The 115,343-nt window shown below is 52.0% G+C and carries 106 protein-coding genes, 2 tRNA genes and 1 other RNA gene (2 of these 109 only partly in view); 45 read left to right on the top strand and 64 right to left on the bottom strand.

Annotated elements, in window-relative coordinates:
- Together KI228_RS02850 and argG are read right to left on the bottom strand one after the other, a co-directional pair.
- A protein-coding gene (locus KI228_RS02850; protein ID WP_061070625.1) for an autotransporter outer membrane beta-barrel domain-containing protein crosses the window boundary here: on the bottom strand, window positions 1–3,025 show its 5' portion. Its footprint begins 143 nt before the window's first position; only the first 3,025 of its 3,168 coding nucleotides appear in the window; the start codon lies at window positions 3,023–3,025; its stop codon lies off the left edge, out of view.
- A gap of 385 nt (window positions 3,026–3,410) precedes the next feature.
- On the bottom strand, window positions 3,411–4,754 hold the full coding sequence (argG, locus tag KI228_RS02855; RefSeq protein WP_042998285.1) for an argininosuccinate synthase: 1,344 nt from the start codon (window positions 4,752–4,754) through the stop codon (window positions 3,411–3,413).
- Window positions 4,755–5,052: 298 nt separating this feature from the next.
- On the opposite strand from argG, the gene KI228_RS02860 reads away from it, so the two are divergent.
- The 12 genes from KI228_RS02860 (at window position 5,053) to mtr (ending at window position 18,813) form a co-directional block, all read left to right on the top strand.
- Window positions 5,053–5,129, top strand: a tRNA-Met gene (locus KI228_RS02860).
- Between the two features lie 207 nt (window positions 5,130–5,336).
- Window positions 5,337–5,789 (top strand): ribosome maturation factor RimP, encoded by a 453-nt coding sequence (gene rimP, locus KI228_RS02865; protein ID WP_043001756.1) that lies wholly within the window; start codon window positions 5,337–5,339, stop codon window positions 5,787–5,789.
- 27 nt (window positions 5,790–5,816) lie between these two features.
- The gene (gene nusA / locus KI228_RS02870; RefSeq protein ID WP_042325113.1) at window positions 5,817–7,304 is read left to right on the top strand and encodes a transcription termination factor NusA; all 1,488 of its coding nucleotides are present in this window, start codon (window positions 5,817–5,819) and stop codon (window positions 7,302–7,304) included.
- A gap of 24 nt (window positions 7,305–7,328) precedes the next feature.
- A complete protein-coding gene (infB, locus tag KI228_RS02875) occupies window positions 7,329–10,019 on the top strand; it encodes a translation initiation factor IF-2 (RefSeq protein WP_042998284.1) in 2,691 nt (896 codons plus the stop codon).
- A 210-nt stretch (window positions 10,020–10,229) separates the two neighbouring features.
- Window positions 10,230–10,631: a 30S ribosome-binding factor RbfA gene (gene rbfA, locus KI228_RS02880; RefSeq protein WP_042998283.1), complete on the top strand. Its 402-nt coding sequence runs from the start codon at window positions 10,230–10,232 to the stop codon at window positions 10,629–10,631.
- Window positions 10,631–11,575, top strand: a complete 945-nt coding sequence (gene truB, locus KI228_RS02885; protein ID WP_061070624.1) for a tRNA pseudouridine(55) synthase TruB — start codon at window positions 10,631–10,633, stop codon at window positions 11,573–11,575. Before rbfA ends, truB begins: the two co-directional genes overlap by 1 nt.
- A 149-nt stretch (window positions 11,576–11,724) precedes the next feature.
- A complete protein-coding gene (gene rpsO, locus KI228_RS02890) occupies window positions 11,725–11,994 on the top strand; it encodes a 30S ribosomal protein S15 (protein ID WP_000059465.1) in 270 nt (89 codons plus the stop codon).
- A gap of 245 nt (window positions 11,995–12,239) precedes the next feature.
- The gene (pnp, locus tag KI228_RS02895) at window positions 12,240–14,375 is read left to right on the top strand and encodes a polyribonucleotide nucleotidyltransferase (RefSeq protein WP_042998281.1); all 2,136 of its coding nucleotides are present in this window, start codon (window positions 12,240–12,242) and stop codon (window positions 14,373–14,375) included.
- A 109-nt stretch (window positions 14,376–14,484) separates the two neighbouring features.
- Window positions 14,485–15,369 carry a lipoprotein NlpI gene (gene nlpI, locus KI228_RS02900; RefSeq protein WP_042998280.1) on the top strand — a complete coding sequence of 295 codons (885 nt, stop codon included), beginning with the start codon at window positions 14,485–14,487 and terminating at the stop codon, window positions 15,367–15,369.
- Between the two features lie 105 nt (window positions 15,370–15,474).
- On the top strand, window positions 15,475–15,555 hold the full coding sequence (yrbN, locus tag KI228_RS02905; protein WP_010723222.1) for a protein YrbN: 81 nt from the start codon (window positions 15,475–15,477) through the stop codon (window positions 15,553–15,555).
- Complete coding sequence (gene deaD, locus KI228_RS02910) at window positions 15,548–17,425, top strand: ATP-dependent RNA helicase DeaD (RefSeq protein WP_042998279.1); 1,878 nt, start codon at window positions 15,548–15,550, stop codon at window positions 17,423–17,425. Before yrbN ends, deaD begins: the two co-directional genes overlap by 8 nt.
- Window positions 17,426–17,568: 143 nt before the next feature.
- Entirely contained in the window at window positions 17,569–18,813 is a 1,245-nt protein-coding gene (gene mtr, locus KI228_RS02915; protein ID WP_042998278.1) for a tryptophan permease, read from the top strand.
- A gap of 86 nt (window positions 18,814–18,899) precedes the next feature.
- Here the strand turns inward: mtr and KI228_RS02920 are convergent, their stop codons facing one another.
- From KI228_RS02920 to ubiU, 3 genes are all read right to left on the bottom strand, one after another.
- Window positions 18,900–19,907 carry a luciferase-like monooxygenase gene (locus tag KI228_RS02920; protein WP_042998277.1) on the bottom strand — a complete coding sequence of 336 codons (1,008 nt, stop codon included), beginning with the start codon at window positions 19,905–19,907 and terminating at the stop codon, window positions 18,900–18,902.
- A gap of 80 nt (window positions 19,908–19,987) precedes the next feature.
- Entirely contained in the window at window positions 19,988–20,866 is an 879-nt protein-coding gene (locus KI228_RS02925) for a U32 family peptidase (protein WP_042998276.1), read from the bottom strand.
- An 8-nt stretch (window positions 20,867–20,874) separates the two neighbouring features.
- A complete protein-coding gene (gene ubiU, locus KI228_RS02930; RefSeq protein ID WP_042998275.1) occupies window positions 20,875–21,870 on the bottom strand; it encodes a ubiquinone anaerobic biosynthesis protein UbiU in 996 nt (331 codons plus the stop codon).
- A 220-nt stretch (window positions 21,871–22,090) separates the two neighbouring features.
- Here ubiU and ubiT point away from each other — a divergent pair, with 220 nt between their 5' ends.
- Together ubiT and KI228_RS02940 are read left to right on the top strand one after the other, a co-directional pair.
- Entirely contained in the window at window positions 22,091–22,615 is a 525-nt protein-coding gene (ubiT, locus tag KI228_RS02935) for a ubiquinone anaerobic biosynthesis accessory factor UbiT (RefSeq protein WP_042998274.1), read from the top strand.
- Window positions 22,609–23,112, top strand: coding sequence for a GNAT family N-acetyltransferase (locus KI228_RS02940; protein WP_042998273.1), 504 nt, complete (start codon window positions 22,609–22,611; stop codon window positions 23,110–23,112). The genes ubiT and KI228_RS02940 overlap by 7 nt, the downstream gene beginning before the upstream one ends.
- Here KI228_RS02940 and KI228_RS02945 read toward each other — a convergent pair.
- Window positions 23,099–23,401: a GIY-YIG nuclease family protein gene (locus KI228_RS02945; RefSeq protein WP_044263627.1), complete on the bottom strand. Its 303-nt coding sequence runs from the start codon at window positions 23,399–23,401 to the stop codon at window positions 23,099–23,101. The genes KI228_RS02940 and KI228_RS02945 overlap by 14 nt on opposite strands.
- A gap of 52 nt (window positions 23,402–23,453) precedes the next feature.
- Here KI228_RS02945 and KI228_RS02950 point away from each other — a divergent pair, with 52 nt between their 5' ends.
- Complete coding sequence (locus KI228_RS02950; RefSeq protein ID WP_061070623.1) at window positions 23,454–23,897, top strand: YhbP family protein; 444 nt, start codon at window positions 23,454–23,456, stop codon at window positions 23,895–23,897.
- On the opposite strand, the gene yhbO is transcribed toward KI228_RS02950, so the two are convergent.
- Window positions 23,877–24,395 (bottom strand): protein/nucleic acid deglycase, encoded by a 519-nt coding sequence (yhbO, locus tag KI228_RS02955; RefSeq protein ID WP_042325142.1) that lies wholly within the window; start codon window positions 24,393–24,395, stop codon window positions 23,877–23,879. The genes KI228_RS02950 and yhbO overlap by 21 nt on opposite strands.
- A 128-nt stretch (window positions 24,396–24,523) precedes the next feature.
- Between yhbO and KI228_RS02960 the strand changes: the two genes are divergently transcribed.
- Together KI228_RS02960 and KI228_RS02965 are read left to right on the top strand one after the other, a co-directional pair.
- Window positions 24,524–25,165, top strand: a complete 642-nt coding sequence (locus tag KI228_RS02960) for an NAD(P)H-binding protein (RefSeq protein ID WP_061070622.1) — start codon at window positions 24,524–24,526, stop codon at window positions 25,163–25,165.
- A gap of 69 nt (window positions 25,166–25,234) precedes the next feature.
- Window positions 25,235–26,272: a permease gene (locus KI228_RS02965; RefSeq protein WP_044328263.1), complete on the top strand. Its 1,038-nt coding sequence runs from the start codon at window positions 25,235–25,237 to the stop codon at window positions 26,270–26,272.
- A gap of 96 nt (window positions 26,273–26,368) precedes the next feature.
- Here KI228_RS02965 and dolP read toward each other — a convergent pair whose 3' ends face one another.
- The 4 genes from dolP to KI228_RS02985 all read right to left on the bottom strand — a co-directional run bounded on the left by dolP (window position 26,369) and on the right by KI228_RS02985 (window position 30,117).
- Window positions 26,369–26,944, bottom strand: a complete 576-nt coding sequence (gene dolP, locus KI228_RS02970) for a division/outer membrane stress-associated lipid-binding lipoprotein (protein ID WP_042998268.1) — start codon at window positions 26,942–26,944, stop codon at window positions 26,369–26,371.
- A gap of 9 nt (window positions 26,945–26,953) precedes the next feature.
- A complete protein-coding gene (gene diaA, locus KI228_RS02975) occupies window positions 26,954–27,544 on the bottom strand; it encodes a DnaA initiator-associating protein DiaA (protein ID WP_023246631.1) in 591 nt (196 codons plus the stop codon).
- A 165-nt stretch (window positions 27,545–27,709) separates the two neighbouring features.
- Window positions 27,710–28,105, bottom strand: coding sequence for a YraN family protein (locus tag KI228_RS02980; RefSeq protein ID WP_061070621.1), 396 nt, complete (start codon window positions 28,103–28,105; stop codon window positions 27,710–27,712).
- Complete coding sequence (locus KI228_RS02985; protein WP_044255894.1) at window positions 28,063–30,117, bottom strand: penicillin-binding protein activator; 2,055 nt, start codon at window positions 30,115–30,117, stop codon at window positions 28,063–28,065. Before KI228_RS02985 ends, KI228_RS02980 begins: the two co-directional genes overlap by 43 nt.
- Window positions 30,118–30,181: 64 nt before the next feature.
- On the opposite strand from KI228_RS02985, the gene rsmI reads away from it, so the two are divergent.
- The gene (gene rsmI / locus KI228_RS02990; protein WP_044263613.1) at window positions 30,182–31,045 is read left to right on the top strand and encodes a 16S rRNA (cytidine(1402)-2'-O)-methyltransferase; all 864 of its coding nucleotides are present in this window, start codon (window positions 30,182–30,184) and stop codon (window positions 31,043–31,045) included.
- A gap of 49 nt (window positions 31,046–31,094) precedes the next feature.
- Here rsmI and KI228_RS02995 read toward each other — a convergent pair whose 3' ends face one another.
- The 12 genes from KI228_RS02995 to kbaZ all read right to left on the bottom strand — a co-directional run bounded on the left by KI228_RS02995 (window position 31,095) and on the right by kbaZ (window position 41,570).
- Window positions 31,095–31,814 carry a galactosamine-6-phosphate isomerase gene (locus KI228_RS02995; RefSeq protein ID WP_054176903.1) on the bottom strand — a complete coding sequence of 240 codons (720 nt, stop codon included), beginning with the start codon at window positions 31,812–31,814 and terminating at the stop codon, window positions 31,095–31,097.
- A gap of 53 nt (window positions 31,815–31,867) precedes the next feature.
- On the bottom strand, window positions 31,868–32,659 hold the full coding sequence (gene agaD, locus KI228_RS03000; protein ID WP_042998263.1) for a PTS galactosamine transporter subunit IID: 792 nt from the start codon (window positions 32,657–32,659) through the stop codon (window positions 31,868–31,870).
- On the bottom strand, window positions 32,649–33,455 hold the full coding sequence (gene agaC, locus KI228_RS03005; RefSeq protein ID WP_042998262.1) for a PTS galactosamine transporter subunit IIC: 807 nt from the start codon (window positions 33,453–33,455) through the stop codon (window positions 32,649–32,651). Before agaC ends, agaD begins: the two co-directional genes overlap by 11 nt.
- 54 nt (window positions 33,456–33,509) lie before the next feature.
- On the bottom strand, window positions 33,510–33,986 hold the full coding sequence (gene agaB / locus KI228_RS03010) for a PTS galactosamine transporter subunit IIB (protein WP_042998261.1): 477 nt from the start codon (window positions 33,984–33,986) through the stop codon (window positions 33,510–33,512).
- A 188-nt stretch (window positions 33,987–34,174) separates the two neighbouring features.
- Window positions 34,175–35,050, bottom strand: a complete 876-nt coding sequence (gene kbaY, locus KI228_RS03015; RefSeq protein ID WP_061070619.1) for a tagatose-bisphosphate aldolase subunit KbaY — start codon at window positions 35,048–35,050, stop codon at window positions 34,175–34,177.
- 12 nt (window positions 35,051–35,062) lie between these two features.
- A complete protein-coding gene (locus tag KI228_RS03020) occupies window positions 35,063–36,217 on the bottom strand; it encodes an AgaS family sugar isomerase (RefSeq protein ID WP_061070618.1) in 1,155 nt (384 codons plus the stop codon).
- Between the two features lie 295 nt (window positions 36,218–36,512).
- Window positions 36,513–37,646, bottom strand: coding sequence for an N-acetylglucosamine-6-phosphate deacetylase (gene nagA / locus KI228_RS03025; RefSeq protein WP_141227379.1), 1,134 nt, complete (start codon window positions 37,644–37,646; stop codon window positions 36,513–36,515).
- Complete coding sequence (gene agaF, locus KI228_RS03030; RefSeq protein ID WP_042325173.1) at window positions 37,643–38,077, bottom strand: PTS galactosamine/N-acetylgalactosamine transporter subunit IIA; 435 nt, start codon at window positions 38,075–38,077, stop codon at window positions 37,643–37,645. The genes nagA and agaF overlap by 4 nt, the downstream gene beginning before the upstream one ends.
- Window positions 38,078–38,093: 16 nt before the next feature.
- Window positions 38,094–38,972, bottom strand: a complete 879-nt coding sequence (agaE, locus tag KI228_RS03035) for a PTS N-acetylgalactosamine transporter subunit IID (protein WP_044267503.1) — start codon at window positions 38,970–38,972, stop codon at window positions 38,094–38,096.
- Window positions 38,962–39,741 carry a PTS N-acetylgalactosamine transporter subunit IIC gene (gene agaW / locus KI228_RS03040; protein ID WP_042998256.1) on the bottom strand — a complete coding sequence of 260 codons (780 nt, stop codon included), beginning with the start codon at window positions 39,739–39,741 and terminating at the stop codon, window positions 38,962–38,964. Before agaW ends, agaE begins: the two co-directional genes overlap by 11 nt.
- A gap of 10 nt (window positions 39,742–39,751) precedes the next feature.
- Window positions 39,752–40,225 carry a PTS N-acetylgalactosamine transporter subunit IIB gene (agaV, locus tag KI228_RS03045; protein WP_042998255.1) on the bottom strand — a complete coding sequence of 158 codons (474 nt, stop codon included), beginning with the start codon at window positions 40,223–40,225 and terminating at the stop codon, window positions 39,752–39,754.
- A gap of 19 nt (window positions 40,226–40,244) precedes the next feature.
- Window positions 40,245–41,570, bottom strand: coding sequence for a tagatose-bisphosphate aldolase subunit KbaZ (gene kbaZ, locus KI228_RS03050; RefSeq protein WP_044255870.1), 1,326 nt, complete (start codon window positions 41,568–41,570; stop codon window positions 40,245–40,247).
- A 221-nt stretch (window positions 41,571–41,791) separates the two neighbouring features.
- On the opposite strand from kbaZ, the gene KI228_RS03055 reads away from it, so the two are divergent.
- Both KI228_RS03055 and agaR read left to right on the top strand, forming a co-directional pair.
- The gene (locus tag KI228_RS03055) at window positions 41,792–42,607 is read left to right on the top strand and encodes a DeoR family transcriptional regulator (protein WP_042998254.1); all 816 of its coding nucleotides are present in this window, start codon (window positions 41,792–41,794) and stop codon (window positions 42,605–42,607) included.
- A gap of 310 nt (window positions 42,608–42,917) precedes the next feature.
- Complete coding sequence (gene agaR / locus KI228_RS03060; protein WP_061070616.1) at window positions 42,918–43,688, top strand: transcriptional repressor AgaR; 771 nt, start codon at window positions 42,918–42,920, stop codon at window positions 43,686–43,688.
- Between the two features lie 39 nt (window positions 43,689–43,727).
- On the opposite strand, the gene KI228_RS03065 is transcribed toward agaR, so the two are convergent.
- From KI228_RS03065 to garD, 7 genes are all read right to left on the bottom strand, one after another.
- Window positions 43,728–44,648: an ROK family protein gene (locus tag KI228_RS03065; RefSeq protein ID WP_141227380.1), complete on the bottom strand. Its 921-nt coding sequence runs from the start codon at window positions 44,646–44,648 to the stop codon at window positions 43,728–43,730.
- Window positions 44,649–44,666: 18 nt separating this feature from the next.
- Complete coding sequence (locus KI228_RS03070) at window positions 44,667–45,923, bottom strand: Gfo/Idh/MocA family protein (protein WP_061070615.1); 1,257 nt, start codon at window positions 45,921–45,923, stop codon at window positions 44,667–44,669.
- Window positions 45,924–46,028: 105 nt separating this feature from the next.
- Complete coding sequence (locus KI228_RS03075; RefSeq protein ID WP_061070614.1) at window positions 46,029–47,141, bottom strand: ABC transporter ATP-binding protein; 1,113 nt, start codon at window positions 47,139–47,141, stop codon at window positions 46,029–46,031.
- Window positions 47,142–47,152: 11 nt separating this feature from the next.
- A complete protein-coding gene (locus tag KI228_RS03080) occupies window positions 47,153–47,977 on the bottom strand; it encodes a carbohydrate ABC transporter permease (RefSeq protein WP_080343276.1) in 825 nt (274 codons plus the stop codon).
- A gap of 10 nt (window positions 47,978–47,987) precedes the next feature.
- Window positions 47,988–48,932 (bottom strand): carbohydrate ABC transporter permease, encoded by a 945-nt coding sequence (locus KI228_RS03085; RefSeq protein ID WP_061070613.1) that lies wholly within the window; start codon window positions 48,930–48,932, stop codon window positions 47,988–47,990.
- 80 nt (window positions 48,933–49,012) lie between these two features.
- On the bottom strand, window positions 49,013–50,272 hold the full coding sequence (locus tag KI228_RS03090; RefSeq protein WP_061070612.1) for an ABC transporter substrate-binding protein: 1,260 nt from the start codon (window positions 50,270–50,272) through the stop codon (window positions 49,013–49,015).
- Window positions 50,273–50,629: 357 nt separating this feature from the next.
- Entirely contained in the window at window positions 50,630–52,201 is a 1,572-nt protein-coding gene (garD, locus tag KI228_RS03095) for a galactarate dehydratase (RefSeq protein ID WP_061070611.1), read from the bottom strand.
- A 382-nt stretch (window positions 52,202–52,583) separates the two neighbouring features.
- On the opposite strand from garD, the gene garP reads away from it, so the two are divergent.
- The 13 genes from garP to KI228_RS03160 all read left to right on the top strand — a co-directional run bounded on the left by garP (window position 52,584) and on the right by KI228_RS03160 (window position 69,715).
- Window positions 52,584–53,918: a galactarate/glucarate/glycerate transporter GarP gene (gene garP / locus KI228_RS03100; RefSeq protein ID WP_044255850.1), complete on the top strand. Its 1,335-nt coding sequence runs from the start codon at window positions 52,584–52,586 to the stop codon at window positions 53,916–53,918.
- A 28-nt stretch (window positions 53,919–53,946) separates the two neighbouring features.
- A complete protein-coding gene (garL, locus tag KI228_RS03105; protein WP_042998245.1) occupies window positions 53,947–54,717 on the top strand; it encodes a 2-dehydro-3-deoxyglucarate aldolase in 771 nt (256 codons plus the stop codon).
- A 29-nt stretch (window positions 54,718–54,746) separates the two neighbouring features.
- Complete coding sequence (gene garR / locus KI228_RS03110) at window positions 54,747–55,637, top strand: 2-hydroxy-3-oxopropionate reductase (protein ID WP_042325204.1); 891 nt, start codon at window positions 54,747–54,749, stop codon at window positions 55,635–55,637.
- Window positions 55,638–55,734: 97 nt separating this feature from the next.
- The gene (gene garK, locus KI228_RS03115) at window positions 55,735–56,880 is read left to right on the top strand and encodes a glycerate 2-kinase (RefSeq protein ID WP_042998244.1); all 1,146 of its coding nucleotides are present in this window, start codon (window positions 55,735–55,737) and stop codon (window positions 56,878–56,880) included.
- Window positions 56,881–56,912: 32 nt separating this feature from the next.
- An RNA gene (rnpB, locus tag KI228_RS03120) (RNase P RNA component class A) lies at window positions 56,913–57,289 on the top strand.
- A gap of 1,027 nt (window positions 57,290–58,316) precedes the next feature.
- Entirely contained in the window at window positions 58,317–59,255 is a 939-nt protein-coding gene (gene tdcA, locus KI228_RS03125) for a transcriptional regulator TdcA (RefSeq protein WP_044255844.1), read from the top strand.
- 99 nt (window positions 59,256–59,354) lie between these two features.
- Window positions 59,355–60,344, top strand: coding sequence for a bifunctional threonine ammonia-lyase/L-serine ammonia-lyase TdcB (gene tdcB, locus KI228_RS03130; RefSeq protein WP_141227381.1), 990 nt, complete (start codon window positions 59,355–59,357; stop codon window positions 60,342–60,344).
- A 34-nt stretch (window positions 60,345–60,378) separates the two neighbouring features.
- Window positions 60,379–61,710, top strand: coding sequence for a threonine/serine transporter TdcC (gene tdcC, locus KI228_RS03135; protein ID WP_042998241.1), 1,332 nt, complete (start codon window positions 60,379–60,381; stop codon window positions 61,708–61,710).
- Between the two features lie 31 nt (window positions 61,711–61,741).
- Window positions 61,742–62,950: a propionate kinase gene (tdcD, locus tag KI228_RS03140; protein WP_061070605.1), complete on the top strand. Its 1,209-nt coding sequence runs from the start codon at window positions 61,742–61,744 to the stop codon at window positions 62,948–62,950.
- Window positions 62,951–62,983: 33 nt separating this feature from the next.
- Window positions 62,984–65,278, top strand: coding sequence for a 2-ketobutyrate formate-lyase/pyruvate formate-lyase (tdcE, locus tag KI228_RS03145; RefSeq protein ID WP_042998239.1), 2,295 nt, complete (start codon window positions 62,984–62,986; stop codon window positions 65,276–65,278).
- Between the two features lie 85 nt (window positions 65,279–65,363).
- Complete coding sequence (gene tdcG, locus KI228_RS03150; protein ID WP_061070604.1) at window positions 65,364–66,728, top strand: L-serine ammonia-lyase; 1,365 nt, start codon at window positions 65,364–65,366, stop codon at window positions 66,726–66,728.
- A 320-nt stretch (window positions 66,729–67,048) separates the two neighbouring features.
- On the top strand, window positions 67,049–68,380 hold the full coding sequence (locus tag KI228_RS03155) for an SLC5/6 family protein (protein ID WP_042998237.1): 1,332 nt from the start codon (window positions 67,049–67,051) through the stop codon (window positions 68,378–68,380).
- Between the two features lie 21 nt (window positions 68,381–68,401).
- The gene (locus KI228_RS03160; RefSeq protein ID WP_042998236.1) at window positions 68,402–69,715 is read left to right on the top strand and encodes an L-cysteine desulfidase family protein; all 1,314 of its coding nucleotides are present in this window, start codon (window positions 68,402–68,404) and stop codon (window positions 69,713–69,715) included.
- Window positions 69,716–69,807: 92 nt separating this feature from the next.
- On the opposite strand, the gene KI228_RS03165 is transcribed toward KI228_RS03160, so the two are convergent.
- Both KI228_RS03165 and KI228_RS03170 read right to left on the bottom strand, forming a co-directional pair.
- Window positions 69,808–69,969, bottom strand: coding sequence for a hypothetical protein (locus KI228_RS03165; RefSeq protein ID WP_164566090.1), 162 nt, complete (start codon window positions 69,967–69,969; stop codon window positions 69,808–69,810).
- 19 nt (window positions 69,970–69,988) lie between these two features.
- Entirely contained in the window at window positions 69,989–70,690 is a 702-nt protein-coding gene (locus tag KI228_RS03170) for a pirin family protein (RefSeq protein ID WP_042998235.1), read from the bottom strand.
- A gap of 104 nt (window positions 70,691–70,794) precedes the next feature.
- On the opposite strand from KI228_RS03170, the gene yhaJ reads away from it, so the two are divergent.
- Window positions 70,795–71,691: a DNA-binding transcriptional regulator YhaJ gene (yhaJ, locus tag KI228_RS03175; protein WP_044255829.1), complete on the top strand. Its 897-nt coding sequence runs from the start codon at window positions 70,795–70,797 to the stop codon at window positions 71,689–71,691.
- Between the two features lie 50 nt (window positions 71,692–71,741).
- Here the strand turns inward: yhaJ and KI228_RS03180 are convergent, their stop codons facing one another.
- The 12 genes from KI228_RS03180 to exuT all read right to left on the bottom strand — a co-directional run bounded on the left by KI228_RS03180 (window position 71,742) and on the right by exuT (window position 79,688).
- Window positions 71,742–72,101 carry a DUF805 domain-containing protein gene (locus tag KI228_RS03180; RefSeq protein WP_044255826.1) on the bottom strand — a complete coding sequence of 120 codons (360 nt, stop codon included), beginning with the start codon at window positions 72,099–72,101 and terminating at the stop codon, window positions 71,742–71,744.
- Between the two features lie 223 nt (window positions 72,102–72,324).
- Entirely contained in the window at window positions 72,325–72,690 is a 366-nt protein-coding gene (locus KI228_RS03185) for a DUF805 domain-containing protein (RefSeq protein WP_044255823.1), read from the bottom strand.
- Between the two features lie 123 nt (window positions 72,691–72,813).
- The gene (locus KI228_RS03190) at window positions 72,814–73,803 is read right to left on the bottom strand and encodes a glutathione S-transferase family protein (protein WP_042998231.1); all 990 of its coding nucleotides are present in this window, start codon (window positions 73,801–73,803) and stop codon (window positions 72,814–72,816) included.
- 68 nt (window positions 73,804–73,871) lie between these two features.
- Complete coding sequence (locus tag KI228_RS03195) at window positions 73,872–74,264, bottom strand: DoxX family protein (protein ID WP_042998230.1); 393 nt, start codon at window positions 74,262–74,264, stop codon at window positions 73,872–73,874.
- Window positions 74,265–74,538: 274 nt separating this feature from the next.
- Window positions 74,539–74,832 (bottom strand): YqjK-like family protein, encoded by a 294-nt coding sequence (locus KI228_RS03200; protein WP_042998229.1) that lies wholly within the window; start codon window positions 74,830–74,832, stop codon window positions 74,539–74,541.
- Entirely contained in the window at window positions 74,822–75,226 is a 405-nt protein-coding gene (locus KI228_RS03205) for a phage holin family protein (protein ID WP_061070715.1), read from the bottom strand. The genes KI228_RS03200 and KI228_RS03205 overlap by 11 nt, the downstream gene beginning before the upstream one ends.
- A 2-nt stretch (window positions 75,227–75,228) precedes the next feature.
- Window positions 75,229–75,534 carry an ElaB/YgaM/YqjD family protein gene (locus KI228_RS03210; RefSeq protein WP_042998228.1) on the bottom strand — a complete coding sequence of 102 codons (306 nt, stop codon included), beginning with the start codon at window positions 75,532–75,534 and terminating at the stop codon, window positions 75,229–75,231.
- A 33-nt stretch (window positions 75,535–75,567) separates the two neighbouring features.
- On the bottom strand, window positions 75,568–75,936 hold the full coding sequence (locus KI228_RS03215) for a DUF1090 domain-containing protein (RefSeq protein ID WP_042998227.1): 369 nt from the start codon (window positions 75,934–75,936) through the stop codon (window positions 75,568–75,570).
- A gap of 148 nt (window positions 75,937–76,084) precedes the next feature.
- Window positions 76,085–76,468, bottom strand: a complete 384-nt coding sequence (gene mzrA / locus KI228_RS03220; RefSeq protein ID WP_042998226.1) for an EnvZ/OmpR regulon moderator MzrA — start codon at window positions 76,466–76,468, stop codon at window positions 76,085–76,087.
- A gap of 3 nt (window positions 76,469–76,471) precedes the next feature.
- Window positions 76,472–77,134, bottom strand: coding sequence for a DedA family general envelope maintenance protein YqjA (yqjA, locus tag KI228_RS03225; RefSeq protein WP_042998225.1), 663 nt, complete (start codon window positions 77,132–77,134; stop codon window positions 76,472–76,474).
- A 338-nt stretch (window positions 77,135–77,472) separates the two neighbouring features.
- Window positions 77,473–78,249 (bottom strand): transcriptional regulator ExuR, encoded by a 777-nt coding sequence (exuR, locus tag KI228_RS03230; protein ID WP_042998224.1) that lies wholly within the window; start codon window positions 78,247–78,249, stop codon window positions 77,473–77,475.
- 137 nt (window positions 78,250–78,386) lie between these two features.
- Window positions 78,387–79,688: a hexuronate transporter ExuT gene (gene exuT / locus KI228_RS03235; RefSeq protein WP_042998223.1), complete on the bottom strand. Its 1,302-nt coding sequence runs from the start codon at window positions 79,686–79,688 to the stop codon at window positions 78,387–78,389.
- Between the two features lie 470 nt (window positions 79,689–80,158).
- On the opposite strand from exuT, the gene uxaC reads away from it, so the two are divergent.
- The 3 genes from uxaC (at window position 80,159) to KI228_RS03250 (ending at window position 83,726) form a co-directional block, all read left to right on the top strand.
- Window positions 80,159–81,571: a glucuronate isomerase gene (gene uxaC, locus KI228_RS03240; RefSeq protein ID WP_044328005.1), complete on the top strand. Its 1,413-nt coding sequence runs from the start codon at window positions 80,159–80,161 to the stop codon at window positions 81,569–81,571.
- A 14-nt stretch (window positions 81,572–81,585) separates the two neighbouring features.
- Window positions 81,586–83,073 (top strand): UxaA family hydrolase, encoded by a 1,488-nt coding sequence (locus tag KI228_RS03245; protein WP_044265554.1) that lies wholly within the window; start codon window positions 81,586–81,588, stop codon window positions 83,071–83,073.
- A gap of 98 nt (window positions 83,074–83,171) precedes the next feature.
- A complete protein-coding gene (locus tag KI228_RS03250) occupies window positions 83,172–83,726 on the top strand; it encodes a YgjV family protein (RefSeq protein ID WP_046487516.1) in 555 nt (184 codons plus the stop codon).
- 16 nt (window positions 83,727–83,742) lie between these two features.
- On the opposite strand, the gene sstT is transcribed toward KI228_RS03250, so the two are convergent.
- The 4 genes from sstT to KI228_RS03270 form a co-directional block, all read right to left on the bottom strand.
- Entirely contained in the window at window positions 83,743–84,987 is a 1,245-nt protein-coding gene (gene sstT, locus KI228_RS03255) for a serine/threonine transporter SstT (RefSeq protein ID WP_042998220.1), read from the bottom strand.
- Between the two features lie 252 nt (window positions 84,988–85,239).
- Window positions 85,240–86,205 (bottom strand): TerC family protein, encoded by a 966-nt coding sequence (locus KI228_RS03260; RefSeq protein ID WP_042998219.1) that lies wholly within the window; start codon window positions 86,203–86,205, stop codon window positions 85,240–85,242.
- A 271-nt stretch (window positions 86,206–86,476) separates the two neighbouring features.
- Window positions 86,477–87,475, bottom strand: coding sequence for a Gfo/Idh/MocA family protein (locus KI228_RS03265; protein WP_061070603.1), 999 nt, complete (start codon window positions 87,473–87,475; stop codon window positions 86,477–86,479).
- Window positions 87,476–87,544: 69 nt separating this feature from the next.
- Complete coding sequence (locus KI228_RS03270) at window positions 87,545–88,048, bottom strand: M48 metallopeptidase family protein (RefSeq protein ID WP_044255814.1); 504 nt, start codon at window positions 88,046–88,048, stop codon at window positions 87,545–87,547.
- Between the two features lie 83 nt (window positions 88,049–88,131).
- On the opposite strand from KI228_RS03270, the gene rlmG reads away from it, so the two are divergent.
- Window positions 88,132–89,268 carry a 23S rRNA (guanine(1835)-N(2))-methyltransferase RlmG gene (gene rlmG / locus KI228_RS03275; RefSeq protein WP_044255811.1) on the top strand — a complete coding sequence of 379 codons (1,137 nt, stop codon included), beginning with the start codon at window positions 88,132–88,134 and terminating at the stop codon, window positions 89,266–89,268.
- A 45-nt stretch (window positions 89,269–89,313) separates the two neighbouring features.
- Here rlmG and KI228_RS03280 read toward each other — a convergent pair whose 3' ends face one another.
- Together KI228_RS03280 and ygjG are read right to left on the bottom strand one after the other, a co-directional pair.
- Window positions 89,314–91,332 carry an oxidoreductase gene (locus KI228_RS03280; RefSeq protein WP_061070602.1) on the bottom strand — a complete coding sequence of 673 codons (2,019 nt, stop codon included), beginning with the start codon at window positions 91,330–91,332 and terminating at the stop codon, window positions 89,314–89,316.
- A gap of 176 nt (window positions 91,333–91,508) precedes the next feature.
- Window positions 91,509–92,888, bottom strand: coding sequence for a putrescine aminotransferase (gene ygjG, locus KI228_RS03285; protein WP_172740562.1), 1,380 nt, complete (start codon window positions 92,886–92,888; stop codon window positions 91,509–91,511).
- Window positions 92,889–93,318: 430 nt separating this feature from the next.
- Between ygjG and KI228_RS03290 the strand changes: the two genes are divergently transcribed.
- Together KI228_RS03290 and KI228_RS03295 are read left to right on the top strand one after the other, a co-directional pair.
- Window positions 93,319–94,839 carry a methyl-accepting chemotaxis protein gene (locus KI228_RS03290; RefSeq protein WP_061070601.1) on the top strand — a complete coding sequence of 507 codons (1,521 nt, stop codon included), beginning with the start codon at window positions 93,319–93,321 and terminating at the stop codon, window positions 94,837–94,839.
- A 311-nt stretch (window positions 94,840–95,150) separates the two neighbouring features.
- Window positions 95,151–96,716, top strand: coding sequence for a methyl-accepting chemotaxis protein (locus KI228_RS03295; RefSeq protein ID WP_061070600.1), 1,566 nt, complete (start codon window positions 95,151–95,153; stop codon window positions 96,714–96,716).
- On the opposite strand, the gene KI228_RS03300 is transcribed toward KI228_RS03295, so the two are convergent.
- On the bottom strand, window positions 96,713–97,270 hold the full coding sequence (locus tag KI228_RS03300) for a PadR family transcriptional regulator (protein WP_071888443.1): 558 nt from the start codon (window positions 97,268–97,270) through the stop codon (window positions 96,713–96,715). The genes KI228_RS03295 and KI228_RS03300 overlap by 4 nt on opposite strands.
- A gap of 228 nt (window positions 97,271–97,498) precedes the next feature.
- Between KI228_RS03300 and KI228_RS03305 the strand changes: the two genes are divergently transcribed.
- Both KI228_RS03305 and KI228_RS03310 read left to right on the top strand, forming a co-directional pair.
- Complete coding sequence (locus KI228_RS03305) at window positions 97,499–98,263, top strand: siderophore-interacting protein (protein WP_141227684.1); 765 nt, start codon at window positions 97,499–97,501, stop codon at window positions 98,261–98,263.
- An 85-nt stretch (window positions 98,264–98,348) separates the two neighbouring features.
- A complete protein-coding gene (locus KI228_RS03310) occupies window positions 98,349–98,687 on the top strand; it encodes a DUF1889 family protein (protein WP_071888470.1) in 339 nt (112 codons plus the stop codon).
- A 211-nt stretch (window positions 98,688–98,898) separates the two neighbouring features.
- On the opposite strand, the gene KI228_RS03315 is transcribed toward KI228_RS03310, so the two are convergent.
- Both KI228_RS03315 and KI228_RS03320 read right to left on the bottom strand, forming a co-directional pair.
- Window positions 98,899–99,357 carry a hypothetical protein gene (locus KI228_RS03315; protein ID WP_044255796.1) on the bottom strand — a complete coding sequence of 153 codons (459 nt, stop codon included), beginning with the start codon at window positions 99,355–99,357 and terminating at the stop codon, window positions 98,899–98,901.
- Between the two features lies 1 nt (window position 99,358).
- Window positions 99,359–100,264 carry a winged helix-turn-helix domain-containing protein gene (locus tag KI228_RS03320; protein ID WP_061070597.1) on the bottom strand — a complete coding sequence of 302 codons (906 nt, stop codon included), beginning with the start codon at window positions 100,262–100,264 and terminating at the stop codon, window positions 99,359–99,361.
- 553 nt (window positions 100,265–100,817) lie between these two features.
- Here KI228_RS03320 and KI228_RS03325 point away from each other — a divergent pair.
- Complete coding sequence (locus tag KI228_RS03325; RefSeq protein ID WP_141227383.1) at window positions 100,818–101,330, top strand: helix-turn-helix transcriptional regulator; 513 nt, start codon at window positions 100,818–100,820, stop codon at window positions 101,328–101,330.
- A 119-nt stretch (window positions 101,331–101,449) separates the two neighbouring features.
- Here KI228_RS03325 and KI228_RS03330 read toward each other — a convergent pair whose 3' ends face one another.
- From KI228_RS03330 to KI228_RS03365, 8 genes are all read right to left on the bottom strand, one after another.
- Window positions 101,450–102,466 carry a fimbrial protein gene (locus KI228_RS03330; RefSeq protein ID WP_052443893.1) on the bottom strand — a complete coding sequence of 339 codons (1,017 nt, stop codon included), beginning with the start codon at window positions 102,464–102,466 and terminating at the stop codon, window positions 101,450–101,452.
- Window positions 102,467–102,551: 85 nt separating this feature from the next.
- Window positions 102,552–103,064 (bottom strand): fimbrial protein, encoded by a 513-nt coding sequence (locus tag KI228_RS03335; protein ID WP_052517388.1) that lies wholly within the window; start codon window positions 103,062–103,064, stop codon window positions 102,552–102,554.
- A complete protein-coding gene (locus KI228_RS03340) occupies window positions 103,064–105,622 on the bottom strand; it encodes a fimbria/pilus outer membrane usher protein (RefSeq protein ID WP_346730020.1) in 2,559 nt (852 codons plus the stop codon). The genes KI228_RS03335 and KI228_RS03340 overlap by 1 nt, the downstream gene beginning before the upstream one ends.
- Before the next feature lie 82 nt (window positions 105,623–105,704).
- On the bottom strand, window positions 105,705–106,388 hold the full coding sequence (locus KI228_RS03345) for a fimbria/pilus periplasmic chaperone (protein WP_044265572.1): 684 nt from the start codon (window positions 106,386–106,388) through the stop codon (window positions 105,705–105,707).
- A gap of 111 nt (window positions 106,389–106,499) precedes the next feature.
- Window positions 106,500–107,036 (bottom strand): fimbrial protein, encoded by a 537-nt coding sequence (locus KI228_RS03350; RefSeq protein WP_044255791.1) that lies wholly within the window; start codon window positions 107,034–107,036, stop codon window positions 106,500–106,502.
- 574 nt (window positions 107,037–107,610) lie between these two features.
- Window positions 107,611–108,009, bottom strand: coding sequence for a DUF1090 domain-containing protein (locus KI228_RS03355; protein WP_044265575.1), 399 nt, complete (start codon window positions 108,007–108,009; stop codon window positions 107,611–107,613).
- 419 nt (window positions 108,010–108,428) lie between these two features.
- The gene (locus tag KI228_RS03360; protein ID WP_061070595.1) at window positions 108,429–109,055 is read right to left on the bottom strand and encodes a serine O-acetyltransferase; all 627 of its coding nucleotides are present in this window, start codon (window positions 109,053–109,055) and stop codon (window positions 108,429–108,431) included.
- Between the two features lie 216 nt (window positions 109,056–109,271).
- Window positions 109,272–109,347: transfer RNA gene (locus KI228_RS03365), tRNA-Ile, on the bottom strand.
- A gap of 125 nt (window positions 109,348–109,472) precedes the next feature.
- Here KI228_RS03365 and mug point away from each other — a divergent pair.
- Window positions 109,473–109,979: a G/U mismatch-specific DNA glycosylase gene (mug, locus tag KI228_RS03370; RefSeq protein WP_044265577.1), complete on the top strand. Its 507-nt coding sequence runs from the start codon at window positions 109,473–109,475 to the stop codon at window positions 109,977–109,979.
- A gap of 46 nt (window positions 109,980–110,025) precedes the next feature.
- On the opposite strand, the gene rpoD is transcribed toward mug, so the two are convergent.
- The 3 genes from rpoD to rpsU form a co-directional block, all read right to left on the bottom strand.
- Window positions 110,026–111,870 carry an RNA polymerase sigma factor RpoD gene (gene rpoD, locus KI228_RS03375; protein ID WP_042998197.1) on the bottom strand — a complete coding sequence of 615 codons (1,845 nt, stop codon included), beginning with the start codon at window positions 111,868–111,870 and terminating at the stop codon, window positions 110,026–110,028.
- Window positions 111,871–112,103: 233 nt separating this feature from the next.
- Window positions 112,104–113,849 carry a DNA primase gene (gene dnaG, locus KI228_RS03380; protein WP_044265580.1) on the bottom strand — a complete coding sequence of 582 codons (1,746 nt, stop codon included), beginning with the start codon at window positions 113,847–113,849 and terminating at the stop codon, window positions 112,104–112,106.
- Between the two features lie 232 nt (window positions 113,850–114,081).
- Entirely contained in the window at window positions 114,082–114,297 is a 216-nt protein-coding gene (rpsU, locus tag KI228_RS03385) for a 30S ribosomal protein S21 (protein WP_001144069.1), read from the bottom strand.
- Between the two features lie 227 nt (window positions 114,298–114,524).
- Here rpsU and tsaD point away from each other — a divergent pair, with 227 nt between their 5' ends.
- Window positions 114,525–115,343 carry the 5' portion of a tRNA (adenosine(37)-N6)-threonylcarbamoyltransferase complex transferase subunit TsaD gene (gene tsaD / locus KI228_RS03390; protein WP_042998195.1) on the top strand. It continues 195 nt past the right edge of the window, so 819 of the gene's 1,014 nt are visible here — the first part of the coding sequence; it begins with the start codon at window positions 114,525–114,527; its stop codon lies beyond the right edge, outside the window.

Consider the following 115,343-nt stretch of genomic DNA (forward strand, 5'->3'; position numbering starts at 1 on the left):
TTCCAGCTTGTTCAACCCGGACGTTGTCCAGCGTGGCATTGACATTCCGGGTGTTGTGCAGCCAATTGACCTCACCGTAAACGGTAAACTGCTTACCCCTGGTTTGCGCATTCAGCGTGTCGTACGAAAGATTCAGACCAAGACGTGTTTGGGTGCCGGCGCTACCGTCAACTCGCGTACCGTTCACTTCCTGATGAGGATCGGCTTTAATGCCACTCCAGATGACCTGTGCCTGCGGGGTGATGAAAAGCGAGCCATTAGCGCTCTGGTGCAGCGGTTGACGATAGCCACTCTCCAGTGAACCGCTCAGACCACTGATGTTATAACTTTCGCTCGCCACTCTATCGCCATTCACCGATGCGCGAAACGCACTGTATTGCAACCAGCTGTCGAAATACAGGCCGTTGCGGGACTCTGAATTTTGATACCAGGTGGCGTAAGTGCCCACGCTGTAGCCATGGAGGCTATTTTTGGCGTCATAATGTGTTTTTGTGGATTGCGTATTCCCGCGGCTGTAGCCATAGCCCGCCATGATGCCTACACCGAGTCTATCCTGTTCGCTGAATTGACCACTCCACAGTTCACCGCCTCCCTGAATGACATAGCTGTTTCCGCGCATCTGCAACTGACCGCTGCCGTCTTGTGATTTACTACGGAACGCCTGTTGCCGTAACCATATGCTGGAATCTTGTGCCCGACCTTCACGATCTTTCAGGGTATGGCTGAAAAGACGATTTGCCGCTGCCATATTGGCGAGATAGGCCCCGGCTTCCGGGCGATAAATTTGCGGTTTCTGCTCGGTTTCCGCAGCGGGCGATGGAGGCGCAACTGGCGTGTCATTGCCCGGTATTTCTGGTGATTCTGGTTCTTCAGGATCGTTGACCGGTATTTCCGGTTCCACTGGGGCCTCTGGCTCTGGTTCTGGAGCCAGTGCAGAGCGCAAATACCAGTCACCCGCATCCTGATGCAGGAAATATTCGTATGCCCCGGCCAGAGCGCGATTTTCAAGCGTAAACAGGCCATCTGATTGCCCACCCACGCTTATCACTTCTATACCATTTACCGTTGTGGTGCCGGACCCATGGAAATTGTTTACATACAGTCTGGTGGTTCCGGCAGTATCACCTGTCACGACCAGTTTGTCGGTTGCTGAGCTATCATCGCCCAGCGCAGTATTCATGATTAACATACCGCCACCCAGATAATTTCCGACAGTAATGGTTTTGAAGACGCCGTTCTCCCCCGGTGGAGTAAATGCCACTGTGCCTGTATTCGTCAGGCTCGTAATGTCGGAATCCCCTGTCACATTCCAGCGGCTGGTCTCATCCAGCGCCATACTGTACCCGCGAACAATACGACCGGTCATTGTTGATGAACCATTCAGGGCGATATTCAGCGCCGTGGCATTAGCAGAACGCGAAACCGCATCACCAAAAATGTGCGAATTGTCGTTGGCAGCGACGTTCACCACACCGGACTGGTACGCGCCGTTGTCTTCGACACTGACCGCTGTACCTGCCTCTCCGCCGCTACGTCCCGTCAGCGTCGAGCGGGTTAAATCAAGATTAAGGTCGGTATTAATCGTTCGCACTGCGTAGCCATCCCGGGTTTCAATATGGCTTTCAACCATCGGTAACGCGCTGCTGGAGCTTATTGTCTGGTAGCCGACCAGCAAACCATGACTATTATTACCTGTCATGTTTATGCTGTTCTGATTGAATCTGATATCCGGGCTTCCGCCGAGAAACATCCCCGTCGAGTTATTGCCTGAAACTTGTGCTGTCAGGTTGTCAATATGGGCTGTGGCCTCATAAATATACGCACCAACACTGACGGCCGTAGAGTTATCACCTCTAAGCGTGAGTCGAATATCATTCAGGTAGGTTTTAGACCGGGTATTTTCCACACCGACACTGTCTTTACCATTCATGGTAATATCGATGTCTGTGGCGGTCAGGATTGTTGTCTGGGGTAAACCGCTCCCCCTCTGGGCAGCGATAATCCCGGTTGAGCGGTATCCGTGAGATGTGATATCGATGTTATCCAGTGTCAACTCTGTATTATCTATGACTTGCGCCCCTACGCCGGAGTAACCAAACGTCTCAATGGAAGAATTGGAGAGTGAAGAGGCAACATTTGCAGTTGCATCAATATAAAGTCCATGTGATCCCAGACCGCGTGTGACAATAGTGAGATTGTTCATCGCTGCGGAGACATTTCCGTGAGTGACAGTCACGGCATTTGACTGATAACCTCTTGTTTCAATCGAGAGGTTATTTAATGTGGCTCTGGTTGCAAGATCGCTCGGGGCCAGAGCATTCGAGACGGTAATGGCTGCCGGATTCGGCGGTAATGATGAGCTTGAATCATCCCCGTTATCCAGAACAGTAATCCGACTGTTCTCAATATTCAGCGTGGCGCCGCCGGTGACCTTAATTCCTGTATCATCTAAACCGTAGCTATCTCCACGAATGGTGATATCAGAATCATTGTTTATATCCAGGTGCGAGCCGGTGCCAGTAACCTTCACGCCTCGCCCAGTGGAGACTGTACTGTTGCTGATAACCGCAGATGCACCATTACTTACTTCGCCAAGATAGGCATAACTCCATAGTGATGTATTGGCAATATTTAATAGACTTCCAGCATCCTGAGCCAAAAAAAGCCGATCGTGATAAGAGCCTGACTGTGTGGTTGAAGTCAGACTGGCTGTCGAATTCGACAATCGAATTTCCCCACCTCCATATGCTCTCAAAAGCGTATATGTCGCACCATAAAGCGTACGGTCAGCATAAATCTCCACGTTGTTACCGCTGATGATACCTCCGGTGCGGTAAGCGTCCAGAACAACAGTGGAGGCGGTATTCGTATATTGTCCACCTGGCGTTAAGGTTATTGTCTGGTTCGCGCCAGCCATAACGGTACCATCGTTGACCGCGATAGCCTTCCACGGTGCTAACGCCATCATGATCGTTATAGTAAGCATTTTTATTTTCAGACAATTATTTTCATTATAACTATACATAAGCAACATCCTTTTGCTTCTTCATTAACAATTGATTCAGATAATTACCAAATTGGTTTAATCTTCATCGTTTATGAAAAGAATATCGAGGATGACTTTTTGAGTGCAAATATAAAAATCCGAAAATCAGCGTTGAAGAACAATTTTCATTAGTTACGAGGTGAATGAAATACAGGATAAATAAATAAAAATTCGCTCAATTGGGAATAGAATAATATTATTATCAATAATCCCAGGAGTGCTTTTTTGCTGTTACATTCTGATGTGTAGAAATCCTCTACTATATCCAGCAGATATCATTAATAAGTTATGCTCCATGGGATTGCACTTATCTGGCATAGATAAAAAAGGCCGCTTTCGCGGCCTTCATTTAATAATCAAATCGTTACTTCGCTTTGTTTTCCAGGTTTTCAACCTGGGGCAAACCAGTAGCCGAAGAGGCAGAAAGCAGCCCTGACTGTGCATAGCCGAACAGCTTCTCCCGGGTATCGGTGATGTCCAGGTTACGCATGGTCAACTGCCCAATACGATCGTCCGGTGAGAACACGGAGTCACCTTTCTCCATTGTCAGACGCTCTGGCTTGTAGGTCAGGTTGTCGGACACAGTATTGAGGATCGAATAGTCGTTTCCGCGACGCAGTTCCAGCGTCACTTCACCGGTAATCTGGCTGGCGACCCAACGCTGCAGACCATCACGCAACATCAGCGCCTGAGAGTCGAACCAACGGCCCTGATAGAGCAGGCGACCTAACTGACGGCCGTGGGCGTGGTACTGCTCAATGGTGTCTTCGTTGTGGATACCAGTCAGCAGACGCTCATAGGCGATATGCAGCAGCGCCATCCCAGGGGCTTCGTAAATACCACGGCTTTTGGCTTCAATAATACGGTTTTCAATCTGGTCACTCATTCCCAGTCCGTGACGCCCGCCGATGCGGTTCGCTTCCAGCATCATTTCCACATCGTCACTGAAGGTCTTACCATTCAGCGCGACCGGATGACCCTGTTCGAAGCGAATGGTGACTTCTTCCGCGGCGATCTTCACGTTCTCATCCCAGAACTTCACGCCCATGATTGGGTTGACGATCTTAACGCTTGAGTTCAGAAACTCGAGGTCTTTGGCTTCGTGCGTCGCGCCGAGCATGTTGGAGTCCGTGGAGTAGGCCTTTTCGACGGACATTTTGTAGTCGAAACCGCAGGCGATCATAAACTCAGACATCTCATGACGACCGCCCAGTTCATCGATAAAGTCCGTATCCAGCCACGGTTTGTAGATCTGTAGTTCAGCGTTGGTCAGCAGGCCATAGCGATAGAAACGCTCGATGTCGTTTCCTTTATAGGTACTGCCGTCGCCCCAGATATTGACGCCGTCTTCTTTCATCGCTGCAACCAGCATAGTGCCGGTGACAGCACGACCGAGCGGCGTAGTATTGAAATAGGTGAGCCCGCCAGTGGTGTTATGGAATGCCCCACACTGAATCGCGGCGATACCTTCAGCAACCAGTTGTTTACGGCAGTCGATCAGTCGAGCGTTCTCTGCACCGTATTCCATTGCACGACGAGGGATCTCATCATAGTCCTCCTCGTCTGGCTGACCCAGGTTCGCAGTATATGCATATGGGACAGCCCCTTTTTGTCGCATCCACAGTAGTGCCGCGCTGGTGTCCAGGCCGCCGGAAAAAGCGATACCAATACGTTGACCTACCGGAAGATGCTTGAGAATCGTCGTCATAAAATAAAACCCTGCTTGATAGACTGATGGTGAGATCGGCTTTCTGCTCTCAGTGCATGTTTATGCAAAATAAATGAGTTTTCATTTAATCATCTTTTTACGGAGACAGGAAGAGTTTCGTGTTTATTTCCGTAAATTACGCTGATGACGGCATGTCAGGTTATGTCGTTAACAAGGTTGACACAATGGGGGGGTAATCAATATAATACGCGCAGATTTTACGTCCCGTCCTCGGTACCAAATCCCAGCAGTATTTGCATCTTTTACCCAAAACGAGTAAAATTTGCCACGTTTCAGGCGCGGGGTGGAGCAGCCTGGTAGCTCGTCGGGCTCATAACCCGAAGGTCGTCGGTTCAAATCCGGCCCCCGCAACCACTTTCCCTTAGAGTTCTTTTTCAAATATACTGTGAAGACCATGGCCTTCGTAGCTGGATTTGAAAAAAATTCTTTCGGAAGGTTCTCCAGACCGCAGTTGCGGTTATAGGGTTCAGTTATCTAAAGCCCCGATTTATCGGGGTTTTTTGTTATCTGACTACAGAATAACTGGGCTTTAGGCCCTTTTTTTATGTCTTGGGGGTGGGCTTGTCCACATTAGAGCAAAAATTAACAGAGATGATTACAGCGCCAGTTGAGGCCTTAGGTTACGAACTGGTCGGCATCGAATTTATTCGCGGTCGCACATCCACACTGCGCATCTATATTGATAGTGAAGATGGCATCAATGTTGATGATTGTGCTGATGTGAGCCACCAGGTGAGCGCAGTTCTGGACGTTGAAGATCCTATTACTGTGGCTTACAACCTGGAAGTCTCCTCACCGGGTCTCGACCGCCCAATGTTCACTGCTGAACACTATGTGCGTTTCCTGGGTGAAGAAGTTTCGCTGGTACTCCGCATGGCGGTACAGAACCGCCGTAAATGGCAGGGCGTTATCAAAGCGGTAGATGGTGAAATGATCACCGTCACAGTCGAAGGAAAAGATGAAGTGTTCGCGCTGAGTAATATCCAGAAGGCGAACCTGGTTCCCCACTTTTAACAGTCTGGATGAGGTGAAAAGCCCGCGATGAACAAAGAAATTTTGGCTGTTGTTGAAGCCGTATCCAATGAAAAGGCGCTGCCACGCGAGAAAATTTTTGAAGCGTTGGAAAGTGCGCTGGCTACAGCGACAAAGAAAAAATATGAACAAGAGATTGATGTTCGCGTAGAAATCGATCGTAAAAGCGGTGATTTTGACACTTTCCGTCGTTGGGTGATTGTTGAAGAAGTGACCCAGCCGACGAAAGAAATCACGCTGGAAGCCGCACGTTTTGAAGACGAAAGCCTGAACCTGGGCGATTACGTTGAAGATCAGATTGAATCTGTGACCTTTGACCGTATCACTACCCAGACCGCAAAACAGGTTATCGTACAGAAGGTTCGTGAAGCTGAACGCGCGATGGTTGTTGATCAGTTCCGTGAACACGAAGGTGAAATCATCACCGGCGTGGTGAAGAAAGTGAACCGCGATAATATCTCTTTGGATCTGGGCAGCAATGCTGAAGCGGTGATCCTGCGCGAAGACATGCTGCCGCGTGAAAACTTCCGCCCTGGCGACCGTATTCGTGGCGTTCTTTACTCTGTTCGCCCGGAAGCACGCGGCGCGCAACTGTTCGTGACCCGTTCCAAGCCGGAAATGCTGATTGAACTGTTCCGCATTGAAGTGCCGGAAATTGGCGAAGAAGTGATTGAAATTAAGGCCGCAGCTCGCGATCCGGGTTCCCGTGCGAAAATCGCGGTGAAAACCAACGACAAGCGTATCGACCCGGTCGGCGCGTGTGTTGGTATGCGTGGCGCACGCGTACAGGCGGTTTCGACCGAGCTGGGCGGCGAGCGCATCGATATCGTCCTGTGGGATGATAACCCGGCGCAGTTCGTGATTAACGCTATGGCACCGGCTGACGTTGCGTCTATCGTGGTGGATGAAGATAAACACACCATGGATATCGCCGTTGAAGCCGGTAACCTGGCGCAAGCAATTGGACGTAATGGTCAGAACGTCCGCCTGGCTTCGCAATTAAGCGGTTGGGAACTCAACGTGATGACCGTTGATGACCTCCAGGCTAAACATCAGGCTGAAGCACATGCCGCGATCGATACCTTCACCAAATATCTCGATATTGATGAAGAGTTCGCCACTGTTCTGGTTGAAGAAGGGTTTGCCACTCTGGAAGAACTGGCCTACGTGCCAATGAAAGAACTGCTGGAAATCGATGGCCTTGATGAGCCGACCGTTGAAGCACTGCGCGAGCGTGCTAAAAACGCACTGACCACTCTGGCACTGGCCCAGGAAGAAAGCCTCGGTGATAACAAGCCGGCTGACGATCTGCTGAATCTGGAAGGATTAGATCGCGATATGGCCTTCAAACTGGCTGCCCGTGGTGTTTGTACGCTGGAAGATCTCGCCGAACAGGGCATTGATGATCTGGCTGATATCGAAGGGTTGACCGACGAAAAAGCCGGTGAGCTGATTATGGCTGCCCGTAATATTTGCTGGTTCGGCGACGAAGCGTAATAAACTGTAGCAGGAAGGAACAGCATGACAGATGTAACCGTAAAAACGCTGGCCGCAGAGATACAGACCTCCGTGGATCGCCTGGTACAGCAATTTGCTGATGCCGGTATCCCGAAGTCTGCTGATGACTCTGTGTCCGCACAAGAAAAACAGACTTTACTGGCGCACCTGAACCGTGAAAATGGTTCTGGCCCGGATAAGCTGACGCTGCAGCGTAAAACGCGTAGCACCCTGAACATTCCAGGTACCGGTGGAAAAAGCAAATCGGTACAAATCGAAGTCCGCAAGAAGCGCACCTTTGTGAAACGTGATCCGCAAGAGGCCGAACGCCTTGCCGCGGAAGAGCAAGCGCAGCGTGAAGCGGAAGAGCAGGCCCGTCGTGAGGCAGAAGAAATGGCCAAACGCGAGGCGCAACAAAAAGCTGACCGTGAGGCCGCAGAACAAGCTAAGCGTGACGCCGCTGATAAAGCGAAACGCGAAGCTGCGGAAAAAGACAAAGTGAGCAATCAACAGACTGACGATATGACCAAAACCGCCCAGGCCGAGAAAGCCCGCCGTGAGAATGAAGCTGCAGAGCTGAAGCGTAAAGCGGAAGAAGAAGCACGCCGCAAGCTTGAAGAAGAAGCGCGCCGCGTAGCGGAAGAAGCTCGCCGTATGGCGGAAGAGAATGCAGGCGTGTGGGCTGAGCAGGAAAAAGTGGAAGAAGATAAGAGCGATTATCATGTCACCACTTCTCAGCACGCTCGCCAGGCCGAAGACGAAAACGATCGTGAAGTGGAAGGCGGTCGTGGCCGTGGCCGCAACACGAAAGCGGCGCGTCCGGCGAAGAAAGGCAACAAACACGCTGAATCCAAAGCCGACCGTGAAGAAGCGCGTGCCGCGGTTCGCGGTGGTAAAGGCGGCAAACAGCGTAAAGGTTCCGCACTGCAGCAGGGCTTCCAGAAGCCAGCGCAGGCTGTTAACCGTGACGTTGTGATTGGCGAAACCATCACCGTTGGCGATCTGGCGAACAAGATGGCGGTTAAAGGCTCTCAGGTCATCAAAGCGATGATGAAGCTGGGTGCAATGGCGACCATCAACCAGGTGATCGACCAGGAAACCGCACAGCTGGTTGCCGAGGAAATGGGCCACAAAGTTATCCTGCGTCGTGAGAACGAGCTGGAAGAAGCCGTAATGAGCGACCGTGATACGGGTGCTGCGGCTGAACCGCGCGCACCGGTGGTGACCATCATGGGTCACGTTGACCATGGTAAAACGTCTCTGCTGGACTACATTCGTTCAACGAAAGTGGCCTCTGGCGAAGCGGGTGGTATTACCCAGCACATCGGTGCTTACCACGTTGAAACCGACAACGGTATGATCACCTTCCTGGACACCCCGGGCCACGCCGCGTTTACCTCCATGCGTGCTCGTGGTGCACAGGCAACGGATATCGTGGTTCTGGTTGTTGCAGCAGACGACGGCGTGATGCCGCAGACCATCGAAGCTATCCAGCACGCGAAAGCGGCGGGTGTGCCGGTTGTGGTTGCAGTAAACAAAATCGATAAGCCGGAAGCCGATCCGGATCGCGTTAAAAACGAACTGTCCCAGTATGGCATTCTGCCGGAAGAGTGGGGCGGTGAGAGCCAGTTCGTCCACGTTTCTGCAAAAGCAGGTACTGGTATCGACGAACTGCTGGATGCGATCCTGCTGCAGGCCGAAGTTCTCGAACTGAAAGCGGTCCGTAAAGGGATGGCGAGCGGTGCGGTTATCGAATCCTTCCTGGATAAAGGTCGTGGTCCGGTTGCTACCGTACTGGTGCGCGAAGGTACGCTGCATAAAGGCGATATCGTACTGTGCGGCTTCGAATACGGTCGCGTTCGTGCGATGCGTAACGAACTGGGTCAGGAAGTTCTGGAAGCAGGTCCGTCCATTCCGGTGGAAATCCTGGGTCTGTCCGGTGTTCCGGCAGCCGGTGACGAAGTGACCGTGGTACGTGACGAGAAGAAAGCACGTGAAGTTGCACTGTATCGTCAGGGCAAATTCCGTGAAGTGAAACTGGCACGTCAGCAGAAATCTAAACTCGAGAACATGTTCGCCAACATGACCGAAGGCGAAGTTCACGAAGTGAACATCGTGCTGAAGGCCGACGTTCAGGGTTCTGTGGAAGCGATCTCCGACTCCTTGCTGAAACTGTCTACCGACGAAGTGAAAGTGAAGATCATCGGTTCTGGTGTCGGTGGTATCACCGAAACCGACGCAACCCTGGCCGCAGCGTCCAACGCGATTCTGGTTGGCTTCAACGTTCGTGCGGATGCCTCTGCGCGTAAAGTGATTGAATCCGAAAGCCTGGATCTGCGCTACTACTCCGTCATCTATAACCTGATCGATGAAGTGAAAGCGGCGATGAGCGGTATGCTGTCTCCGGAACTGAAACAGCAGATCATCGGTCTGGCTGAAGTACGTGACGTGTTCAAATCACCGAAATTTGGTGCCATCGCGGGCTGTATGGTTACCGAAGGGACGATCAAACGTCACAACCCAATCCGCGTCCTGCGTGACAACGTGGTTATCTACGAAGGCGAGCTGGAATCCCTGCGCCGCTTCAAAGATGACGTTAACGAAGTCCGTAACGGTATGGAATGTGGTATCGGCGTGAAGAACTACAACGACGTTCGCGTTGGCGATATGATCGAAGTGTTCGAGATCATCGAGATTCAACGTACCATCGCATAATCTTCGTCGTCTTTTGGGCCGCCACTGCGTTGGCTACGAGCGTTCACCCCGGTCACATAGTTATATGCTCCGGGGATTCACGCCCTTGTTGCCTTGTTGCAACCCAAAATACTTAGAAGATGGTTTTGCGTAGGCCGGGGAAGCGAAGCGCCACCCGGCAATAATTTTTAAAAGGGGCTTAGGGCCCCTTTTTTGTCTGGAGAATTTATTATGGCGAAAGAATTTGGTCGCCCGCAGCGCGTGGGACAGGAGATGCAAAAAGAGATCGCAATCATCCTGCAGCGCGAAATTAAAGACCCGCGTCTGGGCATGATGACCACCGTTTCCGGTGTCGAAATGTCTCGCGATCTGGCGTATGCCAAAGTGTATGTCACCTTCCTGAATGACAAAGATGAAGACGCTATTAAGGCAGGCATCAAAGCGTTACAGGAAGCGTCCGGCTTCATCCGTAGCCTACTGGGTAAAGCGATGCGACTGCGTATCGTGCCGGAACTGACCTTCTTCTACGATAATTCGCTGGTGGAAGGGATGCGCATGTCCAACCTGGTGACCAACGTGGTTAAACATGACGAAGAACGTCGTGTAAACCCGGACGACAGCAAGGAGGACTAATGAGTCGTCCTCGTCGTCGTGGTCGCGACATTCACGGTGTCCTGCTGCTGGATAAGCCGCAGGGCATGTCCAGCAATGATGTACTGCAAAAAGTTAAACGCATTTATAACGCCAATCGCGCCGGGCATACCGGGGCGCTGGATCCGTTAGCGACCGGCATGCTGCCGATTTGCCTCGGGGAAGCGACCAAGTTTTCGCAGTATCTGCTGGATTCTGACAAGCGTTATCGGGTGATTGCCCGTCTGGGACAGCGTACAGACACGTCCGATGCCGATGGGCAAATCGTACAGGAGCGCCCGGTCGCCTTCACCCCCGAGCAACTGGCGGCCGCGCTGGACACGTTCCGCGGTGATATCGAGCAGGTGCCATCGATGTATTCGGCGCTGAAGTATCAGGGTAAAAAATTGTACGAATACGCGCGTCAGGGCATTGAAGTGCCGCGTGAAGCCCGACCGATTACCGTTTACGAGCTGTTGTTTATCCGTCATGAAGAGGATGAACTGGAGCTGGAAGTGCACTGTTCGAAAGGCACTTATATTCGTACTATTATTGACGATCTGGGTGAGAAGCTGGGATGTGGCGCGCATGTGATCTTCCTGCGTCGTCTGACGGTCAGCAAATATCCGGTGGATCGTATGGTCACGCTGGAGCGTCTGCGTGAAATGGTCGAACAGGCGGAGCAACAGGGGATCCCGGCAGCACAGTTGCTTGATCCGCTGTTGATGCCGATGGACAGTCCGGCATCGGACTACCCTGTCGTTAATTTGCCGCTAACCTCATCGGTTTACTTCAAAAACGGTAACCCGGTTCGCACGAACGGCGCCCCGCAGGAAGGGTTAGTCCGTGTCACGGAAGGTGATGACGGTAAATTTATCGGTATGGGCGAGATCGACGACGAAGGTCGCGTGGCGCCTCGCCGATTAGTGGTGGAGTATCCGGTGTAGCACGGGTTCGTCTTGCGATAAGAAGGCGCTACGAGTAGAATACTGCCGCTTAACGTCGCGTGAATTTTTTAACAGTTCACCTGGCGTACACTGGGAACGCTGAATTAGAGATCGGCGTCCTTTCATACTTAATACTTTGGAGTTTTAAAATGTCTCTAAGTACTGAAGCTACAGCTAAAATCGTTTCTGAGTTTGGTCGTGATGCAAACGACACCGGTTCTACCGATGTTCAGGTTGCACTGTTGACTGCACAGATTAACCACCTGCAGGGCCACTTTGCAGAGCACAAAAAAGATCACCACAGCCGTCGTGGTCTGCTGCGCATGGTTTCTCAGCGTCGTAAACTGCTCGACTACCTGAAACGTAAAGATGTTGCACGCTACACCGCGCTGATCGAGCGTCTGGGTCTGCGTCGCTAATTCTTGCGAGTTTCGTAAAAGGGGGCCTTCATGGCCCCTTTTTTCAAGCAGATGGCAGCAATTCACTGGAAACTATTGTATTGTTGCTATGAATGATCTTCCGTTGCAGAGGTTCGCGCGGCTAATGAGAGGCTTTACCCAATTTCGTATGGGTTAGGGTTGTCATTAGTCGCGAGGATGCGCAGAAGATCGGGTATTAACGGCGATTCAGTCTGTGTCGCCAAAAAATTGGAAAGGATATTATTTTGCTTAATCCGATCGTTCGTAAATTCCAGTACGGTCAGCATACCGTTACGCTGGAAACCGGCATGATGGCCCGTCAGGCCACTGCCGCTGTTATGGTTAGCATGGATGACACGGCGGTATTCGTGACCGTTGTCGGCCAGAAAAAAGCGAAGCCGGGCCAGGACTTCTTCCCGCTGACCGTTAACTATCAGGAGCGTACCTACGCTGCTGGCCGCATCCCAGGTAGCTTCTTCCGTCGTGAAGGCCGTCCAAGCGAAGGCGAAACCCTGATCGCGCGTCTGATTGACCGCCCGGTTCGTCCGCTGTTCCCGGAAGGTTTCGTGAACGAAGTTCAGGTTATCGCAACCGTCGTTTCCGTTAACCCGCAGGTTAACCCGGATATCGTCGCGATGATCGGTGCCTCTGCTGCACTGTCTCTGTCTGGTATTCCGTTCAACGGCCCAATCGGTGCGGCACGTGTGGGTTATATCAATGACCAGTACGTACTGAACCCGACTCAGGACGAGCTGAAAGAGAGCAAACTGGATCTGGTCGTTGCCGGTACGGAAGCCGCCGTACTGATGGTTGAATCCGAAGCAGAACTGCTGAGCGAAGACCAGATGCTGGGTGCTGTCGTGTTTGGTCACGAACAGCAGCAGGTGGTTATCAAAGAAATCAACGAACTGGTGAAAGAAGCCGGTAAACCACGTTGGGACTGGCAGCCGGAAGCGGTGAACGAAGCGCTGAACGCGCGCGTTGCAGCCCTGGCAGAATCTCGCCTGAGCGACGCTTACCGTATCACCGACAAACAAGAGCGTTATGCTCAGGTTGACGTGATCAAGTCTGAAACCATCGCAACGCTGGTTGCAGAAGATGAGTCCCTGGACGCTAACGAACTGGGTGAAATCCTGCACGCAATCGAGAAAAACGTGGTGCGTAGCCGTGTACTGGCCGGCGAACCGCGTATTGATGGCCGCGAAAAAGACATGATCCGTGGTCTGGACGTGCGTACTGGCGTACTGCCACGTACCCACGGTTCCGCACTGTTCACTCGTGGCGAAACTCAGGCGCTGGTTACCGCAACCCTGGGTACCACCCGTGATGCGCAGAGCCTCGACGAACTGATGGGCGAGCGTACTGACAACTTCCTGTTCCACTACAACTTCCCTCCGTACTGCGTCGGCGAAACCGGCATGGTCGGTTCTCCGAAGCGTCGTGAAATTGGTCACGGTCGTCTGGCGAAGCGCGGCGTGCTGGCAGTGATGCCGGATCTGGATAAATTCCCGTACACCGTGCGTGTGGTTTCTGAAATCACCGAATCCAACGGTTCTTCTTCCATGGCTTCCGTGTGTGGTGCCTCTCTGGCGCTGATGGACGCAGGCGTGCCGATCAAAGCGGCCGTTGCGGGTATCGCGATGGGTCTGGTGAAAGAAGGCGACAACTACGTTGTTCTGTCTGACATCCTGGGCGACGAAGATCACCTGGGCGATATGGACTTCAAAGTTGCGGGCTCCCGCGACGGTATCTCTGCGCTGCAGATGGATATCAAAATTGAAGGTATCACCAAAGAGATCATGCAGGTTGCTCTGAACCAGGCTAAAGGTGCGCGTCTGCATATCCTGGGCGTGATGGAACAGGCGATTAACGCGCCACGCGGCGACATTTCTCAGTTTGCACCGCGTATCCACACCATTAAGATCAGCCCGGACAAAATCAAAGATGTGATCGGTAAAGGCGGTTCTGTGATCCGTGCGCTGACCGAAGAGACTGGCACCACCATCGAAATCGAAGATGACGGTACCGTGAAAATCGCAGCAACCGACGGTGAAAAAGCGAAATACGCAATTCGCCGTATCGAAGAGATCACCGCAGAAATCGAAGTGGGCCGTATCTACAACGGTAAAGTGACCCGTATCGTCGACTTTGGTGCGTTCGTTGCCATCGGCGGCGGTAAAGAAGGTCTGGTACACATCTCGCAGATCGCAGATAAGCGCGTTGAGAAAGTGACCGATTACCTGCAGATGGGCCAGGAAGTACCGGTTAAAGTTCTGGAAGTTGACCGCCAGGGCCGTGTACGTCTGAGCATTAAAGAAGCAACTGAACAATCTCAGCCTGCCGCCGCACCGGAAGCTCCGGTAAGCGAACAGGGCGAGTAAGGTTGCCATTTGCCCTCCGCCGTTGCGGAGGGCTTTTAACCTGGCAGGACGCCTTGTTAGCAACCGGGGAACAGGACGTTCAATTAATCGTTGTCTTCGGGAGTGGGAAATGAAGCCTTTTTTGCGCTGGTGTTTCGTGGCAACAGCACTCACGCTGGCTGGATGCAGTAACTCCACCTGGCGTAAGAGTGAAGTCCTCGCAGTACCATTGCAACCGACTTTGCAGCAGGAAGTGATTCTGGCACGCATGGAACAAATTCTTGCCAGTCGGGCTTTAACCGATGACGAACGCGCACAGCTTTTATATGAGCGCGGAGTGTTGTATGATAGTCTCGGTCTGAGGGCATTGGCGCGAAATGATTTTTCACAAGCGCTGGCAATCCGACCTGATATGCCTGAAGTATTCAATTACTTAGGCATTTATTTAACGCAGGCAGGCAATTTTGATGCTGCCTATGAAGCGTTTGATTCTGTACTTGAGCTTGATCCAACTTACAACTACGCGCACTTAAATCGCGGTATCGCATTGTATTACGGCGGTCGCGATAAGTTAGCGCAAGATGATCTGCTGGCGTTTTATCAAGACGATCCCAATGATCCTTTCCGCAGCCTGTGGCTTTATCTCGCCGAGCAGAAGCTCGATGAGAAGCAGGCAAAAGTCGCGCTGAAACAGCGCTTCGAGAAATCGGATAAAGAACAATGGGGATGGAACATTGTCGAGTTCTACCTGGGCAACATTAGCGAAGCAACGCTGATGGATAGGCTCAAGGCGGACGCAACGGATAACACCTCGCTCGCTGAGCATCTCAGTGAAACCAACTTCTATTTAGGTAAGTACTACCTAAGTCTGGGGGATTTGGACAACGCTACGGCATTGTTCAAACTGGCGGTGGCTAACAACGTTCATAACTTTGTTGAGCACCGATATGCATTGTTGGAATTATCGCTCCTGGGCCAGGACCAAGATGACCTGGCAGAATCGGACCAGCAATAGCTGACGTACACATCAGCCCGTAATCTTTTTGATTGCCATCACCTTCGCGGGTGAGGGCGTTGTTGTTCGTTAATACACCTACTTTGAGCCGGTTCACACTTTTCAATGAAAATTGCAGATCAATTTCATGATGAGTTATGTAGACTGGCCGCCATTAATTTTGAGGCACACGTACTACATGGCTGAATTCGAAACCACTTTTGCAGATCTGGGCCTGAAGGCTCCTATCCTTGAAGCCCTTAACGATCTGGGTTACGAAAAACCATCTCCAATCCAGGCAGAGTGCATTCCGCATCTGCTGGGCGGTCGCGATGTTCTGGGTATGGCCCAGACCGGTAGCGGCAAAACGGCAGCGTTCTCTTTACCGCTGCTCAACAATCTTGATCCTGAGCTGAAGGCACCTCAGATTCTGGTGCTGGCCCCGACCCGCGAACTGGCGGTTCAGGTAGCCGAAGCGATGACGGATTTCTCTAAACACATGCGCGGCGTGAACGTGGTTGCCCTGTACGGCGGCCAGCGTTATGACGTGCAGTTACGCGCCCTGCGTCAAGGGCCGCAGATCGTCGTCGGTACGCCGGGTCGTCTGCTTGATCACTTAAAACGCGGTACCCTGGATCTGTCTCGTCTGAGCGGTCTGGTACTGGACGAAGCCGATGAAATGCTGCGTATGGGCTTCATCGAAGACGTTGAAACCATCATGGCGCAGATCCCGGAAGGTCATCAGACCGCTCTGTTCTCTGCCACCATGCCGGAAGCGATTCGTCGCATTACCCGCCGCTTCATGAAAGAGCCGCAGGAAGTGCGCATTCAGTCCAGCGTCACTACCCGTCCGGACATCAGCCAGAGTTACTGGACTGTCTGGGGCATGCGTAAAAACGAAGCGCTGGTGCGTTTCCTGGAAGCGGAAGATTTTGATGCGGCGATTATCTTCGTTCGTACCAAAAACGCGACTCTGGAAGTGGCTGAAGCGCTGGAGCGTAGCGGCTATAACAGCGCCGCGCTGAACGGCGACATGAACCAGGCGCTGCGTGAGCAGACCCTGGAACGTCTGAAAGACGGTCGTCTGGATATCCTGATTGCAACCGACGTTGCGGCCCGTGGCCTGGACGTTGAGCGTATCAGCCTGGTCGTAAACTACGATATCCCAATGGATTCCGAGTCTTACGTTCACCGTATCGGTCGTACCGGTCGTGCGGGTCGTGCAGGCCGTGCGCTGCTGTTCGTTGAGAACCGCGAGCGTCGTCTGCTGCGTAACATTGAACGCACGATGAAGCTGACCATTCCGGAAGTTGAACTGCCGAACGCTGAACTGTTGGGCAAACGTCGTCTGGAAAAATTTGCGGCTAAAGTACAGCAGCAGCTGGAAAGCAGCGATCTGGATCAGTACCGTGCGCTGTTGGCGAAACTGCAGCCGACGGCGGAAGACGAAGAGCTGGATATCGAAACTCTGGCTGCCGCTCTGCTTAAGATGGCGCAGGGCGAACGTCCGCTGATTCTGCCGCCAGATGCGCCGATGCGTCCGAAGCGTGAGTTCCGCGACCGTGACGATCGTGGTCCGCGTGACCGTAACGATCGTGGCCCGCGTGGCGACCGTGAAGACCGTCCGCGTCGTGAACGTCGTGACGTTGGCGATATGCAGCTGTACCGCATTGAAGTGGGCCGTGATGATGGCGTTGAAGTTCGTCATATCGTTGGCGCGATTGCAAACGAAGGCGACATCAGCAGCCGTTACATTGGTAACATCAAGCTGTTCGCTTCGCACTCCACCATCGAACTGCCGAAAGGTATGCCGGGTGAAGTCCTGCAGCACTTTACGCGCACTCGCATCCTGAACAAGCCGATGAACATGCAGCTGCTGGGCGATGCACAGCCGCACACTGAACGTCGTGGCGGTGGTCGTAGCTTTGGTGGCGAGCGTCGTGAAGGTGGTCGTGGCTTCGGCGGTGAGCGTCGTGAAGGTGGTCGTGGTGATGGGCGTCGTTTCAGCGGCGAACGTCGCGAAGGTAGCCGTGCACCACGTCGTGAAGAAGGCTCCAGCCGTCGTCGTGACGCGTAAACATCTTGCTTACTGACGTAAAGTAATAGATACAGCCCCGGTAAAACTATCGGGGCTTTTTTTATTTCATTTGTACTATTGTACTGGTACAGTGCGACACATTAAAATGCCGTCACAACATTATTCGCTGGAGAAATCGCTAAATGGCAACACTAACCACCACCCAGACATCACCTTCGCTGCTCGGCGGCGTGGTGATCATCGGCGGCACCATTATCGGCGCAGGGATGTTCTCTCTGCCGGTGGTCATGTCCGGGGCGTGGTTTTTCTGGTCAATGGCGGCGCTGGTCTTTACCTGGTTCTGCATGCTGCATTCCGGTTTGATGATCCTCGAAGCCAACCTCAACTATCGTATCGGTTCAAGCTTCGACACCATCACCAAAGATCTGCTGGGCAAAGGCTGGAACGTCGTCAACGGTATTTCTATTGCCTTCGTGCTCTATATCCTGACCTACGCCTATATTTCGGCGAGCGGTTCGATTTTGCACCATACCTTCAGCGAAATGTCGCTGAATGTGCCTGCGCGTGCGGCAGGGTTTGGTTTTGCCCTGTTGGTGGCGTTTGTGGTGTGGTTGAGCACCAAAGCGGTGAGTCGCATGACGGCGATCGTGCTGGGTGCGAAAGTCATTACTTTTTTCCTGACCTTCGGCAGTCTGCTCGGGCACGTCACGCCGACCACGCTGTTTAACGTCTCGGAAAGTCACGCCTCTTATACGCCGTACCTGTTGATGACGCTGCCATTCTGTCTGGCGTCCTTTGGTTACCACGGTAACGTCCCGAGCCTGATGAAATACTACGGCAAAGATCCGCGCACTATTGTGAAGTGCCTGGTCTACGGTACGCTGCTGGCGCTGGTGCTCTACTCCGTCTGGTTGCTGGGAACGATGGGAAACATTCCGCGTCCAGAGTTTATCGGTATCGCGCAGAAGGGCGGCAATATTGATGTGTTGGTTCAGGCGCTAAGCGGCGTGCTGAACAGTCGCAGTCTGGACCTGTTGCTGGTGGTGTTCTCCAACTTTGCGGTGGCGAGTTCATTCCTCGGCGTGACGCTGGGACTGTTTGACTATCTGGCGGATCTGTTTGGTTTCGATGATTCGGCGCTGGGGCGCTTCAAAACGGCGCTGCTTACCTTTGTGCCGCCAATCGCCGGTGGGTTGCTGTGGCCGAACGGTTTCCTGTATGCCATTGGTTATGCAGGACTGGCGGCGACCATCTGGGCCGCGATTGTACCGGCTCTGCTGGCACGTAAATCGCGTCAGCGCTTTGGTAGCCCGAAATTCCGTGTCTGGGGTGGTAAGCCGATGATTGTCCTGATTCTGGTTTTTGGTGTCGGTAACGCGCTGGTACATATCCTGTCGAGCTTTAATTTATTGCCTGTGTACCAGTAACCAAAATGCCCGGTAGCGCTACGCTTACCGGGTCGACAGGAATTGAATAGGCCGGATAAGGCGAAGCCGCTATCTGGCAAAAAAAACTACCCCACCAACTCTTCTTTCACATCCATCGCCAGATCAAACGAGTGCAGACGCGCCTGATGGTCAAAAATCTGCCCGTTAACCATGATCTCGTCCGCCTGGGTTTCACGCAGAATAGACTCCAGTCCGTGGCGTACTTTCGTTTTATCACCCACCAGCGACATGCTCAGCGCCTGTTGCACACCATACTGTTCTGACGGCGACCAGAACTGATCCATATTTTGAATCGGCGCCGGGAGTTGGCCCGTTTCGCCACGCCGCAACTTGACGAAAGCCTGCTGCATCGAGGTGAAAAGATACTCTGCATCACGGTTACTGTCGGCGGCAATGATGTTGATGCACACCATTGCATACGGTTTTTCCAGCCGCGCGGATGGCCGGAACTGCGTGCGGTACAGATGCAGCGCCTGGAACAGCATATCCGGTGCGAAGTGGGAGGCAAAAGCGAACGGCAGGCCAAGCTGTGCGGCTAACTGCGCGCTATAGAGGCTGGAACCTAACAGCCAGACCGGGATCTTCTCGCCGTAGCCAGGCACCGGGCGCACCTGCGGATTTGGATCGCGTGCGTCAAACCAGTCCACCAGCTCAGCGACGTCGCGAGGGAAGTTATCGATATCGCCGCCCATATGGCGACGCAGGGCTCGCATTGTCGGCTGGTCGCTGCCCGGCGCGCGGCCCAGGCCGAGATCAATGCGTCCCGGATAGAGCGTATTCAACGTACCGAACTGCTCGGCAATGACCAGCGGTGAGTGATTGGGAAGCATGACGCCGCCGGAACCGAGGTGCAAAGTCCGGGTGTTGGCGGCCAGATAGCCAATCAGTACCGACGTTGCTGCACTGGCGATACCGATCATGTTGTGGTGTTCCGCCAGCCAGTAGCGGTGGTAGCCTCGTTTTTCCGCGAGGCGGGCGAGATCCAGCGAGTGCGAGAACGCCTCTTTTGCTGAAGATCCGTCAGGAATCGGTGCCAGATCCAGCACCGAGAAAGGAATGGTTTTGTCAGTCATAACGGCTCACTTTGTTACCAGTTAATCTTTTCATACTGCATTAAAGATTAGTTAATGTTGTTAACAAAGTGAGCTATTTATCAGGGCTGCAGTTCGAGACCCGCCAGCCGTTTCCAGTAGCCATTGCAATCGCTGTGCGCGGTAAGCGGCAACGGCGCGTGCCCCGTTTCGTTGGCGCGGAAGGCGTCAAGCATCGCGAATGTCTCGGTTCCCAGCGGTGACAGACGCACAATATCCACCAGTCCCTGCATTGACGTCAATTCGTTCCCCAGATTGTAGATATAGCCGCTCATGGTCTGAATGCCATTGAGGACGAACACCTGTTGATTCTCCTGGGAGAGCACGTCGCGGCCATTCGGGTACTTGATGCAGCAGGTTTCGCATTCATCTTTCGGCCGGTCTTCCGAACGAGCGGTAAAACAGCGAGCGGAGTAAGCCAGCGGCAGATGCCCGTAGCTCAGGACTTCCACTTCAAACTGCTGGCGAATCCCCAGTTCATCACACTGATTGAGCAGGTTCACCAGCCAGTCGCGGGACAGTTCTACCGGCATGCACCAGCGCACCATTCCGTGTTTGAGCAGCAGGCGCAGCGTGACCGCGTTGTAGCAGTTCAGCGCGTGTCCGGCGACAAACGGGAGTTTGCGGTCGGCGCACATATTCACCACGCCAAGATCGCTGGCCTCCAGCAAAAAGTCGCCGTTTTCGACATAACGCTTCAGCTCATTCAGCTCAGAAGAGGCTTGTACCAGCGCCAGCGTTGAAAGTACCACCTGCTTACCGCTACCGGCGAGCGACTTCGCCATATCCAGCCAGTCGCCGACTTTCGTGGCGCGGCGTTTGCTGCACACCGCTTCACCGAGATAGATAACATCCGCGCTGCTGGCAGCGGCCTGCTGATAAAAGTCTTCCAGCGTCTCTTTCGGCCAGTAGTAAAGCACCGGCCCTAAGGAATATTTCATTGCTTTTCTCACTGCCATTTACGGTGATACGCGCCAAGCGTCGTCTGAGTGCCTTCGGACATCGCGCCGAGCGTCTCCATCCAGGCTGCTTGCGGCGTATAGTTTTGCGGGTCGGCCACACAGCGGTCGATCGCCTGACGCCACACTTTCGCGACCTGGCTGACATAGGCCGGGCTGCGCTGACGGCCTTCGATTTTCACCGAGGCAATATTCGCCGCCAGTAGTTCCGGCAGCAGTTCCAGCGTGTTCAGGCTGGTTGGTTCTTCCAGTGCGTGGTAACGCTCACCGTCAACCAGGTAACGCCCTTTACACAGCGTCGGATAACCGGCGTTTTCCCCATCCTGATAGCGGTCGATCAACACTTCATTCAGACGAGATTCCAGCCCCTGCGGTGTCTGCTGCCAGCGTACAAAGCGGGCAGGGGAACAGGCGCCTACCGTATTAGGAGATTCACCGGTTAACCAGGACGAGAGATAACAGCGACCTTCCGCCATAATGCATAGACTGCCGAAAGCAAAAACTTCCAGCGGCACCGGCGTCACGCGGGCAAGCTGTTTCACCTGATGAATCGAGAGCACGCGTGGCAGGACGACGCGGGCAACGTCAAAATTGCGATGATAAAAGTTGATCGCTTCTTCATTTGTTGCCGAAGCCTGAACAGAGACATGGCGCTCAATATGCGGATAACGAACTGCGGCATACTCAAGCATCGCGAGATCGGCAAGGATCAGCGCATCCGCACCCAGTTGCGCGGCCATATCCACCGCGCGCTGCCAGCGGGCATAACCATCTGGATGCGCAAAGGTGTTAATGGCGATGTGCAATTTACGGCGGTGTTGATGGACAAAACTCACCGCTTCCTGCAATTTCTTCTCGGTAAAGTTAAGGCCGGCGAAGTGGCGGGCGTTGGTATCATCTTTAAGCCCGATATAAACAGCATCAGCGCCGTTTTCGATGGCCGCCTTAAGCGCCGGGAGATTTCCGGCAGGGCAGAGCAGCTCCATAATTTATCCTGAAGATTGCGCCGCCTGGGACGCATAATTGTTAACGAACAAGGATTTTAGTTAACCTTGCTGCGACAATTTTTGATTTAAGGCAGTTAAAGTCGTATTGATATCAGTAATAAAGAGGTAGAGATTTCGTACGCAATTGTTGATTTACGCCGCTATGTCGTTTATCTGATATGGCAAAATAGCAGGATAATTGAAACAGGGAGTAAAGCTCGTGTTAGATAAGCTGCGTTCACGCTTAGTACATTTCGGTCCGTCTCTGATGAGTGTGCCAGTTAAACTGACGCCCTTTGCACTGCAACGCCAGGTTCTGCAACAGGTCCTGAGCTGGCAGTTTCGCCAGGCCCTGGCAGACGGTGAACTGGAATTCCTGGAAGGCCGTTGGTTAAGCATTACGGTTCGCGATATCGGTCTGAAGTGGTATACCTCGGTCGAGAATGACAAACTGATCGTCTGCGAGGATGCGCAAGCCGACGTGAGTTTTAGCGCTGATGCCAGCGATCTGTTGATGATCGCCGCACGTAAGCAGGATCCGGATACGCTCTTCTTCCAGCGCCGTCTGGTGATCGAAGGGGATACGGAGTTAGGGTTGTATGTGAAAAACCTGATGGATGCCATTGACCTGGAGCAGATGCCCAAAGCGTTGCGTGTTATGCTGCTGCAACTGGCGGATTTTGTTGAGGCGGGCATGAAATACTCGCCAGAAACCAAACAAACATCGGTAGGTGAACCATGCTGATTCGAGTAGAAATTCCCATTGACGCCCCCGGCATTGATGCCCTGCTGCGTCGTTCATTCGAAAGCGATGCGGAAGCGAAACTGGTTCACGACCTACGTGAAGATGGTTTTCTGACACTCGGTCTGGTCGCCACCGACGATGAAGGTCAGGTGGTGGGTTATGTGGCATTCAGCCCTGTCGACGTGCAGGGCGAAGATCTGCAGTGGGTTGGTATGGCACCGCTGGCGGTAGACGAAAACTATCGTGGACAAGGTCTGGCCCGCCAACTGGTTTATGAAGGACTGGATTCACTCAATGAATTTGGCTATGCCGCCGTGGTCACCCTGGGCGATCCGGCACTGTACAGCCGTTTTGGTTTCGAACTGGCGGCCCACCACGATCTGCATTGCCGCTGGCCAGGCACGGAAAGTGCGTTCCAGGTGCATCGCTTAGCGGATGATGCACTAAGCGGCGTCACGGGACTGGTCGAGTATCACGATCACTTTAATCGTTTTTAAGCGTCGGGGTTTGCAGGTCATTCAGTAATGCTGCAAACCCTTCGCCTTCTGCGACAAGTCGCTCTTTCTGCCGCTTGGTGAGGCGTTTGACCCGGTATTCTGCGCGTAGCGCCAGTGAACGGTCGCCAACCGGCGCGGAAAATGCCAGCGTCAGTTCCCCTTTCCCCCGTAGCGCTTTCGCGCCTTTACCACATTGATGCTGCTGGTAGCGGCGTGCCACGTCGGTCGTGATCCCGGTATACAGGGCATTGTCGGCGGTGCGGATCAGATAAAGATACCAGGGTGTCATCGTGGCCTTCGGCGTGTTACGTTTCTGTCATCCAGTATAAAAGAGAACCGAGATGGAAACACTCACTGCGATCAGTCGTTGGCTGGCGAAACAACACGTTGTGACCTGGTGCGTGCATCGCGAAGGTGAACTGTGGTGTGCAAATGCGTTTTACCTTTTCGACGCCAAAAAGGTCGCTTTTTATCTGCTGACGGAAGAGAAAACGCGTCATGCGCAGATGTCCGGACCGCGAGCGCCCGTTGCCGGAACGGTAAATGGTCAACCGAAAACGGTCGCATTGATTCGCGGCGTGCAGTTTAAAGGCGAGATTCGTCAACTGACCGGGGAAGAAAGCGACGCGGCACGACAGGCCTATCTTCGCCGCTTCCCGGTTGCCAGAATGCTGTCCGCGCCGGTATGGGAAATCCGCGTGGATGAACTCAAGTTCACCGACAACACCCTGGGTTTTGGCAAAAAATTAGTGTGGTTACGTCAGTCAGGCACCGAGGATGCGTAATGCTTCGCGATTGAACGCCGGCAGATCGTCAGGGGTACGACTGGTCACCAGTTGGTCTTTATCTACCACCACTTCCTGATCGTAAAATTCTGCACCGGCGTTTTTCACGTCGATAATGATCGGTTTAACGGCGGTCAGTTTACGCCCGCGAATCACATCGGCACTGATCAGCAACTGTGGTCCGTGGCAGATGGCGAAGACCGGTTTACCCGTGTTCACGAAATCGCGCGTAAAGGTGACGAAACGGTCATCGCCGCGAAGGTAATCCGGAGAATGGCCGCCAGGTAACAGCAACGCATCGAAATCGGCCGGACGCACTTCATCAATCGCTTTATCAATCGTGACGCTGGCTTCGCCTTTTTTCCCTTTTACGGTTTTACCTGCCTGTTTTTCAATCGTAATAACCTCATGCCCGGCCTGACGAAACTCTGCTGCGGGTGAGGTGAATTCTGAGTCCTCAAACTCGTCAGTGATTAAAACGGCAATCTTCTTACTCATGCTTCCTCCGCTGGATCTGCATTGGATAAGGCAATTTTTCCCTGATGATGGATAATTACCTTGTGAACTACTAAGCCTGGTCGATAGGGCTGAGGGTGCAAGGCGGACAATTCTGGAAAGGAGCGAGGATGAGTCAGGTACTGATTACCGGGGCGACCGGGTTGGTTGGCGGACATTTACTGCGGATGTTGCTTAATGAACCGAAGATCCATTCCATTGCCGCGCCAACGCGACGTCCGCTGGCGGATATGCCTGGCGTCTATAATCCCCACGATCCGCAACTGACCGATGCGCTGGCGCAGGTCACCGATCCTATCGATATTGTTTTTTGCTGCCTGGGCACGACCCGCCGTGAAGCGGGCAGTAAAGAGGCGTTTATCCATGCCGACTATACGCTGGTGGTCGACACCGCGTTGACCGGTCTCCGCCTGGGGGCGCAGCATATGCTGGTGGTGAGTTCGATGGGGGCCAATGCCCATTCGCCGTTTTTCTATAACCGCGTAAAAGGGGAAATGGAGGAGGCGCTGATTGCGCAAGATTGGCCAACGCTGACGATTGCGCGTCCGTCGATGCTGCTCGGCGATCGGTCAAAGCAGCGGATGAACGAAACCCTGTTTGCACCGTTGTTCCGGTTGCTGCCGGGCAACTGGAAATCGATTGAGGCGCGGGACGTGGCGCGCGCGATGCTGGCGGAAGCGCTTGCGCCTGAACATGACGGGGTAACAATCCTGACATCGTCTCAACTGCGGGAAAAGGCGGCGTCAATATAGCATTTCCAAACATTTCCCAAAGGCGTAGTATTCACCGGCAAAATTATCTAACACTCCCTGGGGAATGCTATGGCTGGTCAGTCTTCGTCTCAGGCGGCAACACCGTTTCAATGGTGGAAACCCGCTCTTTTCTTTCTCGTCGTCATTGTTGGTCTCTGGTATGTGAAATGGCAACCTTACTACGGTAAAGCCTTCACCGCCGCAGAAACACACAGTATCGGAAAATCTATTCTGGCGCAGGCCGATGCGAACCCCTGGCAGGCAGCCTGGGACTATGCGATGGTCTATTTCATTGCGGTCTGGAAGGCAGCGGTATTGGGGGTGATCCTCGGCTCGCTGATTCAGGTTCTGATCCCGCGTGACTGGCTGTTACGCACGCTTGGACAGGCACGTTTTCGCGGCACGCTGTTCGGTACGCTTTTCTCTCTGCCCGGCATGATGTGTACCTGTTGTGCTGCACCGGTGGCGGCGGGGATGCGTCGCCAGCAGGTTTCGATGGGCGGTGCGCTGGCATTCTGGATGGGGAATCCACTGTTAAACCCGGCGACGCTGGTGTTTATGGGCTTTGTCCTTGGCTGGCATTTCGCGGCGATCCGTCTGGTCGCTGGACTGGCGATGGTGCTGGTAGTGGCGACGCTGGTACAAAAATGGGTGAAAGAGCCTCCGCAGACTGAATTGCCGGTGGAAATCACGCAGCCGGACGAGCAGGGCGGGTTCTTTGTTCGCTGGGGTAAAGCGCTATGGATGCTGTTCTGGAGCACCATCCCGGTCTATATTCTGGCAGTGTTGGTACTGGGTGCGGCGCGCGTCTGGCTGTTCCCTCATGCCGATGGCGCTATTGATAACAGCCTGCTGTGGGTGATTGCGCTGGCGGTAGCCGGTTGTCTGTTTGTGATCCCAACTGCCGCAGAAATCCCGATTGTGCAGACCATGATGCTGGCAGGAATGGGAACTGCGCCTGCGCTGGCACTGCTGATGACATTACCCGCCGTCAGCCTGCCGTCGCTGATTATGCTACGTAAAGCGTTTCCGGCAAAAGCGCTGTGGCTGACCGGTGCGCTGGTGGCGATTTCGGGTGTGATGGTGGGAAGTATTGCGTTGATATAAAACAGCAATGCCGGGGGCGCTTCGCTTGCCCGGCCTACGGTCGTACATTCTGTAGGCCGGATAAGGCGCTTACGCCGTCATCCGGCACACAACGACTTACTTGATAAACGTAAACGCCGTGGTGACGCGCTTCACGCCGCTGACCCGGCTGGCGATATCCGCCGCGGCTTTGGCTTCACGTTCGGTCACCAGGCCTAACAGGAACACTTCACCGTTTTCGGTTGTCACCTTCACGTTGGAAGATTTAACCTGGTCGCTGGTCAATAACTGAGAGCGTACTTTGGTGGTGATCCAGGTGTCGTTTGAGGCGGTGCCCATACCAATCGGCTCACCCTGACGGATCTCGTTATAGACTTCGGTGGTACCATCGACGCCCATTGCAATCTGTTTGGCGCGTGAGGAGAGCTCGCTATTCGGCGACTGGCCGACCAGCAACACTTTACCTTGATAAGCCGTCACGTTAATTCGCGTTTCTTTCTTGATCTGTGCATCTTTCGACAGCGCACTGTTGACGCGCAGTTCCAGGGTTCCATCGTCCACCTGAGTGCCTACGCTACGTGGATCTGTTGCTGCTTTGGTACCAACGGCGGCGGTTCCGACAACAGCGGCGGCCACACAACCTTGCAACAGCAGAGCAGAAATAAGGACTGCGATTGGCGATAAAGCCTTCATGTGTACTCCTTAATCATCCTGGTGGGGGAAAAGCGTGTTATCGATCAGATCGCACAGGCAGTTTACCGTCAGCATATGCATTTCCTGAATGCGTGCGCTGTGATGCGAAGGGATGCGGATCTCAACATCCTGTGGCCCTAACAGTCCAGCCAGTTCACCTCCGTCATATCCGGTCAATGCCACAATCGTCATGTCTCGCGTGACCGCTGCTTCCACGGCCTTCACGATATCGCGGCTGTTACCGCGCGTCGAGATGGCCAGTAAGACATCACCCGCATGACCCAACGCCCGAACCTGTTTTGCATACACTTCGTCATGCAGGCGGTCGTTGGCAATCGCTGTTAAGACCACATTATCCGTATTTAGTGCAATCGCAGGTAAACTAGGACGTTCTGTTTCAAAACGGTTGATCATGCTGGCAGCAAAATGCTGTGCGTTGGCAGCGGATGTCCCATTACCACAACAGAGAATTTTGTTGCCATTGAGCAGTGAATGAACCAGCGTCATGGCGGCACGAGAGATAGCATCCGGGAGGGCTTCTGCCGCGGCAATTTGCGTTTGAATGCTTTCGGTAAAGCAGACTTTGATTCTGTCTAACACGCTAATCCTTAAGAGCTAATCCATCAGGCTATTTTATTTGCCATTTGGACCTGGGCGGTGCTCCCACTCTTCACGTACGACATGTACGCGCCGGTGGTTCCGCGCTGTCCGTGTCCAAACTGGCTGCAACAATATATGCCCAATGGGTCTGCTCTGAATCTTCAATTATGAGCAGTCGGTAAAGGCATTTCTCAACCACTCAACGTCATTTCCGGTGAAGGCTAACACATCGAACCGGCAATCCACAGTATCAAAACTCCCATTGTGGCACGCGAGCCACAAACGGGCGGCCTGTAATACTTTGCGTTGCTTGCTGTGCGTCACACTGGCAGCGGCGCCACCGAATGCCGCAGAGCGTCGGTAGCGGACCTCAATAAAGACGGTTGTCTTGCCATCACGCATAATCAGATCAATTTCGCCGCCGCGTTCACGCACGTTGGCGGCGATGAAATGCAGTCCCTTGCGCTCAAGCCAGCGACGCGCGGTGGTTTCCCACGCGTCACCAGTCTGCTTGCTCGTTAACTGGCGGGGACGATCTGCCCTTGCTGGTACTGGAGCCATGATAACTTCCTGTTAATCACACAGTCCTGACTGGCGGTCAGCGCGCCGGTATTCCCGTTAATTTCAAAGCCCTGCACCTGACGCATCTGGGAGAAATGGTTGGCCAGCGACCAGGCATCGACGCCCATTGCATACATGCGCGCCAGCGAATAGTCGTTATGCACGGCACCGAGTGCCTGCTGCATCAGCGACGGGTTCGCGCCTGCCAGCATTGGGATCTCGCTGTACTGCAGGCCATCCATTTCCAGACGGAAGTCTGGGCCGGCATTCCCTTGCGCGCTACGTGAGCTGGCGTACAGCGTTGCACCGCTCTGGCTACCGTTGCGCATGGCGATCATCGGCTTGATGAAGGCTATCTCATTCGGGGTTGCCAGAATATAGACGGCGTCCACGCGACCTCCGTTACCGCTGATTTGCGCATCCGTTGGTGGGGCCGGGATGGTTAAATTGCCAATAGTGACGCCAGGTTGAGACGGCGTGCTCGCGGCAACGGGGCTACCGGTTAAGGCAATGCCGGAACCGCCGTTAACGCCCATACGCAGCTCCGCCGTTGAGCCAAATTTCTGCTGCAATACCGTACCGCCTCCCAGATTTTGCCACTCCTGGGCAAAGGCGTTAGCAACACGATCGCCAAGCGCGCTACGCGGGATAAGTAGCAGCGGTGACTGTTTACCCTGTTCATGAATATGGCGCGCGGCATCACGCGCTTCATCTTCCGGTGAGAGAGCGAAGTAACAGATGTTTGCCCGACTCTGTACCGATTCCGGCTGGTTAAGCGCCAGTACGTTCAGCGGGGTGTTGCTTTTGACCAGTTCGTCGACATTGTTTTTCAGCAGCGGACCGACCACGATGCTCGCGCCATCCTGCTGAACCTGCGCCAGGATCTGATCGAGCGGTTGGGCGCTGGTATCATAAATTTTCAGTTCTGCGGAAGGATTTGCCGCCGCGCTTGCGGTGGCTGGCTGCGCTGGCGTAGCCTGCGGCGCGCTGACCGGAGCAGGCTGATCGGCCTGCTGTTCGTCGGTCAAATCACTCACTGACGCCTGAGAAGGGCTGGCGACGCCATCTGTCAGCTGCGGCTGCGGGTCTGCTGGCGTTGTGGCCGCAACCGGAGTCGGTTGCGCGGTGGGCTGCGTATCGACCGGTTGCGTACCGAGATTTTTGGCGGCTTCAAAGCCTTGTTGAATGGTGCGACCAAACACCGCAGCCTGACCATTTAGCGGCAGCAACAGGGCGATTTTGCTGGTGGACGCGGGCTTAAAGCTCTGTACGTTAACCAGTTGGGTTGGCAGCATTTTTGCGCCTGGATTCTGCGGATAGCGTTTTTGCCAGTCGGCAATACCTGCTTTCATCATGTCCGGATCGCTGCGGTTATCAAACCAGACGCGTTGCAGATCCAGCCAGCCCTGCAATACGTTTTCATCGGCATTGATCACCAGAGCCTGGGCCTGCTCCGGCGTCATTGACGACAGCGCCTGCCAGGTGGCGTCGATGTTTTTCTGCTTATCCTTCTCGCTAAGCAGCGGTTCCTGAGCAATCAGGGCGCGCAGCAGTGAGAGTGACGGACGGCCCTGGCTGGCGTCAATCTGCGCCTGCCAGTAACGAGCCTGTTGAGTTTGCTCAAAATCAGACGGGGTGAGCTTTTCCAGCAGCGACTGCGCGCCGGTAAAATCTTTCTGTGCCAGTTTGATTTCAACGGCTAACAGCGACTGTTCCCGGCGCTGGGAATCATTCAGATCCTGCGGCAACTGATTAAACAGTTCGATAGCCTGCTGGCTTTTGCCTTCTTTCAGCAGTGCACGAATGGCGAGTAATTGCCAGTTGGTCTTGCTATCATTTGCGCTTTGCTGCATCTGTTGCAGATAAAAGCCGGAATCAGCTTGCGCTGCGCCCTGCATATGGGCAGTGCTCTGATCGGGCGCCTGGGTGCCACAGCCGACGAAAATCAGGGCTGCCAGAACGATGGGCAGACAGCGCGCGGCTTTTAAACGAGAGAATGTTAAGGGTACCATACTGTATCCAGTGATATTTTTTATACGCAATGCTCAATATTAAATCGGCAATACGGACGACACAATGACACAACACGAATCGGCGGAGAATTCTCGCGGCCAACTCTTTATTGTACCTACTCCAATTGGGAATTTGTCTGATATTACCCAGCGTGCGCTCGAAGTGTTACAAGCCGTTGATTTAATTGCCGCGGAAGATACTCGTCATACCGGATTATTATTGCAGCATTTTGCGATTAATGCCCGACTGTTCGCCCTTCACGATCATAACGAACAGCAAAAAGCAGAAACGCTGGTAGCGAAGTTGAAAGAGGGGCAAAACATCGCGCTGGTTTCTGATGCCGGGACGCCGCTGATCAACGATCCGGGTTATCACCTGGTGCGTACCTGTCGTGAGCAAGGCATCCGTGTGGTGCCGTTGCCGGGTCCCTGTGCGGCGATTGCCGCGTTAAGCGCGGCGGGGTTGCCGTCCGACCGCTTCTGCTATGAAGGTTTTTTACCAGCGAAATCAAAGGGACGCCGTGACGCGCTGAAAGCTATTGAAACCGAACCGCGTACGCTGATTTTCTATGAATCCACCCATCGCCTGTTAGACAGTCTGGAAGATATGGTCGCAGTCTGGGGCGAATCCCGTTATGTGGTGCTGGCGCGCGAGCTGACCAAAACCTGGGAGACGATCCACGGCGCACCGGTAGGTGAACTGCTGGCGTGGGTGAAAGAAGATGAGAACCGGCGCAAAGGCGAGATGGTGCTGATTGTGGAGGGGCACAAGGCGCAGGAAGATGACCTGCCCGCCGATGCTTTGCGCACTCTCGCACTCTTACAGGCCGAGCTGCCACTAAAAAAAGCGGCAGCGCTGACGGCAGAAATCCACGGCGTGAAGAAGAACGCGCTGTATAAGTACGCGCTGGAGCAGCAGGGGGAGTAAATTCAGCAGACACGCTGCAAAGTTGTAGCGTGTCTGCTGAGATGAGTGGCTACCGATCAGAATAACGCGAGCCATCCAGTAAGCATGTCGTATTGTCATGCAGCCACAAAAACGAGGCCGGAACAGCCGTCGTCACGGTAGCGGTCAGGTATTTTTCGACAGCGGCCTGCTTGCCATCCCCGGCAATCAGCAGCAAAATTTCTTTTGCATTGAGGATCTCCTTCAGTCCCAGCGTGATACCGTGTGTCACCGGACGACCGGCCGTTTTCAGCATGTCATGATGGCGCGTTTGGTCATCAAGCCTGCTGATATGGCAACACGGCTCCAGCGCGGTTCCCGGCTCGTTCAGCCCCAGATGACCATTTTTGCCGATACCCAGTACGCATAAATCAAGGCCACCCCGATGGGCAATCAAATCCGTCACGCGTTCGCACTCTTTCTCATCGATATTTTCCGACTGAAAGCCGATCAACTGTTCCGGGCGCAGGCCAAGCGGTTGCACGATGTGCTGTTGCAGGAACGATTCACAGGTACCCGGTGTGTGTAAGGGAATCCCCACCCATTCATCGAGCTTCACGAAGGTCACGTTTCGGATATCAACTTGATTCTTTTGTATTTTCTCGACAAAGAAACGATAGGTCAGTTCAGGTGTGGCACCGGTCGCCAGGCAAATCGTCGCGTCAGGTTTGTCCTGTATAACCTGAATCAATCGTTCGCTGGCGCGATCGCTGAGCGCATCGTAGTGGTCGCAGTACTGTATGCATTGCATTGGTCAGTCATCCTTTTGACGAGGGGCGCACGTACTGTCGCGCCCCGTTCAGTTTACAAAATGCCGAGTGCGGAAGAGACGATAGAAAGCACGAAGGTGACACCGATTAGCAATACCGGATGTGCTTTTTTCACCCGCAGCAGGTAGTACATCAACAGCGTGTAGCCCATGGGTAAAATGTTCGGGAAGACCTTATCAAAGAAGTCCTTTTGTAGTGCCACATTGTGCGTGCTGTCGATGGCAAAAGAGGTCACGACATTAATATGGACGTAAGACGCGATCAGACCGCCAATCACCGTGATCCCGAGGATGGTCGCCGAGCGGGCGATCATCTGCGAGTTTTCCCTCACCTTATCAATGGCTTTTACCCCAACCGAATAGCCGACGTGAGTCCAGCCGACGCGCAGGAAAAAGATCATCAGATAAACGGCGAAGAACAGAATCGGCCCCAGCAAATTGCCCTGGCTGGCGAAAGAGGAGCAGATCCCCGCCATGATCGGCAGCAAAGTGAACCAGAAAATGGCATCACCAATCCCGGCAATAGGGCCAAACAGCGCCACTTTCAGGCCTTTAATGGTGTCGCGGTTTTCTCCTTTCTCTTCCATGGAGATAAGCAGCCCCATCAGAAAACCGACGAGGTTTGGGTGGGTATTGATAAATTCCAGATGATCTTTCATGGCCGCACTCAGGCCCGGCTTATCATCTTTATAGATTTTTTTCAGAATCGGCAGCATCGCCCAGGTAAAGCCGCCCGCCTGCATCCTTTCATAGTTAAAGCTCGCCTGCAGAAGCGAAGAGCGGAAGCCAAGACGAGTAATGTCTTTTTTACTGATTTCAGATCCCATTGCTGTAATCCTCTTCATCATCATTTTTATGGGCGGCAGGCTGGGGTTGCGCCTGCTGTTTAGCTTTGGCATTGAAAAACTCGTACACGGCGAAGCCCGCGCCGAGGACAGCGACCGGGAGAAGGTTGTTGACCTGGATGTAGCAGACAAAAAGGAAGCCGGCGATCAGATAAGGAATGTACTGTGCTTTGAACATCACGCGCAGCAGCAGACCAAAACCAACGGCAGGCAGAATACCGCCCGCGACTTCAAAACCATGAGTAAGCCAGGCGGGCATGGCTTTCACCAGCGCCTGCATGGCACCCTGCGCCAGATAGGTACACAGAAACGCGATAATCGCGTAAGAGCAGGCGACAATCAGCGTCGTTAGCCAGTTCAGACGGGAAAATGCGCGGGTGTTGGCTTCTTTTGCGCAGTTGTCGGCTCTGGACATAAACAGGGAAAAAGCGGAATAGAAGAACAGAATCACATATTGCATCAGCAGACTGAACGGCAGGCCAAGGCCGATGGCGGTTTTGGCATCCACGCCGGTAGACCAGGCGATCACCGTGGTCATCAATCCTGCCATGATGGGGTTTGGCGGTTGTACGCCGCCGGCGGGCGTCAAACCAGCAAAAGCCAGTTCGGTCAGACCGCCGGTGATCAAACCAATATGAATGTCGCCAAGAATGGCGCCAGTGAGCGTACAGACAATAATTGGTCTGAATAAAAACAAGGCTTCCAGCCAAAAATCGATTCCCAGAAAGAAGACTAGTGCCGCGAGGGATATCCCTTGTAAAAGCGTTATTTCATTCATTGTAAACACCTCATATAAATAAGTCCCTTTACTATGAAAACGTTGGCTTGTTATTTACTCCGGGATCGCTTCTTTTTGATCGCCAGGGACATCCTGAATAAAAATGTTTACGCCATGTTTCTTAATGAACTGCAGATCATTAAGGTCCTGCTCATTGACATAAACTTTACTGCTGATCTGCTTTTTGCCTTCTGAGAAGTGCATATTGCCGACGTTCACGTCGTTAAGCGTGATACCGCCTTCGAGCAGCTTTCTGACTGTTTGCGGGGTGCGGCAAATCAGGAAGATCTTCTGATGCGGCGCTGCTTTACCGATGACATTGATAGTTTTTTCTATAGAGAAGAAGCGGATACCGAAACCGTAGGTTTCTGCGGTGATGCTCATTAATTTCTGCTGAATCTCATCCTGAGCGACATCATCATCCACGACGACCAGCAGATTGGCACCGATCGTTGATGTCCAGGTGACACCCACCTGACCATGCACCAGTCGGTTATCAATACGCGTTAACAGGATATTTGGACTGCTCATATTTAAATCCTCACCATAAAATAATTGAATGACTGAACTTGTTGAAATATATTATTCTTACCGTATCGCATTCATTAATTAATTCAGCGTGATGTAATCTCGTTATTCTCCTCCGCTATTTGGCCAGAAAGCGCTACCTGATATTAATCAGATAGCGCTTTTGTGTAGTGATGATAAAGCCGACTCGCTTACGATAACTCGTGGTCGACTAAAAGTTTATTGGCCGATCCACAGACATTGATTTTACTTCTCACGACTTCTTTCATTGCATCCATACCGACGCGCATGTAGTAGCGCGGATCGTTGCCCTGTGGGTTGTCGGCAAACCACGCTTTCACGGCATCGGCAAAGGCAATTTTCAGTTCAGTGGCGACGTTAACCTTACAGACGCCCAGTTCTATCGTGCGGCGCACGTAGTCGTCAGGCACATCGCTCGCGCCATGTAGCACCAGCGGAATATCTACCACTTCACGAATTTCAGCCAGACGCTGGAAATCGATTTTCGGCTTTTTGGTGTACAGGCCGTGCGCGGTACCGATGGCGACGGCAAGGCTGTCGACGCCGGTCAGCTCAACAAAGCGTTTGGCCTCCTGCGGATCGGTCAGAAAGGCGCTTTCTGCGTCAACGCTCATGTCATCTTCGACGCCACCCAGTCGCCCCAGCTCCGCTTCGACGCTGCAATCGCGGGCGTGGCAGAAATCCACCACCGATTTCACCAGCTTCACGTTTTCTTCAAACGGAAAATGGCTACCGTCGATCATGGCGCTGCGCACTCCGGCGTTCACTTTATGGCGAATGTCGTCCAGCGATTCATGATGATCGAGATGCAGCGCCAGCGGCATGCCGTAGGTGGTGGAGTAGGCGGTGCACAGCGCGTAAAGCTCTTCCAGCGCGATATGTTTAAAGGTGCCAGGCGTACCGGCGAGGATCACCGGTGATTGCATTTCGCTACACACTTCGAGGATCGCCTGGATCGTCTCGGCATTATGGATGTTGAAGGCCGGAACGGCGTAGCCTTTTGCCTGGGCATCCTGCAAGAGATACTTCGTGGAAATGATACTCATGATCGGATCCTCTTAAGCCTGCCACGGGTGAATAACGACGCCCTGCACCACGCGGTTGACCGTACCGCTGCGGGAAGGGGTATCCGGCGTATTACCGACTGCAATGGACTGGGTGAGCGCAAAGACCTGGGCATACATCAGGTAGCAGAACGCCAGTTCGGTATCGATGAAATGACGCGCAGACGGCAGCAAAATGTGCGGGCCGGCTTCGATAATGGAATCGCTTTCGGCTGCAATGGCAACAACGCGCATGGCCTGATCATCGCGACGCAGCTCTGCCAGCAGATCGAGATCGTACTGCCGGGTGTAAGGGTGGCTGGAGATATACACCACGATCAGCGTTTCGTTATCCACCAGTGATTTCGGTCCATGACGGAAACCGGTTGGAGAATCGTAAAATGCCGCCAGCTTACCGGCGGTCAGTTCCAGGACTTTCAGGGCCGATTCACGCGCGGCACCCTGCAATCCGCCGCTGCCGAGGTAGACGATCCGTTTCCAGTTTTCATTGCCAAACACGCCGTGGCTGAAATCACCTAGTGAGGACAGGATCGTCTGGCAGCGATCCGCGACGTCGCGGAAGGTCTGGCTGTTGATGAGTTTCGGTGCGAACACCGCCAGGCAACTGGCCATCATGGTGGTAATACTGCTGGTCATCGCAAAACCGCGATCGTGTGTTTCTGCCGGCATCAGCAGAGCAAAAGCGTTATCGCTTGCCACCGCGTTCTGGTACAGGCTGCCCGCTTCATTGCAGGTGATCGAAAGGTGATAGCACTCAGGGACGAACTGGTTTGCCAGTTCCACTGCGGCGACGCTTTCCGGGCTATTGCCGGAACGGGCAAACGAGACCAGCAGCAGCGGATGCGCCGGATTCAGATAATCCATCGGATTGGTGACCAGATCGGTGGTCGGAACGGCGCTGATGTTTTGCCCCGTGTGGCTGGCAAGCCAGGGAGAGATGATCTCGCCAATGAATGCCGAGGTACCTGCCCCGGTCAGCACGATCCGCAGATCGTCATTACGCAGTAGTGGCGCAAGAAAGTTGTCGATCGTGGTACGTATCGCGTCAATGTTCGTCAGCGATCGGATCCAACTGGCAGGCTGCTGGCGGATCTCTTCTTCAGTCCAGGTTCCGGTGGTTGCCGCTGCAGGGGTATAGGTTTCTGGCATATCGTAAGTCCTTAGTCTTGTGAATTCCACATCAGACGCTGGCAAAATGTCGCTATCTTTCGTTTCGTTTCACTTGTTCACATGATCGATTGATTAAAATCTATAGGAAAGAAATCGAAAGTTCAATGATGCGAAATGAAATAAAACGAAAAGTGTGATCGATTGTACGGAGAGCGTTTTTATCTTATTGATCTGTAATAATTCTCTCTGAAGGTTCTGAGGTGAGGGTTTTCTTAAGCGAAAGGAAAAGAAAGGCCTTACGATTCATGATCGAAGGCCCTGGAGAAAAAAAGGGTCAAAGGGGGAGGCGCTGACCCTGAATCCAGATCTGTTGTAAATGCAGTCCGCCATTGAGAGCGATCATGTTGGCACGTTTGCCCACGGCTAACGATCCTAAGTGGCTGTCGATCCCCAGCAGTTGCGCTGGATGGAGCGAGGCCATATGGATCGCCTCCTCAGGGGCAATTCCTGTCAGTTCAACCATATTGCGCACTGCCGCATCTACCGACAACGTACTGCCTGCCAGGCTACCCGATGCGGTTCGCACGATTCCGCCGTGCATGTCGACCTTTTCACCGCACAGCGTGTAGTTTCCGTCGGGCATACCGGCGGCCTGCATCGCATCGGTGATCAGCACCAGCCTCTCTTTGGCACAGCAGCAACAGAGCTTCATGGCGGCCGGATGGACGTGGTGCCCGTCGGCGATGAGCTCCAGCCACGCGCGTGGATCGGTGAGTCCTGCGCCAACCATTCCTGGTTCACGGTGATGGAGTCCGGTCATACCGTTGTAGCAGTGCACAAGTCCGCTCGCGCCTGCGTCAAAGGCGGCCTGGGTTTGCGCCCAACTTGCCGCGCTATGCCCCAGCATCACCCGTATACCCTGTTGCCTGAGATGGTGAATCGCCTGCAAGGCGCCCGGTTTTTCCGGTGCCAGCGCCACCACCCGCAGGGTCTGTCGTGACATGGCGACCAGCTCATCAAGTTCCGTGAGGTCCAGCTCGCGAAACAGCTCCGGGGGATGGGCACCTTTATTCTGCGGCGTGAAGTAGGGCCCTTCCAGATAACTTCCGAGCACCTGGGCGCCAGGCCCGCCGGAATAACAGCGTTGAGCGATGCGCTCCAGCGCTCGGTGAATCGTCTTCAGCGGCGCGGTGACGGTGGTGGGGAGCCAACTGGCAACCCCTTCACGCGCTTTGTGCATCGCCAGCTTGTCCAGTGCGTCCGGTTCATCGTCCATCACATCGCCCCCCGCGCCACCGTGGACGTGGGTGTCGATATAGGCGGGACACAGTAGCTCGGCGTCGCGCACGGTGATACCCGGAGCAATCGGCTCGATGGCCGTGATGATGCCTTCTTCAACGCGCAACTGATGATCGTCCAGCCAGCCCTGCTCGGTGAGCAGGCGTCTGGCACGCAAAACCTGCGTCATATTCCTTCCTCGATGGGGTGCTCCTCGCGACAACGCCCCAGCTCATCGACCAGGCTGGTCAGGCCGCGATGCCCGCACTCCAGCGCCTGCACACGAAATGCTTCGCTGCTGAGTCCTTCGCGATCCAGCACCATCTCCAGCAGCAATTGCAGGTTGGTGCCAGTGATCACTTCCCGGCCTGGTTTCAGCATCGCCAGCGTAGAGGCGACGCGAAACGGCGTGCCGCCAAGCAGGTCGGTCAGGAAAACGATATCTTCCTCGCCGTCCAGTTGTTCAATCGCCTGCTCAAGCTGCGAGGTGAGCAGCGCAGTGGTGGAGGTTTCCGGAAAGTCGATGGCGATAAACTGCGACTGCTCGCCGAGGATCTGTTTCATCGCTTTTTCCATACCGCTGGCAAACCCACCGTGCCCCGTCAAAATAATACCTAACATCGAAGACCTCTTTGCTTTACAGGAAGTGACAGAACTTGCCGACGACGCCCAGTACCACGGTGATACCGATGAGGCGCAGCGGACTCCAGCCGCGACGGACTAACCAGAACATCGTCAGGGTATAGACCAGCGGTAAAAAAGCGGGCATCAGTTTGTCGATAACGTCTGCCTGGAGCTTAACGACCGCATCACCCGCCTTGATTTCGAGCGTGGTATTCAGACGCACATAGGTCGCCACGAGTGCGCCAATGACCGTCATCCCGACGATAGACGCCGCGTGGCCCACTTTCTTCGTATTGGCCTTGATGAGCGGAATGGCGGCGACCCCCATACGATAAGCATAGTGCGCCAGGCCAAAACGCAGACCCAGATGCACCACGTTAAATAACACAATAAAGACCACTGCGCCGAGGATGGAGCCCTGCAAGGCCAGACTGGCCCCAATGCCGCCGCAAATAGGCAACAGCGTCAGCCAGAACATCGCATCGCCAATCCCACCGAGCGGTGCGCCAACGGCAATTTTGGTGCTCTGAATGCTGTTAACGTCCTGTTTTGAGCGCTCCATCGCCAGAATGATGCCAATGACAAACGTCACCAGGAAGGGGTGGGTATTGAAGAAACCCATGTGGCCTTTCATGGCGCGCGCCAGATCGCGTTTATTGGTGTGGATCTTTTTCAGCGCAGGCAGCAGCCCGTACAGCCACCCGGAAGCCTGCATACGTTCGTAGTTAAACGACGCCTGCAACAGCATGGAACGCCAGGCCACCCGGTTGATATCTTTTTTGGTCAGCTCTGCGCCAATACTCTGATCTTCATAGATGTTTTCGTTTACGCCGGAAAGTAGCGTTTCGTCGCTGTCGGAAACAGTCGGAAGCGTTTGTTGATTAGATGCCATCTTCGAATTCCTCTTTCTGGGCCGCAGATTGCGTCGGTTCTGGAGATTTACGCAGCAGGTCGATCAGCGCCATGGCCAGTGCCGCAGCGGCGATCGCCAGTACCGGCAGTTTGAGCCAGGCGGCTCCCACGAAGCCGATGATAAAGTAAGGGATATAGACGTTTTTCATCATGATTTTCAGCAGTACGGCAAAGCCGATGGCTGGCATGATGCCGCCTGCGACGCCGAGACCGTCAATCAGCCGTTCCGGCAGAACATCAATGGCCGTTTTCGCGTGCTCTGCACCGAAGTAAATCGGCAGAAACGCACACAGAAAATAGAAAATCCCCAGTGCCAGTAACGCCAGATAGTTGACCCGTTCAATACCGGCGGTGTCGGCATTCGCCGCCATGCGATCGCAGCGGGACATCACCCCGGACATCACGGAGAACAGGAACGTAATCCCCATCTGCACCGCCACGGCAAACGGCACGGCGACGCCCACGGCGACATCCGGTTTCACCCCAGTTGTAATGGCGAACGTCGTACCCACGATAGTGCCGATAATGACGTTTGGCGGTTGCGCGCCTGCCAGCGGTGCGAGTCCCATCCACACCAGTTCCAGCGTACCGCCGGTTAAAATACCGGTATGCAGATCGCCCAGAATCAGGCCGACCAGCGGCCCAAGCACCACCGGGCGGTGCATGTGTGTTAATCCGTTGAACATATCCAGGCCGGCAATAAAGGCGAGGATACCTAATGCAAAAGCCTGTAACAGACTAATTTCCATGGTGAAGGCCTCAGATGAGTTTAAAGAGATCCTGCGCAGGTTCTGTCGGAACGCCCTGAACAAAGCATTCCACCCCGGCGGCTTTCAGGCCGTTAAACGCCGCAATATCGGTCGAGTCGACAGAGACCGTTTTGGCAATCTGTTGTTTGCCATTGGCGTAGTGCATATTGCCGACGTTGATGCGTGTAACAGGCACCCCACCTTCGACCAGTTTGAGGAAATCGGTGGGGGATTTACAGACCAGCAAAATCTTCTGCCGGTCGGCGGCGCGGTGAATGTTGTCGATCACTTTTTGCAGCGACCAGAAGCGCACGGCGATCCCTTCTGCCAGCACCATCTCCATCAGGTTCTGTTGCACAGTGTCTTCTGCCACCTCATCGTTGGCGACCAGGACCAGATTTGCCCCCGCAAATCCGACCCACTGCACCCCGACCTGACCATGAATGAGTCTTTCGTCGATACGGCTGAGTACAATATTTGGCATAGCGTGTTCCTCTTTTTTGTTATCCGTTTTGGGACGTTACGCCCTGGCAGGCGGCATGGTACTGCTGCAGTATGTCCTGAATATGGTTGATGATGAGTTCTCGCGGTGTGGCATTGAGATCTCCCTCGCGCACTTTCACGTACTGCAAAGGTAAATACTGGCTAATGAGCGGCAGGGGAATCGGCTCATCCGCCAGATTGCGCACCAGTCGTTCAAACGCCTCATCAATCTGGCTGTCTGGCCAGTAGTAACGAACACGATCGGAATAGCTGTAGCCCCGCGCCAGACGGCGGGTATTGCCATCGCCGTGGTAGTGGCTCTGCCAGTATTCCGGACGATCGAGCATGACGCTCTCAAGGACATGACGCAGGTCGGAACAGGCTTTTGCCGGGAGTAACTCTTCTTCAATGGCGGCCAGCGAGAACAGCGCTTCGCGCAGGGCGAAGGTCAGGGCCGGGCCGACTTTCAGGATGGCAAAGTGATCTTTCACTAACTGGCGCAGCGACTGCGGCGTCTGGTAGTCCGTGGAGTGCGCCTCAAAAACCAGCGTGTCATACGCTTCCACCATCTTGCTTAACGCGACGGCTTTTTGTGGTTGATAATCAATGATGTGGGTATGGTCGAACTCAACGCCGGGTTGTACCACCAGCGCGATGATACGGGGCCAGATGGCATTGAGTCCCTGCTTTTCAAAGGCGTGACGATGGGCTTCCAGTGTCGCTCGTGCGGCCTCAGGCGTGGTGACAGCCAGTTCGGTGAGCGTCTCATGGGCTCCGCCCGGTACCGGCACTTCAGTGCCAATCACATAAACCAGATCAGACTCGCCAAAATGAGCAATGCAGGTCTCTTCGGCAATCTTCGCCAGGCGCGCGGCACGTTCCGCGACGATGGCATCGGTCAATGGCACGGGATCGCCCTGGCAGGACATGCTGCAATCAAGGTGGATTTTTTTGAATCCGGCGGCGACATAGCTTCTGATCAGTTCGTCGGCATTGGTCATTGCCGGTTCTGCGGCCAGGTTTTGCCAACGATTAGGGCCGAGGTGGTCGCCCCCCAGAATCAGTTGCTCCTGAGGGAAATTAAGTGAGTCGGCCAATTGGCAGACAAAATGGCGAAAATCGGCTGGGGTCATGCCCGTGTAACCGCCAAACTGGTCAACCTGATTTGAGGTTGCTTCAATCAGCAGCGGCGAGTGATTTGCCTGTGCGTAACGTATTGCGGATTCCAGCACCAACGGATGCGCGGAACAAACGGCGTAAATTCCGTTTGTCTTACCTCGTTTATGCTGTTCCACCATATCAGTCAGATGTTTCACTTTCCTCTCCAGGTCAGATAACTGCGACATACAATCTTTCGTTTTGTTTCACTTGATACTGCATCATGGTCTTATAAAAATAAAACGAAAGATAATAGTTTTCCGATCTGTTTCACAAAAGAAACATAATGAAAGCATTCAGCGGGGTTTTTTGCCCTTCAGGTCGACTTTTTTCGGCTTGCATTCCGATAAAAGAAAGGCGTTAATAGGCGAAACGAAATGAAACGAAAGAATTAGCCAAAGGATTTCTTATGAGCAATACCGATGCTTCTGGAGACAAGCGGGTGTCAGGCACCAGCGAAAGGCGTGAGCAAATTATCCAGCGGTTGCGGCAGCAAGGAAGCGTACAGGTGAACGATCTTTCGGGATTGTTTGGCGTTTCCACGGTGACGATCCGCAACGATCTGGCGTTCCTGGAAAAGCAGGGGATCGCCGTTCGCGCCTATGGCGGCGCATTGATTTGCGACAGTAATACGCCAGGTGCGGAGCCTTCCGTCGAAGATAAAAGCTCACTGAACACGGCGGTGAAACGCAGTATCGCCAAAGCGGCCGTGGAGTTGATCAAACCGGGTCACCGCGTGATCCTGGACTCCGGTACCACGACCTATGAGATTGCGCGCCTGATGCGTCAGCATAGCGATGTGATTGCAATGACCAACGGGATGAACGTCGCCAATGCCTTACTGGAAGCAGACGGCGTGGAATTGTTGATGACCGGTGGTCATCTGCGTCGTCAGTCGCAGTCATTTTATGGCGACCAGGCCGAGCAGTCGTTGCAGAATTATCACTTCGATATGCTGTTTCTGGGCGTCGACGCCATTGATTTAGAGCGAGGCGTCAGTACTCATAACGAAGACGAAGCCCGGCTAAATCGCCGGATGTGTGAAGTGGCGGAACGGATTATCGTGGTCACTGACTCCAGTAAATTTAACCGCTCGAGCCTGCATAAAATTATTGATACCCAACGTATTCACACCATCATCGTCGATGAAGGCATCCCGGAAGAGAGCCTGAAGGAGTTTCATCGCAGTGGCGTTGAGGTCATTATCGTCCAGGCGGCGTCGTGAAAATCACAAAAATGTGATGTCCTTCAATTAAGCAAAAAGAAAAATGTCAGCGGGTTTTTGCCGAACCCGCTTTCGTTTTTTCACTGATTTTTCGTCTCCTTCTCCCGCTCACCTGTCCTGCACGCTTTTCGATGTTTCGCATTTTTCATTTTCGGTTTAGATAAAACGAAAGAAAAACAGGCTTTTTTGCCAAAATCCGCGCTGCGGACGCGTTCACAAATTCGCCTTAAGTCTTCTGATTTAATATATTAAAAAGAAAACGAAAGCGATAAATCGCTAAAACATAACAATATGCAATGGAGCAAAAGCAATGCTGGATAACTTAAGACGTCGCGAGCAAATCATCGATCTGTTATGCGATCAAGGTAGTGTTCGTGTCGAACCCCTGAGCGTGCATTTCGGCGTCTCAAGCGTCACTATCCGCAATGACTTACGTTATCTCGAGCAGAAAGGCTGCGTCATGCGTTCTTATGGCGGCGCCGTATTAAATCAACACTTTGCCCTCGATCGCCCCTTACAGGACAAAGACCGGCTGAACCGCGATGTGAAATCGCGGATTGCCGAAAAAGCGGCCAGTTTTGTGAAAGATGGCGACACGTTGATTCTCGATTCTGGCTCGACCACCACGCTTATTCCTCCGTTGCTTAAAAGTCGTCGCGATCTGGTGGTGATGACCAATGCGCTGAACATTGCCTGGGAACTCGCCAATTTTGAACGGGTGGATGTCATGATATTAGGGGGAAATGTCAGGCAAAGCGTTTACTCGCTGTATGGTCCTTCAGCGGAACATCAGCTCAGACAGTATCGGTTTGATAAGCTCTTTTTGGGCGTTGATGGATTTTGTCTGGAAGACGGGATCACCACGCCGCATCCAGGGGAAGCGCACCTTAACCAGGTGATGTGTCAGGTAGCGCAGGAGGTTACGGTCGTCGCGGATTCCAGCAAGTTCGGCCGCAAAAGTTTTTGCATGATCAGTGAAATCAGCGGTATTGACCGGGTGATTACCGACAGTGGTATTCCGGAGCATTATCATCAGGCGCTCAGCCAGATGGGGGTGGATGTCGTTATCGTGGATGAATAAGAGAGAACGCCGGCAAAAGCGTGTTTTGCCGGCGATCGCTTAGTGCATCAGTGCATCCTGTTCGACCAGCAGCAGGGCGGCACCGCGTACGCCGCTGGATGCGCCATGCACGGCCGGGAAGACATTCGCGGGGGCGAGCCCCGGGAAGAGATAGCGCGACATGGCGCCGGGCAGTAAGGTGTAAATTTCCTCAATGTTAGAGACGCCGCCGCCCAGAACAAAGGCGTCGACATCCAGAATGAGCTGCAACTGCGCCAGCGTACAGCCCAGCATATCAATCCACGCCTCAACCGTGGCGACGGCGCTGGCGTTGCCATGACGGTAATTTCCCAGCAGCGTCTCCATTTTGAGCTGTTCCCCGCTAAAGTGCTTATGCAGCCAGAGTAAACCGGGGCCGGACTGGTAGCGCTCCAGACAGCCCTGTAAGCCGCAGCCGCACGTGATCTCCGGCAGGTTATAACGGCGCATAAAGGTGGCGGGCAGCGGTAAATGCCCAAACTCGCTGGCCATCCGGTTGCGCCCACGATAGAGCTGCCCGTCGATCACCAGTCCTCCGCCCATGCCGGTGCCAATAATGGCGCCAAAGATTCGCGAGAACTGACGGGCCTGCTGGGTATGCGCCTCCGACAGCGCGAAGCAGCAGCAGTCATTGTCCAGGGCCACCGAGCGGTTGAGTCGGTGCGCCAGATCGTCCATCACCTGCCGTCCGGTCAGACAGGGGACGTTCGACGACAGCAGCTTTCCGGTATGTCTGTCCATCAATCCAGGCATGCCAATGCCGATTTTGCCCTGCATTCCCGTAGCCCAGCCGGCGGTATCGATGAGCGAGGTAAAGGTCGAGAGAAAGAGTTCGTAATCCTGAACCGGCGTGGCTACGCGCTTGCGCCAGCAAACCTGCATTTCCTTATCAAAGGCGACAATTTCAGTTTTTGTGCCGCCAATATCAACACCGTAAAACATGCCACATCTCCTCGAATTTCACAGTGTAACCAGACAGTTTTCCTTGCGAGCGCGCTCTGCGGCAAAGACCATTAAGTGACTTTCCAGCGATTCATCCGGGCCGGAGAGAATCATACTTTGATCGCCCGCCATCACGGCGTGAATAAAGCGATCCATCAGATAGTAATCCCCGCCGCCGTGGCCTCCCATTTGGGTCTGCGTGCCTGCGGCGATCTCGTCGATCGTGTAGAGCGTCTCGCTGTCCGTCAGAAAATCAAACACCCGGATCTGCTCGCCATCGCCCTCGAGATAGCCTTTCGTACCGAAAAGACGCGTCTTTCGATCTTCCATACGGGTAAAGGCGGTCATGGTGAACGTCACGGTTTGCTGATGCGCGAAACGCAAGTTGACCACCTGATGATCCACTACGTCGTTATCACAGCGATAAACGCAGCGGCCATACGGACCTTCGCGCAGCGCCTGACGGACATTTTCCTCGGTGGGATCCGCCGTCAGCACGCGACGGAAATGTGGCGTGCATTTGTGATCCTCGCCGAGATAAATTTTGCAGGCTGACCAGGGGCAGCTCGCCTCAACCTGGCAATCCAGGCAGCGGTCGGCGGCACCCTCCGGCTGGTTCTCCTTTACGAAATGACTCAGGTTGCCAAATGAGGTCACATCCTGACAGCGATCGCCCATGATGTAGCGGATCCAGTCCATATCGTGGCAGGATTTCTGTAACAGCATAAACGACGATTCCGCTTCGTTACGCCAGTTGCCGCGAACGAAAGAGTGCGCCTGGTGCCAGTAACCCACCGGCTCAAGATGCTGCATGCTGACGATATCGCCAATCACCCCGCTGTCGAGCAGGGACTTGAGTTTTTGCGTATAGCGGGTGTAGCGCAGAACGTGGGCGACACCCAATAAGACGTTGTTGCGCTTCACCGCAGCGATGATGGTGCGGCACTCTTCCGGCGTGGGAGCGATCGGTTTTTCCAGCAAAATATGATAGCCGAGGTCGGCAAACGCGACGGCAGGCTCTTTGTGCATCGTATCCTGAGTACAAATCAGTACGACATCTGCCATTCGTGGGCGGGCCGCCGCCTCTTTCCAGTCGCGAAAGATGTTTTCCTGCTCAATTTGATGCTGAGCGACAAACTGTTGGCGATACGCCTCTCTGGGTTCCGCCACGCCGACCACCTGCATGCGGTCCGGATGCTCAAGCGCGTAGCGAGAATAGATTTCGCCGCGCGCGCCTGCGCCCACCACTAACACGGTCACTTTCTTTGCACACATATAAGCCTCTCATTTTGCCCTTGCCTGCGTTCGCGTTGTTCTGCGCGGCGGGGCATTAAAAAAACAAACTGGAATTGCTTGCACCTGATGATGACGTTCGCGATTTCAGGCACTGGCTAAATTTTCTTCATTCTGCTTATCGAATAAAAAGGCGGCTTCAAGATTGAATTTCACCCTGATCGATTCGCCGGGCAGCGGACTCCAGTCCGGTGACGAATTGACTCGCAGGATCATTTGCTGTGCGCCGATATCGAAATGCAGGAGATCTTCATTGCCCATTCTTTCCACGTTGGTGATCCGGGCGTCGAAAGCCGCAGGATCGTTGTGCTGCGCCAACTGAATCGCCTCCGGACGAATGCCAAACCAGACGCTGTCGTGCGGATAATCCGTCAGTTGGGAGATAAGTCGTGCGGTTAAGGGCAAGGTCAGCGCGTCATTCAGACGCAGTCCGTGCGTGTGCGGGTCGAGCCCCAGAAGATGGATATTCATTGCCGGGTTACCAATGAAACCCGCCACGAATTTATTCTTTGGCTGATGGTAGATATTGCCCGGCGTGTCGACCTGCATGATCCGTCCACCGTTGAGCACGCAAATGCGGTCACCCATGGTCATCGCTTCAATCTGATCGTGTGTGACATACACCATTGTCGCGTTCACGCCTTCGTGACGCAGTTGGCGGTGAAGTTCCGTCAGGCGCACGCGCATTGACACGCGCAGTTTGGCGTCGAGATTGGACAACGGCTCATCAAACAAAAACACCTCAGGCTTACGCACAATGGCTCTGCCGACGGCAACGCGCTGGCACTGACCCCCTGAAAGTTGACCCGGTTTTTTGTCGAGTAGCGTTTCGATTTCCAGTTTGCGCGCGGCTTCCCGCACACGAACATCTATCTCCTGCTTGTTCATTTTGCCCTGCAGGCTGAAGGCCATATTTTTGTAGATCGTCATGTGGGGATAGAGGGCGTAGTTTTGAAAAACCATCGCCACGCCACGTTCTTTTGGCAGCAAGTCGTTAACGCACCGTTCGCCAATGGAAATATGACCATGAGTAATCTCTTCCAGACCGGCGATCATGCGCAGTAACGTTGATTTGGCGCAGCCGGATGGCCCGACAAAAACCATAAATTCGCCATCGTGAATTTCAAGGTCAACGCCATGAATCGCCTGAAAGCCATTCGGATAGATTTTGCCTACTGACTGTAATTGAATGCCTGACATAATAATGCCCCTTATCCTTTAATTCCGGCACCGGCGATGCCACGAATGAAATAGCGCTGGAAGAAGATATAAAGTAACAACATGGGGATAATCGCGAGCAACGCTCCCGCCATGAGCATGGGATACTCCACCCCGGCGCGACCGGAGAGCGAGGCCAGACCCACCGGCAGCGTCATTTTGTCCATTGAGGTATTGACGATGAGCGGCCACATTAAGTTATTCCAGCTCCACAACCCGTTAATAATGACGCAGGCGATAAGTCCCGGTTTAATCAGCGGCAGCATGATTTTGAAAAAGATCGTTAAATGGTTATAACCATCCATAATGGCCGCTTCTTCCAGCTCTTTCGGTACGGAAAGAAAAAACTGGCGCAATAAAAAGGCGCTATAAATACTGAATAATCCCGGCAGCACCAGGCCTGGAATGGAGTTCAGCAGACCTATTTTCTCGATCGTTAAAAACTGCGGGATCAAAAAGATCTGTCCGGGAACCATCAGAATCGAAATGCAGAGCATAAAGAGGAGATCGCGCCCTTTAAAACGCAGGCGGGAGAAACCATACGCCGCCATCGCGGCAATCAGCGTCTGTAAGATGACGATAACCAGCGTGGAAACGATCGAGTTAAAATAAAAGCTACCAAACGGCATCTCATGCAAGATTTTATCGTACGCCTGAAACCCCGGATTGGCGGGCAGCAGGATCGGCGGAAAGGCAATACTTTCCGCCTGGGTTTTAAACGAGGTGATGATCATCCAGAGAAAGGGAACCACCGTGACCAGCGTCGCCAGGATCATCAGGCCATAAATCAGCCATTTTTCACGTTTTGTCATGAACATAGTGGTTGCCTTACTGTGCTTTAAGCCGTTTGCCTATCCATATCTGCAGCAGGGTCAGTACCATCGTGATAACGAAAATCACCACGGCAATCGCGGAGGCGTACCCTTTTTCATGGTAGATAAAGGCGTATTTATAAAAGAGATAAGCGATGGTCATGGTCTGATCGTCCACCATGGAAGAACTGCCAAACAGCAGATACACCACATCGAATATTTGCAGCGTTTCGATAAACGAGATCACCAGAACGAAGAACAGCGTCGGGATCATTAGCGGCAGGGTAATTGACCAGAAGCCGCGCAGTTTACTGATGCCATCCAGAGACATGGCTTCATAAATCTGCTTCGGGATCCCCTGCAAGCCGGCGAGCAGAATGATCATCTTCAGAGCGATAGCCGACCAGATAATAACCAGTGAGGCGCTCAGACGGACAATATCCGGATCGGATAACCAACCAATGGCGGGAATATCGAAATAAGCCAGGATCTGATTGAGTAAACCGAAATTACGGTTCATCAACCACTGCCAGACCATCGCAATGGCGGCAGGCATCGTAACGGCCGGAAGAAATAACAGCGTACGGAACAGCCACTGACCGCGAATCGCCTGGTTTAAACCAATCGCCAGCAGTAAAGACAGGACCGTGATCACCGGCACACAAATAAAAACATAGGCCAGCGTATTCACTATCGCCGAACGGAATTCATCATCGCTGAATAAATTAATGTAATTATCCAGATTGATTGTCGTCCAGATCTGAAACTCGCCCAGATCGGTAAAACTGTAAAATACGTTCTGGAAGAACGGCGTAAAGTAAAAAATAACTAATCCTGCCAACAGCGGCAGAATCATTATCCACCCCCAGAAACGTTCTTCTTTTTCCAGTCGGGTCAGGGATTTTTTATGGGGTTCCTTGGCCGATAACGGCGGGGATGCCGCTTCATCTGAATAGCTCATACAGACTCCGGGATGCTCACTTTACAAACAATAAATGGGTTAACGCAGGAGAGGTGAGAGGGAGCAAGGCTCCCTCACGATTATTTCTGCATTTCACGCTCAACGCGTTTTGCGACACCCGGCATAACCTGTTGCGGATCATTTCCCATCCAGACTTTTTTCAGCCCGTCGTTGAGAATGCTATTCCATTTCGCGGTATTGGATCCGGCAGTGGGATATTTATGAGAAAATGCCAGTGAATCGATATAGGCGGAAACATCAACATCCTTAAAGCCTTCCGCCCACGCTTTGGCGACTTTCTGATTGGCCGGAATCACCACTTTGCCCGCCGCCAGCGTTTGCTGCGCATGTTCTGAACTCATAAATTCAATGAATTTCCAGGCGGCCTCTTTATGCTGGCTTTTGGCCGACATGGCGAATGCCAGGCTATGAGAGACGCCAGCCTGTTCTGCCATTTTGGGCATCGGGACTACGCCGACATGATCGTTAATCAGTTCGTTCTGCGAGAACGGCAGCGCCCACCAGGAGCCCGCGTAGATCATCGCCACTCGGTTGGACTGGAAGACGTCGGCGGCTTTCATTTCGCCTGGCGGCTGGAGCAATCCTGCCTTCAGCATTCCCTGAACGTCGCGATACATGGCGATCGCGTTGTCGCTGGCAACGTCCGTTTTACCCTCTGGCAGGACAATCTGAGTGCCGGCCTGGAGCAGCAGGTTAAAGTAACTGTCCTGACCGCTGCCGAGATCCATCGCCAACGGATAAGAATGCTGATCCAGATTTTTACGTAACTGTTCCGATTTCTGTTTTAAATCGTCCCACGTCCAGTTTTTATCGGGATAGGTTACGCCAGCCTGATCAAACATTTTTTTGTTATACCACACGGCAATCGCGTCGATATCACGTGGAATAGCGTATTGCGCAGACTGGTACTGATAAGCATCGACAGAGCTTTTCACGAAATCATCAAGATTTGGTGATGATTTGTCTTTTAAATAAGGGGTCAGTGGTTCCAGCATGCCATTTTTAACGTACTGCTGAAAATTCGGCATATTCATCCAGAATACATCCGGCGCCACATTTCCTCCGACCGCTGAACTGAGTTTTATGAAATATTGATCATAGGGCGTTAGTTCAATTTCAACTTTCACACCGGGATTGTTTTTTTCAAACTCATTAACCAGTTGCTGTTCGCCGGGAAGTTGATTTCGATCCCATAGCGTATAGCGTAATTTAACGGGTTTATCTGTCGTCTGGCCTTCTGCACTGGCAACCGCCGGCGCGGCCAGTAAACAGGAAAAAAGGCATGCCAGGGCGACATTATTTTTATTCAAGGTATACATAACTTCCCTCTTTATTCGGGTCAGAATGTCGGTGAGGTAAATTACAGAAGCCATTGAATCTTGTGTTTAACAAAGGGGAAAGTCAAAGGGGGAAAAATGAGGGAATTATCGCATTAAAACAGCCCGGCTTTTCGGTAGGTTTCTCTTTTATCAAAACGAAAAGAGGGCGAAAAGGGAGGGCTCAGACATTATTCTTTCTTTCAACGGGTTAGGATTTTTACACCAACGAAAATCGAAAAATGGCGGGCGAAAAATTAACCTTCAAAACTGCGAGCACTATCACCTTATCTTTCGCGGACAGAAAAGAAAAAACGGGGATTAATCCCCGTTTTCTCGGTTGCTTTCGTTTCGAAAATATCAGGTCACTGGCGCCGGGTTAAATACGGCCAGCTGATTGTGCAGTCCCCATTGATCGGAGAACGTTTTCTTACGGCCGCTGGCGACATCGAGAATAAACTCAAACAGTTTCTGACCGACTTCCTCAATGGTCTCTTCGCCCGTGGCGATGGTACCCGCATTGATATCCATTAAATCGTACCAGCGATTTGCCAGTTCGGTACGGGTTGCCATCTTAATCACCGGCACGGCCATCAGGCCATAGGGGGTACCGCGACCCGTGGTGAACACCTGAACGGTGATCCCGGACGCGACCTGCTGTGTGCCGCAGACAAAATCGCTGGCGGGCGTTGCGGCATAAATCAGACCGCGTTTGGTCGGGCGCTGACCCGGAGAGAGCACTTCGACAATCGCGCTTTTACCGGATTTCGCAATTGAGCCCAGCGCTTTTTCCACCACATTCGCCAGACCACCTTTTTTGTTACCCGGAGAGGGGTTAGCGCTGCGATCGGTTTTTCCCATATCGAGATAGTTGTCGTACCAGGCCATCTCTTCCAGCAGACGTTTACCTACCTCTTCGTTGATGGTGCGCGGCGTCAGCAGATGAATCGCATCACGCACTTCGGTGACTTCGGAGAACATCACCGTGGCGCCGCAGCGTACCAGCAGGTCAGAGGCGTAGCCCACTGCCGGGTTTGCCGTCACGCCGGAAAACGCATCGCTGCCGCCGCACTGCATGCCGACAACCAGTTCAGAGGCCGGGCAGGTTTCGCGCTGGCGCAGATTCAGTTTAACCAGATGGCGCTCAGCGACCTGCAGGATATTATCGACCATGGAACGGAAGCCCACATGCTTTTCGTCCTGAAGGCTGACGATGCTGGCGCTGTCGACCGGAATACTTTGCACATCGTCAGTACCTTCCAATAAACGTTCCGGCTGCAGTTTTTCACAGCCCAGGCCAATGACCATCACTTCGCCGCCAAAGTTTGGGTTCAGCGAGATGTTATGGATGGTGCGGATCGGCACCACAGCTGCCGGCGCGTTAATTGCCACGCCGCAACCGTACAGGTGGTTAAGTCCGACCACACCATCGACGTTCGGGTATTTAGGCAGCAGATCGCGCTCAATGATTTTGACGACATAATCCACCACACCAGCCACACAGTGCACGCTGGTGGTGATGCCGAGCAGATTCTTGGTGCCTACGCTACCATCGGCGTTGCGGTAGCCTTCAAAGGTATAGCCTTCCAGCGGCGGCAGCGGTTCCGGAACTTTGGTCGCCAGTGGCAGCGTGTTCAACGGCGGCGCTGTCGGTAGCTCAACCATGGATTCATCAATCCAGCTTCCGCGCGGAATGTCGCGCACGGCGTAGCCGATCACTTCACCGTAACGTATGATTTCACCATGAACCGGAATATCCACCAGCGCGACTTTATGTCCCTGTGGAATATGTTCAATCAGCTCCAGTCCATCCGGGAATCGCGTCCCGGCTTTCAAACCATTGTCATTAACAATGATCGCCACATTATCTGTTTCGTGGACCTTTATATAAAATGCGCTCGGCGATTCTTGTCTGATGTCGATGTTGGCCATTGTCCAGTATTCTCCAACCGGGGTGATAATAATATAGAAAGATTCTGCGAATCTGATTATTAAAATAAGGAAGACCTGTCGTGAAATAAGGATGTCAGGAGTTCAAAAATAAGAATGTGATCCAGGTCACTCGTTATGGTGAAAGCCCGGCTATCAGGGGCGGTAAAGCGTAAATATGTGCATCAGCGCCCAGCGTTATGTGCATTTGCTCAAAATATTATTTGTAATTAACATCGTTAATGAGCATCTGCACAATGCGTAATGCTCTCTGCCTGATTATACTGAATCACGAAATGAGTATCTGTATTTATTAATAAGCGATAGCGTCTGTCATCAATAAATAATAATAAATGTGTCTGCTTAAGTGCCTGAGGTAAATAAAATGATCCTGGATACCGTTGTAGAAAAAAAGAAAGGTACGCATACCCGCTATTTAATTCTGCTGATAATTTTTATTGTTACAGCGGTTAACTACGCGGACCGGGCGACGCTATCCATTGCCGGTACCGAAGTCGCCAAAGAGTTGCAGCTGAGTGCTGTGTCAATGGGCTACATCTTCTCTGCCTTTGGCTGGGCATACCTGCTGATGCAAATTCCCGGCGGCTGGCTGCTCGATAAGTTTGGTTCGAAAAAAGTGTACACCTGGAGCCTGTTTTTCTGGTCGCTGTTCACCTTCCTGCAAGGCTTCGTGGATATGTTCCCGCTGGCCTGGGCCGGGGTTTCCATGTTCTTTATGCGCTTTATGTTGGGTTTCTCGGAAGCGCCTTCGTTCCCGGCAAACGCCCGTATTGTAGCGGCCTGGTTCCCGACCAAAGAGCGTGGAACCGCGTCGGCAATCTTTAACTCTGCTCAGTATTTTTCACTGGCACTGTTCTCGCCGCTGCTGGGCTGGTTGACCTTTGCCTGGGGCTGGGAGCACGTCTTCACTGTGATGGGCGTGATTGGATTTGTCCTGACGGCGCTGTGGGTCAAACTGATTCATAACCCCACCGATCACCCGCGGATGTCCGCAGAAGAGTTGAAGTTCATCTCTGAAAACGGTGCGGTCGTGGATATGGACCACAAAAAACCGGGCAGCTCCATGGCAAGTGGTCCAAAACTGCATTACATCAAGCAGTTATTGACCAACCGCATGATGCTTGGCGTGTTCTTTGGACAGTATTTCATCAACACGATCACCTGGTTCTTCCTGACCTGGTTCCCGATTTATCTGGTTCAGGAAAAAGGAATGTCGATCCTGAAAGTGGGTCTGGTGGCTTCGATTCCGGCGCTATGTGGTTTCGCTGGCGGCGTACTGGGCGGCGTGTTCTCGGACTATCTGATTAAGCGCGGTTTTTCTATCACCGTTGCGCGTAAGCTGCCAATTGTGCTGGGAATGCTGCTGGCTTCCACCATCATTTTGTGCAACTACACCGACAACACCGCGCTGGTGGTGACGCTGATGGCGCTGGCCTTCTTTGGTAAAGGATTTGGCGCACTGGGCTGGCCGGTGATTTCGGACACCGCGCCGAAAGAGATTGTGGGCCTGTGTGGCGGGGTATTTAACGTCTTTGGCAACGTGGCATCTATCGTAACGCCACTGGTTATCGGTTACCTGGTAAGTGAACTGCATTCCTTCAACGCCGCGCTGGTATTCGTTGGCTGTTCCGCGCTGATGGCAATGGTGTGTTACCTGTTTATTGTCGGTGACATTAAACGTATGGAACTGCAGAAATAATTAACGGTTAAGTGACAAGGTAAAAGTGATGAATAACGACATCTTCCCGAACAAGTTCAAAGCAGCGCTGGCTGCGCATCAGATTCAGATTGGTTGCTGGTCAGCGCTGGCAAGCCCCATCAGTACCGAAGTCTTAGGACTGGCGGGCTTCGACTGGCTGGTGTTGGATGGCGAGCATGCGCCAAATGATGTCTCCACCTTTATTCCACAACTGATGGCGTTGAAAGGCAGTTCCAGCGCGCCAGTGGTGCGTGTACCGACCAATGAGCCGGTGATTATTAAACGTCTGCTGGATATCGGTTTTTACAACTTTCTGATTCCGTTTGTTGAAACAGAAGAAGAGGCAGTGAACGCCGTTGCGTCGACGCGCTATCCGCCTGAAGGGATCCGTGGCGTGTCCGTATCGCATCGCGCCAACATGTTTGGCACCGTCCCGGATTACTTCGCGCAGTCCAACAAAAACATCACCATCATTGTGCAGATTGAGAGCCAGCAGGGCGTGGATAACGTCGATGCTATCGCCGCCACCGAAGGTGTCGACGGTATTTTCGTTGGTCCAAGCGATCTGGCTGCGGCGTTAGGCCACCTCGGCAATGCCTCTCATCCTGAGGTGCAGAAAGCCATTCAGCACATCTTTGCCCGGGCGAAAGCGCACGGCAAACCGAGCGGCATTCTGGCACCGGTTGATGCCGACGCCCGTCGCTATCTGGAATGGGGGGCCACGTTTGTTGCTGTCGGCAGCGACCTGGGCGTGTTCCGTTCCGCCACGCAGAAACTGGCTGATTCCTTTAAGAAATAACCACCACCGAAACAAGAGAGATAATTGATATGACGATGAAAGTTGGTTTTATTGGCCTGGGTATCATGGGTAAACCAATGAGTAAAAACCTCCTGAAAGCAGGTTACTCGCTGGTGGTTTCTGACCGTAATCCTGAAGCGATCGCTGACGTTATCGCGGCAGGTGCAGAAACCGCGTCTAACGCCAAAGCGATTGCTGAGCAGTGTGATGTGATCATCACCATGCTGCCAAACTCTCCGCATGTGAAAGAGGTTGCGCTGGGCGAAGGCGGCATTATCGAAGGGGCGAAACCGGGGACGGTGCTGATCGATATGAGCTCCATCGCGCCGCTGGCGAGCCGTGAGATCAGCGACGCGCTGAAAGCTAAGGGCATCGATATGCTGGACGCGCCGGTGAGCGGCGGTGAGCCGAAGGCGATCGACGGCACGTTGTCGGTGATGGTTGGCGGCGACAAAGCGATTTTCGATAAATACTACGATCTGCTGAAAGCGATGGCGGGGTCTGTTGTTCATACCGGTGATATCGGGGCGGGGAACGTCACCAAACTGGCGAACCAGGTGATTGTGGCGCTGAACATTGCCGCGATGTCTGAAGCGCTGACCCTGGCAACCAAAGCCGGCGTAAACCCGGATCTGGTTTATCAGGCGATCCGTGGTGGTCTGGCAGGCAGCACCGTCCTGGATGCGAAAGCGCCGATGGTGATGGATCGTAACTTCAAGCCGGGTTTCCGTATCGATCTGCACATTAAAGATCTGGCAAACGCGCTGGATACGTCTCACGGTGTTGGTGCTCAGCTTCCGCTGACCGCGGCTGTTATGGAGATGATGCAGGCGCTGCGTGCTGATGGCCTGGGAACCGCCGACCACAGTGCTCTGGCATGCTATTACGAAAAACTGGCGAAAGTGGAAGTCACTCGCTAATGACCTTGCGCCCGGATGGCGTATCGCGATCCGGGCCTGGATTGTAGGCCGGATAAGTAAAGCGCCATCCGGCGTTGTGCAGTAACAGGCGATCATCATGAAAATCGTAATTGCCCCAGACTCTTATAAAGAAAGCCTTTCTGCTACTGAGGTAGCGCAGGCGATAGAAAAAGGATTTCGGGAAATTTTCCCCGATGCGCAGTATGTTTCCGTTCCGGTCGCCGATGGGGGTGAGGGGACGGTTGAAGCCATGATTGCCGCCACACACGGTTCTGCACATTCCGCTCTGGTGACCGGACCGCTGGGTGAAAAAGTGAATGCCAACTGGGGCATGTCAGGCGATGGAAAGACCGCGTTTATTGAAATGGCGGCCGCCAGCGGACTGGCGCTGGTCCCCCCCGAAAAACGTAACCCCCTGATTACCACTTCGCGCGGCACCGGGGAGCTTATTTTGCAGGCGCTGGACAGTGGGGCGAGCAATATTATTATCGGCATTGGCGGGAGCGCGACCAATGACGGCGGTGCCGGGATGGTTCAGGCGCTGGGCGCGAAGCTGTGTGATGCCAACGGAACTGAAATTGGCTACGGCGGCGGTAGTCTGAACACTCTCAATACCATTGATGTGTCTGGTCTGGATCCGCGCATTAAACATTGTGCTATTCGCGTTGCTTGTGATGTGACCAATCCGCTGGTGGGCGAACAGGGAGCTTCTCGGATCTTTGGCCCGCAAAAAGGGGCGACGGAACCGCTGATCCTCGAACTGGACCGCAATCTGGCTCACTACGCGGATATTATTAAAAAATCACTGGGTGTGGATGTGAAAAACGTCCCAGGCGCAGGTGCGGCGGGCGGCATGGGGGCAGCGCTGATGGCATTCCTCGGCGCGGAGTTGAAAAGCGGGATTGAGATCGTCACCCAGGCGCTTAATCTGGAAGAGCATATTCACGACTGTACGCTGGTTGTTACCGGTGAAGGGCGCATCGACAGCCAGAGCATTCACGGCAAAGTGCCGGTGGGCGTGGCTAACGTGGCGAAGAAATACCACAAGCCGGTGATTGGCATTGCGGGCAGTCTGACGCGGGATGTCGGCGTGGTGCATCAATATGGTATCGATGCTGTATTCAGCGTATTGACCAGTATTGGCACGCTGGAAGAGGCCTTTCGCGGCGCATTTGACAACATTTACCGGGCGTCGCGAAACATTGCGGCGACGCTGGCGGTGGGAATGCGCAGTGCAGGGTGACAAGGGCGTGCAAACCCTCTATACTGCGCGCCGAAGCTGACCAGACAGTCGCCGCTTCGTCGTCGTCCCTTTCGGGGGAGACAGGCGGAGGGGAGGAAAGTCCGGGCTCCATAGGGCAGGGTGCCAGGTAACGCCTGGGGGGGAAACCCACGACCAGTGCAACAGAGAGCAAACCGCCGATGGCCCACGCAAGTGGGATCAGGTAAGGGTGAAAGGGTGCGGTAAGAGCGCACCGCGCGGCTGGTAACAGTCCGTGGCACGGTAAACTCCACCCGGAGCAAGGCCAAATAGGGGTTCATAAGGTACGGCCCGTACTGAACCCGGGTAGGCTGCTTGAGCCAGTGAGCGATTGCTGGCCTAGATGAATGACTGTCCACGACAGAACCCGGCTTATCGGTCAGCTTCACCACTTTAAGAACCCCGCCACCAGGCGGGGTTTTGCTTTGTAGATAATGTAGATGAATGACTGTCCACGACGCTACACCTGAAAGAAAGCGGCTTACCGGTGAGCTTCACCACTTTAAGAACCCCGCCACCAGGCGGGGTTTTGCTTTGTAGATAATGTAGATGAATGACTGTCCACGACGCTACACCTGAAAGAAAGCGGCTTACCGGTCAGCTTCACCACTTTCATGTAGAAACCCGCTTCGGCGGGTTTTTGCTTTGCAGATGATGTAGATGAATGACGGTCCACGACGCTATACCTGGAAGAAAGCGGCTTACCGGTCATGACGCTTCGCTTATCAGGCCTGTGAACGGTGAAGGGGAACGGGGACCTGTAGGGCGGATAAGATACGTCGCATCGCCATCCGGCAGCGTTCTGGAACCTGCGGCTATTAAGAAATTTCTTGTTATGTGACAGCCAACACAAAACGCTACTTTCTATGAATATCTCGATAGAAACAAAAAGCAATCGATCGACTTCACAAAATTACACGCTACAAAAACAGAGAAACTCAGTGTTAATATATTGTTGTGAATGATAATTGTTTGTGTGTATATATTTAATTATTGATAAATTCAATGTTTATTTATAAACAAACAGGGCTAAAAAATGTGATGTATAACATTATTTAATCCAATTTATGTTTTAAACATAATTAAATTTGAGGGATTGCGCATTAAATTTAATGAACAAATTGACCATTAACTGCACGATAATTGCTTGAAATATCGTCATTCCTCATTTTTAGATATGAGGGGAAAATAACGCGTGTTATCGCCATAAAATATTGTTATCCCCCCCTATTTTTTTGACAAAAATCAGACTAAAGTGACATGATGTTTATATAACTAATTGAATGCAAAAGGTTTATTTATTTACAAATAACCACTTGAAATATAGGTGAAGGCAATTTGTGAGTGGTCGCACATATCCTGCTTCAAGTAATTTGTTACACTTCACGCCGTCAACAAGGTTATTAACGCAGGTCGATATGAATACGTTTGCTCTCCCAAAAACACAGCAGTTGGTGGTCTTTCAGGAAGTAATCAGAAGCGGTTCTATCGGTTCTGCGGCAAAAGAGTTAGGGTTAACTCAGCCAGCTGTTAGTAAAATTATTAACGATATTGAAGCTTATTTTGGCGTTGAGTTGGTGGTTCGCAAAAATACCGGCGTCACCTTAACTCAGGCTGGGCAGGTTTTACTCTCATGGTCCGAATCCATCACCCGTGAGATGAAGAACATGGTGAATGAGATGAACAGCATGACCGACAACACGGTGGTTGATATCTCATTCGGGTTTCCTTCGCTGATTGGCTTTACCTTTATGTCCGATATGATCCAGAAGTTCAAAGAGGTCTACCCAAAATCACAGGTCTCCATGTATGAGGCGCAACTCTCCTCATTCCTGCCGGCGATCCGCGACGGGCGACTGGACTTTGCGATTGGTACGCTCAGCGATGAAATGAAATTGCAGGATCTGCACGTCGAACCGCTTTTTGAGTCGGAGTTCGTGCTGGTGGCGAATAAGTCCCGAACATGCACCGGCACCACCACACTGGAATCGTTGCAGAACGAACAGTGGGTGTTGCCACAAACGAATATGGGCTACTACAGCGAACTCCTCACCACCCTGCAAAGAAATGGCATTAGCATCGAAAACATCGTTAAAACCGACTCCGTTGTGACCATTTACAATCTTGTCCTCAATGCTAATTTTCTGACAGTGATTCCGTGCGATATGGCCGCACCCTTTGGTTCGAACCAGTTTATTACTCTCCCTGTGGAAGAATCATTACCCATTGCTCGCTATGCCGCAATATGGTCAAAAAACTATCGTATTAAAAAAGCCGCATCGGTTTTGGTTGAATTAGCCAAAGAGTATTCATCTTATAAAGGTTGCAGACGAAAGCAATTAATTGAAATTAACTAACCGATTAAATTTAATTTAATCCTCAATTCATACCATCGTTCTTAATATCAGACGTTGGTTACGGCTATCTATTACTTTACTATCAGGTAAGAGGTTACAATGCACATTACTTACGATCTCCCGGTTGCCATTGAAGATATCCTCGAAGCAAAAAAACGACTGGCGGGGAAAATATATAAAACAGGCATGCCTCGCTCAAACTATTTTAGTGAGCGCTGCAAAGGGGAAATATTCCTTAAGTTTGAAAACATGCAGCGTACCGGCTCATTTAAAATTCGTGGCGCATTTAACAAACTCAGTTCATTGACGGATGCGGAAAAACGTAAAGGCGTTGTCGCTTGTTCAGCGGGTAACCACGCTCAAGGGGTTTCTCTCTCCTGCGCGATGCTGGGTATTGATGGCAAAGTGGTGATGCCGAAGGGGGCGCCGAAATCGAAAGTGGCCGCCACCTGTGACTACTCGGCGGAAGTAGTGCTGCACGGCGATAACTTCAATGACACTATCGCCAAAGTCAGTGAGATTGTCGAAATGGAAGGGCGTATTTTTATCCCGCCTTATGACGATCCGAAAGTGATTGCCGGCCAGGGTACTATCGGTCTGGAAATTATGGAAGACCTGTATGACGTCGATAACGTGATTGTTCCTATCGGCGGCGGCGGTTTAATCGCCGGTATTGCTATTGCCATTAAATCTATTAACCCGACCATTAAAGTGATTGGTGTGCAGTCTGAAAACGTACACGGCATGGCGGCGTCTTATCAGGCTGGAGAAATAACCACGCACCGAACGACCGGCACCCTGGCGGATGGTTGTGATGTTTCCCGCCCGGGTAAATTAACTTACGAAATTGTGCGTGAATTAGTGGATGACATTGTCCTGGTCAGCGAATACGAAATTCGTAACAGCATGATTGCTTTAATTCAACGCAACAAAGTGGTGACAGAAGGTGCTGGTGCACTGGCATGTGCTGCTTTATTAAGCGGGAAATTAGATGCCTATATCCAGAACAGAAAAACGGTCAGCATTATTTCTGGCGGCAATATCGATCTTTCTCGTGTATCGCAAATTACGGGTTTAGCAGACGCGTAAATCCGGCTATTAATCTCTTCGTTGAGGATAGGATATGAGTACTTCTGACAGCATTGTATCCAGCCAGACAAAACAGTCGTCCTGGCGTAAATCAGACACCACCTGGACACTGGGTTTATTTGGTACAGCCATCGGCGCCGGGGTGTTGTTCTTCCCCATCCGCGCAGGATTTGGCGGCTTAATCCCCATTCTTTTGATGTTGGTACTGGCGTACCCCATCGCTTTTTATTGCCACCGTGCGCTGGCACGTCTGTGTCTGTCCGGGTCAAACCCGTCCGGCAACATCACGGAAACGGTTGAAGAGCACTTTGGTAAGACGGGCGGCGTGGTCATCACGTTCCTCTATTTCTTCGCGATTTGTCCGCTGCTGTGGATTTATGGCGTCACCATTACCAACACGTTCATGACGTTCTGGGAAAACCAGTTACAGTTGCCGGCGCTGAACCGTGGTTTTGTGGCGCTGTTCCTGCTGCTGCTGATGGCGTTCGTTATCTGGTTTGGTAAGGATCTGATGGTTAAAGTGATGAGCTACCTGGTATGGCCGTTCATTGCCAGCCTGGTGCTGATCTCGCTGTCGCTGATCCCTTACTGGAACTCTGCGGTGATCGACCAGGTCGATATCAGTAATATCGCCTTAACCGGTCACGATGGCATTCTGGTCACCGTGTGGCTGGGGATTTCCATCATGGTGTTCTCGTTCAACTTCTCGCCGATCGTTTCGTCTTTCGTGGTCTCTAAACGTGAAGAATATGAGAAAGATTTTGGCCGTGAATACACCGAGCAGAAATGTTCTCAGATCATCTCTCGCGCCAGCATGCTGATGGTCGCTGTGGTTATGTTCTTCGCCTTTAGCTGCCTGTTCACGCTCTCTCCGGCAAACATGGCAGATGCGAAAGCACAGAACATTCCGGTACTGTCTTATCTGGCAAACCACTTCGCTTCCCTGTCCGGAACGAAGTCGACTTTCGCCATCGTGCTGGAATATGGCGCCTCGATTATTGCGCTGGTTGCCATCTTCAAATCCTTCTTCGGTCACTACCTGGGCACGCTGGAAGGGCTGAATGGTCTGGTGCTGAAGTTCGGTTACAAAGGCGATAAAACGAAGGTTTCCTCCGGCAAACTCAACACCATCAGCATGATCTTCATCATGGGGTCCACCTGGATTGTGGCTTACGCCAACCCGAACATTCTGGACCTGATTGAAGCGATGGGTGCGCCGATTATTGCCTCACTGCTGTGCCTGCTGCCGATGTATGCCATTCGTAAGGCACCGTCACTGGCGAAATATCGCGGTCGTCTGGATAACGTGTTTGTCACCGTCATCGGTCTGCTGACCATTCTGAACATCGTGTACAAACTGTTTTAATCCTTAAGCTCAGGATGAGCGGAGTAGTGAAATGAATGAGTTTCCGATAGTTCTGGTTATTAATTGTGGATCGTCTTCAATTAAGTTTTCAGTACTGGATGCAAATAACTGCGACGTATTAATGGCAGGCATTGCGGATGGTATTAACTCGGAAAATGCGTTCTTATCGGTAAATGGAGGTGAGCCAGTGACGCTGGCTCACCACAGCTACGAAGGCGCATTAAAGGCGATTGCGTTTGAACTGGAAAAACGTAATTTAAATGACAGCGTGGCCTTAATTGGCCACCGTATTGCCCACGGCGGAAATATTTTTACCGAGTCAGCAATTATTACTGATGAGGTCATTGACAATATTCGCCGTGTTTCACCACTGGCACCATTACATAATTACGCCAATCTGAGCGGGATTGAATCCGCACAGCATCTGTTCCCCGGCGTCACGCAGGTGGCGGTGTTTGATACCAGCTTCCATCAGACCATGGCACCAGAAGCTTACCTGTATGGCCTGCCGTGGAAGTATTTCGAAGAGCTGGGCGTGCGGCGTTACGGCTTCCACGGAACGTCGCACCGCTATGTTTCTCAACGCGGGCATGAACTGCTTGCGCTGTCCGAACAGGACTCCGGCCTGGTGATTGCCCACCTCGGCAACGGTGCGTCAATTTGTGCCGTCCGTAATGGTCACAGCGTCGACACGTCAATGGGGATGACGCCGCTGGAAGGGCTGATGATGGGCACGCGTAGCGGCGACGTGGACTTCGGCGCGATGGCGTGGGTCGCCAGTGAAACCCAACAGACTCTGAGCGATCTGGAGCGGGTAGTGAACAAAGAGTCCGGTCTGCTCGGGATTTCTGGCCTGTCGTCCGACTTAAGGGTGCTGGAAAAAGCCTGGCATGAAGGACACGAGCGCGCACAGCTGGCAATTAAAACCTTTGTTCACCGCATTGCCCGTCATATTGCCGGACATGCCGCTTCGTTACACCGTCTGGACGGTATTATTTTCACCGGAGGTATTGGTGAGAACTCGGTATTAATTCGTCGTCTGGTGGTTGAACATCTGACGGTATTGGGAGTGAATATCGACAGCGACCGAAATAACCTGTCGAATTCTCATGGCGAGCGCATTATTTCCACCCCTGATGCCCGGGTTATTTGCGCCGTAATACCGACGAACGAAGAAAAAATGATTGCGCTCGATGCGATTCAATTAGGCCGCATTAACGCAGCCGTGGAATACGCCTAATTTATTTGTTGTTCTGTAGAGAGATTATTTTTCATGAAGGTAGATATCGATACCAGCGATATGCTGTATGCCGAAGCATGGCTTGGCTTTAAAGGTACGGACTGGAAAGAAGAAATTAATGTCCGTGATTTTATTCAGCACAACTATACGCCTTATGAAGGGGATGAATCCTTCCTTGCTGATGCAACGCCTGCCACTACGGCATTGTGGGAAAAGGTGATGGCGGGCATTCGTATCGAAAACGCGACCCATGCGCCGGTCGATTTCGATACCAATATTGCGACCACGATTACTGCGCACGATGCGGGTTACATTGAGCAGGAACTGGAGAAGATTGTCGGCCTGCAAACGGATAAACCGCTGAAACGTGCGCTGCATCCGTTTGGCGGCGTCAACATGATCAAAAGTTCGTTCGATGCTTATGGTCGTGAGATGGATCCGAACTTCGAGTACCTGTTCACCGAACTGCGTAAAACCCACAACCAGGGCGTTTTTGACGTCTATTCTCCGGACATGCTGCGCTGCCGTAAATCCGGTGTGTTGACCGGTTTGCCGGACGGTTATGGTCGTGGGCGCATTATCGGTGATTATCGTCGCGTGGCGCTGTACGGCATCCGCTATCTGGTGCGTGAGCGTGAGCTGCAGTTCGCCGATCTCCAGTCAAATCTGGAGTGGGGACAGAATCTGGAAGCCACGATTCGCCTGCGTGAAGAGCTGGCGGAGCACCGTCGCGCGTTGCTGCAAATGCAGGAGATGGCGGCGAAATATGGCTGTGATATCTCTCGCCCGGCGCGTAATGCGCAGGAGGCGGTACAGTGGGTCTACTTTGCCTATCTGGCGGCGGTGAAATCGCAAAACGGCGGCGCGATGTCGCTGGGCCGCACCGCATCGTTCCTCGATATCTATATTGAGCGCGATTTCAATGCCGGTATCCTGACAGAGCAACAGGCGCAGGAGTTGATCGACCACTTCATCATGAAGATCCGGATGGTGCGTTTCCTGCGTACGCCGGAGTTTGACACGCTGTTCTCCGGCGATCCGATCTGGGCGACCGAAGTGATCGGCGGGATGGGGCTGGATGGTCGCACGCTGGTGACCAAAAACTCCTTCCGCTATCTGCATACGCTGCACACGATGGGGCCGGCACCGGAGCCAAACCTCACCGTGCTGTGGTCAGAAGCGTTGCCAGTCGCGTTTAAAAAGTATGCCGCACAGGTCTCTATCGTCACCTCGTCACTGCAATATGAAAACGACGATCTGATGCGGACCGACTTTAACAGCGACGACTATGCGATCGCCTGCTGCGTGAGTCCGATGGTTATCGGTAAGCAGATGCAGTTCTTCGGGGCGCGCGCCAATCTTGCCAAAACGCTGCTGTACGCAATCAACGGTGGGGTGGATGAGAAGCTGAAAATCCAGGTGGGGCCGAAAACCGCGCCGTTGCTGGACGACGTGCTGGACTACGACACGGTGATGGACAGTCTGGACCACTTTATGGACTGGCTGGCGGTGCAGTACATCAGCGCACTGAACATCATCCATTACATGCACGATAAGTACAGTTACGAAGCGTCGCTGATGGCGCTGCACGATCGTGACGTCTATCGCACGATGGCGTGCGGGATTGCCGGACTGTCGGTAGCGGCGGATTCGCTCTCTGCAATTAAGTACGCGACGGTGAAACCGGTTCGCGACCATAACGGGCTGGCGGTCGATTTCGTGATTGAAGGGGAATATCCACAGTACGGCAATAATGATGAGCGCGTGGATAGCATTGCCTGCGATCTGGTTGAACGCTTTATGAAGAAAATTAAAGTGTTGCCGACCTACCGGAACGCGGTACCGACGCAGTCGATTCTGACTATTACCTCCAACGTGGTGTACGGACAGAAAACCGGCAATACCCCGGATGGACGCCGCGCGGGAACGCCATTTGCGCCGGGCGCTAACCCGATGCACGGGCGTGACCGTAAAGGCGCTGTCGCCTCGCTGACTTCCGTGGCGAAACTGCCGTTCACTTACGCGAAGGACGGGATTTCGTACACTTTCTCGATTGTGCCTGCGGCACTCGGCAAAGAGGATCCGGTGCGAAAAACCAACCTGGTCGGGCTGCTGGATGGTTACTTCCACCATGAAGCGCACGTGGAAGGCGGTCAGCACCTGAACGTTAACGTAATGAACAAGGAGATGTTACTGGATGCCATTGAACATCCGGAAAACTATCCGAACCTGACGATCCGCGTCTCCGGCTACGCTGTGCGCTTCAACGCGCTCACCCGTGAGCAGCAGCAGGACGTCATTTCGCGTACTTTCACCCAGGCGATGTAACGTTATCGGGGCGGTCTGCGGGTCGCCCCGATTCACTATGCGTATGAAAACCTGGTCTCCACTGAACGAGTCCGAGGGTGTAGAAATGATTAGCGCATTCGATATTTTCAAACCTGGTATTGGTCCTTCCAGCTCTCATACCGTAGGGCCGATGAATGCAGGAAAACGGTTTATCGATCAACTGGTCAGCAGTGGAAGCTTATCGCGCACGACGCGCATGTCGGTTGATCTGTATGGTTCACTGTCGCTGACCGGAAAAGGCCACGCGACCGATACCGCCATTATGATGGGGCTGGCCGGAAACTCGCCGCAAAGCGTCAACATTGACGCCATCCCCGCGTTTATTGACGAGGTGACCCGTACCGGCCGCTTGCCGGTTGCTGAAGGTACACATGTCGTCGATTTCCCGGTTACCGATAGCATTGTTTTTCATGGTGAAACGCTGCCAAGGCACGAGAACGGAATGCGGATCACCGCCTGGGAAAACCAGGAAACGCTGCTGTGTAAAACCTACTACTCGATTGGCGGCGGGTTTATCGTGGATGAAGAGCGCTTTGGTCAGGCGCATGACGTGGAAGCGCCGGTCCCTTATGATTTTCATTCCGCCAGCGAACTGCTGAAACTGTGCGAACGCAATGGCCTTTCAGTCTCCGGGCTGATGATGCAAAACGAACTGGCGCTGCGCAGCAAGGCGGAGATTGATGCCGGATTTGCTCAGATCTGGGAAGTGATGCACACTGGCATAGAACGCGGGATGAATACCGAAGGCGTCTTACCCGGCCCGCTGAATGTACCGCGCCGCGCGGTGGCGTTACGCCGTCTGCTGGTCTCCAGTGACAGTCTCTCCAGCGACCCGATGAACGTCATCGACTGGATCAACATGTTTGCTCTCGCAGTCAGTGAGGAGAACGCGGCGGGCGGACGCGTGGTGACCGCGCCCACCAACGGGGCATGCGGCATTATTCCAGCCGTTCTGGCCTATTACGATAAATTCCGTCGTCCGCTGAATGCCAACTCCATTGCCCGCTATCTGCTGGCGGCAGGGGCCATTGGGGCATTGTACAAAATGAATGCGTCAATTTCCGGGGCGGAAGTTGGCTGTCAGGGGGAGATCGGCGTGGCCAGTTCCATGGCGGCGGCGGGGTTGACCGAACTGCTGGGCGGTAGCCCGGCGCAGGTTTGCATCGCGGCGGAAATTGCCATGGAGCACAACCTCGGCTTAACCTGCGACCCGGTTGCCGGGCAGGTGCAGATCCCGTGTATTGAGCGCAATGCGATCAACGCAGTCAAGGCGGTCAACGCCGCACGTATGGCGCTGCGCCGCACCTCCGAACCGCGTGTCTCGCTGGATAAAGTCATCGAAACGATGTACGAGACGGGTAAGGACATGAACGATAAGTACCGCGAAACATCACGCGGTGGTTTAGCGATCAAAGTGGTGTGCAGTTAGCGAACGCCAGAAAGCTTGCCCGATAAACCTGCGTCATCGGGCATTTTATCCATTGTCAGCCATCTAAAAGCACACGTCGGTGTGCTTTTTTGTTGTGATCTTCTTCAAATTTAGAAAAAAATGACACGTTATTCTTTTTAAGTAGGAAGATTTTCTTAACCAATAGAAAATATCAGGGTTATTTTGTGACGTTTTTCTCTGCGCCTGAGCGTATCCTTTTTTTCATTCTAATGACTCGCCTGCAAACCCCGTACCGCGTATCGCCTTGATGCGGCACGACAAAAATTAAAAATATACCCTACATAATGAGCGAGAATTTTATGGAAACGGCAACGAACAACAGCGTAGTGCTCGACGCCAGCGCCCCGGCGCGCCGGGCGGGAATGACGGAAAGCGAATGGCGGGAAGCGATTAAATTCGACAGCATCGACACCGGCTGGGTCATTATGAGTATCGGGATGGCGATTGGCGCGGGGATTGTTTTTCTCCCGGTGCAGGTCGGTTTGATGGGGCTGTGGGTCTTTTTGCTCTCATCGGTTATCGGTTATCCCGCCATGTATCTGTTCCAGCGTCTGTTTATTAACACGCTGGCGGAATCCCCGGAGTGCAAAGATTATCCCAGCGTCATCAGTGGGTATCTGGGGAAAAACTGGGGCATCCTGTTAGGCGCACTGTATTTTGTGATGCTGGTTATCTGGATGTTTGTCTATTCCACCGCAATCACCAACGACAGCGCCTCCTATTTGCATACTTTTGGTGTGACAGAGGGACTGTTATCCGATAACCCGTTCTATGGTCTGGTGCTGATTTGCATCCTGGTCGCCATCTCCTCACGCGGCGAAAAGCTGCTGTTCAAAATTTCTACCGGCATGGTGCTGACCAAACTGCTGGTCGTGGCGGCACTGGGCGTATCGATGGTTGGGATGTGGCACTTATACAACATTGGCGCGCTGCCGCCGATGGCGCTGTTGGTGAAGAATGCGATTATCACGCTGCCGTTTACCCTGACCTCAATCCTGTTTATCCAGACCCTGAGCCCGATGGTGATTTCCTACCGTTCCCGTGAGAAATCCGTTGAGGTGGCGCGTCATAAAGCGCTACGTGCCATGAATATTGCCTTCGGCATTTTGTTTGTCACCGTGTTCTTCTATGCCGTCTCCTTTACGCTGGCAATGGGACACGACGAAGCGGTTAAAGCCTATGAGCAGAATATCTCCGCGTTGGCGATTGCTGCACAGTTCATCAGCGGCGCGGGCGCCGGTTGGGTGAAAGTTGTGAGTGTCATCCTGAATATTTTCGCCGTGATGACCGCGTTCTTTGGCGTCTATCTCGGCTTTCGCGAAGCCACGCAGGGGATTGCGATGAACATTCTGCGCCGCAAACTGCCGGCTGAGAAGATCAATGAAACGCTGGTACAGCGCGGCATCATGGTGTTTGCCATTTTACTGGCCTGGAGCGCTATTGTGCTTAACGCACCGGTTCTGAGCTTTACGTCGATTTGTAGCCCTATTTTCGGCATGGTGGGATGTTTGATCCCCGCCTGGCTGGTCTACAAAGTACCTGCATTGCACAAATACAAAGGGGTGTCGCTGTATCTGATTATCGTCACCGGTTTGCTGCTGTGCGTATCTCCGTTCCTGGCTTTTTCCTGATTTATCCTGAAGGTTGTTGTTATGTCTGAGACTATAAAAAATCCGTTGTGGCAGCGTTTCATCCGCGCAGTACAGGAAGAGGTGAAACCTGCGCTGGGCTGTACGGAACCGGTTTCTCTGGCGCTGGCGGCCGCGGTTGCGGCCTCTGAACTGCATGGCGCGGTGGAGCGAATCGATGCCTGGGTCTCGCCCAATCTGATGAAAAACGGACTGGGGGTGACGGTGCCGGGAACCGGTATGGTTGGGCTGCCCATCGCTGCCGCGCTGGGAGCACTGGGCGGGAATGCGAATGCCGGACTGGAGGTGCTGAAGGATGCCTCCGCGCAAGCCATTACCGATGCGAAGGCGATGCTGAAAGCGGGCAAGGTGTCGGTGATGTTGCAGCAACCCTGTGATGACATCCTGTTTTCTCGCGCGAAGGTCTATAGCCATGACGGCTGGGCGTGCGTCACCATTGTCGGCGGTCATACTCACATTGTGCGGATCGAAACCGATACCGGCGTGAAGTTTACTCAGCAAGCGAACGCGGACGATGAGGCGCAGGAATCGCCGCTCTCGGTGCTTTCTGAGACCACGCTGGAAGAGATTCTGGCATTTGTGAATACCGTACCGTTCGACGCTATTCGTTTTATTCTCGACGCCGCCCGACTCAACGGCGCGCTGTCACAAGAGGGGCTGCGCGCAACCTGGGGGCTGCATATCGGTGCGACGCTGCAAAAGCAGTGCGCACGCGGTCTGCTGGCAAACGATCTTTCGACGGCGATCCTTATCCGAACCAGCGCGGCGTCGGATGCGCGTATGGGCGGCGCGACGCTGCCTGCCATGAGTAACTCCGGCTCCGGCAATCAGGGGATCACCGCTACGGTACCGGTGATGGTGGTGGCCGAGCACTTTGGCGCCGATGAGGAGAAACTGGCGCGTGCGCTGATGCTTTCCCATCTGAGTGCGATCTACATACACCATCAGCTCCCGCGTCTGTCGGCGCTGTGTGCCGCGACGACCGCCGCGATGGGGGCAGCGGCAGGGATGGCCTGGCTGGTGGACGAAGGGCGCTACAGCACGATCTCGATGGCGATCAGCAGCATGATTGGCGATGTCAGCGGAATGATTTGCGATGGGGCATCTAACAGTTGCGCGATGAAGGTCTCCACCAGTGCTTCTGCGGCGTGGAAGGCGGTGCTGATGGCGTTGGACGATACGGCGGTTACGGGTAACGAAGGGATTGTGGCGCACGACGTGGAACAGTCTATTGCCAACCTGTGCGCGTTGGCGTGTCATTCCATGCAGCAAACGGACAAACAGATTATCGAGATCATGGCCCATAAAGCGCATTAAGTGAAGGGCTGACTGCCTGAAGGCGCGACGCTATCCGGCCTACGAATATGTAGGCCGGATAATGCGCTTGCGCAGTCATCCGGCAATGAGGTTCAGGCGGCAGCTTCTTCCTCGGAAAGACGAACTTCGGCGTCTGCGACAATCGCTTCCAGCTCGGTCAGCATCGCCTCGTAGTCAAACGCACGGGGCGCGGTGTTGGTTTCTGCCGTTGCCACTTTCCCTGTCGGGGCCTGTTTTTTTGCTTTCTTACTCATACACCACTCCGGTTACCGATTACACCGGCAAATCTATCAGCAAAGCGCGTAACGGCGTATCGGCAACGAGCGTTATGTTAGCTTCGTCACGAATAAAGGCTCCGTCGCCACAGGTCAGCGCTTCACGCGCTTCATCGTGGGTGACGGCGTGAAAGGTGCCATGAATGGACTGCAAATAAGCGCGCGGGCCATGAAGCTGAAAACTCAGCGACTCGCCCTGATCCAGCTCAATATGGTGTACCCACGCCTGCTGGCGCAGCTGTAGACTGCCGTTCTCACCATCGGGTGAGGCGATCAGTTGCTGTTTAACTTTCGTCAGTTTTGTCTTCTGCACCAGAGCATTCTCGCGCTCAGGACAGGCGTCGAGCCACAATTGCATACGCGTAAGCGGTTTGTCTTTGCTGATATTATGTTCGCTGTAGCTGATACCCGGCTGCGCCGCGAGCAGCAACGCTTCACCCGCCTGGGCCTGAACGTGGTTGCCTTCACTGTCACGATACTCTGCAACGCCTTCAAGAATCAGATTGAGCACGTCTACCTTTGGCCAGGTGCGCGGCTGGAAGGACGCGCCGGGTGCCAGTACTTCCTGATTGAGCACGCGCAGCGATGCGTAGCCCAGCAGTTTCGGGTCGAAATAGTGTCCAAAGGAGAAGGTATAACGGGCCTGCAGCCAGCCGTAGTCTGCTTGTCCGCATTGTTTGGCTGTTCGGGTAGTAATCATAGTTCTTGACCTCTCTTTACTTCCTTTTATGTTAAGGGGCTGGACGCTGCATTGTTAGCCAGATATTCTGCCCGGTATGTTCAAATTTCCTGAATGAGAACGACATGGCCAAAGAAAGGGCATTAACGCTTGAGGCATTACGCGTAATGGACGCGATAGATCGCCGCGGTAGCTTCGCCGCAGCGGCGGATGAACTGGGGCGCGTGCCGTCAGCGCTTAGCTACACCATGCAGAAGCTGGAAGAAGAGCTGGATGTGGTGTTGTTTGACCGCTCCGGACATCGAACAAAATTCACTAACGTTGGGCGCATGCTGCTGGAAAGAGGGCGTGTGCTGCTAGAGGCGGCAGATAAGCTCACCACAGACGCTGAGGCGCTGGCGCGAGGGTGGGAGACGCATCTGACTATTGTGACCGAGGCGCTGGTGCCGACCCCGGCCTTCTTCCCGCTGATCGACAAACTGGCTGTTAAAGCCAATACGCAGCTTTCAGTGATCACCGAGGTGCTGGCGGGGGCGTGGGAACGCCTGGAACAGGGCCGGGCGGATATTGTTGTGGCACCGGACATGCACTTTCGTTCATCGTCAGAAATTAACTCCCGTAAGCTGTATACCCTGATGAACGTTTATGTTGCCGCGCCGGATCACCCGATTCATCAGGAGCCGGAACCGCTGTCGGAAGTGACGCGGGTGAAGTATCGCGGCGTAGCGGTCGCGGATACCGCGCGTGAACGTCCGGTATTAACCGTGCAACTGCTGGATAAGCAAGCGCGCCTTACCGTCAGCACCATCGAAGATAAGCGTCAGGCGTTACTGGCAGGATTAGGGGTGGCGACGATGCCGTATCCGCTGGTGGAACAGGATATTGCAGAAGGACGGCTGCGCGTGGTCAGCCCGGAATCGACCAGCGAGATTGACATCATTATGGCCTGGCGGCGAGACAGTATGGGAGAAGCAAAGGCCTGGTGCCTCCGTGAAATACCCAAACTCTTTATGAAAAAATAACGCGTTGCGGATGACTGATATCGGGGCAAAAAGATTGCCCCGAAAAAGGATTAATTAATCTCGTTTTGCTTAGGATCGGCACCAAAACGGTTAGCACCGGCAGTACCGTTCTGACACAGGAATACAATAATAACGATTGTTCCGATAATCGGAATCAGGCTGAGCAGCAACCACCAGCCGGAGCGCTCGGTATCGTGTAAACGACGGATCGCCACCGCAATGCTCGGCAGCAGAATGCCAAGGCTATAAATAATTGAGATATAGGGTGTTTCCATGCCGATTACAGCCTGAATAACATTCAGGACTGCACAGATGATCATGTTGATTAACGCAAACATCCAGTACTCTTTTCGACGTGCGCGACCGCTGAAACCGGTATAATTTTTTATTACACTCAAATACCAATTCATATAACATCCTTATTAATTAAAAGAGGGCAAAATATAGCATGGTATTTTATGAAGGTCATTTGCATTCTAATTAATTAAGAAAATCTCAGGAAAAATATATCTATTATTAATAGTTTTAAGAAATATGTTTTGAATCTGAATCAGTATCTGGGCACTAACCAGAACAACAGGTTAGCGTAAATAAAAGGATCAAGGCAGCGGGTAACGCTGCCTTTTCACTTTCTCAGGGGAGAGATTTTGGATCAGGTCCGAAGCGGTTTTCGCCGGGCGTGCCGTCCTGACAGTTAAAAATGAGGATCACCAGCCAGCCGATGACGGGGATCAGTAACAACAACAGCCACCAGGCCGATCGATCGGTGTCGTGCAGACGTCGAAACTGAACTGCCCACCAGGGTAAAAAGACGAGAATTCCGTAAATTGTTGTCAGAATGCCTTCTCCTCCGGCACGCTGCCAGCCCAGGAGTTTATCCAGTACGCCGAGAACGAATGTCAGAATGACGTTGACCAGAATAAACATCCAGTACTCTTTCCGCCGGGCGCGTCCGCCAAAGCCGATATAATTTCTTAAAACCTTTAAGTACCAATCCATTTTTACCTCAATCGTGTGTCAATCACTTGTTTTTAAAGCAATCAAAGAAAGAATAGTTGCGAATGATGAGAGGGTAAATATTTGAAGGGTAAATTGAGCAGGCACCCTGAAGGGTGCCTGGGTTCACTTGGCGAAACGGCTGTCACGCCCGTGTGGTTCTTTGAGGTCTTGCCACGGGCCAATGGAGATAATGCCTGTCGGGTTAATCGTCTTATGGCTGCGAAAATAGTGGTGGCGAATATGGTCAAAATTGACCGTTTCCGCGATCCCTGGCATCTGATAAATATCGCGCAGGAAACCATACAGATTGAGATAGTCGCTGATGCGATGCTTGTCGCATTTGAAATGTGTGACATACACCGGATCAAAGCGGATGAGTGTTGTCCACAGGCGAATATCAGCCTCTGTAAGCCGATTACCTGTCAGATAGCGATGCTGACCGAGGATCTGCTCCAGCCGCGCCAGCGCGGTAAAGACGTTTTCTACCGCGTCATCATAGGCTTGCTGACTGGTAGCGAAGCCCGCTTTATAGACGCCATTGTTAACGTTGTCATAAATCCAGCCGTTCAGTTCGTCGATCTTGTTGCGCAGTTCTGGGGGATAGTAGTCCCCGGCTTTTGCCCCTTGCGCATCGAACGCCGTATTGAACATGCGAATAATTTCAGCAGATTCATTACTGACAATCGTATGGTTCTTTTTATCCCACAAAACAGGCACGGTGACGCGGCCGCTGTAATGGGGATCGGCGTGCAGGTAAAGCTGATACAGAAATTCGTGCTGATATAAGGTATCGCCTGTGGCCGCCGGAAAATCATCGTCAAAGGTCCAGCCGTTTTCCAGCATCAGTGGATTTACGACCGAGACGGAGATAAACGGCTCCAGACCCTTGAGCTTACGCAGGATTAACGTACGGTGCGCCCACGGACAGGCGAGAGAAACATACAGGTGATAGCGGTCTTTTTCTGCCGCAAAACCGCCTTCGCCGGAAGGACCCGGCGCGCCATCCGCCGTGAGCCAGTTGCGGAATGCCGATACCGAACGTTGAAATTTGCCCCCGGTGGATTTGGTATCATACCAGGTATCATGCCAGACGCCGTCGATCAGTTGTCCCATGTTTTTTCCCTCAGATAGAAAAAACGAGGAGAAAATCCCCTCGTTCTTTTTCATTCATTATAGAGCGCTTACCACTTTTTGTTCAGTACACGGTCGAGACTGAATGCGCCCGGACCGGTGATGCCCAGCAGCAGGAAGCCGCCAGCGATGGTCAGGTTTTTCATGAACATCAGTGAGTTCACGCCTTCCGCAAAGTTGCTGTGGAAGATAAACGCGGTCAGCAGTGTAAAGCCTGCGGTAAACAGCGCGGTGGTACGGGTCAGGAAACCGAACAGAATCGCCAGGCCGCCGCCGAACTCAAGCAAAATGGTCAGTGGCAGCAGGAATCCCGGAACGCCCATCGCTTCCATATACTGTTGGGTACCTGCGTAACCGGTGATTTTTCCCCAACCTGCGGTAATAAACAGGATTGGCATCAGAATACGCGCTACCAGTACACCAACATCTTCTAATTTTTTCATTCTTCTCTCCAGGAACTACACAGACTGCTGAGTTTGTTTTTTGGGTGCAATTTCGCGGCGTTCCGCGACATTGCTGTCGATGGAGAGAATCATAAGCGTGAAGAATGAGAATTGTTAGCAAGGAAAACTGTCAATATTTTTCAAAAAATTTGATTTTGTAGTGGGGTGATATTGTGGATGGGTAAGCGAAGCGCTCCTGGTACCGTTGCCGGATGGCGGCTACGCCTTATCCGGCCTACTTATTGAATGTGAGAGTCGGATAAGCGAAGCACCCTCAGGCAACGGTTGAGCGTAGCGTCTTTTTAGCCAGTCGCCAGACGCTCCACACGCCAAACCCGCGCTTTGCCCAACGCACGAGCAGGTTAGGGTGGCGAATCGTCCAGACGGCCATCACACTGCTGCCGACCAGCGCCCAGGAGCGCAAACTCAGTAGGGTGTTCCAGCCACGATCGTAAGCGCCCGTGGCTTCCAGCCAGTCACGACGACTGGCTGAAAGATCCAGCCGTTGCTGTTGGATCTCACGAAGCAGTCGGGCCTTACGTTGTTCACGTTCGACTTTACCGCTCACGGCTCTCCTCCTCGAGCAATTGCCGGTCATTTGCCAGTTCATGGCGCGTATGGCGTAACAATGTGGAGCGCCGTGCTTTTCGCAGCGTCCATATCCCGCCAATCAGCGCCAGTGCCAGCAGCACGACCGTGGTGGCAATCATCGCATTGAGCCGATACTGCGGGTCAACGGCCCAGATGACTAACACCATCAGGCTCATCAAACCAAATGCAGCGAAGAGCATGGTGAGTCCCAGCATCAGCAGAAGCTGAAAAAGGTTCGCCTTTTCTTCTTCAAGCTCGACGACGGCCAGACGTAACCGCGTTTCCACCATCTCAACGAGAAGAGTGACAATCCGCTGCCCGATACCCAGAACGCTTTTCCCGGGCCCTTGTGCGTGATGAGGAGCCGCCATCATTAACGACGCGTCAGCAGAACGCCCAGCACGACGCCCACGGCCGCACCAATCCCGACGCCGGTCCACGGATTTTCGCGCACATAGTCGTCAGCACGCGCAGCGGCTTCACGAGTCTGTTTAGCAATGGCATCACCCGTTTCACCGAGGCGATAGCGGCTCTCTTTAAGCGCGCGCTCGGCTTTGCTGCGGATCTTACTCAACTCTTCTTTCGATTTATCACCAGAGGAGTTCAGCACCTCTTCCAGCGTATCGGCCAGGGATTTCAACTCAGCGCGCAGATGTTCCGATGTGTTTTCTTTCGACATAGTTTTCTCCAGGTGAGTAAGTGGTACTGATACTTAGTAGTCGCGAGCTTCGAGCTCTTTCAGTTCCGCTCGCGCTTCAGCCAGTTTACGCTCGCGTTTGGCAATTTTGTCCGCATCGCCTTTTTGCTTCGCTTCGGCGAGGTCGCGCTGACGTTCGGCGATCTCTTCTTTCTGCTCAGCAATTTTTTCCTGATGATCGGCACGCAGCTTGCTGTCAGTACAGTGGGCCCTGACTTCGCTGAGCGCTTTTTTTAGCCCATTGATGCGATTCTGGTTATTGTGCTTCTCGGCGTAGCTGATCTCCCGTTGAATATCCTGCTCTTTTTGCTGGCAAAGCGTGTTAGCGTAGCTGCCAGCACTGAGAGCGAAAAGGGAGATAGCGAAAGCGATGCGGTATTTCATTCTTGAACCTTCCATTGTGACTCGTCCCCATGAATTCAGGAACGATGATCCAGTGATAAAGCGACAGGGTGACCCCATCGCCTCATTAATCATAGACATTAATCGCAGAAATCACCAAAGTGGGTGATATGATTCGGATTCCTGGAGATTACCCTACCCGATGTGGCGTATCGCGTAAACGTGACAACCACTGGACGGCCTGATTGTTATCATCCTGCTGGGCAATGATGTAGCCGCGCGGCAGCGTTTTGTCGAGCACCGCTTTGGCGGCGGCACTCTGGGCGCTGGAATCGAAAGTGATGAGCAGAGTGTCGTTCTTTGGTGTAATGCTTTTAAAACGAATGCCGTTAGCGTCGAGGTGATGCCAGATCGAGAAGCCGTCCGGCATGCTGGCCCCCTGGTGGACGGCGCGGATCGCCAGCGTGGATTCTTGCTGACGAACCGTTGACCAGACCAACAGCATGGCGCTCAACGTCAGCAGAAACGCGGTGCTCCAGGCCAGTTGTTTAAGGGTTATACGCGGTTTCAGCATCCCTTACCCTCGATTCCCGTATTTCTTTTTCCACAGGACGACCAGTGAACCGCCCAGGCCAAAAACCAGTAGCACGACGGGTAACAGCATCAGGCATGACATCAGTTGATCTTCATACTTCAGAAACACCGGCGTTTTCCCCAGCAGATAACCCAGGCTGGTTAAAATCAGCACCCACAGCAAGCCACTCATCCAGTTGAAAAATTGAAAGCGGGCATTATTCAGGCCGGATAAGCCAGCGATGGTCGGCAGCAAGGTACGAACAAACGCGATAAAACGACCAATCAGCAGGGCGGAAAGACCATGCTTATGGAATAAATGGTGAGCGCGTTGATGATAGTGGGCCGGCAGGTGCGATAACCAGTTTTGTACGATGCGGGTGTTGCCCAGCCATCGGCCCTGAATATAGCTGAGCCAGCAACCGAGGCTTGCGGCTGCGGTCAGCAACAGAATGGTTTGCGGAAAGCCCATGGCGCCTTTGGCAATCAGAACACCCACTAACACCAACAAACTGTCGCCAGGTAAAAAGGCGGCTGGCAGCAACCCGTTCTCCAGAAACAGAATCATAAATAAAACAAAATACAGCATGCCAATCATGGAAGGATTGGCCAGTGTTTCAAAATCCTGCGCCCAGAGGGCATGCAGTAATTGAGTCAAAAGTTCCATTCAGTATTCCAGGTCGAATTGGTTAACGTCACGCCGGGTTAAACAGTTTGCTACGCCGCATCATTGTTAGTGTTTTACATGGTGTGCGGACGGCGCAAAGCCGCGGCCTGAACTATTCCCTGTTAAAAGTTATGAAGTAAGCAAGCACTGACAAACATAAATTCGAATTGCATCTAATTGTAACAAAGGTCAACGTAGTCCGTTATAGAAATTACACGTCCTTGAAATGTGATTTTGCTGATCGCAGGAGAGGGTGGCGAGAGGATTTACACAGGCTGACACTTTATACCTTTCGCTTACTGACAGGCGCAACGGCGCGCCTGTCGAATCAAGAACGTTTATTTTGTCGCGTTAGCCGCCGTATCGAGATGAACGACCGGATTTTCGGCAAACAGATAACGGTCGGCATTAAATTCAAAATCGTCGCTGGTTTCATTGAACAGCATGATTTTTGTGTTCTCGAGATGCTGCCACATCGCCAGTTTTGCCGCATGCGGGTCTTTGCGGATCAGTGCCTTCAGGATTTGATCGTGGTCGTCGCACCAGTTATCGACGGTACGCGCATCAATATGTTCGTGCAGTTTCTTCCAGTACGGGTTGTGACTGCGCTGAGTCCACATTTTTTCCACGATAGCGGCCAGTGCGGAGTTCTGCGTGGCTAACGCGACCTGAATGTGGAATTGCAGGTCCCATTCGGAGTCGCGGAAACATTTTTCGTTGCGCGCCTGTTCCTGGATCGTCATCAGTTTCATGATGTCCTGCTTGGTGACCTGGGTGGCGGCAAACTCTGCAATATTGCTTTCGATAAGCTGACGCGCCTGGAGTAATTCAAAAGGACCGTAGTTGGCAAACTCCAGCGACTCGTCGGTGACCTGCTGGTGGCGCGGTTGGTTGGAAATCACATGAATCCCGGACCCCTTACGGACCTCAACATACCCTTCGACTTCCAGCATGATGATGGCTTCACGAACCACGGTACGGCTGACATTTTTTTCATCGGCAATAAAACGCTCTGCAGGCAATTTATCACCCACCAGGTAAACGCCCTGTTCGATGCGCTCTTTTAAATCAGCAGCAAGTTGTTGATACAAACGTCGTGGTTCGGTGATTTCCATATGCACTCCAGGCATGATACGGCAGACTGTATTTGTTATACCACTTTCGCGAGTTTGGCTCTATACGCAGAAACGAAAAAGCCGCCTGCGGGTGCCAGCAGGCGGCTGAGATTGCTTATGCGTTATCCGTCGGCAGGCTAACTTTGCGCTGCCGGTTCATCAAACTGCGGGCCAGAATCGACTTCACTGGCCGGTTTGTTTTGCAGCACGGTCCAGATAACCAGCGCGCCCAACAGGTCGAACACGGCCAGTACTGCGAACAGCGGGCTGAAGCCAATGGTGTCTGCCAGCGCACCGACCACCAGGGCGAACAGCGTACTCGCCAGCCAGGCAGACATCCCGGTCAGACCGTTCGCCGTGGCCACTTCGTTACGACCAAAGACATCAGAAGAGAGTGTAATCAGCGCACCGGACAGGGCCTGGTGAGCAAAACCACCAATACACAGCAGCATGATGGCGATGTACGGGCTGGTGAACAGACCGATCATCCCTGGGCCAATCATCAGCACAGCACCCAGCGTAACGACCATTTTTCGTGAGACAATCAGGTTGACACCAAACCAGCGCTGGAACAGCGGCGGCAGGTAACCCCCCACGATGCAACCGAGGTCAGCAAACAGCATCGGCATCCAGGCGAACATTGCAATTTCTTTCAGGTTAAAGCCATAGACTTTGAACATGAACAGCGGGATCCAGGCGTTAAACGTCCCCCAGGCTGGTTCTGCCAGAAAACGCGGCAGGGCGATACCCCAGAACTGGCGGTTACGCAGGATCTGCACGAGTGACATTTTCTTTTTGGTGCTGTTTTTGTGCTGCGCTTCCTGGCCATTAATAATGTAGTCGCGCTCTTCGTCCGTCAGTTTTTTCTGGTCACGCGGATGCTTATAGAAGATAAGCCAGGACATGGCCCAGATGAAGCTCAGGGCACCAGAGATAATGAACGCCATCTGCCAGCTGTGCATCACGATCGCCCAGACAACCAACGGCGGGGCAATCATCGCACCGATAGAGGAGCCGACGTTAAAGTAGCCGACCGCAATGGAGCGTTCTTTCGCCGGGAACCATTCGGAACTGGCTTTCAGCCCCGCCGGGATCATCGCGGCTTCTGCCGCACCGACCGCGCCGCGCGCCAGCGCCAGGCCCCCCCAGCTTCCTGCCAATGCGGTTGCGCCACAGAAAACGGCCCATAACACGGCAAACATTGCATAGCCTATTTTGGTGCCCAGTATATCCAGCACATAGCCGGCAACAGGTTGCATGACAGTGTAAGCAGCAGAATAGGCTGCGATGATATAGGAGTACTGTTGGGTGGAGATGTGCAACTCTTCCATCAGAGTTGGCGCAGCTGCCGCCACAGTGTTACGCGTCAGGTAACCCAGCACGGTGCCAAGCGTCACCAGCGCAATCATGTACCAACGTAACCCTTTAATTTTACGCATGTAAAACCTCATCGTTTTGTTATTTCCGCAAAGATCGCGGTCATCTTCCTGCCTGTGGCAGAGGATGCTGTTTACGACGGGGTAACCAAAAAAAGCCGGTACGCCCGAACGTTGCCATAAATAAATTTTGCTAATTCGGTTTCCGTACCGGTCAATCCGATGATGAATCATCGGTAACTATGCATTCCGTCGGCTTATGTATCGCGACGGCAGAAAGATAACTTGTCATACAACTTTAAAAGGTGAGTGCCATCACAAAAGTATGAATCTTAGCGTGGTTATTATTTCGATTAGGCGATGCCAGAGCTGGCGCGGCTTGAGGCGATGTTTACCACTTCGAGGGTAAACAATTTGTCGGCATTTATTGATCTACCTCACGAAAATATCTACAGACTATGGAAATTGGTGTGATAACTTTGTCAGCATCGCTACATAAGCAATCAGACGCACTCGTTGAGAGGAAGACGATAATGACCCCGTTTATGACAGAAGATTTTCTACTTGATACTGAATTTGCCCGCCGTCTGTATCATGATTATGCGAAAGACCAGCCTATCTTCGATTACCATTGCCATCTGCCGCCACAGCAAATCGCCGAAGACTACCGGTTCAAGAATCTGTATGACATCTGGCTGAAAGGCGACCATTACAAATGGCGCGCGATGCGCACTAACGGTGTCGCTGAGCGCCTGTGTACCGGCGACGCTTCTGACCGCGAGAAGTTTGACGCGTGGGCGGCGACGGTTCCGCATACGATCGGCAACCCGTTATACCACTGGACGCACCTTGAACTGCGTCGCCCATTCGGCGTGACAGGTAAGCTGCTTTCTCCGTCGACGGCGGACGAAATCTGGAATCAGTGCAACGAACTGCTGGCGCAGGATGAATTCTCCGCACGCGGCATCATGCAGCAGATGAACGTGAAAATGGTCGGCACGACTGACGATCCGATCGATTCGCTGGAGCATCACGCAACGGTCGCAAAAGACAGCAGCTTCTCCGTGAAAGTTTTGCCAAGCTGGCGTCCGGATAAAGCCTTCAATATTGAGCAGGCGACCTTCAACGATTACATGGCAAAACTGGGTGAAGTGTCGGACACCGACATTCGCCGCTTTACCGATCTGCAAAGCGCGCTGACCAAACGTCTGGATCATTTTGCGGCGCACGGCTGCAAAGTTTCCGACCACGCGCTGGATGTGGTGCTGTTCGCAGAGTCCAGCGACGCTGAACTGGATAGCATTCTGGCACGTCGCCTGGCAGGCGAGACGCTGAACGAACATGAAGTGGCGCAGTTCAAAACGGCTGTGCTGGTGTTCCTGGGGGCGGAATATGCGCGTCGCGGTTGGGTACAGCAATACCATATTGGCGCCCTGCGCAATAACAACCTGCGCCAGTTCAAACTGCTGGGGCCGGATGTGGGCTTTGACTCCATCAACGACCGTCCGATGGCGGAAGAGTTATCAAAACTGCTCAGCAAACAGAATGAAGAAAACCTGTTGCCGAAAACCATTCTCTACTGCCTGAACCCGCGCGATAACGAGGTGCTGGGCACCATGATCGGCAACTTCCAGGGGGAAGGGATGCCGGGCAAAATGCAGTTCGGTTCCGGCTGGTGGTTCAACGATCAGAAAGACGGCATGGAACGTCAGATGACGCAACTGGCGCAATTGGGTCTGTTAAGCCGCTTTGTCGGCATGCTGACCGACAGCCGCAGCTTCCTGTCTTATACCCGTCACGAATACTTCCGTCGCATTCTCTGCCAGATGATTGGCCGCTGGGTGCAGGCCGGTGAAGCCCCGGCTGATAGTCAACTGCTGGGCGAGATGGTGAAAAACATTTGCTTTAACAATGCGCGTGATTACTTCGCCATTGAACTGAACTAAGGTCCGGGGTTGATATGCAATACATCAAAATCCATGTGCAGGATAACGTTGCGGTCGCGCTGGCTGATTTGGCGCAGGGAACGGAAGTCACTGTGGACAACCACACCGTAACGCTTCGCCAGGATATTGCTCGCGGACATAAATTTGCGCTGAGTGACATCAGGAAAGGGGCGTACGTGATTAAGTATGGTCAGCCTATCGGCCATGCTTTGACGGACATTGCGGCGGGTGAACATATTCACGCCCACAATACTCGCACCAATCTGAGCGATTTGGATGAGTATCGCTATCAACCCGATTTTCAGGATCTTCCTGCGCAACCGGCGGATCGCGACGTGCAGATTTATCGTCGCGCTAATGGGGACGTCGGGGTACGAAACGAACTCTGGATCCTGCCAACCGTTGGCTGCGTCAACGGGATTGCGCGCCAGATCCAGAGCCGTTTCCTGAAAGAGACGAATGATGCTGAGGGCACTGACGGTGTCTTCCTGTTCAGCCACACCTACGGCTGCTCGCAGCTTGGCGACGATCACATCAACACCCGCACCATGCTGCAAAACATGGTCCGTCATCCGAACGCCGGCGCGGTGCTGGTGATTGGCCTGGGATGTGAAAACAACCAGGTCGATGCCTTCCGCGAAACGCTGGGCGACTTCAATCCTGAGCGTGTGCACTTTATGATTTGTCAGCATCAGGACGATGAAGTGGAGGCGGGACTTGAGCATCTTCATCAGCTTTATGACGTGATGCGCCACGACAAACGCGAGCCGGGGAAACTGAGCGAGCTGAAGTTTGGTCTGGAGTGTGGTGGTTCAGACGGGCTTTCCGGGATCACCGCGAACCCGATGCTTGGTCGCTTCTCTGACTACATGATTGCCAACGGCGGCACCACCGTGCTGACCGAAGTGCCGGAGATGTTCGGGGCGGAGCAATTGTTGATGAGTCACTGTCGCGACGAAGAAACGTTCGGCAAACTGGTCACCATGGTCAATGACTTCAAGCAGTATTTTATCGCCCACAATCAGCCGATTTACGAAAACCCTTCGCCGGGTAACAAAGCCGGTGGGATCACTACGCTCGAAGACAAGTCGTTGGGCTGCACGCAGAAAGCGGGTTCCAGTCAGGTGGTTGACGTGCTGCGCTACGGCGAGCGTTTGAAAACCCACGGTCTGAATCTGCTGAGCGCGCCGGGTAATGATGCGGTTGCCACCAGTGCGCTGGCGGGTGCCGGTTGTCACATGGTGTTGTTCAGCACCGGTCGCGGTACTCCTTACGGCGGATTTGTGCCGACGGTGAAAATTGCCACCAACAGCGAACTGGCGGCGAAGAAAAAGCACTGGATCGACTTTGATGCGGGCCAGTTGATCCACGGCAAAGCGATGCCGCAACTGCTGAATGAGTTCATTGATACCATCGTCGATTTCGCCAACGGTAAGCAGACCTGCAACGAACGCAATGATTTCCGCGAACTGGCTATCTTTAAAAGCGGCGTAACGTTGTAAAAAGTGCCGAATGACGGCAAAACGCCTTATCAGGCCTACGCTGGCAGGCCTGATAAGCGCAGCGCCATCAGGCATTGTTAATGGAGTTGATGTCGTTTATGACCGCGTATTGGCTGGCTCAGGGCGTCGGTGTGCTCGCGTTTCTGATTGGCATTACGACGTTTTTCAACCGCGATGAGCGCCGCTTCCGACTCCAGCTTGCCGTCTATAGCGCCACGATAGGCGTACACTTCTTTCTGATGGGCGCCTGGCCCGCCGGGATGAGCGCGGAACTCAATACCGTGCGTACTCTGGTGTCGATGCGCACCCGCAAACTGTGGGTGATGGCGCTGTTCATTATCCTCACCCTGGTGCTAGGGCTGGCGAAACTACAGCATGCGATGGAAATTCTGCCCATCATCGGCACGCTCGCCAGTACCTGGGCGCTGTTCCGCTGTAAAGGATTAACGGTGCGCTGCGTGATGTGGTGTGCGACTGCCTGTTGGGTGGTACACAACTTCTGGCTGGGATCGATCGGCGGAACGCTGATTGAAGGCAGTTTTCTGGTGATGAACGGGCTGAACATTATTCGTTTCTGGCGTATGAAACGCCGGGGAATCGATCCATTCAAAATTGAGAAAAGCGTACAGGAAGAGACCCCTTCCGCCAGATGACGGAAGGGTTTAAGGCTTAGCTACGCAGCGCGTTATTCGCCAGACGTTCGTCTTCAGCCTGGCAGGCTGCCGCGGTAAACAGGACGTCAGTGGAGGAGTTCAGCGCCGTCTCACAGGAATCCTGCAGCACGCCGATGATAAAGCCGACAGCAACCACCTGCATGGCGATATCGTTCGGGATACCAAACATATTACAGGCCAGCGGGATCAGCAGCAGCGAGCCACCTGCAACACCGGATGCGCCGCAGGCGCACAGCGAGGCGACCACGCTCAACAGCAGCGCGGTGGGCAGATCCACCGGAACGCCCAGCGTATGCACCGCTGCCAGCGTTAACACCGTAATGGTGATCGCCGCGCCCGCCATATTGATGGTGGCGCCCAGCGGAATAGAAACGGAATAGGTATCGCGATCCAGATTCAGTTTTTCACACAGCGCCATATTCACCGGAATATTCGCTGCTGAACTTCGGGTGAAGAAAGCATAAACGCCGCTTTCACGCAGGCAGGCAAAAACCAGCGGATACGGATTGCGACGAATTTTCCAGAATACCAGCAATGGGTTGATCACCAGCGCGACCAGCGCCATACAGCCGACCAGCACAACCAGCAGTTGCGCGTAGCCCCACAGCGTGGAGAAGCCGGTGGTGGCGAGGGTCGATGCGACAAGACCAAAAATACCAATCGGGGCAAAGCGGATCACCAGTTTCACCATAAAGGTCACGGCGTTCGACATATCATTGACCAGATTTTTGGTGGTGTCGTTGCCGTGACGCAGGGCAAAACCAAGGCCGACCGCCCACACCAGGATGCCGATATAGTTGGCATTCAGCAGCGCATCAATGGGGTTAGAGACCATACTCATCAGCAGACCACGCAGTACTTCTACAATGCCTGACGGCGGCACGATATCATGCGAACTGGTGACCAGATGCAACGTTGAAGGGAAGGCGAAGCTGAAGACTACCGCGGCGAGCGCCGCAGAAAACGTCCCCAACAGATAGAGAAACAGAATCGGGCGAATGCTGGTTTTTTGCCCGTGCTGATGGTTGGCGATCGACGCCATCACCAGCATCAGAACCAGAATCGGGGCGACGGCTTTTAACGCACCGACGAACAATGTGCCGAGCAAGCCAACGGCAATGGCTGCCGGTTTTGAAATCCATGCCAGTATGATCCCCAGTACGAGACCGACCAAAATTTGTTTAACCAGGCTTCCTTGAGCCAAACGCTGTAGCAGCCCCGATGAACGTTGCGTAGTCATTTCTTGATCCTTACAGTGTGTTGTTGCTCATCCTTCGCGCGTTCTATGGACGCCGCTTTCCGGATGTAACAAAGTGTTTGCCTGGTTGAGTATAAGGAAAGATAACGCTTCGGGAAGCGAAATATGCTGGATTTCATGCTGCGGTCATGTTTTGTAACTTGGTGTTAACAATATTGTGACATGTTCTACAAAAAGCAGAGGCCAGATTATCGATTGGCCGGGGACGCGCTAGCGTCGCCCGGCACGACAGAATTACGCCTGTTGTTTCTTATCATGCTGGTAGTTGACCCAGGCGTTGATCAGTAACGTCACGACCAGGATGCCAAATACCACGCCGAGCGAAATCGCAATCGGGATATGGTAGAAGTCGACGATCAGCATCTTTATACCGATAAACACCAGGATCACCGCCAGACCGTATTTCAGCATAGAGAACCGCTCTGCAACTCCCGACAGCAGGAAGTACATGGCACGCAGGCCCAGGATCGCGAACAGGTTCGAGGTCAGAACGATGAACGGGTCAGTCGTAACAGCAAAAATAGCCGGAATACTGTCGACCGCAAAAATAACGTCGCTCAGTTCCACCAGAATCAGCACCAGCAGCAGCGGCGTGGCATACAGCAGACCCTTTTTACGCACGAAGAAATGTTCGTTCTCGATAGTATCCGTCATGCGCAGATGTCCGCGCAGCCAGCGCACCAGAGGCTTATCGCCAATGCCGGCGTCATCTTCTTTCGCCAGCGCCATTTTTACCCCGGTAAACAGCAGGAAAGCGCCAAACACGTACAGCATCCATTCGAACTGCGTAATCAGCCAGGTACCAGCAAAAATCATTATCGTACGTAGCACGATGGCACCCAGCACGCCGTAGACCAGTACCCGACGTTGCAGGGCTGGCGGCACCGAGAAGTAGCTGAACAACATCAGCCAGACAAAGACGTTATCGACCGCGAGGGATTTTTCGATCAGATAACCCGTGAGGAACGCCAGCGCCTGCGGATCGGCGACGGCGCGGCCTTCGGTTTGTACCAGGTACCACCAGAATGCAGCGTTAAACAGTAGCGAGAGCGTGACCCAGACCAGGGACCAGGCAGCCGCTTGCTTCATGGTCATCGTATGTACGCCACGACGCCCCTGCAAAAAGAGGTCGATAGCCAGCATGATCACCACAACAACAGCGAATCCGCCCCATAACAACGGTGTGCCGACAGTATTCATCATCATTCCTTACACATAAAAAAAACGGCCAACGTCGGAAGACGTCAGCCGCTGCTTTTTATGCATAGACCTCGCCTTCCGGCAAGGTCTCACTTACAACAAAAAAAGAATGCGTTAGCGCATTCCTTTGTCGTTGCCCGGTGACCGGATGTGGTTTTTCACACATCGTAATGACGATCGACCGACAATGAAGTTACTCCCCTTTGCAGGTAACAAAATATGACAGGCCATGCATTCCGTCAATGGCCTGTAACATCTGTTTTACAATGTTTTACGCAGTCGCTGCGCGGCTGACATCGTCTGCCGGGAAGGTGACGCCGGTCTGGCGACGAATCTCGGTTAACAATTTTGCCGTGATGCGACTGTTGGACAATCCAGGGTGATTCACTTCATTGGCGTCCACCAGTGCTGCAAACGCCTGTGCCTCATACAGCATAGTATTGATGTGCTGCGGTTGGGTAAGATCCTGGGTTTTCCCGCCGCGCGGAACAAAACAAACCTTCTGGCATTCGGAGATTTTTTCGATCACCAGCGATCCGGCTTCGCCCTGAATTTCACTGTCGACAACGGAATCACTCACTTTGGAATGCTGGAGGGTGACGCTGAAATCACCGTAGTCCATCACCACCACGCCGTGGGCATCGACACCGCTCTCCAGCAGACTGGCAGAGGCCTGTACGCTGTGCGGTTCTCCCCATAGCGCCACAGCGGAAGCCAGGCAGTAGAAGCCAATGTCCATGATCGAGCCATTGGAGAAGGCCGGGTTAAAGGTGTTCGGGTTTTCGCCGTCAAGATAGCGCTGATAGCGCGACGAGTACTGACAGTAATTGAGGAACGCTTTGCGCATTTTACCGACTTTCGGCAGCGATTGTTGTAACAGCAGGAAGTTAGGCAGACTGGCGGTTTTAAACGCTTCGTAAAGCACCACTTGATTTTCCCGCGCACAGGCGATGGCGGCTTCGACTTCGGCCAGATTCGACGCCAGTGGCTTCTCGCAGATCACATGCTTTTTATGGCTCAGAAACAGTTGGGTCTGGGGAAAGTGCAGCGAGTTCGGGCTGGCAATGTACACGGCGTCAATCGCCTCGCTTTGCGCCATCGCATCCAGCGAGGTAAACAGATGCTCGACGAGGTAATCATTGGCGAAGGTTTGCGCCTGTTCGAGGCTGCGGGAATAGACTGCGGTTAACTTATATTTGCCGGTCTCATGGGCGGCATCCACAAACTGGCGGGTGATCCAGTTTGTGCCAATCACTGCGAAACGTATCATAAATGCCTTCAGGCTCCATAAAGGGATTCTGTCGTCAATTTAGCACGCCTTTATGACAAAGCCAGTGCGCTACTGCGCAGTTTCCTTTAACGACAACTGCGTCAACCAGAGGCGGGTATCAAATTCCAGCTGGTGATAGTGCGGTTCCATGTGACAGCAAAGCTGATAAAACGCCTTGTTGTGCTCCTTTTCCTTCAGATGCGCCAGTTCGTGGACGACGATCATTCGCAAAAAGGGTTCCGGCGCGTTGCGAAACACGGTGGCGACGCGGATCTCGGCTTTCGCTTTCAGCTTGCCGCCTTGTACGCGAGAGACCGCTGTGTGCAGGCCGAGCGCATTCTTCAGCACGTGGATCTTATTGTCATACATCACTTTGTTGATCGGCGGGGCGTTACGCAGAAATTGATTTTTCAGATCCTGGGTGTATTGCCAGAGCGCTTTATCCGTCGCGAAATCATGCGTTCCCGGATAGCGCTTTTCCAGCACCGCGCCCAGCCGTTGCTCGGCAATCAGCGTGCGCACCTGAGAAAGCAGGTGCTCCGGGTAGCCCTGGAGGTAAGTTAATTGGCTCATCGTCACCCATGCAAATCATAAAAAGTGTATACTCACGCACCCTTTTACGGGATACGCCGAAATTTTACCATTCAGGAGGGCCGATGAGCCACACAGACAACGGTTTCCGTTCACTGACACTAAAACGTTTCCCGGAAACGGACGACGTTAACCCACTGTTGGCGTGGGAAGCGGCCGATGATTATCTGCTGCAACAGGTGGACGATACGGAGATTCGCGGCCCGGTGCTGATCCTGAATGATACCTTCGGTGCGCTGAGCTGTGCGCTGGCGGAGCAGTCGCCGTACAGCATTGGTGATTCGTATTTAAGCGAACTGGCAACGCGGGAAAACCTGCGCCATAACGACCTCGCGGAGTCCAGCGTCAAGTTTCTCGACAGCACGGCAGAGTACCCGCAGGCGCCGGACGTGGTGCTGATCAAAGTGCCGAAAACGCTGGCACTGCTGGAGCAACAGCTGCGCGCGCTGCGAAAAGTGGTGACCCCGCAAACCCGTATCATTGCTGGCGCGAAGGCGCGGGATATCCATAACTCCACGCTGGAGCTGTTTGAGAAAGTGCTCGGTCCAACGACTACCACGCTGGCGTGGAAAAAGGCGCGTCTCATCAATTGCACCTTCAGCGAGCCGGCTCTGGCTGATGCGCCGGAAACGCTGAGCTGGAAACTGGAAGGCACCGACTGGACCATCCATAACCATGCCAACGTCTTCTCCCGCACCGGGCTGGATATTGGCGCCCGTTTCTTTATGCAGCACCTGCCAGAGAATCTGGAAGGGGAGATTGTCGATCTCGGCTGTGGCAACGGGGTAATTGGTCTGACGCTGCTGGAAAAAAATCCGCAGGCGAGCGTGGTGTTTGTCGATGAATCCCCAATGGCGGTGGCGTCCAGCCGTCTGAATGTGGAAACTAACCTGCCTGAAGCCATCGATCGCTGTGAGTTTATGATTAACAACGCGCTGTCCGGGGTTGAGCCTTTTCGCTTTAACGCCGTACTGTGCAACCCGCCGTTCCATCAGAAGCATGCACTGACGGATAACATTGCCTGGGAAATGTTCCACCACGCCCGTCGCTGCCTGAAGATCAACGGCGAGCTGTATATCGTCGCCAACCGTCACCTCGACTATTTCCACAAGCTGAAGAAGATCTTCGGCAACTGCGCCACCGTTGCGACCAACAATAAGTTTGTGGTGCTCAAAGCGGTGAAAGTCGGCCGCCGTCGCTAAGCGAACTGCCCATGCCCGGCACGCACAATGTGACCGGGCAATGAATTAAATTCCCAGCGCCAGACGGGTGCCCTGGGCAATGGCCCGGCGGGCATCCAGTTCCATCGCTACATCACAGCCGCCGATTAAGTGCACCGTCTTTCCCGCCGCATGCAGCGGTTCTGCCAGCTCACGTCGCGGCTCTTGACCCGCACAAATAATGACGTTATCGACTTCCAGCGTCTGCGCTTCACCACCGATCAACACGTGCAGACCGGTGTCGTCGATCTTCTGATAGCTGACTGCCGGGATCATCTTCACACCGCGTGAAAGCAACGTGGTGCGATGGATCCAACCGGTGGTTTTTCCCAGTCCCTCGCCGGGTTTGCTGGCCTTACGCTGGAGCATCACAATCTGACGCGGGCTGCGAGCCAGATGCGGGCCTTCCGGACGTAATCCGCCGGCCTGTTGCAGGCTGGTGTCGATACCCCATTCCACACAGAAATCGGCAATGTTCTGGCTGGTGGGTTCGCCGGGCTGACTCAGGTACATTGCGGTATCAAAGCCGATCCCGCCGCAGCCAACGATCGCCACCCGATTCCCCACCGGGGTTTTGTCACGCAGGACATCGAGGTAGGTTAAAACCTTCGGATGATCGATGCCGTCGATCGGCGGCCTGCGCGGCTCGATCCCGCTGGCGAGGATCACCTCATCGAATGCCTGCAGATCGTCTGCTGCAACATAATGATTGAGTTTCAGGGTGACGCCGGTGACGTCAATCATCCGACGGTAATAGCGGAGCGTTTCATAAAACTCCTCTTTACCGGGGATCTGTTTGGCAATATTGAACTGCCCGCCGATCTCGCCCAGCGCATCAAAGAGGGTGACATGATGACCGCGTGCCGCCGCATTGATAGCAAAGGCAAGACCCGCCGGGCCCGCGCCGACGACAGCCAGATTTTTTATTGTGGAAGCCGGAACAACAGGCATTTTGGTTTCATGGCAGGCGCGGGGATTCACCAGGCACGACGTGATTTTGCCGACGAAGATCTGATCCAGGCACGCCTGATTACAGCCGATGCAGGTGTTAATTTCATCGGCACGCCCCGATTGCGCTTTCGACAGCAGTTCGGCATCCGCGAGAAACGGGCGCGCCATCGACACCATATCGGCATCACCACGCGCCAGAATTTCATCGGCAACCTGCGGATCGTTAATCCGGTTAGTGGTGACCAGTGGCAGCGAAACGTGCCCTTTCAGCTTACGCGTTACCCAACTGAAGGCGCCGCGCGGTACCGGCGTGGCGATGGTGGGAATGCGCGCTTCATGCCAGCCAATTCCGGTGTTGATGAGCGTTGCGCCTGCGGCTTCAATGGCCTGCGCCAGTTGCACTGTTTCTGCAAAAGTGCCGCCTTTTTCCACCAGATCAAGCATCGACAGGCGGTAGATAATAATAAAGTCGTTCCCCACCCGCTGACGCACCGCACGTACCACTTCAATGGCAAAGCGCATACGATTGGTATAATCACCGCCCCATTCATCGTCGCGCTGATTGGTGCGCAGGGCGAGAAACTCGTTAATCAGGTACCCTTCCGAGCCCATGACCTCCACGCCGTCGTAACCCGCCTCCCGTGCCAGTTGGGCACAGTGCGCGAAGTCTTCTATCAGTTGCAGAATTTCTTCGTGGCTCAGTGCGTGCGGGGTAAACCGGTTGATGGGGGCCTGAATTGCGGAAGGGGCTACCAGTTGTGGTTGATAGCTGTAGCGCCCGGTATGCAGGATCTGTAGCGCTATTTTCCCGCCTTCACGATGAACCGCGTCGGTGATGATGCGGTGATGCGGCACCTCACGGGCGTCATTGAGCGTCGCGCCGCCTTCCATCGTGACGCCAGACGACGCGGGGGCGATGCCACCCGTGACAATCAGTGCGACGCCTTGCCGGGCTCGCTCGGCATAGAAAGCGGCCAGGCGTTCCGCGCCATCAGGATACTCTTCAAGTCCCGTGTGCATTGAACCCATCAGCACGCGGTTTTTAAGCCGAGTAAAACCAAGATCAAGCGGGGCGAACAGCGACGGATAGCGCATAAGATTGTCCAGTATGTAAAATTATTGTTATGTGGTCGGATGAGTGTCTAATTTAGTCGTCGGCAGGGAAAAGGGAAAAGGGGAATGCGATGATTGTGATGGGATTCAAAAAATGCCCCCGGGCAGGGGGCATTTGTTCACAGGCCAGAATGGTGTTTCATCACCCGGCAAGCTGTTTACACCTCTTCTATGCTCACCCGCAGCGCCGCCAGCGCTTTACGCGTGGCTTTCAGCACTTGCTCACACTGCTCAATGGTCAGCGTTAACGGCGGTTCGATGCGGATCGTTTTCGAGTTGTTGAGCGTTCCGGCAACCAGGACCCGCTGGCGGAACATCTCGCTGGCGAAATTGTAGCCGGTTTCATTGTCGACAAACTCGATTGCCATCAGCATCCCTTTCCCGCGGGCGTCCTGCACCAGGTCAGGGAACTCTCGCGCCAGTTGGCGAAAACCGTCCAGCAGGATATCGCCTTTCTGTTCCGCTTGTGCCGGTAAGTTCTGCTCCAGCAGCACATTGATGGTGGCCAGCGCGGCCGCACAGGCCAGCGGATTGCCACCGAAGGTGGTGGTGTGCAGGAAGGGGTTATCAAACAGTACCGAGAAGACCTCTTCGGTGGCGATCGTCGCGCCAATCGGCATCACGCCGCCGCCCAGCGCTTTTGCCAGGCAGAGAATGTCGGGCTGCACGTTCTCATGCTCGCAGGCAAACATCTTGCCGGTACGCCCCATGCCGGTCTGGACTTCATCAAGGATCATCAGCGCGCCAAATTCGTCGCAGAGTTTACGTACGGCGGTGAGATAACCCTGCGGTGGCAGGATCACGCCACCTTCACCCTGAATAGGCTCCAGAATCACCGCAGCCACATCATCTCCGGTTTTTTTGCACTCGCTGAGCGCGGTACGCATGGCCTCAATATTGCCGAACGGCACATGACGGAAGCCCGGCAGCAGCGGCATAAACGGCTTGCGGAACGTCGATTTGGCGGTGGCGGACAGCGCGCCCAACGACTTACCGTGAAACGCGCCGCTGGTGGCGATAAAGGTAAATTTGCCGCGTGGTGACTGATACGCCTTCGCCAGTTTCAGCGCCGCTTCGACCGATTCAGTACCACTGTTGCTAAAGAAGCTGTATTTGAGTTTTCCGGGCGCCAGGGCAGCAAGGGTTTTTGCCAGCATGGCCCGCAGTGGGTCAAGCAGTTCCTGACTATGCAGAGGTTGTTTCGCGAGTTGATTCTGTACGGCGGAAACCACAACTGGATTACGGTGCCCCACGTTGAAAATTCCAAAACCTCCCAGGCAGTCGACAAACTCCTGTCCCTGGGTGTCGACAAGCGTGTTCAGACTTCCCGCTTGCCACTCTACGGCTCCGTAATCCCCGCCGGCGGTAACAGATTTGCGATACTCTAAAAATCCCGGATTGACATGCTCTTTGAAGTAATCAATCACCTCTCGGTTAAGTGCTTTCATCTCCTCATGATCAAGCGTTCGCTTCTCAATGAGATTCAGTGCGTGCGCACTACAGGCCAAAGCCGATGCGCTGGAAGGTAACCTGTTCAAAATATGCTCCCGGAGATCGCGTATCACATGATACCGATTTAAGTATTGCAGGGATTGCGCCATCCCGGCGGCGCTGATGAAAATCGGGATAAACACCAGGGAGAACTGTTATTGCGCAACATTTAATCTCATTTGTTAACACTTGCTGGGTTTTTGTGCAAAATGAAGACCGTGCGAGCGCGGCGTCAGAAGGGGCGATTGCGCAGAAATAGTGCAAATTTTGCGCGATAACAGTGCGCGTCCCACAGTGTGATTTTATAGTTTCAACTTGAAAGTATTTTAAATCAATCAATTAGAATTCGTACAAAATATGAGGTTTAATCGCAAATTGCGATCTAAATCAAATTTAACATCTAAAGATAAATCTGTTAGCGCCGAAATAACATCTGACAAGAAGTTAACAACCAGATAACTTGCACAGGACGCGACTATGTCTTCTCAGCTCTACGTTACCCAGCAAAATACACCGCTGGATGACGATACGACCCTCATGTCGACAACCGATCTCCACAGCTACATCACGCACGCCAACGATACGTTCGTCAATATTAGCGGTTACTCACTCAATGAATTGCTGGCGCAACCGCACAACCTGGTGCGTCACCCGGACATGCCGAAAGCAGCCTTTGCTGACATGTGGTACACCCTGCAGCAGGGTGAACCCTGGAGCGGCATCGTCAAGAATCGCCGTAAAAATGGCGATCACTACTGGGTTCGGGCGAACGCGGTACCGATGGTGCGCGAGGGGAACGTGACGGGGTACATGTCAATTCGCACCCGCGCGACGGATGCGGAGATCGCCACGGTTGAGCCGCTTTACAAGGCGCTCAATGAAGGTCGTTGTCGACGCCGGATCCACAAAGGACTGGTGGTGCGTAAAGGATGGCTCGGGAAACTACCGGCAATGCCGGTGCGTTGGCGGGTCCGCAGCGTGATGGCGCTGATCTACGTGGTATTGGCGGCGGTGCTACACCTGTCTGGTGCGCCATGGCTTGCACAACTGATGTGTGTGCTGGTGATGCTACTGGGTACAGCGGCGTTTGAGTGGCAGATTGTTCGTCCGATTGAGAACGTCGCGAAGCAGGCGCTGAAGGTAGCGACCGGTGAGCGAAACAGCGTGGCGCATCTGAATCGCAGTGATGAACTGGGGTTGACGCTACGCGCTGTCGGGCAACTTGGTCTGATGTGTCGCTGGCTAATTAACGACGTTTCAAGCCAGGTGTCGAGCGTCAGAAACGGCAGCGAAGCCTTAGCGAAAGGCAACGACGATCTGAATAAGCATACGCGTCAGACGGTCGATAACGTCCAGCAGACGGTGACCACCATGAATCAAATGGCGGCGTCGGTAAAACAAAACTCCGAAACCGCATCCGCCGCCGATAAGCTGTCGATTGCCGCCAGTAGCGCGGCGGCACAGGGCGGTGAAGCAATGGACACCGTGATTAAAACCATGGATGACATCGCCAACAGCACGCAGCGCATTGGCACCATCACCACGCTGATTAACGACATCGCTTTCCAGACCAATATTCTGGCGTTGAACGCCGCAGTTGAAGCGGCCAGGGCGGGTGAGCAAGGCAAAGGGTTTGCCGTCGTGGCGGGTGAAGTGCGCCATCTGGCCAGCCGCAGCGCCAGCGCGGCGAATGATATTCGTAAGCTAATCGATGCCAGTGCGGATAAAGTGCAGTCGGGTTCTCAGCAGGTCCACGCCGCGGGACGTACGATGGATGATATTGTCTCTCAGGTACAAAACGTCACTCAGTTGATTGCGCAGATCAGCCATTCAACGCTTGAACAGTCCGACGGATTGACCAGTCTGACGCGTGCGGTAGGCGAACTTAACGACATCACGCAGAAGAACGCCGAGTTGGTTGAAGAGAGCGCGCAGGTGTCCGCCATGGTTAAACACCGTGCCAGCCGTCTGGCGGATGCCGTGACGGTGTTGCACTAATCCTTTCTTTTATCCGCATCAACGCTTACCGGTAATGGTAAGCGTCATTGTAATAATAATGTTAATAACATATTAAATATTACCACCTACGGGTGGTTTTTTTATTTTATTCGTATCTTTTCATTTCTGTCTTTGGGCTATTTGGACATCATAAAAAATCGTTTATATAACGATCGGTCTGCCTTTATTCATCGTCAAAAACTATTTGCCGGCAGTTATTGATAATAAAAAGCGATCAATATCATAAAGTTAGTGAGTTTGTTACCGATAAAGGAATCTGTCTGAAGAAAAACTATCTCCAGGGAGAATATATGTTTTTACGTAACATGAAGATCCGCTCAAAATTATTTATCGCGTTTGGATTGTTTATTGTACTGATGATGGTGAGTTCAGGCCTTTCATTATTTAGCCTGGACCGCGCCAACAGCGGTATGCAAAACATCATTACCAATGACTATCCCATCACGGTAAAAGCCAACAAGCTCATCGATCATTTTCAGGATTTTGTCAGCACGCAGCAGTTGATGCTGATGGACGAAGAGGGGCGGTGGACCCAGACGTCCCAGAAAAAGCTCGACAACATTAGCCAGCAGATTACGGTGTTGCTGGATGAACTGGACGCTGCGCCGCTAAATGCCGAATCGAAAAAGGTCATCTCCGGGATCCGTGATGTGCGCGAGCAATATCTCGCCTCCCGATTCCGCATTTTGCAGGAACTACAAAACCATAACCGACAGGCGGCAATGCAGGAGATGATGACCACGACGGTCAATGTACAGCAGGCCTATAAAGAGAAAGTTCAGGCGCTGATCGCCATTGAAGATGCGCAGATGTTGCGTGCTGGCGCGCAGGTGGAAAGTGATTTTACTGCGAACCGGGCGTTGCTTATCGCGCTGGCGCTCATCGGTATTGCCGCGGGTTGTATGATGGGTTGGTATATCGTGCGTTCCATCACCCGGCCACTGAATGAAGCGGTGCAGTTTGCCGAAGCGATTGCCGAGGGCGACCTGACCCGCAATATCCTCACCACGCAGAAAGATGAGACCGGCGAACTGCTGCATGCGCTGATGGTAATGAAAACTCGCCTGCTGGAGATCGTCCAGGAAGTCCAGAACGGGTCGGAGAATATCTCCAGCGCGGCAGCGCAGATCGTCGCCGGGAACCAGGATTTGGCTGCACGTACCGAAGAACAGGCGAGCTCCGTTGAGCAGACCGCCGCGTCAATGGAGCAGATCACCGCCACGGTAAAAAACACGGCCGAACATACCGGAGAAGCGACGAAGCTCTCTGCGGGGGCGGCGACCGTTGTGAAGAACAATGGCGAGATGATGAATCAGGTAACGCAAAAAATGCGGGTGATTAATGAAACATCTAACCGCATGTCGGACATCATCAACCTGATTGACTCCATTGCATTCCAGACCAATATTCTGGCGCTTAATGCAGCTGTTGAAGCCGCGCGAGCCGGTGAGCATGGCCGTGGGTTTGCCGTGGTGGCAGGGGAAGTACGCCAGTTGGCGCAAAAGAGCGCATCTTCTGCCAGCGAGATCCGCCATCTGATTGAGGATTCCACCGGTCAGACCCAGGAAGGGATGCAACTGGTCGAGAAGGCTAACGGACTGATAAACGGCATGGTCAACAACGTCGAGGAGATGGATGTGATCCTGCGGGAGATCGGCCAGGCCAGTCGTGAGCAAACCGAGGGGATTTCGCAGATCAACAGCGCGATTGGCCTGATTGACGCCACTACCCAGCAGAACTCCTGTCTGGTCGAGGAGTCCGTTGCGGCAGCGGCGTCACTGAATGAGCAGGCGTTACACTTAAAAGAGATGGTGAAAGTGTTCCGTGTTCGTGACGGCGACGCCTTGCCTGCTTAATCAAGCTGAGTGATTTCCAGCGCCGCACGGTCGATCACGCCAATGATCTTTTTTAACTGTGCGTCGCTGATGTCACCCTGATTCACTCTCAGATCCAGCACTGCCTTGAAGTTTTCCAGCGCTCGTTTCATCTGCGGATTCTTACGCAGTTCAAAGCCGACATTGCGTGCGTTGACGCGTTCCTGAATGTGGCCGAGATGTTCACGATTCTCTTCCAGCCATTGTGCGCCGGTGTCAGTGAGAGTGATTTTTTTACGCCCCCCATCCTCTTCGCTAACCGTAATAAAGGCCTGATCCTGGAGGAAATCCAGCGTTGGGTAGATCACGCCAGGACTCGGCGTATAGTTGCCTTGCGTCAGATTCTCGATAGCTTTGATTAGCTCATAACCGTGGCTGGCTTCGCGGGAGAGAATATCCAGAATCACCAGACGCAGCTCCCCATGGCCAAAAAAGCGCTGACGCCGTCCACCACCGCCACCTCTACCGTGACGATGTTCGCAACCGCCGTGATGATGCCCTTCGCCTTTACAGCAACCTTCATGATGATGTCGCATGATAACCTCCTTTTGTTTAGATATATCTAATTTATATCTAAAATGAAGATTTTGACAAGAGCAGTGTTGAAAATTTTACTAATACTATGAATTTAAATGATAAATATGTAAAGGCAGTAACACAGCAGATGCTATCAAAAAATGACTTGCAATTCTGGCTATTAACAATCATTATCATTTGAAAACTGTATTTAGATATATCTGATTATCACACGAAGGTCAAAAATGATGAATAAAACTTCACGTTACCCTCAGCGCGTGCGCAATGAACTGCGCTTTCGCGAACTTACCGTTTTGCGCGTAGAACGCATCGGGACGGGTTTTCAGCGTATTGTCCTCGGTGGCGATGCGCTGGAAGGCTTTAACTCGCGCGGCTTTGACGACCATAGCAAGGTGTTTTTCCCGCAACCCGGCAGCCGGTTTGTTCCGCCAACCGTAACGGAGGAAGGGATTGTCTGGGGCGAGGGCGTGCGTCCGGCTTCTCGCGATTACACACCGTTGTACGATGAAGCCCGTCATGAGCTGGCGCTGGATTTCTTTATTCACGACGGCGGTGTGGCGAGCCGTTGGGCTATGAAAGCGCGCGAAGGCGATACGCTAACCATCGGCGGACCACGTGGTTCGCTGGTAGTGCCGGAAGACTACGCTTACCAGCTCTATGTTTGTGATGAGTCCGGTATGCCAGCGTTGCGGCGTCGTCTTGAGGCGCTGAATCGCTTACCGGTAAAACCGACGGTGACCGCGCTGGTGAGCGTCGCCGATCCGGCATATCAGGATTACCTCGCGCATCTGGGCGATTTTTCCATTGAATGGCTGGGACACGATGAGCAGGCGCTTGCCGCACGACTGGCGCAGATTGACGTGCCGACAGAAGATTATTTCATCTGGATTACCGGGGAAGGGAAGGTGGTGAAAAATCTTAGCCAACGCTTTGAGCAGGAACCGTTTGATCAGCAGTTAGTCCGTGTGGCGGCGTACTGGCACAACAAGTAAAGTGAGCGCCGTCGGGACAATGAAATTTAATGATTTCTTTGAGGCTGAAATCGGTTTAAGGTCATAGAGTAGTCTTGTGTTTTACATGGTAAATTTTAAGGATAAAAGTATGCCTGCAGTCATTGATAAAGCATTAGATTTCATCAACGGTATGAATACCTCGGCCTCATCTCCAGAACCTATGGATGAAAGCACGGCGAAAGGAATTTTGAAATATTTGAAAGAGCTGGGCTGCCCGGCAAGTGCGTCGGATATCGTTGCGCGTGGTGAGCGGGAGGGGTGGAACCCTGGATTTACGCAAAAACTGGTTAAGTGGGCTGAGAAGTTTGAAGCCGGTGAACGGGTTTTGATCAGAGACCCTGAATATTTTTCATTGTACATGCGTGAGCAGCTTCAGGAACTGGTCGAAGTTGAGCGCGCGTGAAGCCAACAACCTGCCTTGATGCTCTCACCGTTGCGGTGAGAGCTTTCATTATGCTTAATAAAGAATAAGGGCCGGCGATTTCTCGCCAGCCCTCATTGCTCTGAAGGAATTAGGTGTTGGAGTCACAGATGCTGAGGGAAGTAGCCTGTGGACTGAGTATTCGGGATAAGGCGATTTCACCGATTATTGTCCAGATGAGCGTTTCGCGGTGTTACTGTAAGGTACAGATAAATATTGGCAAAGCCGCAGTTCTGAAAACCAGTCCATCGCTCCCCTGTTTATGTATGAAGAGCTGTAAACCACGATCTTCATAGAGATAAAAATCAGGGACTACGCCGCTTAAAAGCCTGGCCTGAGAAGCAGTCAGTAAAGAGAGTGTTGATATCATTGTGTATTCATCGCCTTCCCTGGTGAATTTAAAGGATAAATTCTGCGTAACTTTTCGCGTTGGTAATCCTGGCTCATTATATTCTCCGATAGTAATGACCTTCCCGGAATCGCCATTGAACACATATCTGACCTTAACAGAATAGGTTCCCTCGAGCCTTTTAAAACTGATGTTGCCCCAACAGGAGAAGTTATTTTTATTATAATTATCAAATAGATATATAAAAAAAGGGGATAAAACAATCGCGACCAATAAAAAAAGAAAACAGATCTTTGCTTTCATATTAACGCTCGATGAAAAAAGTGGAATAGCATGAGGCCGTATTATTTGTATTTTTATCACAGATATGCATGAATACTTTTGTGCCACGAGTATCTATTGCTATATAAACTCTCTTTTCCGATTCGCAGTGAATATTTTTATCTGTAAAAATAGATAAGTAATCTTCTTTTTGCCTTAGTTTGTCATTCAAACTTTTCATAATTGTACAGTTATTTATAACGCCAATTTGACGATAATTGGAAAAGAAGTTACGGTTATCTTGTATAAGCGTATAATAATATGGCACATAAAGTAATAAGGCCAATAATAAGGCGAATGATATTGCTCGCCATTTATGTTGATAGGCACTATCAATACAATTGAGAACAATTGTCCATAGTTTGGCATTCATTTTCTGTTTTGAGGATGAATCCTTCTCGGTGTCGTTATGAATTTTCTGCGAGTAGGTGTCCTGTACAGAGTAAATGTGATTTATAACATCCATGTTATAACTTACAGAAACCTCGGGTATACTGATCTCTTTGGCCACAGGGTCAGAACTGATATAACTATCTGCAATACTTTCTTCCTCTTCCAGGAGAATAGCGGTTCCTAAAAAGCTAAATCCTTCGCGAGGAATGGTATGAATTACATCCTGTGAAATACCAACCTCACGTAATGCTTTACGTATTAAAGATATATTCTGATAGAGAGCATTTATGCTGGTGTATTGACCTCTACTTTCCCATACGTCCTGCGAAAAATCATATTTTGTTACAATTTCCCCTTTCTTTTCTAATAAAAGTTTTAAACATCTACTCGCCGGGACATTTAAAGATACACTTTTTTTATCCTCGGATACGGGCTCTAGTAATTGATTAGCAGGATAAAAATAAACAATATCGTTAATAAGGTATTTTTGTTTCATTCATTAGAACACTGGTTTATTAAGTGTAGTCATTATTTCAGAGGTTAAAAATTATAGAATAAAAAATCATAAAACACAAGAATGCGTGTTGATTAAGCATTGGTGTTTTGTATGCAAAGACAAAAACGATGTTTCTATCAGAAGGTGGTCTGCAAAGAAGGTCTTGTAAATAGCAGGAAACTTAACATTTTCGTCTTCAATAACAGTATAAATGTAAATAAAAACCATATTCATTATGTTTGCAATGAAAGGCTTAATAAAACAATAACCTATTGTTTTATAATGTTTTATTTTATCTCATGAGTTCTTAAGGGATCTTATTTATATTGTATTTTACTCACGAATAAATCTTCAGATTAAATGAGTGAACAAACTTTAAAAACGCCAGTAAGATAAGTCCTAAAGATTGCTCAAAACGGAAATACAACATTGAGCGATTATCGATTTTATTTTATATGCGCACACCTTGTATGGAGGATATACTTTGATCTTAAGTCGATCTGATTACCCCTGTCAGTTAAGTAATATCACATTTGAATACATTATTAATGAAATGAACAGAACGCTGGGTTACATATATCAAGAAAGTGACTGCTACGTCTGGTTTGTTAACGGTGATGCCGCAAATATAAACATGCATGCCAAGAAAATTCATCTGGAAAGGAAAAAAGGTAAAAGTATTTTTATGGTGACGCTGACAGACAGAAAGGAAAATTACTCTCCAATTATTAATCATCTATCCGACCTGGTAGTATGCAAAAGAACATCCTACTCTTTTTTAAGGGAAGCGATAAAGTTTATGTTGCAAGCACCTCCGAAGATTACAGAAGATTATTTTTTAGGAGATATCTGGGGCAATGTTTTAAAAGGGACTCAAAAGGAGTATGAGGTACTCGATCTGTTGTTTAAAGGGTACTCGCAAAGCCAAATATCAAAAACATTGAACTTATCCGTGAAGACGATAAGTGGATATAAAATGAAGGCAGTCAGGCGACATGGTCTGCGAACATTTAGCGAGCTGTGTATCCAAAAGTTTAAGGATAGTATCAGCACCTACAATACCTGATAGCAAACCATGCAATCTTTTGCATGGTTTTGTACTATCGAAAAATAATTGAGAAAAAATGGTTTTCTCTCTCTCGAATAATTTTGTTATGCTGTTTACAGTAGTTTAATTATGGTGGCCTATTGATAGGAGAATGTAATACTGGCAATTGCGTTAGCGCTGCCAACCGTGATATTACCCGTTTGTACATATTTTGCCGTTATAGGAACCACCACATTTCCCTTATCCTGGGTTGTAACAAGCTGAACCTGGCCTGTCGTGCCTTTTAATGAGCTATCTGGTCCTAAATGAAAAGGTTCTTCACTGTTGACAAAAAATTGTACACCAATCCCTTTGGCGTCAGAGTCGGAAGTCAATCCTACAATATTACTGGTATTAGAAGTATCGGATTGATCGGTAATAACCATGGCTAAAGTTATATTAGCATCGCAGTTCAACGTAATCGAGGATGAGATACCTTCAGAATGGCTGCCGACGCCTTTAAATACATTCTCACTGACCTCTCCCAGAGGAAAGCTTACTAAAGACTGGTCTACCTCACACCCATTGGCAATCGTTGAAATCGTAGTGGGGCTAATGATTATTTTTGATGTAGCAGCCACGCCGGAAACTGATTCGTGGCCTGTCATGACTGCAGCGGTAATTTCCGGCGTCGTGATTACTCCGGTTTCGAGGCGTCCGCTGATTTTGACGAAATTGATCTGTACATCAAACCCTATCTGACCAACTGCCCCACTCCAGGTTTGGCTTTCTTTATCTGTAAGGGGAATATACTGAGATGCTTTGGTGTCCTTTACGCCAATAGTAAAACCAATGCCGGGTACTCCTGTTTCATAAACACCGTAAACCACGCCATTTACCGTTAGCGTCACGCCAGAAGGTTGAATGCCGCTGTCCAGCTTTACGGACGCAGATTTACATGGGTAAAGCCAGTTAGAGCAGCTAAATACATTGTCAATGCTGGCGGTCGTTGTCGGCCCAATCTGCTGCCCAAAGGAGGAGGCATCGGCATTCTGGGTAACCATAATGGGCGCTGGGGAAAGTATTATCTGGGGTGTAGTGGCGGTAATCGCCTTTACCGAATAGCTGAACGGAATAAGTAAAATCGTTACAAATATTTTTAATATTATCTTCATTACTGACGGATTCCATTTTTTTTGCTAATGAAATTAGCCCTTGTGTTATTAAAATGGCGTTATACAATGACGCGTTAAAAAACACTCATGGAAAGGTCACTGTATATGTAGCCGTACTATTTGCATCTCCTGCACTGAGGAGAGAACCCGTGGCGATGTATTGTGCATAGAATTGTAATGCCATCGTATTTCCGTCTGTGAGTAAATAGTTTTTAGAAGTGCTGTTTATCGGAACGATCGTTTTATCTTTATCCATAAGTTTTATTGCCACCCCACTGGCACCACCTCCTGCAAGCGCTAAAAAATCACTGTTTGTATTATCCGGGACTCCGGAAAAGGTCACTACGGCGCCGCTAACAGAAGCCGCGCAGTCCTTCAGTCTGATAGTGAATGGGATCACTGGAACACGGTTGCTGGACTGCGCTAATTGCGTGATATTGATATCTTTCATATCGATGTCTATGATTTCAGACTCGCTGTCCAGAATACAACCGCTTGCGGTAATGTGGCCTGTAACATTAAGCAGAACGTCATATCCCAATGCGTTTTGCATCCAGAATGCCAGAAAAAAAACAGATGATGATATTGTGATTTTCATTACTTACACCTTACCGACGTAGAATAAATACCTGTTACGTTATTACTTTTTACTGTCCTGATATCATATTCCGCAGTACAGACTTGTTCATGCTTCTTCCCCCATCTGGCAGTTAATCGGCCTACGTCTGGCAGCCCGCTAATATAAACAATGCCAGAATCATCAATAATGCCGTTGCTTATATTGCCGTCACTCTCGTCTGCACTCACGATGGTTCCAAACGGTAAAGACTGGCGATCGTCCTTCACAATCCTGAACATGACTTTCTTCCCTACCCGAGCTATAAACGTAGCGCGCACCAGGGCTCCCTCGGAAGGGATGACGGTTTTAACCGCTTCATCCAGCTCAACGTCTGGGTCTAATGTTTCTTCTCGCAGCTGAACCCGATTCTCACGATATGCGGTAGCGTAAGGAATAATCGCATACCCGCGTCCGTCAGTTTGGATACCGGTGCCGTTCACAAGTTCAGCATCTGATGCACCCTCGGCTTTAACCAGAATGTTAGTGTTTCCCAACTGTTGTCCCAGGGTCAGGCCATCCTCGTGAAGTGCCATTGCACCGGTAAAGCCATATTTCATAAACTGACTTTCTCTGGAGTAGCTATAGCCAAGATCGGTAATACCATAGCGACCTTTGTAATTTAAGGCGATATTTCCGCCATCTGTGGAATGGCGCTGGCGGTACTGATAGATATTATAACTGAGTTTATTATAATCCAGAGCATTGCCGCTAAGGCCGATAATTTCATTATAATCGCCCTTATCAGAACTCATTATCGAGGTGTTTATTCTTGCCGTGTTTGTATAGGCGCTCGTCAATAAACTTGAGATGGGTAAAGAAACCGCAAGGTTTACGAGTTTATCTTTTTCCGCATTCCAGGGTTTTTTGTTCTGGGCATAGGATAATGTATATGAAAGATTACCAATATTTCCAGAGTATCCGATCTGCATATTGGTGGCCTTTTTCTCCGAGCGCCAGTAATTCTGATGATTAAACGAAAAATAGGCGGAGCCATATCCGTGTAAATTTTGTGATAGCAGGATTTGAGACATGGCTTTTTTGGCATAGCGTAGATTATAGCTATTCGTAGTATTCACCACCGGATTGCCATTCGCATCAGTGTTATATTCTACAGTTTCGCCACTCATCCTTTTATACGTAGTATCACTTAACGAGTAGAAGCCATCGGTAGAGTAGCGGTAAGCGGCAAAATTTAAGTTTGTCCCGAAGTCTGTAACTGACTTTGCATAGCGAAATAGCAGTGAATTGCCGCGATACTTTTTATTATTCGACAACTCACTTTCAGCATGGGTCATATCCAGAGAAACAGCGCCCCAGGCACCCATGTTCCTGGCGATTCCAAGCGCAGTAGACGTATATCGCTCTGATAATTGCATGCCGCCATAAAGCGTCAAACCCCAGGGCGTACCCCAGAATAAAGAGGCTTGCGTATAAAATGGCGTGTTTTGTTCGTTTTTTAAACCAGAGCGATAATGGCCTGCACTGAGAGCATATTTCACATGTCCTTCTCTGACCAGGTTGGGCACACTGGAGTAGGGTACAGTATAATTTGTCGACTGACCGTTCTCTTCTGCGACCTCAACGTTTAAATCGCCACTTGCTGACGTTGGGTATAAGTCTTCAATAGCAAAAGCGCCAGGTGCAACAAATGTCTGATAAATAACGTTATTGTTCTGGCGAATTGTCACCTTAGCATTGCTTTTAGCAATCCCCCGTACTGTCGGTGCGAATCCCTGCAGACTGTCGGGGAGCATGGAATCTTTTGACTCAAGCTGAATGCCACGTAGTCCGACAGAGTCGAATATATTGAAAGAGGTATTCGTTTCGCCCAGTGTTATCTGGCTTCTCAGGAAGCGAATATCACGTTGTAAGTAACTGTTGATATGGCTCCATTCGCCACCGTTTTGCGTATTATAGATCCAGTTTTGTTGGTTTCTGAAACGCCATGCTCCCCAGTTGATTCCCCCGTTAAGACCAAGAAAGTAGTTGCGTTGTCTGGAATTAGCGCTTCTGCGGTAGTGATAATCGCTGCCACTAAAGGTGTAATTCAGCATTGCTGTGGTGATTCCACTTTCCCATTGCTCAGGATCAATTGCCCCTCTCGCTTTATTATTTAACAAAACCTGCGGAATGGAGAAGGTTACTTTCATCATTTGTTGATCAAATACCACTGTGACTTCCGGCCACAGGCTAAAATCCACGCATTCTGTGCTGAGGTTTGATTTATTTTTATGCAATACGACTGGGTTCATTCCCAGTTCACTCAGCGCAGCAAGAGACATACATGGTGACAGAATTGATCTATTTTCTTTATTTTTTACCTGAAACAGTAAAGTATCTGTTTTGAGGTATTTGTTATTGACGAAAATATCAACTTTGTAATATCCAGGTTGTACTTCAAGCCCCAGTTCAAATGATGACAAATCAGCAATGATATTGGTGTTGTCACTGATGAATGCAGGATTGAATTTATACCCTGCCGCTTGACTTTTATCAGTGGTTAAAAAGAAAAATAAGACTATCCCAGTGGATAAAATAAGGGTTTTATATAGGTGAGAGAACGTTCGGCATCCATATTACTTCAAGTCCTGATAGTCGGTATCACATCATTCAGACAGATTAGAAATGTAGCGTTATCGCTTTAGTTTGTGCGCCGTAGTCATTAATTGTCTGAAATGTTATCTCTCCACTGCTGGCTGAGTCGTTTTTAATCTTTACGCTGTCTTTAGGCGGAACCATCAATGGATTTAAATGTCGGCCATTCACCGATAAATTCACCAACGTTAAAAAATAAGGTGAAGGATTGGTTAATTCTATTTCCCTTACATTTTTTTTAACACTTAACATAGCAGGCGCATCCTGCACTCTTGTCGTTAGCGTCTGCGGACGATAAAAGACCTTAATTCTGTTTGCCGATGCCAGTTGTAGAACATTTCCCCTTTTATCTTCATTTAAGGGTGGGACCGCTTTTACCGTCAACCAAAAGACACTCTCTTTATCTGTAGGCAACACAGGACCTGCATAAATTACGCGCAGCATTTTTTCGCTTTTGGGCTTAAGCACCGAGAGCGGTGGTGTGATGATAAAATCACTTGTCTTGTTGCCATGACTATCTTCAGCCCAGGGTTGAATAAGAAACGCCATATTCTCATTTGTGTTTCTTACGGAAAGAGAGACTTGCCTGGCCTCTGAAGGATAAACAAGACGGGTTACGCCAAGCCCGACGCCGCCGGCAAATGAAGAGCTGGTGGCGAGTAAGAGCAAAGACGCAGTTATAACTAGCAGTGAAAAAAACCTTTTCAAATTACGCTCCCTTTTACTGTAAGAAAAATATCTTTCAGACTGGCGGCTTGCTATTCAATTAAGGGCATAAATATGCCCTTAATTGATACTGAGGTTTTAAACAATGACAGATTAAGGATAAATCATGGTAAAAGTTGCCGTCGCATTTACATCGCCAGCCTCTGCCTGACCTAAAGCATAATATTTTGCAGTGAAGTTTAGAGTTGTTTCTCCAGTTGTTAAGCTGAATGGACTGGTCATTTCATCAAGCTTAATTTCATTGTTCTCGCTATCATATAATTTGATCCCAACCTGTTTTGCTGAGTTTCCATTATCAGTTAAAGATAATACCGTCGAGTCACCGGAAACGCTGTTGCCTGAGAAAAGAACCTGTACCGTGTTTGATGTATTAGTGTTACATTCTTCAAGGACGATTGGCACATCCGTAGGATTGGCCGTATCACCGACGACTTTCAGTCGGGTTGTGCTTACCGGTTCCATAGTAATTGTCTGGGTGCTGCTGCCAGCTGAGACGGTACAACTGGCATCGACAACTTTGCCCGTAAAATTAATTGTGCCACCGGTGACAGGAAGCGCATATGCAGTGGTTATTGCAAAGGTTAAAGCAGAGGAGGCGATTAATGTATGAAGAATGCTTTTTTTTACCATGGAATAATTCCTTTTTTAATTAATTCAATATAATGAAAATAGATGATTTAGATCAAAATTGATTAATTTTCTGCGGACAGCGATAGCTGCTCAGTGATTTTTTAAATCATATGACTTACTAAGTTCTCAGGACGTTGTTAACTAGTGAGAACTAACCTTGTCAATTATAAAATTAACTGTTGATGTATCTGGAATACTATTGAATAAGCACACTATGAAATAAAGGCTATGGCATTTCCTATGGTGGTTATAGTAAAGCAGTAAAAGGGGAATGAATATAAGACGCCTCTCGAGGTTGTCCGGAATAATCCTATTTTTAAGTGGTGCTGGCAGTAATTTATTAAAATATAAGGTGTTTATGGTGATTTTTTACAATTAATTAATCACAATGATTTAAAAATTATCACGATTACTCTTCGTAAAGCAGTTGATGCCCAGATTTTTAGGCGATAACGTTATTTCAGCGAAAGCAAAACCTTCCAGCTGAAGATATTCAGCCGTCAGATTTAGCGTTTACGATATCTTTCTCTTTGGCCTGGCCGTGGCGGAAGGGGGGCTCTCGCTGAAATAAAGGTTACCTCGACAACGCTGCCTGAACCTCAGTGAGTTCTTCTTGCGCTTGTTCAAGTTTTTTTCGTTTTTTGGCGATTTTCTTCGGATCCCCGGTTTGCTCTGCGTCTTTCAGTTCAAACTTTCGTTCACTGACTTTATGCTGCTTTTCTCTGATTTTCTGTTGACGATCTTTTCGCAAGGATTCATCAGTACAATGATCTTCGACTCTCCTGAGTGCTCTCTCTAATCCGTAAAGCCGATGGGTGTTGTGATGCGCTTTTGCATAGCTAATCTGCGTTTGAATGTTCTGTTTCTTGGCGCTACAGCCAGTCAGGTCTCCTGCAGTCACGTTTTGGGGAAAACACATTAGCAAAGGTATAGCAGCAAAGAATAGACCTGTATTTCCTTTAAAAAATAGCATTAAGCTGTCCCTTATTGTGTATAAATATTGTGGTGAATTATAAGGTTGTGAGCAAACAATTAAAATGAGATATATCTCGAGAATAATTTGACTATTTTACATAATACTATTGAGATAATTCTTTGATAATGGTTTTTGTTTTTTACTTATCGTGATTCAGAGAGTTCTGCGCGATATATATCGATTGGTTCACATAAAGCAATGCCGTTTTTTTATAAAAGGAGATGGTTTATTCAGGTTCTATGAAATCTGTTTTTGAATTACCCCGTTATCCAGACTATGCAGTCAGGGTTGCTGTCGGTACTGATGGCCGTGAGAGTATCAATCCTGATGCTGAAAGCCATTGATTTACTTGCAGAGTTGGCGTGGGCTGCGGGTAAATTTATGAAATCTTCTCAACTGAAATTTGTTCAGAGAAATTACAGCACTGTTTCTGCGGCACGAGGCGATACTTTTATCGCATTACTTGTGACAAATGGCTGCTTTTCCTGATATTCCGGCTGCGGTAGTTTGGATGTATACACTGGCGTGATCTTATTTTTATAAACGGTGTCGCTGGGGATGTTCTGAAGCACCAGTGAATGCGCTCCAATGGTGACATTGTTTCCGATCGTAACCTTGCCGCCCAGAATGGACGAGTTACAGCCAATATCAACATGATCACCAATGAGTATCATCGCGTCGGCACTGTCGGTGCGTAACCCTATGGTGATGCCTTGCTTCAGGTCGGCGAAATCACCAATCACGCAATTGTCAGTAATGACAATACCGTTCAGATGAGCAATGTTTAAACCCTTGCCGATTTTGCATGACAGAGAAATATCAACGCTGTGCCGGTACTTGAGGCGGTTTTCAATCCTGCGGGCAATGCGCTTTTTGAACTGACTATTCTGGCCATAGAGCCATGAAGCAATACGCCACCAGAACAGGAAGTGCTTCTTCTGGTTGCGTCGGGTACGAAGTAACGCTTTACGCCATGAAAAGGATTTGTCATGGCCAATGACTTCAAGGCGGATACATTCTTTCAGTTCATTGTACGAAGTCATATTGTCATCCTGACTAAAAATTTTTGGCAAATGAGATTGAAACAGTATGTAAAAAAAGCGCAAAGCGTTCAATCGTCATGGTTCGGTGAAGTGCTAACAACTAAGGGATAGATGACTGTGGGGGCAAGTGAGGGGACAAAAAGGGGACACTGACCACTGCCAACAAAAAAGCCACTCTTTCAAGTGGCTTAATTATATGATTTTAAAGCTAAAATTTGGTGGCCCCTGCTGGACTTGAACCAGCGACCAAGCGATTATGAGTCGCCTGCTCTAACCACTGAGCTAAGGGGCCGTGGCGGTGAATTATAAAGTAACTCCTGCGCGCAATCCAGCCATAACCGTACGTATGCTGTTTTATTAAACAACGTATTTTCAATCCGTTATACTTTTCTCATGACGTATCGTTGTGAGGTATTCATGGTAAAAGATATTTTAGCGCCGGGGCTGCGGGTCGTGTTCTGCGGCATCAATCCGGGGCTCTCTTCTGCCGGGACGGGGTTTCCGTTTGCGCATCCGGCAAACCGTTTCTGGAAAGTGATTCATCAGGCCGGTTTTACCGATCGCCAACTCAAACCGAAAGAAGCAGAACACTTGCTGGATTTTCGCTGTGGTGTGACCAAACTGGTCGACAGACCGACGGTGCAGGCTAATGAGGTTTCGCGTAAAGAACTGCATGATGGTGGGCGTCAACTGATTGCCAAAATTGAAGATTATCAACCGCATGCCCTGGCGATATTAGGTAAGCAGGCGTTTGAACAAGGCTTCAGCCAGCGCGGCGTAGAGTGGGGAAAGCAGAGCATAACGATTGGCGCAACGCAGGTGTGGGTGTTGCCGAATACCAGCGGACTGAGCCGTATTACCCTGGATAAACTGGTGGAAGCCTTCAGGGAACTGGATGAGGCGCTGATCGTGCGCGGAATGTAAAAAAAACGCCACCGGGAAGGTGGCGTTTGCAGTTTATGCGACGGGATTAATCGTCCAGGAAGCTACGCAGGACTTCAGAACGGCTCGGGTGACGCAGTTTACGCAGTGCCTTCGCTTCGATCTGACGGATACGTTCGCGGGTCACGTCGAACTGTTTACCTACTTCTTCCAGCGTGTGGTCGGTGTTCATATCGATACCGAAACGCATACGCAGGACTTTCGCTTCACGCGCGGTCAAACCGGCCAGTACGTCGTGTGTTGCTGCACGCAGGCTTTCGGTGGTCGCAGAATCCAGCGGCAGCTCGAGGGTAGTATCCTCGATGAAATCACCCAGATGCGAATCTTCATCGTCACCGATCGGGGTTTCCATGGAGATCGGCTCTTTAGCGATCTTCAGCACCTTACGGATCTTGTCTTCCGGCATCAGCATGCGCTCGGCCAGCTCTTCCGGCGTCGGCTCGCGACCCATCTCTTGCAGCATCTGGCGAGAGATACGGTTGAGTTTGTTGATTGTCTCAATCATATGCACCGGAATACGGATGGTGCGCGCCTGATCCGCGATAGAGCGGGTGATCGCCTGACGGATCCACCAGGTTGCGTAGGTGGAGAACTTGTAACCACGACGGTATTCGAACTTATCGACCGCTTTCATCAGACCGATGTTGCCTTCCTGAATCAGATCCAGGAACTGCAGACCACGGTTGGTGTATTTCTTGGCGATAGAGATAACCAGACGTAAGTTGGCTTCAACCATCTCTTTCTTCGCACGACGCGCTTTCGCTTCGCCGATGGACATACGACGGTTGATGTCTTTGACCTGCTCGATAGTCAGGCCGGTCTCTTCTTCAATCTGTTGCAGCTTCTGCAGGCCACGGTGAACGTCATCAGCCACATCGTGCAGTTTTTCGGACCACGGTTTGTTCATCGCGATAGCTGCGTTGAACCAGGTTTCACTGGTTTCGTTGCCGGTGAACAGGGTGATGAAGTTCTTCTTCGGCATTTTGCACTGCTCAACGCAGAGCTTCATGATCAGACGTTCCTGGGTACGAACCCTGTCCATCATGACGCGCATGCTGTTCACCAGGTAGTCGAACTGCTTCGGCACCAGACGGAACTGTTTGAACACTTCAGACAGCTTCAGGATCTCAGCCTGAGCATCGGCGTGGCTACGACCTTTCGCTTTGATGGTGTCACGCGTGACTTCGTACTGCGTACGCAGTTCACCGAACTTCTCGCGCGCCAGCTCAGGGTCGATGCTGTTGTCGTCATCGCTGCTGTCGTCGTCTTCTTCCTCGTCTTCGTCCTCGTCGTCATCCAGGTCTTCCTGAGACAACTCAGAGCCAACGTGAGTGGCGGTCGGCGCCAAATCTTCTTCCGCGTTCGGATCGACAAAACCGGTGATCAGATCGGACAGACGGGCTTCTTCAGCCTCAACACGATCGTACTGCTCAAGCAGATAGGTAATGGCTTCTGGATATTCGGCAACGGAGCACTGAACCTGGTTGATCCCGTCTTCGATGCGTTTCGCAATATCGATTTCGCCTTCGCGGGTCAACAGTTCAACGGTACCCATTTCACGCATGTACATGCGAACCGGGTCAGTGGTACGACCGATTTCTGACTCTACGCTGGACAGAACTTGCGCGGCCGCTTCTTCCGCGTCTTCGTCGGTACTGGTGGTGTTTTCAGCAAGTAGCAGATCATCGGCATCCGGTGCTTCTTCCATCACCTGAATACCCATGTCGTTGATCATTTGGATGATATCTTCAATCTGATCTGAATCGACGATATCTTCCGGCAGATGGTCATTGACCTCGGCATAGGTCAGATAGCCTTGCTCCTTACCACGGGTGACAAGAAGCTTCAGCTGTGACTGCGGGTTTTGCTCCATAAGACGGTATCCACACTTAATTCGTTTGATTAGCGTCAGCAAGCCGTTGCTGCCAACATTTAAAGCGAGGGCGTACTTATATTTGTGCCGCTGCCTCTCAGTGCGGCTGTCGGGGGCTTCCCGATCGCTATTCGGCACTTAAGCCGTTAAATAGTTCACCCTTCAAGTTGTCTCTGCGCTAGCGGCGTTCTCTTGCTGCCTTGATACAACTCGAATGATTTTGTCTGCTTCAGTTATTTCTTCGCCAGTTCCTGGTTCAATGTCCAGAGTTCCCGGCGTTCTTCGTTGCTTAAACCGTGTGTGCGCTCGCGGGCAATTAGCTCTTCCTGGCGCAGCTCAAGCATCGAATCAAACATATGGTTGAGTGAGTCGGTGAAGGTTTTTTCAGCAATATCCTTATCTGCTATATCGTCCCACATCGACAGTTTTTCAAGGGTGGCCGCATCATTTGTGCCACGATAGTGTTCTAAAAGCTGTCCGGTAGTCAGCCCGGGCTGGGACAAACACGTGTTGACCAGTTCGGCAAATAAACCAAGTCCGGGCAGTTTATTCTGATCCAGACCGCTTAACGGCGGCACCAGCGGTGCCAGTTCCGGATTTTGCACCAGCAGTCCTATCAGTATACGCATGGTCGTGCGTTTTAGCTGCGGAGCGGGTCGGGAAGCCCCACTTTCAGACAATTTTGGCATCAATCGTTCAAGTTGGCTGTCATCCAGAATGCCAAGCTTGTTTCCCAATTCCTGGCGCAGATAAATGCGCAGCGTTTCACCCGGTACCTGTGTGATGAGCGGCAGCGCCAGCGTACTCAACTGCGCACGCCCGTCTGGAGTGCTCAGGTCCACCTGTGGCAGCAGGCTATTAAACAAAAACGCGGAGAGCGGCAGGGCCTGCTCCATCCGGGCTTCGAATGCCTCTTTCCCCTCTTTCCGCACCAGCGTATCGGGGTCTTCGCCATCAGGTAAAAACATAAAGCGTAGCTGACGACCATCTGTCATGTACGGCAAAGCGGTTTCCAGCGCGCGCCAGGCGGCGTCTCGTCCTGCCCGGTCACCGTCATAACAGCATATGACGTTGTTCGTGGCGCGGAACAGGAGCTGGATATGATCGGCGGTAGTTGAAGTACCCAGCGAAGCCACGGCATAGTTAATGCCATACTGCGCCAGCGCCACCACATCCATATAGCCTTCCACTACTAACAGACGTTGCGGATCGGCGTTATCCTGCTGCGCTTCATAAAGGCCATACAGCTGGCGGCCCTTATGGAAAATATCGGTTTCCGGGGAGTTAAGGTACTTCGGCAGGGCATCACCCAGCACACGACCACCAAAACCTATCACCCGGCCACGCTTGTCGCGGATGGGGAACATCACCCGTTCGCGGAAGCGATCGTAACTGCGTCCCTGATCGTTGGTGACCAACATGCCCGCATCCACCAGTGACTGGCGATTTTCGCTATTGCCGCCAAACCGTTTCAGGACGTTGTCCCAACCGGGGGGCGCAAAGCCAATAGCAAAACGCGCGATCACTTCACTACTGAGTCCTCGCTTTTCCAGATACTGGCGCGCAGGGGTAGCGGCGGGTTGCATCAGAGATTGCTGATAAAACGTGTTCAGGCCATCCATCAGTTGATAAAGGCTTTGCCGTTGATGGCGCTCTATCTGGCTGGGACCTGTGCCTGCTTCAAACGGGACGTCAAGATTATGCATGGCCGCCAGTTCTTCGACGGTTTCCACGAACTCGAGCTTGTCGTAGTTCATCAGGAAGTCGATGACGTTGCCGTGCGCACCGCATCCGAAGCAGTGATAAAACTGTTTTTCACCGTTTACGGTGAAAGAGGGGGTTTTTTCGTTATGGAACGGACAGCACGCATGATAATTCTTGCCCTGCTTTTTCAGCTTTACCCGCGCGTCGATGAGATCGACGATGTCGGTTCGTGCCAGCAGGTCATTGATAAATACGCGTGGGATTCGTCCAGCCATATGCCCCGTTTATTTTTTATGACTCATATACACAAAATCATTCAGGTTGCATCAAGGCGGCAAAAGAGCGAATCCTCAGGAACGTACATCAGTACGTGACTGGGGTGAGCGAGCGCAGAGGCAGCTTGAATGATGACGTATATAAACGAAAATAAGCCGCGCATTCCTTTCGGAAGCACGGCCTTACAACTACAACTCGGTCTGAATCGAGAGCCTCAGCCCCCGACAGAGATTAGTACAGACGAGTGCGGCGTGCGTTTTCGCGAGCCAGTTTCTTCGCGTGACGTTTCACAGCAGAAGCTTTAGCGCGTTTACGTTCGGTAGTCGGTTTTTCATAGAACTCACGACGACGAACTTCCGCCAGAACGCCTGCTTTCTCGCAGGAACGCTTGAAGCGACGCAGTGCTACGTCGAACGGCTCGTTTTCACGTACTTTAATTACCGGCATGTAACTCTCACCTTTAATAAATTCGGTTTGCTGCTGGCATCAGCGCCAGCTTATTTCAAAATGGTGCGGAATTTTACTGCAATTGCTGCTGCTTTGTAAAGCACCGATGCGATTTTGAAAGGGACTTTTATAAGGGGGGAGAGTATACACGAAATCGGGAGTGAGGGTATACATCTACCCGCATTCGACCTACACTGCGCGGTATTAAAGTGAGGTAGAAACAAGTCATGCGTGTACTGGGAATTGAAACATCCTGCGATGAAACCGGCATCGCCATTTACGACGACGAAAAAGGTCTGTTAGCCAACCAATTGTATAGTCAGGTGAAATTACATGCTGACTACGGCGGGGTCGTGCCTGAACTGGCCTCCCGCGATCATGTCCGCAAAACGGTGCCGTTGATCCAGGCGGCGCTGAAAGAGGCGGGACTGAGTGCAAAAGAGATTGATGCGGTGGCGTATACCGCAGGGCCGGGTCTGGTTGGCGCGCTGCTGGTCGGTGCAACCGTCGGTCGTTCTCTGGCGTTTGCGTGGAATGTGCCCGCTATCCCCGTACACCACATGGAAGGACATCTGCTGGCGCCAATGCTGGAAGATAACCCGCCGGAATTCCCCTTCGTGGCGCTGTTGGTGTCGGGGGGACATACCCAGCTTATCAGCGTGACTGGTGTCGGACAGTATGAACTGTTGGGTGAGTCGATTGATGATGCCGCCGGTGAAGCGTTCGATAAAACCGCCAAACTGCTGGGGCTTGACTATCCAGGCGGCCCGATGCTGTCGAAAATGGCGTCGCAGGGCACCGCTGGACGTTTTGTTTTCCCACGGCCCATGACCGATCGCCCGGGGCTGGATTTCAGCTTCTCAGGGCTGAAAACCTTTGCGGCGAATACTATCCGCAATAACGGCGGCGATGATCAAACCCGTGCTGATATCGCCCGGGCGTTTGAAGACGCGGTGGTGGATACGCTGATGATCAAGTGTAAACGTGCGCTGGATCAGACCGGCTTTAAGCGTCTGGTGATGGCAGGCGGCGTCAGCGCCAACCGC

It is taken from the genome of Citrobacter amalonaticus, from assembly GCF_018323885.1.
In the GTDB taxonomy this organism is placed as follows: Bacteria; Pseudomonadota; Gammaproteobacteria; order Enterobacterales; family Enterobacteriaceae; genus Citrobacter_A; species Citrobacter_A amalonaticus.

Coding starts and splice junctions, on each gene's coding strand:
- yrbN (WP_010723222.1), top strand. CDS start 15,475: ATGAAAATTGCAGATCAATTTCATGATGAGTTATGTAGACTGGCCGCC.
- yhbO (WP_042325142.1), bottom strand. CDS start 24,395: ATGAGTAAGAAGATTGCCGTTTTAATCACTGACGAGTTTGAGGACTCA.
- tdcD (WP_061070605.1), top strand. CDS start 61,742: ATGAATGAGTTTCCGATAGTTCTGGTTATTAATTGTGGATCGTCTTCA.
- agaW (WP_042998256.1), bottom strand. CDS start 39,741: ATGGAAATTAGTCTGTTACAGGCTTTTGCATTAGGTATCCTCGCCTTT.
- KI228_RS03155 (WP_042998237.1), top strand. CDS start 67,049: ATGGAAACGGCAACGAACAACAGCGTAGTGCTCGACGCCAGCGCCCCG.
- dolP (WP_042998268.1), bottom strand. CDS start 26,944: ATGAAGGCTTTATCGCCAATCGCAGTCCTTATTTCTGCTCTGCTGTTG.
- KI228_RS03020 (WP_061070618.1), bottom strand. CDS start 36,217: ATGCCAGAAACCTATACCCCTGCAGCGGCAACCACCGGAACCTGGACT.
- kbaY (WP_061070619.1), bottom strand. CDS start 35,050: ATGAGTATCATTTCCACGAAGTATCTCTTGCAGGATGCCCAGGCAAAA.
- KI228_RS02980 (WP_061070621.1), bottom strand. CDS start 28,105: ATGGCTCCAGTACCAGCAAGGGCAGATCGTCCCCGCCAGTTAACGAGC.
- tdcE (WP_042998239.1), top strand. CDS start 62,984: ATGAAGGTAGATATCGATACCAGCGATATGCTGTATGCCGAAGCATGG.
- yhaJ (WP_044255829.1), top strand. CDS start 70,795: ATGGCCAAAGAAAGGGCATTAACGCTTGAGGCATTACGCGTAATGGAC.
- KI228_RS03160 (WP_042998236.1), top strand. CDS start 68,402: ATGTCTGAGACTATAAAAAATCCGTTGTGGCAGCGTTTCATCCGCGCA.
- KI228_RS03205 (WP_061070715.1), bottom strand. CDS start 75,226: ATGGCGGCTCCTCATCACGCACAAGGGCCCGGGAAAAGCGTTCTGGGT.
- KI228_RS03325 (WP_141227383.1), top strand. CDS start 100,818: ATGAACAGAACGCTGGGTTACATATATCAAGAAAGTGACTGCTACGTC.
- KI228_RS03090 (WP_061070612.1), bottom strand. CDS start 50,272: ATGTATACCTTGAATAAAAATAATGTCGCCCTGGCATGCCTTTTTTCC.
- KI228_RS02985 (WP_044255894.1), bottom strand. CDS start 30,117: ATGGTACCCTTAACATTCTCTCGTTTAAAAGCCGCGCGCTGTCTGCCC.
- KI228_RS02965 (WP_044328263.1), top strand. CDS start 25,235: ATGGCTGGTCAGTCTTCGTCTCAGGCGGCAACACCGTTTCAATGGTGG.
- KI228_RS03295 (WP_061070600.1), top strand. CDS start 95,151: ATGTTTTTACGTAACATGAAGATCCGCTCAAAATTATTTATCGCGTTT.
- rpsU (WP_001144069.1), bottom strand. CDS start 114,297: ATGCCGGTAATTAAAGTACGTGAAAACGAGCCGTTCGACGTAGCACTG.
- exuT (WP_042998223.1), bottom strand. CDS start 79,688: ATGCGTAAAATTAAAGGGTTACGTTGGTACATGATTGCGCTGGTGACG.
- KI228_RS03270 (WP_044255814.1), bottom strand. CDS start 88,048: ATGAGCCAATTAACTTACCTCCAGGGCTACCCGGAGCACCTGCTTTCT.
- garK (WP_042998244.1), top strand. CDS start 55,735: ATGAAAATCGTAATTGCCCCAGACTCTTATAAAGAAAGCCTTTCTGCT.
- rpoD (WP_042998197.1), bottom strand. CDS start 111,870: ATGGAGCAAAACCCGCAGTCACAGCTGAAGCTTCTTGTCACCCGTGGT.
- KI228_RS03290 (WP_061070601.1), top strand. CDS start 93,319: ATGTCTTCTCAGCTCTACGTTACCCAGCAAAATACACCGCTGGATGAC.
- KI228_RS03305 (WP_141227684.1), top strand. CDS start 97,499: ATGAATAAAACTTCACGTTACCCTCAGCGCGTGCGCAATGAACTGCGC.
- KI228_RS03180 (WP_044255826.1), bottom strand. CDS start 72,101: ATGAATTGGTATTTGAGTGTAATAAAAAATTATACCGGTTTCAGCGGT.
- KI228_RS03310 (WP_071888470.1), top strand. CDS start 98,349: ATGGTAAATTTTAAGGATAAAAGTATGCCTGCAGTCATTGATAAAGCA.
- KI228_RS02950 (WP_061070623.1), top strand. CDS start 23,454: ATGGAAACACTCACTGCGATCAGTCGTTGGCTGGCGAAACAACACGTT.
- KI228_RS03260 (WP_042998219.1), bottom strand. CDS start 86,205: ATGAATACTGTCGGCACACCGTTGTTATGGGGCGGATTCGCTGTTGTT.
- tdcC (WP_042998241.1), top strand. CDS start 60,379: ATGAGTACTTCTGACAGCATTGTATCCAGCCAGACAAAACAGTCGTCC.
- KI228_RS03355 (WP_044265575.1), bottom strand. CDS start 108,009: ATGCTATTTTTTAAAGGAAATACAGGTCTATTCTTTGCTGCTATACCT.
- KI228_RS03215 (WP_042998227.1), bottom strand. CDS start 75,936: ATGAAATACCGCATCGCTTTCGCTATCTCCCTTTTCGCTCTCAGTGCT.
- nagA (WP_141227379.1), bottom strand. CDS start 37,646: ATGACGCAGGTTTTGCGTGCCAGACGCCTGCTCACCGAGCAGGGCTGG.
- rlmG (WP_044255811.1), top strand. CDS start 88,132: ATGAGCCACACAGACAACGGTTTCCGTTCACTGACACTAAAACGTTTC.
- nlpI (WP_042998280.1), top strand. CDS start 14,485: ATGAAGCCTTTTTTGCGCTGGTGTTTCGTGGCAACAGCACTCACGCTG.
- rbfA (WP_042998283.1), top strand. CDS start 10,230: ATGGCGAAAGAATTTGGTCGCCCGCAGCGCGTGGGACAGGAGATGCAA.
- KI228_RS03320 (WP_061070597.1), bottom strand. CDS start 100,264: ATGAAACAAAAATACCTTATTAACGATATTGTTTATTTTTATCCTGCT.
- agaF (WP_042325173.1), bottom strand. CDS start 38,077: ATGTTAGGTATTATTTTGACGGGGCACGGTGGGTTTGCCAGCGGTATG.
- rpsO (WP_000059465.1), top strand. CDS start 11,725: ATGTCTCTAAGTACTGAAGCTACAGCTAAAATCGTTTCTGAGTTTGGT.
- sstT (WP_042998220.1), bottom strand. CDS start 84,987: ATGACTACGCAACGTTCATCGGGGCTGCTACAGCGTTTGGCTCAAGGA.
- KI228_RS03075 (WP_061070614.1), bottom strand. CDS start 47,141: ATGTCAGGCATTCAATTACAGTCAGTAGGCAAAATCTATCCGAATGGC.
- ubiU (WP_042998275.1), bottom strand. CDS start 21,870: ATGGAGCTGCTCTGCCCTGCCGGAAATCTCCCGGCGCTTAAGGCGGCC.
- truB (WP_061070624.1), top strand. CDS start 10,631: ATGAGTCGTCCTCGTCGTCGTGGTCGCGACATTCACGGTGTCCTGCTG.
- garR (WP_042325204.1), top strand. CDS start 54,747: ATGACGATGAAAGTTGGTTTTATTGGCCTGGGTATCATGGGTAAACCA.
- infB (WP_042998284.1), top strand. CDS start 7,329: ATGACAGATGTAACCGTAAAAACGCTGGCCGCAGAGATACAGACCTCC.
- mzrA (WP_042998226.1), bottom strand. CDS start 76,468: ATGCTGAAACCGCGTATAACCCTTAAACAACTGGCCTGGAGCACCGCG.
- exuR (WP_042998224.1), bottom strand. CDS start 78,249: ATGGAAATCACCGAACCACGACGTTTGTATCAACAACTTGCTGCTGAT.
- KI228_RS03245 (WP_044265554.1), top strand. CDS start 81,586: ATGCAATACATCAAAATCCATGTGCAGGATAACGTTGCGGTCGCGCTG.
- garP (WP_044255850.1), top strand. CDS start 52,584: ATGATCCTGGATACCGTTGTAGAAAAAAAGAAAGGTACGCATACCCGC.
- KI228_RS03335 (WP_052517388.1), bottom strand. CDS start 103,064: ATGAAAATCACAATATCATCATCTGTTTTTTTTCTGGCATTCTGGATG.
- mug (WP_044265577.1), top strand. CDS start 109,473: ATGGTAAAAGATATTTTAGCGCCGGGGCTGCGGGTCGTGTTCTGCGGC.
- KI228_RS03085 (WP_061070613.1), bottom strand. CDS start 48,932: ATGAGCTATTCAGATGAAGCGGCATCCCCGCCGTTATCGGCCAAGGAA.
- KI228_RS02945 (WP_044263627.1), bottom strand. CDS start 23,401: ATGACACCCTGGTATCTTTATCTGATCCGCACCGCCGACAATGCCCTG.
- deaD (WP_042998279.1), top strand. CDS start 15,548: ATGGCTGAATTCGAAACCACTTTTGCAGATCTGGGCCTGAAGGCTCCT.
- agaC (WP_042998262.1), bottom strand. CDS start 33,455: ATGAATGAAATAACGCTTTTACAAGGGATATCCCTCGCGGCACTAGTC.
- argG (WP_042998285.1), bottom strand. CDS start 4,754: ATGACGACGATTCTCAAGCATCTTCCGGTAGGTCAACGTATTGGTATC.
- KI228_RS02925 (WP_042998276.1), bottom strand. CDS start 20,866: ATGAAATATTCCTTAGGGCCGGTGCTTTACTACTGGCCGAAAGAGACG.
- KI228_RS03360 (WP_061070595.1), bottom strand. CDS start 109,055: ATGACTTCGTACAATGAACTGAAAGAATGTATCCGCCTTGAAGTCATT.
- KI228_RS03170 (WP_042998235.1), bottom strand. CDS start 70,690: ATGATTACTACCCGAACAGCCAAACAATGCGGACAAGCAGACTACGGC.
- garD (WP_061070611.1), bottom strand. CDS start 52,201: ATGGCCAACATCGACATCAGACAAGAATCGCCGAGCGCATTTTATATA.
- KI228_RS03065 (WP_141227380.1), bottom strand. CDS start 44,648: ATGTTTTACGGTGTTGATATTGGCGGCACAAAAACTGAAATTGTCGCC.
- uxaC (WP_044328005.1), top strand. CDS start 80,159: ATGACCCCGTTTATGACAGAAGATTTTCTACTTGATACTGAATTTGCC.
- tdcG (WP_061070604.1), top strand. CDS start 65,364: ATGATTAGCGCATTCGATATTTTCAAACCTGGTATTGGTCCTTCCAGC.
- tdcA (WP_044255844.1), top strand. CDS start 58,317: ATGAATACGTTTGCTCTCCCAAAAACACAGCAGTTGGTGGTCTTTCAG.
- KI228_RS03210 (WP_042998228.1), bottom strand. CDS start 75,534: ATGTCGAAAGAAAACACATCGGAACATCTGCGCGCTGAGTTGAAATCC.
- KI228_RS03250 (WP_046487516.1), top strand. CDS start 83,172: ATGACCGCGTATTGGCTGGCTCAGGGCGTCGGTGTGCTCGCGTTTCTG.
- garL (WP_042998245.1), top strand. CDS start 53,947: ATGAATAACGACATCTTCCCGAACAAGTTCAAAGCAGCGCTGGCTGCG.
- KI228_RS02995 (WP_054176903.1), bottom strand. CDS start 31,814: ATGCAATGCATACAGTACTGCGACCACTACGATGCGCTCAGCGATCGC.
- KI228_RS03190 (WP_042998231.1), bottom strand. CDS start 73,803: ATGGGACAACTGATCGACGGCGTCTGGCATGATACCTGGTATGATACC.
- KI228_RS03185 (WP_044255823.1), bottom strand. CDS start 72,690: ATGGATTGGTACTTAAAGGTTTTAAGAAATTATATCGGCTTTGGCGGA.
- agaV (WP_042998255.1), bottom strand. CDS start 40,225: ATGCCAAATATTGTACTCAGCCGTATCGACGAAAGACTCATTCATGGT.
- KI228_RS03280 (WP_061070602.1), bottom strand. CDS start 91,332: ATGCGCTATCCGTCGCTGTTCGCCCCGCTTGATCTTGGTTTTACTCGG.
- agaB (WP_042998261.1), bottom strand. CDS start 33,986: ATGAGCAGTCCAAATATCCTGTTAACGCGTATTGATAACCGACTGGTG.
- agaR (WP_061070616.1), top strand. CDS start 42,918: ATGCTGGATAACTTAAGACGTCGCGAGCAAATCATCGATCTGTTATGC.
- KI228_RS02920 (WP_042998277.1), bottom strand. CDS start 19,907: ATGACTGACAAAACCATTCCTTTCTCGGTGCTGGATCTGGCACCGATT.
- KI228_RS02960 (WP_061070622.1), top strand. CDS start 24,524: ATGAGTCAGGTACTGATTACCGGGGCGACCGGGTTGGTTGGCGGACAT.
- KI228_RS03195 (WP_042998230.1), bottom strand. CDS start 74,264: ATGAAAAAATTAGAAGATGTTGGTGTACTGGTAGCGCGTATTCTGATG.
- dnaG (WP_044265580.1), bottom strand. CDS start 113,849: ATGGCTGGACGAATCCCACGCGTATTTATCAATGACCTGCTGGCACGA.
- kbaZ (WP_044255870.1), bottom strand. CDS start 41,570: ATGTCGCAGTTATCTGACCTGGAGAGGAAAGTGAAACATCTGACTGAT.
- KI228_RS03330 (WP_052443893.1), bottom strand. CDS start 102,466: ATGAAGATAATATTAAAAATATTTGTAACGATTTTACTTATTCCGTTC.
- KI228_RS03315 (WP_044255796.1), bottom strand. CDS start 99,357: ATGAAAGCAAAGATCTGTTTTCTTTTTTTATTGGTCGCGATTGTTTTA.
- KI228_RS02940 (WP_042998273.1), top strand. CDS start 22,609: ATGCTGATTCGAGTAGAAATTCCCATTGACGCCCCCGGCATTGATGCC.
- tdcB (WP_141227381.1), top strand. CDS start 59,355: ATGCACATTACTTACGATCTCCCGGTTGCCATTGAAGATATCCTCGAA.
- nusA (WP_042325113.1), top strand. CDS start 5,817: ATGAACAAAGAAATTTTGGCTGTTGTTGAAGCCGTATCCAATGAAAAG.
- KI228_RS03165 (WP_164566090.1), bottom strand. CDS start 69,969: ATGAGTAAGAAAGCAAAAAAACAGGCCCCGACAGGGAAAGTGGCAACG.
- agaE (WP_044267503.1), bottom strand. CDS start 38,972: ATGGCATCTAATCAACAAACGCTTCCGACTGTTTCCGACAGCGACGAA.
- rsmI (WP_044263613.1), top strand. CDS start 30,182: ATGACACAACACGAATCGGCGGAGAATTCTCGCGGCCAACTCTTTATT.
- KI228_RS03080 (WP_080343276.1), bottom strand. CDS start 47,977: ATGTTCATGACAAAACGTGAAAAATGGCTGATTTATGGCCTGATGATC.
- agaD (WP_042998263.1), bottom strand. CDS start 32,659: ATGGGATCTGAAATCAGTAAAAAAGACATTACTCGTCTTGGCTTCCGC.
- KI228_RS03300 (WP_071888443.1), bottom strand. CDS start 97,270: ATGCGACATCATCATGAAGGTTGCTGTAAAGGCGAAGGGCATCATCAC.
- KI228_RS03055 (WP_042998254.1), top strand. CDS start 41,792: ATGAGCAATACCGATGCTTCTGGAGACAAGCGGGTGTCAGGCACCAGC.
- yqjA (WP_042998225.1), bottom strand. CDS start 77,134: ATGGAACTTTTGACTCAATTACTGCATGCCCTCTGGGCGCAGGATTTT.
- mtr (WP_042998278.1), top strand. CDS start 17,569: ATGGCAACACTAACCACCACCCAGACATCACCTTCGCTGCTCGGCGGC.
- KI228_RS03350 (WP_044255791.1), bottom strand. CDS start 107,036: ATGGTAAAAAAAAGCATTCTTCATACATTAATCGCCTCCTCTGCTTTA.
- KI228_RS03070 (WP_061070615.1), bottom strand. CDS start 45,923: ATGTGTGCAAAGAAAGTGACCGTGTTAGTGGTGGGCGCAGGCGCGCGC.
- KI228_RS03265 (WP_061070603.1), bottom strand. CDS start 87,475: ATGATACGTTTCGCAGTGATTGGCACAAACTGGATCACCCGCCAGTTT.